Source organism: Paenibacillus glycanilyticus (genome assembly GCF_051200795.1).
GTDB lineage: Bacteria > Bacillota > Bacilli > Paenibacillales > Paenibacillaceae > Pristimantibacillus > Pristimantibacillus glycanilyticus.
On sequence record NZ_CP195155.1, the window covers coordinates 4,787,843 to 4,903,185 of the forward strand.

Sequence of the window (115,343 nt, forward strand, 5' to 3'; positions counted from 1 at the left end):
ATAAACCGGCAAGGAAAGGCCCAGGGATGCGACCAGTTCCTTCCGGCGCGGTGACGACGATGCCAGCACAAGCTGGCTGATCGGTTTAGTCGATTCATACTTGCTCAAAAGTCCCACTTGCTCCTTCATTTCCGGCCGTTTGGCCGGTTTACATTTTACGATATAACCAAATAGCGGCTAGAGCGCCAATAATACTGAACAAACTAATTTGAACATGTACATTCAGATCCAGGCTGAGCACATACAGATCAACGGCAGGAGACCAGGTTGTATCGATTGTTTTGGTCAAAAAAGAGATTCCGGATACCGGTTCAAGCCATCGCGCAACGAGTGCGCCGGCCACTAAGCCCAGCACGAGGAAAAGCAATAAAATCCAGCCGTTTTTCTTCATTATTCAACGCCTCTCGCCATTTATTGACACCTGCTCCCTATTATACTTAGGTTCGATTTCGTTTACAATGCGTTGATCGATTCATACCATTGTTTTTGCGTTGCGACCGCGTCCATCAGCGCGTCCTGGACAGCCCACAAATGCGATTGCGACGGCTTTTTATCGTATTCCTCTAGCGATTTGGCCGCTGTATTCATAGATTGAATTAATTTTATGAGAAATGCTTTTCCGGACTCATCCGTTACGCCTGCCTGCATCGCTTTTACGCTTCCCGTCCACTTCTGATACTCCGTTTTCCAGGATTCGGCAGCGGCGGAGCTAAGCGGCGACAAGCTTGGCTGCTCCAGCTGCGTTAAGGCCAGTTCATCTAGCATGCCGATCAGACCGATTGTATTGTTCATAAATGCCGCTGCCGATTTAGCGTCTCCCGCAAACGGGAACTGCTCGGGCACTTGAATGTCGATCTGCTTGATATAGACGGGAACATCTTCGCCAAGATCATTGCTGAGGGCAAGCGCCCGATCACGGTCTATCGCCATTCCGGCATATACCCGGTAGTCGTTAGCCGTTTGCAGACCGGCAGCAGCCAGCCCTTTATCCGACAGTTCCTTAATGGCAGCGTCTCTGCCTTCCGTGTTGCTGAATACCCCGTATTGAAGCAGCTGATACGACTGAAGCGGTATGTCCAGCTTCACCCGGCCCGCCGTCTGACCAGTCGAAGGACTGGACGTGCCGCCATTCGTATTCGTTTTACCCCCGCTTGGCGACGCGCTAGGATTCGTTACGGATCCGTTAACGGGATTGGCCAGCTTATTATTGGAATCGGATTGATCCGGCGTATTCGTAAACAGGGAGAGCAGCAAGTAGCCGAACAACGCACCCGTTGCCAGCGCTCCGGCTACCGATAGAAACACTTTGATCCAGGATGGAGGCGCGGAATAATTATGAACGGGACCGGACCAGCGATTTGCCTTCTGTCCATTGTTATTCAGGTTCAGGTCCACGTCCAGCTCCGGATAATGCTGAAGCTCGCCCCAAGGATCGGATTCCTGTTGCATAGGCACGGCATGCATCTCAGGCTGTACGGACTTTGGTGGTGCGGACTTTGAAGCGGACTGCAGGATTGACTCTGCCGCGGGTTGCGCCTTTTGACGGGGATGCCACTGCGCGGGGCGCTGCGGCTGCTTGGCTATCTGTCCAGGCTCTGGCTGAGAGTCAAGAACGGCCGAGTCTTGAACAAGCTTTGGCTTTGTTACCGGTAGAGCGGCGGGAGCTGCCTGCATCTTCTCCGCTGCTGGAGCCGGTTTTGGATCCGTCTCGCGAATCAGATCCTCAAGCGCGCTGACATCCTCTTGGAACGGACTCATCCAGGGACTAAACGGGCTTTCCGCAGTCTCATATTCGGTTTTGGCATAGAGAGGCACAATATTCGAAGGCTTGCCCTGCTCCCGTTCCGGGGCTTGCTGAGGCTTAGCGCTGATTTCATTGCGGCCTTTGTCTTCAACACTCTGGCCGGTACGGTCAAATCGGTAAGTGATCCGGTTATTCTTGTTCATGTCATTCTCTCCTTGTCCCGTTCTTCTACTGCTACTCTATGAGATTCGATAGAGAATTATGATAGATTTGCCTGACTCGCTCACTAAAAAAACGCCCTGAAAAACCTCGTTTGAGGCTTTCAGGGCGTTCTTCGCCATGCTTGATTTATGGTTTATGCTTTTGCTTTCAGCGTCTTCGCAAGCGCATCCGCCGTTTTCCAAATGTCGCCTGCACCCATCGTAATAACAAGATCGCCCGGAGCAACCTTGGCGGTCAAATGCTCCAGCACCTCTTCTTTCGTCGGGATATAAGACGTGTTCGCATTGCTGTTTGTCTTGATCATCTCAACCAGCTTCCGGGAATGAACCCCTTCAATCTGCTGCTCGCCAGCCGGCGAATAGATATCCGTAATGATTACCTCATCCGCCTCCGGGAATGCCCGGCTGAACTGCTCCAGCAGGAAGAAGGTGCGCGTGTAGCGCTGAGGCTGGAATACCGCAATAATACGCTTACCCGTTGCTTTTGCTGCGCTTATCGTTGCCTGAATCTCCGTCGGATGATGCGCGTAATCGTCAATGACCAGAATGTCATTCACTTCGCCAAGCACCTGGAACCGGCGTTTCGCTCCGATAAATTCGTGAATGGCTTCCGCAATCTTATCAAATGACAGCCCTGCTTCCAGGCAGGTAATGACCGTTGCCATCGCGTTGTACACATTGTGGCGGCCCGGAACGGACAATTCGAGGGTGCCAAGCGTCGAACCGCGATGCGTCATTTCAAACGATACCTTGCGGTCGCCAAGGCTGATATTTTCCGCTTTATACTCGGCATCGCCGTCGATGCCGTAAGTAATCAGCTTCGAGGCTGTGTCCGCATCAAGCTTCGGAAGCAGCTCGGTGATCGTCTCGTCGTCCGCGCATACAATCGCCTTGCCGTCTGCCTTCACCTGGGACAGGAATTTGACGTACGCCGCTTTCAGCTTGCCGAAATCACCGTCGTAGTTCTCCAGATGGTCAGGCTCAATATTCGTTACAATAGCAATGCTTGGGTGATACTGCAAGAATGAACCGTCGCTTTCATCCGCTTCCGCAACGACGTATTCGCCTTTGCCGGCTTTTGCGTTCGTTCCCACATTGACGATCTCGCCGCCGATAATATAAGTTGGATCCGCATCGCATTTTTCCATAACAAGCGCAATCATGGAGGAAGTAGTCGTCTTCCCATGCGCTCCGGCTACGGCTACGCCTTTGCCGGCATTCATGAGCCGCGCAAGCATTTGCGCACGGTGCAGCACCGGAATATTCAGCTCTTCCGCTGCCACCCGCTCGACATTGTCTTTCGAGAGCGCCGTCGAATAAACGACAAGATCGGCGCCTTTGACATGCTCCGCCTCATGGCCGATATAGATTTGCGCGCCTTTCGCCGCAAGCTTCTCCGTCAATTCCTGACGGGCTACATCGGAACCGGTAATTTTATATCCCATTTCTAGCATAACGCGGGCGATTGCGCTCATGCCGTAACCGCCGATTCCGATGAAATGAACATGTTCTGCCGTATTCAAAGACGGTTCACCAACCTTTTTCAGAATCCGAGTTGTACAATATGCGGGAGCGAACGTCACCTATCAAATAAAGCGTACCAGTCACAACCCCAAGGTCTGTTTCCCCGGTCAATTGTTGCAATTTGCGGAGGCCTTCGCGCCAATCCTTCTCCACGATAAGCTCAAAGGAAGACTCCGCGGGCTTCACATCGCGGACAAGATCGGCTAGAAGCTCCGCATCAAACTTGCTGCGGAAATCAGGCTCGGTCACGATAAGCGTATCCACTATTGGTAGTATATGCTTTAGAACATCCCGATGATTCTTATTCTCTACCATCGCCATCATGACGTGAAGACGGTCATACCGGTAAGTCGAGCGAAGCGCCTGCACAAGCGATTCAGCGCCTTCCGGATTATGCGCTCCGTCAATCAGAATGCGGGGCGAACGGGATACCATCTCGAGACGTCCCGGCCATTTCGCCTCGCGCAGCCCGTCTGCGAGAGCGTCGTCTTCTACGATCAATGCGTAATATTGACGAAGCACTTCAAGCGTCATGACCGCAACGGCAGCATTCGTCCGCTGATGCGCGCCATTAAGCGTAATCGTGAGCGGTTCAATCGAACGGAACATGCCTTCGAAACGGAAGGTTTGCTCATCCTCTTCGCTGGACAGCTCCTTGATGTTGAACTGTTCGCCTAACAGATACAGCGTACTCTTCTTCTCCGCTGCCGTCCGCTTCACAACCTCAACAACTTCAGGCTGATCCACTGCGCTAACTACCGGAACTCCGGCTTTAATAATGCCGGCCTTCTCGGAGGCTACGGCCTCAAGCGTGTTGCCAAGCCGGTCCATATGGTCATGGCCGACATTCGTAATGACGGAGATGATAGGCGTAACGATATTCGTCACGTCCATTCTTCCGCCGAGCCCTGTTTCCCAAACGACGTAATCCGGATAAGTAACGGTCGCATAGAACAGAATGGCAAGAGCAGTAGATACTTCGAACATCGTAGGCGAGCCGAACTCCGTCTCCGCTAATTCCTCTACATGCGGCTTAAGCACATTGGCTAGACGAAGGAGAGTCTCTTCTTCAATGTCCTGGCCGTTATATTGGAACCGGTTTGTGAATTTCGTAATGTAAGGCGAAGTAAACGTCCCTACGTCATATCCGCATTTCATCAATACGCTTGTTAAGTACGCGCAGGTTGAACCTTTGCCGTTCGTACCGGCAATATGAATGAATTTGAGCCTGCGGTGAGGGTTATTCAGTCTCTCCAGCAGCTGCTCGATACGGTCAAGACCCGGGCGGATTCCGAACGGAATAAGCCCGTTGATCCAATCGACCGCTTCCTTATAGGAACGAAGCATGCCGCTTCGTTCCGTTTCTGTTCCGTTTTCGATCATGTAAACGTCCTTCTTCCATCAGATCATTAGCTGCGCAGCTCTTCGATGCGCGCAAGAACCTTATCGCGTTTGCTTGCGTAGTCTGCCATTTTGGCGCGTTCTTCTTCAATGACTTTAGCCGGTGCCTTCGCAACGAAACCTTCGTTACTAAGCTTTTTCTCCACGCGCTCTACTTCGGAGCTCAGCGTTGCCAGCTCTTTCTCGAGACGGGCGATCTCCTGCGAGATATCAATCAAGCCCGCAAGTGGCAGGTAAAGCTCCGCGCCGGTTACGATTGCTGTCATTGCTTTATCCGGAGCGGCCAGACCAAGACCGGTCTCAAACGACGAAGTGCCGCAGAAACGTCTGATAAATTCCTCGTTGCGGCTGACAATCGCAGCCTCGGCTTCACCGGAAGGCTTGATCATCAGTTCAACCTTCTTGCTCATCGGTACATTCACTTCCGCGCGAACGTTACGAACCGCGCGGATGATATCCATGAGAAGCTCCATCTCTTTTACCGCTTCAGGCGCTTCAAGAGCCTCGTCGTATACCGGCCAAGCGGCAACGGTAATCGATTCGCCTTCATGCGGCAGATGCTGCCAGATTTCTTCGCTGATATAAGGCATAAACGGATGAATCAGACGCTGCGTACGGTCAAGCACATAAGCCAGAACCGACTGCGTCGCGCGTTTTGCCTGCTCATCCGTGCCGTACAGGTTAAGCTTGGCGAATTCGATGTACCAGTCGCACAGATCATCCCAGATGAAGTTGTACAAAATGCGGCCGGTTTCGCCGAACTCGTAGCTGTCGATCAAACGGGTCGCTTCGCGCACCGTTTCGTTCAGGCGATGCAGAATCCAGCGCTCAGCCGTACCGAGATTGCTCTTGATATCGATGTCGGAAGCCGTAAAGCCTTCAAGGTTCATCAGAGCGAAACGGGAGGCGTTCCAAATCTTATTCGCAAAGTTGCGGGCCTGCTCGACCTTCTCGATCCGGAAGCGCAGATCCTGACCCGGCGTGCTGCCCGTCGAGATCATGTAACGCATCGCATCGGCACCGTAGTTCTCGATGACGTCAAGCGGGTCAACGCCGTTGCCAAGCGATTTGGACATTTTGCGTCCTTCCGCGTCGCGAACGAGACCATGCATCAGTACGTCCTTGAACGGGATTTGATCCGTGAACTCAAGCGCCGTAAAGATCATGCGCGCAACCCAGAAATAAACGATGTCGTAGCCCGTTACAAGAACATCCGTCGGGTAGTAACGTTTGAAGTCTTCCGTTTCTTCCGGCCAGCCGAGCGTGGAGAACGGCCAGAGCCCGGAGCTGAACCAGGTATCCAGAACGTCTTCGTCCTGACGAAGCGATGTGCTGCCGCAAGCCGCGCAGGCCGTTACGTCCTCGCGGGCAACATGCATCTCGCCGCAGGATTCGCAGTACCATGCCGGAATACGGTGGCCCCACCACAGTTGGCGGGAAATACACCAGTCGCGGACATTTTCAATCCAGTTCAAATAAATTTTCTCGAAGCGATCCGGTACAAAGTTAACGCCATTGCCGGATTTTTGCGCTTCGATCGCGCGTTCAGCCAGCGGCTTCATCGCAACGAACCATTGCGTCGACAAATACGGCTCAACAACCGCGCCGCTGCGCTCGCTGTGGCCAACCTGATGCACATGGTCCTCGATGCGGATGCAAACGCCTTGCTCCTGCAGATCCTTCACCAGCTTCTTGCGGCATTCCGCACGGTCGAGACCTTGATAAGGACCCGCATGCTCGTTCATCGTGCCTGTCTCATCCATGACGATGATTTGCGGCAGGTCATGGCGCAGGCCAACCTCGAAGTCGTTCGGGTCATGCGCAGGCGTAATTTTTACAGCGCCGGATCCAAAATCCTTCTCCACGTAATCATCGGCAATAATCGGAATCTCGCGGCCAACTACCGGCAGTACGAGCATCTGGCCAATCAGATGCTTGTAACGCTCGTCTTCCGGATGGACCGCTACGGCCGTATCGCCAAGCATCGTCTCCGGACGCGTTGTTGCAACGGTAATATAACCGCTGCCGTTCTTGAGCGGATATTGGAGATGGTACAGATGGCCGTTCAGCTCTTTGTACTCTACTTCAATATCGGACAAAGCCGTACGCGCTGCCGGGTCCCAGTTAATAATCTTTTTGCCGCGGTAGATAAGGCCCTTCTCATGCAAACGGACGAATACTTCGCGTACCGCTTTGGACAAACCCTCGTCCAATGTAAAACGTTCGCGGGAATAATCCAGAGACAGTCCCATTTTGCCCCATTGCTCGCGAATGGTGTTCGCGTATAGCTCTTTCCAGTCCCACACCTGCTCCAGGAACTTCTCGCGGCCAAGGTCGTAACGGCTCAGCCCCTGTTCGCGCAGCTTCTGTTCTACCTTGGTTTGGGTAGCAATGCCCGCATGGTCGGTGCCAGGCAGCCACAGCGTGTCAAAGCCCTGCATCCGTTTGGTGCGGATAATGATATCTTGAAGGGTGAAATCGAGCGCATGCCCGATATGAAGCATCCCCGTAACGTTTGGCGGCGGGATTACGATCGTAAAAGGCTTTGCTTCCGGGCGCTGGCCCGCCTTGAAAAATTGACCCTGCTGCCAGAAGTCGTACCACTTCTGCTCGGCTGCCTTCGGATCGTAAGTCGTCGGCATTGTTGTCTTGTCTGACATCTTTACATCCTCCTAAAATGAATTGCCAAACTAGGTTGTTTATCAACCGTTTGTGGTGATTCATGCTTCGAAAGCATAAACCAAATGAATTGCCAATCTAGGTTGTTTATCAACCGTGGTGATTCATGCTTCGCAAGCATAAACCAAAATTTTACTTCGCAAGCATTGCCATTCCTGTCATTGCATGGATAGAAATACAAAAAAACCTTCCGCCCTTATAGCAAAGGACGAAAGGTTATCTTCCGTGGTACCACCTTTGTTCCGCACCTCAGACAAAGCAAGCGCGGCACTCAAACAGATAACGGCTGCGGCCGGCTTGAAATAACGGATGAACCCGCTTCATTCAAGCAACTCCGGGGCGACAAGCGAAGCAGTAAATTCCTACGGTACCTTTCAGCGTTACAGTCCCGCTCTCTGAAGGCTTGGCTGCTTACTCTTCCCCTTCAACGTCAATATATGTTGAAAAAAATCAGATATAGCATATTTTATCCAAGATGCCCCCGAAAGTCAACTTGCGTCTACGCCTAATTAGTGGCCCATCATCATTGGCATTTCTGCTTTTTCCGTGCTTGCGCCTTCCGCGCGCTTCGGCTTCGAGAGCAGGAACCCGATCAGCGTGCCAACGACGCCGATAATCGTCAGAATTAGGAACGTATCCCCGTAAGAGGAAGCCGCCACATGGGAAGCAATCACTGGCGTGATATCGGCAGGATTCGTAATTCCCCCAGCCGCCATTTCGGAAGCCATGTAATGCTCGGTGCGTCTTGCCAGAATCGTTGCAAGTCCAGCTACCGCAAAGGATGTCATAACCTGCTGGGCTGCGTTCGTAAGGGAAGTTACGCGGCTGACCAGCTCGGGAGGAGCCGATTGGATAATATGCGTATTCAGCGGCATCATCGAAAGACCCATACCCGCTCCAAGCAGAATAAGCGGCAAGATATACGAGCCTACCGTTGCGTCGGACGAGATGTTCGACAAGAGGAACGCGCCAATCGTTACGATTGCCAGACCGCTCATGACTAGCGGACGGGCGCCGATCTTGTCAAACAGCTTGCCGCCAATCGGCATAAAGACCGCTGCGGCCAAAGCCTGCGGAAGCAGGATCAAGCCGGTATCGAGCGCAGAGTAGCCTTTGGCCGTCTGCAGGAACAGCGGGAACAGGAACAAGGTGCCAAAGAGGGCGATCTGGGATACCCATTGAACGACAATCCCTTTGGAGAAATCCGCCGATTTGAACACGCGAAGCTCAAGAAGCGGCTGTTTGCGGTTCAATTCCACGATAATAAAGATGATAAGCGAGACACCGCCTACGATAAGACCGGTCAACGTTTTCGCGGAGCCCCAGTCCGTACCGCCCTCGCTCACGCCGTAAGCAAGACCGGCGAAAGCCAGCGGAGCAAAAATCATGCCAAGCACGTCAAGCTGAGGTACCGTTTGGCGGGCCAAAGCCGGCAAGGTGCGAAGACCAAGGAAAACCGCCACAACGCCTACGGGGATATTAATAATAAAGATCCAGTGCCAGGTTACGTAGTCGACCAGCCAGCCCGCAAGCACAGGTCCAAGAGCAGGCGCGAGAAGCATCGGAATACCGATCATGCCCATCACGGCGCCTTGTTTGCCCGGAGGGCTTAAACGGTAAGTAAAGGCCATCGCAATCGGGGCAACCATGCCGCCGCCTAGACCTTGAATAATACGGAAAATAATCAATTGTTCAGCCGTTGTCGCAAATGCGCAAAGCGCGGAGCCAATCGTAAACAGAACGATCGAAGTCAAATAGATTTGCTTCGCGCCGAAACGGTCGGATAACCATCCGGCAAGCGGAATAACGGCAGCCTGCGCCAGCGCATACCCCGTAACCGTCCATTGAATAAGCGACAGGCTTGCTCCCCCGAAATCTTCGCGAAGCTTAGGGATCGCTACGTTCATCGCCGTGCCGTCGAGAATGACCATGAACATCCCCACAATGATCGCAAGTAGCGGTACCATTATGGATTTGATAGACATGGAGCTGTTGTTTGTTGCTTCAGTCATAAATTCCTCTCTCCTCCTAAAACATATTGAAGTAATTCTTGCTCGGCGGCAAGTTACTTTCTCTCTATTGCAAATCCGCTGACGCCTTGACCTCTTTACTATCCAGCAGTAAAATGAGTTAGGCGCAAGACGACTTCGGACAATTGTCCGCTAACGTATGATAACGGACAATTGTCCGCTTTGTCAATACAATCATGCTTTATTTATTTTTCATGAAATGGAGGGTGCGCGCATGACCGATAAAAAGAAGGACTCGCAAGAGGTTAGCAAGATGATTCTGCAAGCCGCAAGGTCCCTTTTTGCCGAACACGGCGTTGAAGCCGTCAGCATGCACCAGATTGCTAAATCCATTCAAATTGGACAAGGCACGCTGTACAGGCGTTATGCGAATAAATCCGACTTATGCATGGACCTGATGAATGACACCTTCGAGGATCTGATGGAGGAATTCCGCCGGCTGCTCGAGCCATTGGCGGATAAGCCTGTACTGGACAGATTGACAGTCGTTCTCCGGCGTCTAATCGTATTCTCGAACGACCAGCTGGAATGGCTGAATGTCATTAAGGTGAGTAAAACCTGCAAGCCGGATGACCTGGACTTCTATGAAAGTCCAAACTACCGGAAGCTAAATAATCTGTTTCTATCTCTCCTTCAAGAAGCGCAGCGCAAAGACGAAATTATAGCACTTGTTCCCGAATTTACGGCCCATATGCTGATCAGTGCCATGGCTCCCGAATCTCTTATCTATTATTCGAAGGTACTGGGTTATTCGATCGAACAGATTGCGGACAACTTCTGCATGACCATGTTGAACCCGCTGTTCAAGACGATGTAATAAAAGCTCCTCCGTCAGCCCAGAGAAAGGCTGACGGAGGAGCTTTTTTAGTTAGGGAATATAGAGAAGCTGGCCTTCCGCGACGGAAGATTCGTTCAAGCCGTTATACAGCAAAATCTCGCGAGGATTGAGGCTGTATCTGACCGCAATCGACTCCAGCGTCTCGTCTCTTTGGACGATGCAGACACGGATTTTGCGGAATTCGTTCTCCTCCGACTGTTTGCCGAGGAATAAGGTCTTCCACTCGATATCGTCGCCGGATGAGCGGGTTTTAGCCTGCTCGGCTTGCTTGGCTGCAACCTCTTCCGCCGCCTGTCGCGCAGCCTGCTCGCGCTTGCTCGTTTGAAGCAGCGTCATCAGACCAACATTGGGCGCTTGCTCCGGATTGTTTTCCGGCTGCTTGCTGCCGACCCCTATCCGAATCTCCTGCTTCTCGTTGTCCGGCATGCGGGGAGCCTCCGGCTGCGCCTGCCATTCCGCTTCGCCTGCCGAGTCTCCGCCGAAGGAAGCAAATGCCTCCTCGTTAGGCTCATCCGCTTGTTCGGCAAAGGACTCCTCCTGCCATTCCTCTTCGCTTTCCTGCTCGAACTCGTAAGTATTCTCCCTCTGCGAAGGCGGAGGCGCCTGAGGAGGAACGGTTGGCTGATAGAACGAAGCAGCATTTTGTTGATTTGGAGGTTGATAGGACTGCGCCTCAGGCTGGGTTCCAGGCTGATTGGCCGGCTGGCTCGATTGGAACCACTGCGAAGCAGACCAGCCGCTGTCCCTCGGCGAAGCCGAAATCGTGACGGTAGCATCCGCTTCTTCGGCTTCGTCTATCCCTTCTTCCTGCTCCTCTTCCTCGAATGCCTCGAAGCTTTCTTCTTCCTCTTCTTCCTCGAACTCTTCTTCCTGAGCTCTTTGCGTTCCAGGAAGCTGGCCTGCATAGCCCGTAAAATAAGGCTGCTGCGTCACGGACTGCCACGTTTCCTGAGGCTGGGCCTCAATGTCCAATTGCGCCTCTGCCTCGAAATCGGATTCCTCATTCGAAGCCTCGCGCTCATGAACGACCGTTATCGGCTCCTCCCGCCATGCCTCTTCCGCATCGGGAAGCGGTTCAACGAGTATACCTCTAAGCGATAACACGCCGGTCACGTTAAGCGTCCGCGCGGACAATAAATCTACGTCAAAATTATCGATTTCTACCGAAATGTCGTCAAGCCGAGATACCCGGTTGAGCGGCAGCGTAATTTCGACCGGAATCCAGTGCTCCAGCGTCTGCAGGCTTCCTCCGTCCGATTGGCCGCGATACACGCCGTTTAAGAGCAGCTGCCCTTTCAGCACCGCATGATCACCCTGCTCAATCACCTGAATACGCGGGGTTAGCTCAATTTCCTCCAGTTCGTCAATCGCCGCTACCTCATCCGGCAAATGAATACGCTCATACAAATCAAATCGCAAGCCTTTGGATTGATCTGTCACGCGATATCCTCCCTCCCAATACCATAAATGAAAAGCAAATGCCTAAAGCTTGGGCTAAAGTTACATTCACTACTATCTATATGGCGCGGAAATAAGGCGCATGACTATCAATTTGTCCGTCTGCCCAGCTTGTCAAGAAGATTCGCAAGCCATTCGGGCTCCGCTGCGGCCGCTTCTACGAAATCACCCGTCCATGGATGAGGAAAAAGCAGCCGTTCGCCATGGAGCGCCTGATGCTGCAGCAGTCTCGTATCCCCGCCGTACAGCTTGTCGCCAAGCAAGGGATGGCCAAGATGGCTCATATGCACGCGAATTTGATGGGTTCTGCCGGTTTCCAGACGCAAACGGACAAGAGTAGCATCCGAAAAAGCGCGAATGGTTTCATAGTGGGTAATAGCCGGATCGCCGCCGGGCGTTACGCGTCGCCTTGAAGAATGATGACGGTCTTTGCCGATCGGAGCGTTAATCGTGCCGGACGGCTTTTTCACCTTTCCTTGGACGACGGCAAGATAACGCCGGTCAATCCGTTTCTCGCGCATGGCTTCATCCAGCACCCATTGGGCTAGATCATTCTTCGAATACAGCACCGGACCGGATGTATCGTCATCCAGACGATGAATATGCCGGACGGGAAGCGGATCCCCTTGCTCCAGCAGCCATCTCGCCGCCGCTTCATCCAGTGTACCGGTCTGACCGGCATGAGATTCGTGAACCGGCATACCCGCTGGCTTGTTAAGGACAAGGCAGAAGTCATCCTCGTAGAGGACCTCCGCTGCCTGTGCTAGAGAGGAATAGCCGCTGCTCTTTGCTTTGCGGTATAACGGATCCGAGACGGGGTCTACCGGCGGGAAAGCTAGGAGGCGAATCTTCTCTCCCTCCCAACCGATACCGCCAACCGAGAACAGACGGTTAATCCATTTTGCCGGAAATAAAGAACAGGCCAGCAGCCATTGCCGCACAAGATGCGGATGACTGCCGGCCTCCGGAATGGAAAGCTGCTCCGTTAGCTGCCCGGAAGCCGAATCCTTGCCTGTCGTCTGCCCGGTCAAATCCGCCGGCAGAAGCGACAGCCATTGCCCCTCGCGTCGATAAGGACGTTTATGCATGGATATCGAACCTTCCTGTTCTACATTTTATAAGCTTGCAAGCGCCTGGTCATGGACGGCAATCGTTGCATCGATATCCTCGTCCGAATGGACGGCGGATACAAACATGCCTTCAAACTGCGAAGGAGCAATACTTACGCCCAGATCAAGCATCGCAGAGAAGTAAGCTTTGAATTGTTCAAGATTAGACGTCTTGGCGGTCTCGAAGTTAATGACATGCGTCTCGGTGAAGAACGGACATACCATCGAACCAACCCGGTTAATCGTTGTTGCAATGCCATGCTTGGCGGCATTTTTCTCAAAGCCGAGCTGCAGACGGACGGCTTGACGCTCGAGCAGCTCGTAAGTTTCTTTCGTTAACAGCTTCAACGTTGTATAGCCGGCTGCCATTGCAAGCGGGTTGCCGGACAAGGTGCCGGCTTGATAGATCGGACCGCTTGGCGCGATCATTTCCATGATCTCGCGTTTGCCGCCGTAAGCGCCGACTGGCAGACCGCCGCCGATCACTTTGCCGAAGCAGGTCAAGTCCGGCGTAACGCCGTACAGACCTTGCGCGCAGCTGTAATTGACGCGGAAGCCGGTCATAACTTCGTCAAAGATGAGCAGGCTGCCGTATTGCTCAGTCAACTCGCGGAGCCCCTGCAGGAAGCCCGGCAGCGGCGGGACAACTCCCATATTGCCCGCTACGGGCTCGACGATAATGCAGGCGATCTCTTCGCCGAATTTTTCGAAGGCCAGCTTAGCCGATTCCAGATCGTTATATGGAACGGTTATCGTTTGGGAGGCCACGCCTTCGGGAACGCCGGGGCTGTCCGGAAGGCCAAGCGTGGCTACGCCTGAGCCGGCTTTGATAAGCAGGCTGTCGGCATGCCCGTGATAGGAGCCTTCAAATTTCAAAATTTTGCTGCGCTTCGTATAACCGCGCGCAAGACGCAGCGCACTCATCGTCGCTTCCGTACCGGAGTTAACCATACGGACGATATCTACGGACGGAACGCGTTCAACGACCAGCTCGGCCATCAGAGTTTCCAGCTCGGTTGGCGCGCCAAAGCTTGTTCCTTTTTCCGCGGTTTTCTTAATCGCTTCGATCACTTCGGGATGGGCATGCCCCATGATGAGCGGTCCCCAGGATCCCACATAATCAATGTAGCTGTTGCCATCGATATCATATACGCGGCTGCCTTTTCCGTGATCCATATAAACCGGGTTAAGACCTACGGATTTGAATGCACGCACCGGGCTGTTCACGCCTCCGGGAAGCACTTGCTTCGCACGGGCAAAAGCCTCTCTCGAACGGTCATCGCGTCTGTTGCCAATCGATCTGCTCATCCTTCGTTATTCTCCTCTCAGCCAGCGCGAAGCATCCTTCGCATGGTAAGTAATGATCAAATCCGCGCCGGCGCGCTTCATGCTGATCAGCTTCTCAAGCACAATCGCCTTTTCGTCAATCCAGCCGTTGGCCGCAGCGGCTTTCACCATGGCATACTCACCGCTTACGTTGTAAGCAACGATCGGCAGATCAAAGCTGTCGCGAAGCTGGCGAACGATATCAAGGTAAGAAAGGGCAGGCTTGACCATGAGCATATCCGCGCCTTCGAATACGTCGGAATCCGCTTCGCGCAAAGCTTCGCGGGCATTAGCCGGGTCCATCTGATACGTCTTGCGGTCGCCGAACTGCGGCGCGGACTTCGCTGCATCCCGGAAAGGACCGTAGAAGGCGGAAGCATATTTAACCGAATACGACAAAATCGGAACATGGCTGAAGCCCGCTTCATCCAGTCCTTCGCGGATAGCCGATACAAAACCGTCCATCATGTTCGATGGAGCAATCACGTCCGCACCCGCTTCCGCCTGGGAAACGGCCGTGCGAACCAGCAGCGACAATGAAGGATCGTTATCCACAACCGCCGTTCCCGTAGCTTCATCCAAATGCACCATGCCGCAATGTCCGTGATCGGTAAACTGGCAGAGACAAGTATCCGCCATAACGATCAGCTCAGGCGCCCATTTCTTGATCAGGCGCGTAGCTTCCTGAACGATTCCATTAGGATCATAGGCCGAAGTACCTTCAGCATCCTTATGGTCAGGCAGACCAAAGAGCATAATCGCTTGAATGCCAAGGGAAGTAATCTCGCGGATCTCCGCTTCCAGAAGATCAAGGGAGAAGCGGTATACGCCGGGCATCGAGCTAATCTCTTCTTTTATGTTCGTCCCGTATTTCACATAGATCGGATATATAAAATCATTTGCCGTCAGTACGGTTTCGCGTACGATATTGCGCATAGCGGCCGATTGACGCAATCTGCGGTGTCTCACAATGGGAAATGCCATTTCAAATTCCTCCTCTAATCCTGCTAGCGATGGGTATGCGATAATTGCCGGTAATTAAGACGGATCAGCCTTCAAACGTTTGGTGATTTGATGCTGAACCAATGCTTCAACCAGTGCTTCGATTGTAGCATCTTCCGGTTCAATGGTAACGGAAAGTCCGGCTTCGGAGGCCGTCTTCGAAGTCACGGGGCCAATGCTGGCCACATCGATGCCGGTCAGCCGCGCGACCGGATCTTCGAATCCGTTCCTGCGAAGCACCTCAAGCAGATTCGTTACCGTCGAGGAGCTGGTGAACGTAATCGCGTGAATTTCCCGGTTGCGGATCCATTCAAACGCCTGCTCATCCTGCGAATCCGCAATCACCGTCTCGTAAACATCCAACTCAATTGGGACAAGACCCTTAGCCTTCAACTCAAGCGGCAAAATCTCGCGCGCGAGATCGCCACGCGGGAGAAGAACCTTCTCTCCCGGCTTCAGCTGGCCTTCCAGCTGTTCGAGCAATCCTTCCGCCTGAAACTTGGCCGGCAGCTGATCCGCAATCAAGCCACGCTTGCGCAGAGCTTCCGCGGTCCGTGGACCAACCGCCGCAATACGGGCGGCATGGAAGCGCCGGATATCCACGTTAAAGCGATCCAGCCAGTTGAAGAAGTACTCTACCCCGTTCACGCTCGTAAACATGATCCAATTATACGACTCCGCATCCGCAAGAGCGGTACGGATCGCTTCGGCAGCAGCCTCCTCCCGGGGCTCGCGCGTCTCAATCACCGGTAGTTCGCAAGGCTCGCCGCCAAGCTCTTCAATCCGGTCAGCCAAGTCGCTGGCCTGTGCCCTGGCCCGCGTGACAAGCACACGCACCCCAAAGAGCGGCTTTTGCTCGTACCATTTCAGCTTGTCCCGCTGGAGAACCACATCGCCGACAACAATAACCGCCGGCGGCTGGAAGTTCGCCTCTTTCACGATCCGTTCAATCGACTCCAGCGTGCCGACAATCGTCTGCTGCTCCACGCGGGTCCCCCAGCGTATAAGGGCAACCGGCGTTGTTCCCGGCTTGCCGTGGCGGATAAGCTGCTCGGCGATATAACCGATCTTGGCTACACCCATCAAGAAAATAAGGGTACCCGTTGCATTGGTCACCTTGTCCCAATGGATGGAGCGGTCGAGTTTCTCCGGACTCTCATGCCCCGTAACAATGGACAAGGAAGAAGCCAGGTCCCGGTGAGTCACCGGAATACCGGCATAAGCGGGTACCGCGATTGCCGACGTAATGCCCGGAACAATCTCGAACGATACGCCATTCTCCTGCAGCAATTCCGCTTCCTCGCCTACACGGCCGAAGATCGTGGGATCCCCGCCTTTCAGCCTTGTGACCGTATGCCCTTCCAAAGCCAGATCGACAAGCAGCTGGTTAATCTCTTCCTGCTTCATCGTATGGCGGTCAGGAAGTTTGCCGACGTAAATTTTACGGGCACCTTCCTTCATATATCTAAGCAGCCTTGGGCTCGCCAGGCGGTCATAAACAACAACGTCGCTTCGTTTCAGACATTCCAGTCCGCGGACCGTAATAAGCTTTGGATCTCCCGGTCCGGCGCCAACGAGATAGACAACTCCTTTATTCATCGCGTTATCCCCCGAATTCCGCCAAAATGCGATCCGCGCCTCTTGCCTTCAATGCCGCCGCAACATCGCGGCCCAGCTGCTCCGGATCGGTTCCCTTCCGGATTTCCTTCAGCATCACTTCTCCGTCAGGAGAGCCAACCATGCCGGTCAGCTCAAGCTCGGCGTTGTCGAAGCTCTCTTCCCCGGACTTCTTGTGCACCACGGCAAAAGCGCCGATCGGAACCTGGCAGCCGCCGTTTAGCGCGCCCAGGAAGCTTCTCTCCGCGCGGACGGACAGCGAGGTTTCGGTATCATTCAGCAAATCGAGCAGCTCGCGCACCCCGGCATCCGCCGTACGGCACTCGATGCCAAGCGCTCCTTGTCCAACCGCCGGGATCGACAGATCAACGGGGATAAACGCCGAGATCCGGTCCTCCCAGCCCATGCGGGTAAGACCGGCCGCGGCCAGTACAACCGCGTCAAAGCCTTCCGTCTCCAGCTTCCGGATCCTCGAATCGATATTGCCGCGGATGGAATCAAGCTCAAGATCCGGGCGTATATTTTTAAGCTGGCTGGAGCGGCGCAGACTGCTTGTTCCGACTCGCGCGCCGGCCGGCAGATCATCAAGCGAGCTCCCCTGCTTCATAATCAGGCAATCGCGGGGATCAACCCGTCTCGGAGTTGCGCCGTTCATCAGTCCTTCCGGCAGCTCATAAGGCATATCCTTCATGCTGTGGACAGCCATGTCGATCTCGCCGTCAAGAAGGGCCTGCTCGATTTCTTTTACAAACAAGCCTTTTCCGCCAACCTTGGACAACGTGACATCCAGAATGCGGTCACCCTTCGTCACAATTTTCCGAATTTCAAAATGGTAATCAAATCCGTGTTTCTCGCTGATTCGCTTCAACTCGTCAATGACTTGACCCGTCTGCGTCAACGCAAGCGCGCTCTGGCGTGTCCCTACCACGATTGTACGCGGTCCATTCTCATGAGCTCCCATTATTGTCTTCCTCCCGTCGTCAATCCAAGGGCCTCTTCGCCCGAAGTCGTTCTACCCAAGCTTTCGGCTCCATGTCCGCATGATCCCCGAGCGGCACCTCTTCGGCGGCAAGCCTTAGAAGCGTTTCCCTCTCGCCAGGCTCAGAGACATCAGCCTTCACGTAATCGCGCAGCCGCCTGAGCTGCTCCACGCTATATCCGTATTCTTCGCCGTATTGCCGTTCCAGCTCCCGCTTAATCCTTGAAGAGAGAGCCGGGCTTGCGCCAGTTGCAGAGACGGCAATCAGCAGATCCCCGCGGCGTATGACCGAAGGATTCAGAAACCCTCTTCCTTCGTCCCCATCAACCGTGTTAACCAAAGCTCCGGCCCGCCTGCCGTCGTCCGCGATCCGTCGGTTAAGTCCGGAATCATCCGTAGCGGCAAACAGCAGGCGGGCATCAGTCGCATCTTCCGGCTCATAGGTCCGGCAATTCCACTGAAGAGATCCGCAAGCGACAAGCTCCTGCAGCCGGGCGGTAATCCGCGGACTGACAAGAATGACGGTATCCGCTCCCGCCTCCATGAGGCCTATCGCCTTGCGCTCGGCAATCCGTCCGCCGCCTATGATGACGCAGCGTTCGCCGCGAAGCTGAAGCATTACCGGGTAATAGCCGTTCATGCGCATCCCCTCTTCTAGTGAAACGTCGACAAATAACTGGATAACAAATTAATAATCAACATAACGAATGCAATCAGATGAAGTCTTGCAAGCTGCGTCCCTGGACGTCTCAGCATTGCCCTTTGAATAATATAATTGACGTAAAAGATCAATGTCGCAAACGAGGTTAGAACCTTCCAGTCAAGCAGCAGCTGCGGGCGTCCTTCCGCAAGCAGCACGGTAACGGCAACCGATAAGGACATTGCAAGCAGCGGTACCCCGATTATAATTGCCCTGTCCGAGAAACGTTCAATCCTATCGAGACTTGGCAGCCTCCGCGTGAACGGAGTCCATCGTTTCCCTTTCAGCTGCTTGTGCAGGAACAGATACATCCCCGCGAAGATGGATCCTATCGTCAGCGATGCGTATGCGCATAGCACCAAACTAATATGTACAAGGAGCAAGTCGCGCATCGCCTGCGAAACTCCAAACTGTTCATCCATTCCAGGCCGGCTGTACAAGTTAAGCGCCAGCACGGAGAAGCTGATGATGTTAACCAGAAAAACGAGAAACTCGATTTTGAAAAACTTGCTGATGACCAGGGATATCGTAACTAGCAGCCACGAAAAGCCTAGCCAATATTCAAAGGACGAAATTGCCGTTATCTCGAAATGGGTCACGAGCCGGCTTACCAGAATGACGGTTTGCAATATCCATACAAAAATAAGGAGCCCTGTTCCAATCCGCTTCGCTCTCCGGTTCGCATCCATGAAATCGGAGAAGTAAAACAGAAGGCTCAGGGCGTAAATATAAAGTATCGCGTCGTAAAGCCACTTTTGCGTAAAAAACATAAGCTTCCACCTTGCCGCCCTTCGCGATTATTCGGGTAGCGCGCTGTTATCGAAGGATAGACGCCAGTGCCGAAGCTGCCGGACGTGCAGGCATCGTTTTCTTTTTCGCCGCAGACGCCGTGTCTGCTTCAGCTTGTTTCGACTGGGCCAGCTCATCTTCAAGCGCAAACAACTTAACGAACATATCCATTGCTTCCTCGGAATGTTTCTCTCCGGCCATTTCTTTAATCCGCAGGATCGGATCTTGCATCATCTGGTTCACAATGCTCTTCGTCAGTTTGCGGATTACCTTCAGTTCATGCTCGTCCAGATCCGGCAGCTTGTTCGTCAGGCTGTTAAGCGTCTCTTCATGAATGTGGGCAGCCTTTGTCTGGAGCGCACGGATTAAAGGAACAACGCCAAGCGTCTTGTACCATTGCTCGAACTGCTCCGATTCTTGTTCAATCATCGTTTCGATCTTCTCCGCTTCCTTCCGGCGTTGCTCGATATTGCTTGCTACAATACCTTCCAAATCGTCAATGTCGTACAGGAACACGTTCTCGACCGCGGCAATCGCCGGATCAAGATCGCGCGGAACGGCGATATCAATCATGAACAAAGGCTTCGACTTTCGGCGCTTCATCGCTTCGGCTACCGCTTGGCGTTCCAGCACATATCCATCCGCTCCCGTGGAGCTGATCACAATGTCCGCTTCATGAAGCTTGCTTGCCGCGTCTTCCATCGAGCAGGCAACCCCGTTAAACTTCTCCGCCAGTTGAGCCGCTCTTTCATACGTACGGTTCACCACAATAACGCGGTCAGCGCCGTTCGCATACAAATGCTTCGCCGTAAGCTCGCCAGTCTCGCCCGCGCCGATGACCATAACCGTCTTCTTGCTGAACTGGCCAAAAATCCGCTTGCCAAGCTCTACGGCCGCATAGCTGACCGATACCGCTGATTCTCCAATCGTTGTCTCCGAATGAGCACGCTTGGCCATCGTAACCGCTTGTTTAAACAGCATGTTGAACAGGGTTCCTGTCATCTTCTGCTGCTGCGCAAGCGCAAAAGCATCTTTTACTTGTCCCAGAATTTGCGTCTCGCCGATCACCATCGAATCAAGCCCGCTTGTTACCCGGAATAGATGCTCGATAGCCTTGTCATCCTCATGCATATATAAATGGTTAGTGAACTGCTCTCTAGGCAGCTTGAACCACTGCTCCATAAAGCTGCGGATATAATGCCCGCACAAATGGTGCCTGTCCACTACCGCATACAGCTCGGTACGATTGCAGGTCGCAACAATGACACATTCCATAATGCTGCTTGTGTTCATCAGCTGTTTCAATGCTTCCGGCAATTCTTTCTCGGCAATCGCAAACCGTTCTCTTACTTCAACGGGAGCGGTCCGGTAGTTCAAGCCGACTACGATAATGTGCATGCGCGTTCACCTGCCTTTCTTCAAAATTAACTTTAGAATGATTATAACATAGTTCGACAAGCCGTACGGCTTCATATTGGCTTCATTTATGAATAATGTTTGAAAACCCTCATTGCCATTATTCCCTGTTTATACAAAGAAAATAACCATGGACCGAGGTCTATGGTTATCTCTATATCTTTTCAATTTAAAAGCTTAAACAAGCTCAACTTGTTGCATTTTTGGTTCTTCTACTTTCAACTCGCCCATGCCGCGAACAAGCTTCTTAGCATGAGTAGTCGTTGGCTTCAGTACAGCGATCATGTAGTCAATCGCAAGCTGTGGATCCACAGTTTCACCGCATGTGTAGCAGTCGAGAGCGGCGAATCCTTTCTCAGGATACGTATGAATCGAGAGATGACTCTCCGACAGCAATACAAGTACTGTTGCTCCTTGAGGCTCAAATTGTTTCGATTGCACCGATAATACGGTAGCGCCGCATGCTTCAGCAGCCTCCACCATTTGGGCTTGCAAAAATTCAGCGTTGTTCAGCAGATCAAAGTCTACTCCCCAAGTATCAACAGCAACGTGTCTTCCGAAAGTTGAATATTCCATCTTCCGGTTCCCCCTTCCTAGGAATAAAATGTTTAAAAAAATTTCATCCGCTAGGACCTACGTCATTCACTTCCCGAGGGAATAATCTCTCGCAACATAACCATGTCCTGAGTGAATCCTGGTTCCTATTTTGTTTAGACCAATGTTTTCAACGAGATTAAAAATAACATCTATTGGGCAGAATTGCAACCCTTTTTTTCGGGAAGAAACGAAAACTTTTTTCCGCTTTAATCCCGTATACACAGTATGTAGGTGAGGCGGTTTCCGTACCTTGCGATGCGTCCATTCCGATATCATTTTTTTGTGAACAAAAGCAAAAAAAGAAGCCGCATTCGGCGGCTCCCAGGTTCAAGGCTTATCGGTTAAGCTTCAAATACAAACAACTTCTTGGTCAGCATCGCTAGTCTTTCGTCGATGCCGGCAATCTGCAGGCGGTCCTTCGTTTGATTGCGCAGGTCTAGCAACTCGTTAATCGCGTTGTTGACCAGCTCGATTTCACGTTCGATCAAGCGGCTACGGAACACACGCTCCAACTGGCCGACCGTATCCTTGTATTCGAATACGACCCGTGTGCCCGACGATGTGCTTTCAACGATTTTGCGGACGCTGCCATTTGTATAATGGTAGATCATCGTATAATGGCTGTAGATACGATTAACAACTGCGTCTCCACGGAAAGCCGTTACGGCTTTGCGCATGGCGTTGGTCAGCTTGGGTTGAATCAGGCGGCAAGAGAGTTCACATACATAGTGGTCTTGCTGACGTTCGAACGTCAGTGTGACTTCTTCCTTCCCTGCTACGTCTTCGAGAACCAGCTCCTGGTTTCCGTTATCGAGGACCTTCACGTTCATGCATACCTGCTGGTCATCGAAAAACCGAATAAATTGCTTCATCTCATCGCTCGTCAATTGCAGTTTGGCACTTACATACTCTGTGGCTAGCCGCTGAGCCATAAAAATCTCCTCAATTCTTTAAACTTGCGCTTTTGTTCTTAATGCCTAAGTATATTATACGTGATCAGAGCTTTTTATTCCTGCCGTTCAGCCTCGATATTCTCGCATATTTCTGAAAAATCCCGTAGATTTCACGAGGAAAGCTGTATTTCTTGCTGTATCCTCTGCATTATAGACGAAGTTATTGATCTATCTCCGTTATATGCCCAATCGCTCCGTTAATGACCTCCCACAGCTTCTCGCGGCCAAGCCCCGTCTCCGAAGAAAACATGACCAGGGAGTCGCGCGGATCCGCCTCAAGCGTCTCTTTGATAACCTTTACATGCTTGTCCCATTTGCCTTTCGGGATTTTGTCCGCTTTCGTGCAGACGATGCAGGTTGGCACGTTGTAATGCTTAAGCCAATGATACATGAGCACATCGTCCTTTGACGGAGCATGGCGCATATCGATAACGAGAAGCTGCAGCTTCAGTTCCTTTCGGTCGCGAATATAAGTCTCGATCATTTGCCCGAACAGCTCTCGCTGCGTTTTTGATACCTTCGCATAACCATAGCCGGGAAAATCGACGAAATAGACCATATCATTCACGCGATAATAGTTAAGCTGTTGCGTCTTGCCGGGCTGCGAGCTTGTTCTGGCCAGGTTTTTACGCAGGATCAATTTGTTAATGAGCGACGATTTGCCGACATTGGAACGCCCTGCCAGAGCAATCTCTGGCAAGGCGTCAACTGGATATTGCGAAGGTCTTACTGCACTTATGATAAATTCTGATTGAGTAATTTTCATCCGATTACTGTTCCTGCTTTCTCTTCGGTGTTAGCCGGCAGCAGCGCATGCTGCAGAACTTCGTCCATATGGCTGACAGGAACAAAAGTCATTTCACTGCGTACGCTGTCCGGAATATCGCTTAAGTCGCGTTCATTATCCTTCGGCAGAAGCACCTTTCGGATGCCTGCCCGGTGAGCGGCGAGCGATTTCTCCTTCAAGCCGCCAATCGGAAGCACGCGGCCGCGCAGCGTAATCTCGCCGGTCATTGCCACTTCCTTCGATACATACCGGTTCGTCAGGGCGGAGATCAAAGCGGTTGCCATCGTTATGCCGGCAGATGGTCCGTCTTTGGGAATCGCGCCTTCCGGAATATGAATATGGATATCCTTGTTCACATGGAATTCGGGATCGATACCAAGCTCAATGGCCTTGGACCGCGTATAACTGAATGCGGCCTGCGCCGATTCTTTCATCACGTCGCCAAGCTTGCCGGTCAAGGTAAGCTTGCCGCTGCCCGGCATAACCGTTACCTCGATCACCAGCGTATCTCCGCCAACCTCGGTCCAAGCGAGGCCTGTTACGGCACCAATCTGGTTCTCGACCTCGGCCGTGCCATGGCGGAACTTCGCAGGTCCAAGCCATTCCTTCAGCAGCTCCGGCGTTACCGTCAATGTCACTGCCGACACCTCCGCTTGGTCTTGCTTAGCCTCGGCTTCTTCCGCAGCATCGTCTGCGCCGAAAGCCGCCTCCAGCGTATTCAGCTCGGGAGCTTCATAAGGCTGACCGGCCAAATCGCCTTCGCCCCGTTCCTTGCTGCCTGCCTGTGACTTGGAGCCCTCCGATACAATATGCTTCGCGGCCTTCCGGCTCAAAGCGGCGATCTGCTGCTCCAAATTCCGTACGCCGGATTCGCGCGTATATTCGCGGATCAGCTGCAGGACAACTTCATCCTCGACGACCAGCTGATCTTCCGACAGTCCATGCTCCCTGCGCTGCTTCGGCAGCAGATAGCGTTCCGCAATCTGCTGCTTCTCCAGCTCCGTATAGCCCGGAATGTAGAGCACCTCCATCCGGTCGAGCAGCGGACGCGGAATGTTGTGGAGCGAATTGGCCGTCGTGACAAACATCACGTTAGACAAATCAAACGGCACTTCGATGAAGTGGTCGCTGAACGTATTGTTCTGCTCCGGATCAAGCACCTCAAGCAGCGCGGATGAAGGATCTCCGCGGAAATCGCTTGCCATCTTGTCGATCTCGTCAAGCAGAAAGACCGGATTATAGGATCCCGCCGTCTTCATTCCTTGAATGATCCGTCCAGGCATAGCGCCTACATACGTACGGCGGTGACCGCGGATCTCAGCTTCGTCGCGAACGCCGCCCAGCGAGATTCGAACGAATTTGCGGTCAAGCGATTTGGCGATCGAACGGGCAAGAGAGGTTTTGCCGACACCCGGAGGCCCTACGAGGCAAAGGATCGGCCCTTTCATCTTCTTCACCAGCTGCTGGACCGCCAAATATTCAAGCACGCGCTCCTTCGGCTTCTCCAGGCCGTAGTGATCGTTGTTCAGGATCTCTTCGGCCTTGCTTAGGGATAAGTCGTCTTCCGTATGCTTGCTCCAAGGCAATGCTAATAACCAATCGATATAATTGCGGATAACGCCGCCCTCGGCGGACGTTGCGGGCATTTTTTCCAGACGATCGATTTCCTTCTCGACTTTCTCCCGCACATTGCCCGGAACTCCCGCTTCATTCAGCTGATTGCGAAGCTCCTCGACCTCGCCGGCGCGCCCTTCCTTCTCGCCAAGCTCCTTCTGGATCGCTTTCATCTGCTCGCGCAAATAATATTCCTTCTGCGTCTTCTCCATCTGCTTTTTGACGCGCTGGTTGATTTTGCGTTCGAGCTCAAGCACCTCGCGCTCGTTATTCAGGATATCAAGCAGACGCTCAAGACGCTCCCGAACATCGATGGTCTCGAGAATATCCTGCTTATCCTTGATTTTCAGCGACAAATGGCTTGTAATGACATCGGCCAGCCTGCCAGGCTCATCGATATCCGATACCGCCGCAAGCGTCTCCGGCGTAACCTTCTTCGATAGCGAAATATAATGCTCGAACTGGCTGAGTACCGACCGCATAAGCGCATCCACTTCGGGATCGTCAGTCTCCGGCTCAGGAAGCTCGAGCACCGTTACTTCGTAAAACTGTTCATTTGGCACATAATCCACTACCTCGGCTCTTACAACGCCTTCAACAAGCACGCGGATTGTACCGTTGGGCAGCTTCAGCATCTGTCTGACCTTCGCAATGGTGCCGACGCGGTAAATATCGTCTTCTGTAGGCTCTTCGATATTGACTTCGGATTGCGAGCACAGAAGAATCATATGATCGTCGATCATGCATTTCTCCAGCGCCCGCACCGATTTGTCCCTTCCCACATCAAGGTGGAGCACCATGCTGGGATATACAAGCAGCCCCCTTAAAGGAAGCAGGGGAAGCCGACGGCCTTTTGTTTTTCCGGATCCCACACCAGCACCTCCAATTGTTTCGAATACCCTATTTTATCATTCCACGGAATCCGCCTGCAAATAGGGAACCCCCGAAGCGATAAAAAGATCGGAACCGACATGGTTTTCAACCTCTGCGACAACGGTTTCGCCAATTGGGAAGACATATCTGAACACCTCGTCAACCCGGTCTACCGGAATGACCTTCAGCCCTTCCAAACCTGCAAAAATCGCCTGCCAGTTCTCGCGCGGAATAATAACCGTCTCCGCCCCAGCCTGGAACGCCGCTTCTACCTTCGCCAGCACGCCGCCTACCGGCTTCACGTTGCCGTGTATGCCAACCTCGCCGGTCATCGCCAGCTTGTTGTCAATCGGCACCTCTTTGATCGCCGAGGCAATTGCCGTTGCCATGGCAACACCGGCGGATGGCCCGTCGATTGGCGTGCCGCCAGGGAAGTTGATATGCAGGTCAAAGTCCTGCGGGTTCAGTCCGTAACGGCGGAGCATCGTCAGCACGTTCTCAACCGAGCCCTTCGCCATGCTTTTCCGTCTAAGCGTCCGGGAACCGCCTCCCAATTCTTCCTCGTCGACAACGCCGGTAATCGTATATTGACCTTTGCCGGCAGCCGCAGGAATAGCGCTGACTTCGATTTCAAGCAATGTTCCCATATTAGGACCATACACCGCTAAGCCGTTAACGAAACCGATCTGAGGCGCTTCCGGCACTTTCCGGTCCGGACGAGGCGGAATTTGGCTGCTGTTCACAACCCATTCCACATCCGCTGCCGTGATGGCATCCCGTTTCTCGGATAAGGCAATACCGGCTGCAAGCTGAATGACGTTAACCGCTTCGCGTCCGTTCGTCGCATATTTCTTCACGACGTCCACGGCATCCGGGCATGGACCAAAGCCGATTTTTTTAACGGCATTTTCGGCAATCGATGCAATCTCGCTTGCGAGCAGCGGACGGAAATAAATCTCCATGCAGCGCGAGCGGATAGCCGGAGGCAGATCCTGCGGCGAACGCGTTGTCGCGCCTACAAGACGGAAGTCGGCCGGCAGACCGTTCTGGAAAATATCGTGGATATAAACCGGAATATTCGCATCCTCCGAATTGTAATAAGCACTCTCCAGGAACACCTTGCGGTCTTCCAGTACTTTTAACAGCTTATTCATTTGAATGGGATGCAATTCACCGATTTCGTCGATAAACAGGATGCCGCCATGCGCCTTCGTCACCGCACCCGGCTTCGGCTGCGGAATGCCGGCCACGCCCATCGCCCCGGCTCCTTGATAAATCGGGTCATGAACGGAGCCGATCAGCGGATCGGCAATACCGCGCTCATCGAACCGGGCCGTTGTGGCGTCAATCTCGGTAAACTTCGCTTCATTCAGAAACGGCGAGGAAGGATTCTTTTTCGCTTCCTCCAGTACAACGCGGGCAGCCGCCGTCTTTCCGACTCCCGGCGGTCCGTAAATAATGACATGCTGCGGATTGGCGCTGCAAAGCGCCGCCTTAAGCGCGCGCAGACCGTCTGTCTGCCCGACGATATCCTGCATCGCCTGCGGACGTGTTTTCTCCGCAAGCGGCTTGGTCAGCGAGATGGAGCGCAGCTTGCGCAGCTTATCCATCTCCTTGCGCGACTCCCGATCGACCGCGGAGCGGTTCGTCTTCTGATTGCGCAGCAAATTCCAGAAATATAAACCAATAACCACAGCAAAAAAAACTTGGATCAGCATCAAAACCATACTTAAACTCATTAACATCTTCTCCTCTCAAAGCGAACTATTCCGGCAAAAGAGTACGTAATTGGTAGTATTGCCCCTTGCTGCAGGGAATAATCGCTTCCGGAAGAAAAAAGAGGCATTCCTCCGCAACCACCGATTGGGGTTGCTTCCGAATGCCTCTTTTATCAGATGGCAGAGAGTTCGTTATGCATGCGCATGATTTTTGCGTCCCGGAATTTCGCCAGTCGCTTCGAATACGCGTACGATCTCGTCGATTTCTTTCTTAAGCTCGTTAAGAAGCTCTGCTTCCGGCACTTTGCGAATCATCTCTCCGTAACGGAACAACATGCCTTCGCCTCGTGCACCGGCAATGCCGATATCCGCCTCGCGAGCTTCGCCCGGGCCGTTAACCGCGCAACCAAGAACGGATACCTTGATTGGCACCTTCACCTTGGAGATATACTCTTCCACTTCGTTGGCGATCGAGAAGAGATCGATATCCAGGCGTCCGCAAGTCGGACAGGAAATAAGGGTTGCCGCGTTCGTAATCAGACCGAAGGTCTTGAGCAGCTCGCGGGCAACTTTCACCTCTTCCACCGGATCCGCGCTCAAGCTGATGCGAACCGTATTGCCGATCCCCATCGCGAGCAATGCGCCGATGCCAGCGGAGCTCTTGATGGTACCGGAATGAAGCGTACCGGCTTCGGTAATGCCAAGATGCAGCGGATACTTGATTTTCTCCGCAGCCATGCTGTAAGCCGCAATCGCCATCGGTACGTCGGACGCCTTCAGCGATACGATGATATCATGGAAATCCAGCTCCTCCAGAATGCCGATATGGAAGAGCGCGCTCTCCACCATCGCTTCCGGCGTAGGGTAGCCGTATTTCTCCAACAGATGGTTCTCAAGCGAGCCGGCATTAACGCCGATCCGGATTGGAATACCCCGTTCCTTGCAGGCCTTCACAACAGCTTCAATCTTCTCGCGACGGCCGATGTTACCGGGGTTGATCCGGACCTTATCAATGCCGTTCTCGATCGCCTGAAGGGCAAGACGGTAGTCGAAATGAATATCGGCAACAAGAGGAATATGAATCCGTTTTTTAATTTCCTTAATCGCATCGGCTGCTTCCTTATTGTTGACGGTAACCCGCACAATCTGGCAGCCCGCTTCTTCCAGACGCAAAATCTCGGCTACTGTAGCCTCTACATCAGCCGTTTTTGTTGTACACATACTCTGAATGATGACTTCATTGCTGCCGCCAATCGTCAGGTTGCCGACTTTGACCGGCACAGTATCCTTGCGCAAATACATAAAATGATCTCTCCCATGAACGTCAAAAGTCCACCCTTTGACGAGCGAAAAAATCCGCAGCCAAAGGGTGGAGGCAATGACGGTAATGAACTTAGGCGCTTTCTTCCTTCTTCTTGCCCTTTTTAGCAGTCAGCTCCGGCATGATTTTGTCTTTTACGTTTTTCTCCGTAATGAGACAAGTGCTCACGTCGTCGCGCGAAGGGACTTCGTACATCACTTCAAGCATAATGCCTTCGATAATGGCACGCAAGCCGCGGGCACCTGTGTTCCGTTTGATCGCTTCTTTAGCGATTGCTTCCAGAGCGGCAGGTTCAAAGTCCAGCTTCACGTTATCCATCTCGAGCAGCTTCTGGTATTGCTTCACCAAAGCATTCTTCGGCTCGGACAAAATACGCATCAGGGCTGCTTCATCAAGCGGCTCCAAAGTCGAAATAACCGGCAGACGGCCTACGAACTCTGGGATCAAGCCAAATTTAAGCAAGTCTTCCGGCAGAACCATGGACAGGTATTCGCCCGGCTTCAGGTCCTTTTGAACCTCGCCGGTCGAGCTGAAACCGATCACTTTTTTGCCGATCCGGCGTTTGATCAACGATTCCAGACCGTCAAATGCGCCGCCGCAAATAAACAGGATGTTCGTTGTATCGATTTGAATAAACTCTTGGTGCGGGTGCTTGCGTCCGCCTTGCGGTGGAACGGATGCAACCGTGCCTTCGAGGATTTTGAGCAATGCTTGCTGCACGCCTTCACCGGAAACGTCGCGAGTAATCGACGGATTCTCGGATTTGCGCGCTACTTTATCAATCTCATCGATATAGATAATGCCGCGTTCGGCCTTCTCTACATCGTAATCCGCAGCTTGAATGAGCTTCAGCAAAATGTTCTCAACGTCTTCGCCGACATAGCCGGCTTCCGTGAGCGAAGTTGCATCCGCAATCGCGAACGGTACGTTCAGAATTTTCGCCATCGTTTGGGCAAGCAGCGTTTTACCCGAACCTGTAGGACCTACAAGCAGGATGTTGGATTTTTGAAGCTCAACGTCTTCAATCTTGCTTTGCGAGTTGATCCGTTTGTAGTGGTTGTAAACCGCAACGGAAAGGGATTTCTTCGCAAATTCCTGACCGATTACGTACGAATCAAGAATAGCGCGGATATCCTTTGGTTTCGGAATGTCCTTCAGATCAAGCTCTTCCTCATGCCCAAGCTCCTCTTCCACGATTTCCGTGCAGAGCTCGATGCATTCGTCGCATATATAAACGCCGGGACCGGCAACCAGTTTACGTACTTGCTCCTGGGATTTTCCGCAGAACGAGCATTTCAGCTGGCCCTTCTCATCATTGAATTTAAACATGCCATATTCACCCCTTCGATTAAATCCTTAGGATACCGGAGTCGTTATTACTTTGTCAATCAAACCGTAATTCAGAGCGTCTTCCGCGCTCATGAAATTATCGCGGTCCGTATCGCGGTCGATCTTCTCGTAAGGCTGACCGGTACGCTCCACATAGATTTGATTCAGCTTTTGCTTCGTCTTCAGGATCCAGTCCGCATGGATTTTAATATCCGATGCCTGGCCGCGTACGCCGCCAAGCGGCTGATGAATCATAACTTCCGCATTCGGAAGGGCGAAACGTTTGCCTTTCGCGCCGGCAGTAAGGAGGAGCGAGCCCATGCTTGCCGCCATGCCCATGCAAATCGTGGATACGTCAGGCTTAATATATTGCATTGTATCATAGATCGCCATACCGGCCGTTACCGAGCCGCCAGGCGAATTAATGTACAAGTGGATGTCTTTCTCCGGGTCGTCGGCCGCCAGAAAAAGCAGCTGTGCGATAACAGAGTTTGCTACATCATCATCGATAGCGCTCCCGAGAAAAATGATTCTGTCCTTGAGCAAGCGCGAGTAAATATCGTAAGACCGTTCTCCGCGATTCGTTTGTTCTACTACGATAGGTACCAGATTCATGCGACCAACCTCTTTTCTATTATGGCTTTTTGGTTCATGTTTTCTATTGTATCACGTCAAATGATCAATGTCATTTTTCCATAATACAGTATACGGTGAGCATCGCTCGATATGTACTGAAGATCATTCTTCAGGTAAGGCTCTTGCATTATGTAGGGTGAAAAGAAGGCACGTATCTGACGATGACGTGCCTTTTTTCCTATTTATTCAATTGATCTATTACGCTCCAGCAACTTCGGCTGTTTTGCTGTTTTCAACGAGGAATTCAATCGTTTTGCGAAGCTCGATGTCTTCTTTCAAGCTGTCGATTTGACCGTTTTTCTCGAAGATGTCGCGAAGCTCAGCCGCAGGACGGTTGTAAGCTTTCGACAGGGATTCGAGCTCTTCGTTTACGTCTTCTTCCGAAACCTGAATGTTTTCCGCTTTAGCGATTGCATTCAGAACCAGGTTGTTGCGAACGCGTTTTTCTGCGTCTTCTTTCATTTGGTCGCGCAGAACTTGCTCGCTTTGGCCGGAGAACTGGTAGTACAGGTCGATATTCATGCCTTGCATGCGAAGACGATTCTCGAAATCGCGGAGCATAAAGTCAACTTCCGTGTTGATCATTGGTTGCGGTACTTCTACTTCGGCAGCTTCAGCCGCTTTTTCGATTACAGCGTTTTGAAGGTTGCGTTCCGCTTCGCCTTCTTTGTTTTCTTTCAGCTTGGAGACAAGATCCTGCTTGTACTCTTCAAGAGTGTCGAATTCGCTGATGTCTTTTGCGAACTCATCGTCGAGAGCTGGCAGGTTTTTGCGTTTGATTTCATGCAGTTTTACTTTGAACACAGCTGGTTTGCCAGCCAGGTTCTCAGCATGGTAGCTTTCAGGGAATGTTACTTCAACATCCTTGAAGTCGCCTGTTTGCATGCCAACAACTTGATCTTCGAAGCCTGGGATGAACGAGTTGGAACCCAGTTCAAGGGAGTAGTTTTCCGCTTTGCCGCCGTCGAATGCTTCGCCGTCTACATAACCGTCGAAGTCGATTACAGCGATGTCGCCGTTTTGAGCAGCACCTTCTTCAACAACAGTCAGCTCAGCGTGGCGTTGTTGCAGGCGCTCCAGTTCAGCGTTAACTTCTTCGTCGCTAACCGTCGCTTCAAAGGATGGAACTTCCAGACCTTTGTACTCGCCGAGAGTAACTTCAGGGCGAACGATAACTTTAGCTTTGAATTTGAACGATTGGCCTTTGGCGAATTGTTCAACGTCGATTTCCGGACGGTCAACAGGACGTTGTTCCGTCACTTTAACTGCTTCTTCGTAAGCTTGCGGCAGCAGGATGTCGATTGCATCCTGGTACAGGCTTTCCACGCCGAAACGGGATTCGAACATTCCACGAGGCACTTTACCTTTGCGGAAGCCAGGTACGTTTACCTTTTGAACGACTTTCTTAAATGCTTGATCAAGTGCTGCAGCGACTTTCTCAGCATCAACCTCAACGTCGATCGACACGAGGTTCTTGTCTATTTTTTCCCAAGTTGCTTTCATTTTATGCTTTCCCCTCCAAAATTACGCATCACGCCAATTAGTATTCGCTTCATAAACCACTCTATTATAATCAACCTTGGCCATCATTTCAAGGCTGATGATCATCTTCGGTAGATTGCTGCATGGCAGCTACCTGCCGAAGAGTCCTGCATGCCTGCTCGTAACGGAACCTTAATGGTTCGGTTATGCCGTACGCCTCGCGGATATCGTCATCGTTCGCGGAGCCGTAAACCGTGAGCAGCAAGGTTAAATGGAGCGCGGCCGCATAGCTGTCGACCGTCTCGTCGTCCTCTCTCTGCATCCACTGGTAGGCCGAAGTTCCATACAGAAATTGGAGACTTTCCTTCCACAGTTCCCTGGCAAAATGAGGAAGAGTCGGATCGTCCGCTTCCGTCACGGCTTCCACCCGCTCCAGAATCCGGATGACGGGCTGCGGAAAATCATCCAGCGCCAGCGGCGTCGCCTCTATATCAAGCTCCACCTTCTCGCCCATCCGGTCAAGCATGACAATTCCCGATATATCCCGCTTCTTCAGGCATTGCAATGCCTTGAATTGCACAACCGGGTGAATGGTATTGCCGCCCGAGCCCGTAAGCCAGTCCAGCATAACCTGGTCCACTTCTGGCGAGTGTATGTATGCCGCGCGTTCCAGCGCCAGGATCTGCTGATCGATCATCGGATGATGCTCCATAATATAGAGCACTTGCTTAATATAAGCCTCATCCTGCTCCGGCGGGTTTAGGAGCTGCTCCCGGAAGCTCTCTTCGCTCTCTCCCACCTCCTCGTCCGCGCCGCTTGGCGTGCCGGCGCCTTCGGAGCCCGGAAAGGCCATTTCCAGCCAGGTAAGGAGGCTGCCCCATTCCTCGTAATGCCGTTCATCCTCACCGCGGCACTGCAGCAGGAAGCGGAGCAGGTTTTTGGCTTCGCCGTATTGCTCGGATTCCAGCATGCGGGTGAGCTGAATTTGATAATGATCCAGCATCTTCGGAAATAAATATACGTTATCTGGTGTAGTTATGGTATCACCGCCTTATCGGTCAAACCGCATCATTCGTCTGCCTATTGCTTGCGTTCGATTATATCACGGAACCTATAAATATAAAAACTTACTTCCCTTTAGTCTTGATTTTCTATTCGCGCCTATGCTATATTTACCAAGCGAATTTGATTCACGGGTACGGTTCAAGACTTTTAAAAAAATACCGCTTGCCAAGTTTATCAATTACATGCTATACTCATTCTTACGTGTCCCAGTAGCTCAGCCGGATAGAGCACACGCCTTCTAAGCGTGCGGTCGGGGGTTCGAATCCCTCCTGGGACGCCATTTTTATGCCTGTTAATAACCCGCAATTCCTTGTTCATCAAGGGATTGCGGGTTTTTTGCGTTGTTTTCGGACACATCCCAAGGAATTCCCCGCAAGCCGTACTTCCGTTACGCTTCAACCCCGCAGCTGCTAATGGACTCGCTATTCCTGGTCATTACGTTGTTGGTTTCACGATTGGTCAGAACGGTTTTCTCATGGGTCACGCCCCAGTCCCTCATCAGTATGATAAGCGGCCTTAACGATTCGCCAAACTCGGTTAGCGAGTATTCCACCCTTGGCGGGATTTCCTTGTAAATTTCCCTGTGGATGACGCCGTCGCTTTCCAATTCCCTCAATTGCAGCGTAAGCATGCGCTGCGTGATCCGTGGAAACAGTCTGCGCAGCTCGTTAAAGCGTTTAGGCCCTTCCGTCAAATGGTACAGAATAACGCCTTTCCACTTGCCGCCGATGACGTCTACCGTGACGGTAACCGGGCAACCGAAATTAATGATATCCGTTTTATTGTCCATGATTAAACTCCTTCGCTTTGAAACTATAAGCTGTTTTTTCCTTGCCAATCCTTTAGTATCTTTTTTAATACTATCACACAATATTGATATTATCCTACAAAAATGTGCGTACTTGTTGCCATGCATACGGGAATGTAAGATCTAATTTATCAACGCGTTGATCAATAACCGGATACATGGAAGGAAGGCACTAATAATGAATAACGTACAAATCGTGAATACCGCGCAAAAAAGAAAGAAATTTTGGATGCATACGCATTCCGGCATGCCACCAAGCAATTTGATCCCGACCGGAAAATCTCCGACGAGGATTTTCGGTTTATATTGGAAACGGGAAGACTATCTCCGAGTTCCGTCGGGTTTGAGGGATGGAAATTCCTCGTCGTTCAGAACGAAGAGCTCCGGATGAAGATCCGCGAAGTTTCTTTCGGCGGACAAGGACAGCTCCCTACCGCAAGCCACTTTGTCATTCTTCTTGCCCGCAAGGATGTAAGATACGATTCCAAATACGTCGAGTACATTTACAGGAATATCAAGGGCTTGTCGGATGAGGCATTCAAGCAGATTCCATCGGTGTACAAGAACTTCCAAGAGAATGATATTCGCATCCTTGATAACGAAAGAACGCTGATTGACTGGGCATCCAAGCAAACGTATATTCCACTTGCCAACATGATGACGGCCGCTGCGCAAATCGGCATCGATTCATGCCCGATGGAAGGGTATAACAAAGAAAAGGTTACGGCTATTTTGAAGGATGCGGGCATCCTGGACGAGGAAGTTTACGACCTGTCGGTCATGGTAACTTTCGGGTACCGCGCTGCTGAGCCGAAACATCCGCAAACCCGGCGTCCTTTAGATGAAGTTGTCGAGTGGGTGCATTGAGAAAGAGACCCGCAGCGCCTTATTCTGCAAGGCGCCTGCGGGTCTCTGGTTGATTTATACGGTAGCTGCGGATTTGCTCGCAACAAATTGATAAAGCGTCTCTACATGCTCGTCCGTCATTTCGCAGCTGTTGTCGTAAACAAGAATGGAAGATTGCGGGATATCCCAATGAATATCCGGCACAAAGGCTACGCGTTTCTCGAAATGCGACCAGTTGTCCAGCTTCCATTGGTCGCGTTCGGTCTGGCGCCCGATAATGCGGTTCTTCTGAAGCTCAATGTTCTCGAGCGTAACCACGATTACTTTTACGTCCACTTGCTCTCTCGTAAGACCCGCACCCGAGATGACTTCCTCGATCCAAGCATTATTTTTAAGCTCTGCCGTAAAGGGAGAGATCATAAACACGTTTTGTCCGGCAGCCAAATTCTCGATGCAAATATCTTTGGTTGTGTCGTATTCCAAATCGCGAAGGTTTTGTTTGTAGAAATCCGAATCCCGGTCGTTCTTGTCGAGCCCGTTGCGTTCCAGCATCGCCTCAACGAAACGTCCCCCTACCGTATCGCGGTCCAGAAAAGCAGCCGGAATGCGTTCCGAAATTTTTCTGGCTACGGTTGTCTTGCCTGTGCCTGCCACACCTACGAAAAACACTAACTTTTGCAATGCTTGATGCCTCCACCTTAATACTAGTTTTATCCTTCCATTGTACCACTCCTTGCCCAATAAAGGTATCACAAAGGTAACAAAATCCGTCAGTTTCGGACATTCCCCTTACAAAAAAAGGATAATGTTCTCCTGAGAGCGTCATTATCCCTTGTTGGTCTATTTTATAGACGGCCCGGATCCAAAATTCCCATCGCCTCTACGTGCTTCCTGGTCGTCTCGGTTCCATGCTCGTGTATAAACAGATAAATATCGCGGAGAATGGCGTCGTACCCCGCATTCATCCTCTTGTCGGAAGGCTCGTCCTGCAAAGTTCCCACCGAATAATTGTAATGTCCCGTTATCGCCTCATCCATGCTGGATAAATCCTCGAACATCACCTGCAGCTGATTAAATTCCTCATCGTTTGCCAAAACCTCCAGCTCGTAGGAGGCCGCTCCCTGATCCCGCAAAATTTGCCCGGCCTGGACCGAGACATAATATTTTTTACGCTCATCGCCTGACATAGGTGAATACTCAGCTCCTTTTCACAAACATGCTCTTTTAGCATCCCCCGGCGGACAGACATTTTATCCCTTTTTTCCGCATATAACGGATATTATCGCTACAGGAGTCCAGCAGAAGAGAGGAATGAGATTATGTGTGGAATAACCGGCTGGATCGATTGGACCCGGGATTTAACCCAGGACAGCAGCAGCCTGATCAAGATGACCGAGACATTAGCGCTGCGCGGACCTGATGCGTCGGGTACATGGATTTCATCCCACTGCGCGCTTGGCCACCGAAGGCTTAGCGTTATTGATCCCGAGAATGGCGCTCAGCCGATGATTCGGCGCTCGGGCGATGACACATATGTCGTTGTCTATAACGGCGAGCTTTACAACGCGCTTGAGCTGAGGAAAGAGCTGGAGGACCGCGGCAGAACCTTTACGACCCACTGCGATACGGAAGTTCTTCTGGTGTCTTACATGGAATGGGGCAAGGCTTGCGTCGAACGGTTCAACGGCATTTTTGCCTTTGCAATTTGGGATGTTACCGAACAGGAGATGTTCCTGGCCCGCGACAGACTAGGCGTCAAACCGTTGTTCATCAGCTTTGCGGATGGACTTTTTATTTTTGGTTCCGAGCCAAAAGCCATTCTGGCCCATCCGGCTGTCAAAGCCGAAGTAGGGGCCGAAGGGTTGGCGGAAATCTTTATCATCGGTCCTGCCCGCACGCCGGGCCAAGGGATTTACAAAGACATTACGGAGCTGCTGCCCGGGCAATGCATGACGGTTACCCGCTCCGGCGTCCGCAAGACGAAATATTGGAGTCTTGAGACTATCCCACACGAAGAAGATGTGGAAGCGACCGCCGAGCATGTAGGCGAGCTCTTGAAGGATACTACCGAACGCCAGCTGGTATCGGACGTGCCGGTTGGGACGCTGCTCTCCGGAGGTCTCGACTCCAGCGCCTTAACCGCGTTAGCCGTGCGTTATTACGAGCAGACCGGCCAAGGCAATGTAAACACGTATTCCGTAGATTACCGGGATAACGACAAGCATTTCAAGGCGCATGCCTTCCAGCCGAACAGCGACGCTCCTTGGATTGAGCGCATGGTTTCCCATCTGGATACGATCCATCATCCGATCCAGTTCGATACGCCGGAGCTGGTTGGCGCGCTGCGCGATGCAACGCTGGCTCGCGATTTGCCGGGCATGGCAGACGTCGACGCCTCCCTCCTGCTGTTCTGCCGCGAGATTAAAAAGGGTGCCACCGTTGCGATTTCCGGTGAAGCGGCGGACGAAATCTTTGGCGGTTATCCATGGTTCCACCGCGAAGAAGCGCTAAGCGCCAATACGTTCCCTTGGTCCCTTGCTTCTTCGATGCGGGCCGATCTTCTTGCGCCGGACGTTGCGGCATGGATCAAGCCGATTGATTATATCAACGACCGTTATGCGCAGGCGATTGCCGAGGTGCCTCATCTGGACGGAGAGTCCGAGACGGTACGAAAAATGCGCAAAATGTCGTACCTGAACATTACCCGCTTCATGCCTACTCTTCTCGATCGTAAGGACCGGATGAGCATGGCCGCCGGGCTGGAGGTGCGGGTGCCGTTTTGCGATCACCGGCTCGTGCAGTATGTCTGGAATATCCCTTGGGAAATCAAGACGGCCGGCGACCGCGAGAAGGGTATCCTTCGTCGGGCGTTACGCGGCGTGCTGCCCGAAGACGTGCTGACACGCAAGAAAAGCCCGTATCCGAAAACGCATAATCCGAATTATCTCGCGGCCGTTAAAGGCCTTGTATTGGATATATTAAACGATCCTTCATCTCCGCTGCTTCCGCTCATTAATGCAAGCAAGATCAGAGAGCTCGCTGAGTCGGATTCGGCAAAATCGAATATACCGTGGTTTGGTCAGCTGATGTCCGGACCGCAGCTTTTTGCTTATTTGTATCAGGTGAATACTTGGCTGAAGGAGTATGGGGTGAGCGTGAAGTAAGTGTGGAGTGATAATCGCTGCGCATTCGAATGTTCTTCCGGTCGCTGTTGTTTCCCGATTCCTTGAACGTATAGGAGAAGGTTGGAATCGGGAGAACAAAGGCGAACGTTACACTCCTCCAGAATCATTCGATCGCTCCGCTCACCAAACCTTAAAAAAGAGAAAAAAACGTCACCGGCGGAATCCGGTGACGTTTTTTTGCGTTAGTTAGCTTTCAGTTTCTCGATCAGCTTAGCAAGAGCATTGCCGCGATGGCTGATCCCCTGCTTCTCTTCCTTGGACAGCTCCGCCATCGAGCGGTTAAGCTGAGGAAGCCAGAATAACGGATCGTATCCGAATCCGCCTTCGCCGCGAGGCCGTTCGGCAATATAGCCGTCAACCGTGCCTTCCGTCTCGACAAACTCGCCGGTTACCGGATCGTATAAGGCAAGCACGCAGACGAATTGCGCGGAGCTTAACAGCCGCGTGCCGTCCGCAAGAGGTTCTGCCGCATCCGGCGCATTCAGGCGCTTCAGCTCTTCCAGCAGCTTGGCGTTATTCGAAGCATCCGTAGCGCCTTCTCCTGAGTACCGAGCCGAATAAACTCCCGGTGCTCCGTCAAGCGCCTTTACCCGTAAGCCGGAATCATCGGCGAGCACGGGGACGTGAAACGCGTCTCCTGCCGCTTTCGCTTTAATCCGGGCATTGGCGGAGAACGTATCGCCATCTTCCACGATATCCGGGAAATCGGGATATTCGTTCAGGCTGACAACCGTCCGGCCAAGCTTCGCGAAAGCATGGGCGAATTCCCTAACCTTGCCTTCGTTTTTCGTTGCGATCAATATAGGCTGTGCCATTTCATTACCCTCCGATCCGGTCCGCGATCTCTCCCAATACCGAACGCTGCTTCTCGATCAATTCCTCGATCCCGCCTTCCGCCAGCTCGAGCAGCTTGTTCAGCTCTTCTCGCGAGAACGGAGAGTCTTCGCCCGTGCCCTGCAGCTCGACGAATTTGCCTTCTCCGGTCATGACCACATTCATGTCGACCTTCGCTTTGGAATCCTCGTCGTAGTTCAGATCCAGCAGCTCGCGCTCCTGTATAACGCCAACGCTAACCGAGGCGAGGAAAGCCGTAATCGGATATTTGGCAAACTGCGTTGTTTTCGAAAGCTTGTTAACGGCGAGACATAGCGCTACGAAAGCGCCCGTAATCGACGTTGTGCGCGTACCGCCATCCGCCTGGATAACATCGCAGTCCAGGGTAATCGTCCGTTCGCCCAGCGCCTGCAAATCCACGACAGAGCGCAGCGCTCGTCCGATCAGACGCTGAATTTCCATCGTACGGCCCGACAGCTTCCCTTTTGCCGACTCCCGATGGTTACGGGTATGGGTAGCTCGCGGCAGCATCGAATATTCGGCCGTAATCCAGCCCTTGCCTTGTCCCTTCATGAAAGGCGGAACCCGCTCTTCAACGCTGGCGGTACAAATGACCTTTGTCTCGCCTACCTCAATCAGAACGGAGCCTTCCGCATATTTGTTAACTCCTGTCGTTATCGTAACGGGCCGAAGCTGGTTCGGTTGCCGACCGTCTGTCCGCATTCTTATGTTCCTCCTGAATCATTCGCTTTTGCTTATGTACTGACTATGCAATCTTTCCTATTTTACCAAAGCAGCCTGCGAAAAGCATCTTTTCCGACAAAAAACAGTCCCGACCGGTCTGAGCGACCAGTACGGGACTGCTTTTAAAGTAGATGGTTTCTTAGCTTTTTATCGCATTGACATGATGAGGACGGGATACCGGCTTGCTGTAATCCACGTTATTCTCGTCGGTTACCGTCTGGCCGTTCAGCGTAATTTGAACTTGCGCGGCACCGGTGTTCTCCGTAATCGACAGGACGATCGCTTCGAGCATCTCGGCCGGAGCAGGGAGACCCGTCTCAAAAGCCTGATCCTTCAGATCTACCGTCACCGTATCATCCTTCTGTTTGATGCTGTTCACTTCAACATCGTTAGTAAGAACCGCCGTCAGATTCTTGGCGTTCAGCGGGCCGGTAATAAGCTGCTCCATAGCCGCTTGCGCGGAGGACTCGTCGGTACGGTTAATCAAACGCGTAACTGGGACATAATACTGTTCGTCATTGGCGGTTTGCGACGAGAAGTAGAGAGTTACCGGCGTGGAGTTCAAATAGTTGACTCCGTCAGCAGCCTCAAGGTTGATCCCTACGGAACGAGTAAGCGGCTCGTCAAGCGGGAAGCCGCCCTGCGGCATTTCCGGCAGCTTCGCGCCGTCATACCACACTTCAACGCCTTTTGCTCCCATTGCCGTCAGTGTCCAAGTAATGGCTTCAACGATTGTACGCTCGTCCGTTGCAGGGTAATCCGTAAACGTTCCGCCGAATTCAACCGTAGCAATTTGCGTTTTTTGATCGATGTGAAGCGACTTCACTTCCGTGCCTTTTGGCAGTACCGCACGGAAATCTTCCGGCAGCTGGCTTGCGAAGCTTCCGCCGTCCACCATAATTTCGAGAGCTTTCTTGCCGGCTTCCTCTACCGCATTCTGCGTAAGCGGAGCTTTCAGCGACACCGGAGCGAGGTAACCGTTGCGATCTTCCAGATACACGGTCAGGTTGGAGTCTTCATCTTGTCCAGGCATAACAGCCTGTCCCGTATTTGTACCATCTACGTTACCTGTTGATGCGGTTTGCTGCGGCGGGTCGATTTCCCCTTTCGTATCCTGCGAAATCAAGCCGCATCCTGTTGCAAGAATGGGAAAAACCAGCACACCGCAAATTGCTGCACGGCGAATCCATCTTGTTTGAGTCATTGAAATTTCCTCCCAAATAGTGTATTGCCTGTTCGGCGACTTTGTACATTTGTTGATTTGTAGTACTATGTATACGAGCCCTTCCCTTTTTTAGACCAGTTTTGTCCACAAAATCTGAGGGGGTTAACGAAATTGTTCAAACAAGTCACTTACAGCTTAAACAGCCGCGAAGTCGCGGAAGCCACCAATGAATGGCTCGACAAACGCGGGGTATCCAAAACATCTATTGCACAGCTCGTGCATTTTCTTCAGAAGGATTATTATCCCGAACTGACGCTGGACGAGTGCATCGCTAACGTGGAAGCCGTTCTGTCCAAAAGAGAAGTGCAGAATGCCGTATTAACCGGCATCCAGCTCGATCTTCTGGCGGAAGAAGGCAAGCTGATGGCTCCGCTGCAAGAGATGGTCCGGAATGACGAAGGCCTGTACGGATGCGATGAAATATTGGCTCTTTCCATCGTTAACGTATACGGCAGCATCGGGTTTACTAACTTTGGCTATATCGACAAGCTGAAGCCGGGTATTCTGAAAAAGCTGAATGACAAGAACGACGGTCAAATCCATACTTTCCTGGATGATATCGTTGGAGCAATTGCCGCTGCAGCCGCAAGCCGTCTGGCTCACCGCAAGCAAGCCGGGCGCGAAGAAGAAGCGGAAAGATTAAAGGAATAGAAACTGGCGAAAAAAGCTGTCCTGCATTGCAGGACAGCTTTTTCTATGACGCGGCTCCTCTCCGAACCTTTTCTATAATCTGGAATAGTTTAGTAGTAAAAGCAAAATGCGAGAGGAGTGGCCAGCAAGAATGAAAGAGAGGAATGAGAGACATATCAAATGGCATACCTCCGGTATAACCCGAGAAGACAGAGAGCGAATGAATGGTCACCGTAGTTGTATCCTTTGGCTGACCGGCCTGTCCGGTTCCGGCAAATCCACTTTAGCTGCGGCTATAGAGTATGAACTGCATAAACAGCACTGCCGCACCTACATTTTGGACGGCGACAATCTCCGGCACGGAATAAACCGGGATCTAGGCTTTGGTCCGGAGGATCGGTCGGAGAATATCCGCAGGATTGGCGAAATAGCGAAGCTGCTTGCCGATGCCGGCATGATAACGATTGTGGCCGCGATCTCCCCCTACAGACAAGACCGGGACAAAGTGAGGGCACTGTGTAAAGCGGGCGATTTTATCGAGGTATACGTGCAATGCACGGTTGAGGAATGCGAGCGCAGAGATCCAAAAGGATTGTACAAAAAAGCAAGATCCGGGGAAATCATGCATTTTACCGGCCTTTCTGCCCCCTATGAACCGCCCCTTCGGGCAGAGCTTATACTTAAGACGGATGAACGCTCCGTAGCCGATTCGGTTATCGAAGCGATGGCCTACATTCGGAGTCGGCTGCTTGCCCCCTCAAGCCTCGAAACAGAGATGGAACCATGACGAACAAGCTGCTATTTTATTTGCATATTCCAAAAACGGCTGGCTCCTCGTTTACCCAGACGATCACCGATAATTGTCCGAACACCGTTCATTTCCATACGCTGACGGACGGCATTCAATTAAGCGAGCAGCTTATCGACGCGGATGCCTTATGCGGACATTTCATTTACGGCATTCATCATTTTACAAAGCGGCCTTACCGGTATATTACGATGCTTCGCCATCCTCTCGAACGGACCCTCTCCCATTTTTACTTCAAGTATAAAAATCCTGCATACGAAGTCTCTTACGATAAAGAGCTTACCTTCGAGGAGTATGTTCTTAACCCTTACTACGATGCCGAGTACTGCAATCTTCAAGCCAGGATGATAACGGGCGAAATCAATAACCCGTATCCGAGTTTCAAAAAAGCCCGCTCTCATCTAGACAAACATTTCGCTTTTGTCGGCCTTGCGGAGCAATATGACATTTCGTTATTTCTGCTTGCGCAAATCATGAACTGGAAACCGCAGTATTACCCTAAAGTCAATGTCACGCCTAACCGCCCGGCATACAGCACGTTATCCGGCGATGCCATCAAAAACGTCATTCTAAAAAACGAGATTGACCGGAAGCTGTATGAGCATGCCTGCAACCGATTTAACGAAAGCGTATTGGACTTGTCATCCGAACAAACGAATCAGCTCAAAGCCTATTTAAGAGCGGCCAGAAGTTAAAATAAAAAAGGCCTCACAACTGTGAAGCCTTCTTCCTATTCCTTTATTCGGCAGTCCGGAACATGACCGTATCCGGCGTACCTGTCCGAATCACTTTCCCCCGCTTCTCCAAATAATGGAGATGGGCAATCGTCTCCGACATGGCAAAGCGCAAATTATGGGGATTCGTCCTCAGATGACCGCCAAATTGATGCTCGCATACTTCAAAAGCACTGCTTGGCTCCCGAAGCATATCCCACATTTTACTCAGCCGACGTTTATGATGCTCTTTTATTTCAAAGATCCGGTTTATAAAATCGTCAAACGGCTCCCGATGGCCGGGGAAAGCCAGCTTCACCTTGTAGCCTAACAACTCGTCCAGGCTGTTTAGGAAACAGCCAAGCGGATCTTCTTCCTCACCCGGGTTAAAAGCAATATTCGGCGTGATATGGGGCAATACCTGATCTCCGCATATCATGATTTCCTTATTGGGCTCGTAGAAGCACAGCTGCCCGAAAGCATGTCCCGGGGCATCGATCATTTGCCATTCCGTTCCGCCAAGCCAAATCGTTCCGCCAGCTTTCAGGTAGGTCACTTCAGGCTGCGGCGATACTTGGCGGACAAATCCGTCCAGGTTGTTCTTAATGTCGAGCGTCAGCTCATCCGGCATCCCGTGGATGGCGAAATGCGCGCGGAGCTCCTCCGAGTACGTGCTGCTCTCTCCCCACAAACGACGCGTATAACCGTGGGAACGTGCCGATATATACACGGGCGCGCCCGTCCGCTCTTGGAAATACCCGGCAAGACCGTAATGGTCCGGATGCTGGTGCGTAAGCACAATGCGTTTGATTTGCTCCATGCTTAAACCATGGTTAAGGAATACCTCCTCCCAAGCCGCAAGCGCGTCATCCGTATGCAGACCGGGATCAATAACGGTATATGCCCCGCCGTCCTCTGGAATCAAATAGCTGTTAACCCATTTTAATGAAAAAGGAAGCGGAATTTTCGCTTGTATCCATCCGCCGTCCCACACCTTTGTCTCCACCGTCATGGATGCTGTGCCCTCCCTATACGCCATTCAACCATCGTATACCCAACCGACAGTCTAGTATTCGCCTAACTTCTCGTACTTAATTGCTTACCGCGCTGGAATAAGCCGGGTTGTATGCTGAAGATCGGTAATCGACGCGGCGCCGATTCCGAACATAGCCGCTCGCAGTTCAAATTCAATACGCTCGAACTGCTCAATGAGCTGCTCGACCGATACCCTTGTCTCTCCGTTTGCCGCTCGCGGAAGAAGAGCCCGTCCAAAGCCTGCAATATCGGCGCCAAGCGCAATCGACTTCGCCGCATCAACGCCATGCTGAAGACCGCCGCTCGCAATGACGGTCGTATTCGGAAGGCGGCTTTTCACTTCCTTTATGCTCTCGGCGGTCGGAATCCCCCAGCCGGCGAAAGCTTCGGCCGCGAGCCTTCGCATCGGATCATTCTGGCGGTATTTTTCCACCTGGCTCCAGGATGTTCCGCCCGCTCCCGCTACATCTATAAAGGCTGCGCCTGCCGAAGCAAGAGCCGCAGCCGTACCGGCGTCAATTCCCCAGCCTACTTCCTTAACTCCCACAGGCACGGACAAAGCGCGGCATACCTCCTCAATCCGGGGCAGCAACGAGCGGAAGTTCGTATCCCCCTCAGGCTGAAACACTTCCTGCATGCTGTTCAGATGAAGAACAAGCGCATCGGCCTCCGCGATTTCCACCGCCCTGCGGCAGGCATCGACCCCATAACCGTAATTGAGCTGAACGGCGCCCAGATTTGCGATCACGGGTACGGATGGCGCGATATCTCTTATATAAAAGGAAGCCGCCAACTCCTCTTGTTCGATTGCGGCCCTCATTGATCCCAGGCCAATCGCCCAGCCTCTTGTTTCCGCCGCTTCGGCCAGGCGCCGGTTAATCGCTCCTGCTTCGTTTGTGCCTCCAGTCATCGAACTGACCAGCAAGGGCGTTCGCATGCGGCGCCCCAGCCATTCCGTATCCAGCCTGATATCGTCAAACGCGATTTCGGGAAGGGCATTATGACGGAAACGAAATTGGTCAAATCCCGTCTCAATTCCTTCCCCCGTTACGTTCTCCTGCAGGCAAATGCGGATATGCTCGCTTTTGCGTTTCGATGTGGAAGCGCTTGCCCCCGATATTTGCTCTACTGTCATATAGGGCAATCCTCCTATTTGTATAGCCAACCTCCGCCGTATGCTAAATGGCCACAGGCATTTAAGCATAAGCTTTAAGCTTTGCGAGAATACTTTTGTTCATCATAACCCAGCGATCGGGAGCGGAGCAAGGATAGGACAAGACCCGACTGTATTTTTGACGTTTACAATCATTAAAATGAAATTTACAATCAATTTTGTTGTTAAAATGAATAATATAATTTAGAATAGAGTCAAATGAGATTGAGGGGGCATCTTCCATGGACGTACGGATTTTTGACACGCAATTAGAGCTGGACGCCTTTGCGGCCGAGCTATTCACCGATATCGTTAAATCGAAGCCAAACGCGGTACTAGGACTTGCAACAGGATCGACACCCGTAGGCATTTATGCCAAAATGGTAGAGAAATACCGCAAAGGCGATGTATCCTTTGCCGATGTTACGACGTTTAACCTTGACGAATATGTCGGGCTGAAGCCTTATAATGATCAAAGCTACGCTTATTATATGAACAAGCATTTATTCGCTCATATCGATATTCCGGATACGCAGACTTTTCTTCCAAACGGCATGGCGGAGGATCTTGAAGCGGAATGCGCGCAGTATGACCGCATGCTGCTGGAACGGCAGATTGATGTCCAGCTTCTCGGAATCGGCCATAACGGCCATATCGGCTTTAACGAGCCGGATCATGCTTTATCGGGCGAAACTCACGTCGTGAAGCTGAAGGATGAGACCCGGGAAGCGAATGCGAGATTTTTCGCCAGCATGGACGAAGTGCCGGAATACGCGATTACGATGGGCGTTGGCTCCATTCTGAAAGCAAATTCGATTGTTCTCGTGGTACGCGGCGCGGATAAAGCGGATATCGTCAAACAAGCGTTGACCGGCCCCATTACGACGGAGGTACCGGCATCCTTGCTCCAGACGCATCCGCGCGTAACCGTGCTTCTTGACCGCGAGGCGGGAAGGATGTTGGGATAATGACACAACCAGGCGGCAATTCGCTGCTCATTCATAACGTAAAGATCGTTCTGGAAGACCGCGTGACGGAAGGCAGCGTAAGCATCAAGGACGGTATTATTGCTAGCGTTAATGAAAGCAAGCTAGAGACAACGGGCTATGATCAAGTTCTGGACGGACAAGGCGCTTGGCTGCTTCCGGGCTTTATCGATGTCCACGTGCACGGCGGATTCGGCGGAGATTTCATGGATGCCAATGAAGAAAGCTACGACACGATTACGAAGTTCCATGCTTCCCAAGGCACGACCGGGATGCTGGCTACAACCGTAACGGCCTCACAAGAAGCGATTGAAGCGGTATTCCAAGCAACCAGCACTTATATGAAAAAAGATATGCCGTTCGCTCCGCTGCTTGGCGTCCACCTGGAGGGACCTTTTATCAGCCTCAAGTGGATTGGAGCCCAAAATCCGGCCTTCCTGTCGCCGCCGCGTATCGACTGGCTGGAGGATTGGACGGCGCGTTATCCGGGCATTCTCAAGCTGCTGACGCTCGCTCCCGAGAATGAAGGCGCCATCGACGCAATCAAATGGCTGTCCGACCATAACGTCGTTGTCGCATGCGGCCATACCGACGCAACCTTTGAAGTGATGACGCAAGCGGCGGAAGCCGGACTTACGCATGCCGTTCATACTTATAACGCCATGCGCCCGCTTCATCACCGCGAGCCGGGTACCGTAGGCGCCGTGCTGACCGATGACCGGATTTACGCGGAGCTTATCGCGGACGGCCATCACGTGCATCCTGGAGCGATCAAGCTGCTCGCTTCCTCCAAGCCGGAGGATAAGCTTATTCTTATTACCGATGCGATCTCCGCGGCCGGAAGACCGGATGGCTTGTATGACCTTGGCGGACTTCCCGTTATCGTGAAGGATGGCGTAGCAAGGCTGCAGGAAGGCAATCTGGCCGGCAGCAGCTTGACGATGATTAACGCTTTCCGTTACATGCTGGAGAATTCCGGGTTATCCGTCCATGAGATCAGCCGTTATGCCAGCGCCAACCCTGCAAGACAGCTCGGCTTGTTCAAGCTGACCGGCTCCATCGCGGTTGGCAAACAAGCGGACCTGGTGCTTGCCGAACCCGATTTCGGCAAAGTACGGTCGACTTGGGTAAACGGCAGACAAGTCTACTCGGTCGAGTAAAACAAAGAGCGGTTGAAGGGGATGATCTCCCTTTCAACCGCTCTTTCTATTTTTCGGCTAGGCCGCGCGAAAGTCATCTTACGACTTTCACGCGGCCCTTATTCTATTGGGCAAGCTATTCCTGCTCCGCTGCCACATGGACAACGATCCGATGCTGTCCGGCTTTGTCCGCCAGATCTCCCGTTAACGGCACATCGGTAATAAAAGCCTGCAGCTCGGGCAGCGCAGCGATCGAGAATAACGAGGTCTTGCCTACCTTTGTCTGGTCAAACACCGCATACGTGGTATGCGATCGTTTGATAAGCGCCTTGGCAATCTGGGCTTCCTGTTCAGAGTAGGTCGTAATGCCGCCGGCAGCGGATATACCGTCCACTCCGATGAACATTTTGCCGATATTCAGATGCGCGACCATTCCTTCGCCAAGCGGCCCGCATAGCTCAAAGCTGTTATGCCGCATAATGCCGCCGGTTACGACAACCTGGACGCTGCTGCCCGCAAGCTCCATCGCGATATTGACGGCGTTGGTAACAACGGTAATCCCGCTTCTCAGCTTAAGCAGCTTGGCAATCAGATAGTTCGTTGTTCCGCCCGACAAGCCAATCACATCGCCTTCTTCAATAAGCGATGCCGCTTTGGCGGCGATACGCTCCTTCTCCAGATACGACAGCCCTTCCCGTTCCGCAAACGCCGTGTCGCGGACCGTATTCATGCCGTCATACATCGCACCGCCGATGGTTCGAATGATCGGATAAGTCGCTTCCATTTGCTCCAGATCGCGTCTAGCCGTCGCCTCCGAGCAATCAAAGCGTTCCACCAGCTCTTGAATCGTAATGCGTCCTTGCTGCTTGAGCAGCTGCAAAATCGCTTCGCGGCGGCGCTGCCCCTTGGATCCAGAAACGTTCGAATCAGCCATTGTTATCGCTCCACCCACGCTTTAGAGGACATGCGCTGTTCAACGGCGCTCCACTCCGGAAGAGCCTCCCAGTCGCCGCGCATTTGCACGACAAGCGAGCCGTTGATGCTGGCCAGGCCAACCGCTTCCACCGGCGTCATGCCTTTCATCACGCCAGCGAGGAAGCCCGCGCAGAAGCCGTCACCCGCTCCAACCGTATCGACTACCTTCTCGGCCGGATAGAAAGGTACGCTTACTTCTTCGCCGTTATCAAGCACAACCGTCGTGTCGCCAAGTCCTTTAATAACCGTAACCGCTTTGAGCTGCTTCAGCTTTGCCTTCACTTCCTCGAAATCATCCGTCTGGTACAAAAGCTTCAGCTCGTCCCAACCCGGCAGGAAGTAATCCGCTTCTTCGGCAAGAGGGAGCAGCACTTCTCGCGCTTCTTCAATCGACCATAGCTTAAGGCGCAGATTCGGGTCAAAACAAATCTTTATGCCAGCCTCTTTTGCAATCTGCACGGCCCGAAGCACCGTTTGCTTCGCGCTTTCGCTAAGAGCCGTCGTAATGCCCGTAATATGGAGCAGCTTGGCTCCGCGGATATAATCCGCATCCAGCTCTTCCGGTGTCATCCGGCTTGCCGCGGAATGCTTGCGGTAGTAATGAACGGCAAGGCGGCCCGCTACCTGTTCGCGGAACATCATGCCTGTCGGGGCTTCGTCGCTGAATTTCACGCGCGATACGTCAACGCCTTCCCCTCGAAGCGTTTTCACAATCATGCGGGCGAATGGATCGTTGCCAAGCGCGCCGAACCACCCAACGGAGCATCCGAGTCTTGCAAGTCCGATTGCCACGTTGCTTTCTGCGCCGCCAAAGCCTTGCTCCAGCGTTGCTGCCCGTTCCAAAGCCTTATGCTCCTGCGGCATAAACAATGCCATCGATTCCCCAAAGGTTACTACGTCTGGTGATGACTGATGCACGATTTCCCCTCCTAAAAAGAATTACTACACAAATAGTCATAACAGTGACTATTGTAGTAATTCTTACTTCGTAAGCATTAACTTAAAGAATTACTACACAAATAGTCGTTCAATGACTACTGTAGTAATTCTTACTTCGTAAGCATTAACCTAAAGAATTACTACACAAATAGTCATAACAGTGACTATTGTAGTAATTCTTACTTCGTAAGCATTGACCTAAAGAATTACTACACAAATAGTCATAATAGTGACTAATGTAGTAATTCTTACTTCGTAAGCGTGGATTGTTACTTGTACATAGGGAAAGCCATGAAATAAATAACAACCACGTAAAGAACCAATACGATCAAGCTGAACGTACGTGCTTTCGCGATATGACCCGTCGCGCTTTGTCCGTCCTGAATGGAGGATACGATACGCTTAAGCGGCTTCGACATAATGCCGGAGATCGCAGCGATCGCGAGGAACAGGACTGTTACGATAATCATCCAGGCAACGGAATAATCCGCCTGCGACATCAGGTAACCGCCCGTCAGCAGCTGAATAATAAGCGCATATTGCACAATCCGGTTTGCCGATACGAGACCGTCAGCCAGTCCGCCTTGTCCGAGGCCGGCAAGCTTAGTCGCTTTGCCAATCATGATCGGAAGGACGATATAAAAGCCCATCCCGACTGCCCCTAGCAAGTGTAAAAAGAAAAACACATCATTCATGAAATACCCTCCTGCATATGCGTAATCTACCAATAAGTATACTAAATGCCTGTCCGAAACACAAAGCCGAGCCTTAAGGAATACGGCATTTCAAGGGCATTTTCGGCAATGTTCAAGATTTCGTCTTAAAGCCGTGTTTGGCGATTACTCCATGGATGGCGAAATAGTCGACTTCCTCCGGAAGAGCATCTTTAAGAGGCCTCAGCTTGTCCCAGCCCAGCTCCCCGATGACCTGTACAATCCGGTCCTCGTACTGCTCCGGAATGATCCGGCTCCAATCGAGCTCATGCCCCTCTTCCGCGCAGCGGATCAAATGGCCCTCTATCGTTACCCGGCTGAGTCCACGCTCTTCCGCGATAGCCGCAGTCTCCAGACCGGCATTAAACCGCTCCAGCGTCTGAACATGGCTTGGCGTTTCCTCCGAGGATGCCGGAGGACGCACTGCCGGCTGCCGTCTTGGCGCTGCGCTGATGCTAGCCGTAGCGGTACCGCCCTCGCTTCCGGCATGAGCCTGGATAATCGCGAGCACTTCATCGCCGTATTTGCTTGCCTTGGCTGCGCCAATCCCTTTCGTCTGCATCAGCTGCTCCTCCGTAACGGGCCGGATATCGGCCAGCTCCTTCAGCGTCGCATCGAAGAACAGCATAAACGGAGGCACGTTCTCTCTTGCCGCTGCTTCCTTGCGCCATTGCTTGAGGGCGTCAAACAACGGAGAAGAAGCTGCTCCGCCGTCTCCCGAGGCGCTTCGGCGAACGCTGGTCCGCAGGCGCTGCATCACGGTCTCCTTGCCCTCGAGGATCGGCAGGGCGCTTGCCGTAAGCGATACGGTCGGATACTGCCCTTCGCTCATCCGGAGATACCCTTCCGCTACCAGCCAATACAGCCAATCGGCAATCTCCTTCTCCGGCCAATTGCTGAAGAGCCCGTAAGTGGTCAGTCGGTCTAGACCGAACTCGAGCAGACGTTTGTCCCTCGAGCCTTTGAGCACCTTGGCCGCCATCGTAACGCCAAACCGCCCTTTCATCCGGCCTACGCAGGATAAGGCTTTCTGGGCCTCGGCCGTCCGGTCAACCAGCTCGCTTTTATCCAGGCAGTTGCTGCATTTTCCGCAAGGCTCAACGCCCTTCTCACCGAAATAATCAACGATGTATTGCTGAAGGCAGCGCTGCGTGCGGCTGTAGTTCATCATGTTATGAAGCTTGGACAGCTGGACCGATTTCCGGTATTCATCGCCCATGCCTTGTTCAATCAGGAAACGCTGTACCTGGACATCCTGCGGTTCGAACAGCAGCACGCATTCGCTCTCCTCGCCGTCCCGGCCGGCACGTCCCGCTTCCTGATAGTAGGACTCGATATCGCCCGGCATCTGCCAGTGAATCACGTAACGGACGTTGGGCTTGTCGATCCCCATGCCGAAAGCGTTGGTTGCTACCATAATGCGGAGCTCGTCAAACCGGAAGCGCTCCTGCGTCTCCGCCCGCTCCGTATCGGACAGCCCGCCATGATATTTACCCGCTGCAATCCCTTTTCGAACCAACAGCTCCTGCACCTGCTCCGCTTCTTTCCTCGTAGCCGTATAGATAATGCCGGATTGATCCTCGCGCTCGCGCAAAAACTGCTGCAGAAAGTTTTTCTTGTCCCCTCCGCTTACAACCGAGAGAGACAGGTTAGGCCTTGCAAAGCCGGTCACGAAAACATTCGGTTCCCGCAAACCAAGCATCGCCGTAATGTCTGCGGCTACCTCCTGCGTTGCTGTTGCCGTAAATGCCGACACTAGCGGACGGTTAGGCATTTTGCCGATCCAGCCGGCCAGCTGCCTGTAGCTTGGACGGAAATCATGCCCCCACTGCGACACGCAGTGGGCTTCGTCGATCGCAATCATCGGGATGTGGAGCTGCTCGGACAAGGTCGTAAACATAGGAGCATCCAGCCGCTCCGGCGCCACGTACAGCATCTTGTACTCGCCTCGAAGCGCATTGCGCAGGATGGTCCGGTACTCCTCCGCTCCAAGAGAGCTGTTCAGAAACGCCGCCGGCACGCCAAGCCGGTTTAAAGCATCCACCTGATCCTTCATTAACGAGATGAGCGGCGAAATAACGATAGAGGTCCCGGGCATAAGCAATGACGGAATCTGATAACAGATCGACTTCCCTCCGCCTGTTGGCAGAATGGCAAGCGTATCGCGCCCCTCCAATATTCCTTCGATAATATCCTCTTGGCCTGGACGAAACGTATCGTATCCGTAGACCTTTTTCAGCTCGCTCCGTGCCTGCTGAAGCACGTCGATTCCCCCTTCCGTAATCACAATAAGGACCCTGGCAGCTAAGTGTCAGGGTCCTCCCAAACGAAACTTTATGAGTGTATGGCCTATCGGTTAGCCCGTCACTACTTTAATTACATTTTGAACGGATTCGGCCGATTTGTCCAGAGCCGCTTTTTCTTCCGCGGTCAGTTCAAGCTCGATAACCTTCTCGATCCCGTCTCCGCCGATAATCGTAGGCACGCCCATAAACAGATTGTTATAGCCGTACTCGCCTTCAAGCAGGGCAATGACCGGCAGAATGCGTTTCTTGTCTTTCAGGATCGCTTCCGTCATTTGTACAAGCGATGCCGCAGGCGCATAGTAGGCCGAACCGTTGCCAAGCAGGTTAACAATCTCGCCGCCGCCAACGCGGGAACGCTGCACGATCGCTTCAATGCGGTCAGCCGGGATCAGCTTCTCGATCGGGATACCGCCGACATTGGAGTAACGAACGAGCGGCACCATATCGTCGCCATGTCCGCCAAGCACAAAGCCGCGCACATCCTCTACCGAGACGTTCAGCTCCTGCGCGATAAAGGTGCAATAACGCGCGGTATCCAGAACGCCGGATTGGCCGATCACGCGATTTTTAGGAAAACCAAGCGTCTGGTAAGCCACGTAAGTCATGGCATCCACCGGGTTAGAGAGAATAATGACATAAGCATTTGGACTTGTCGCCTTTACGCTTTCGCATACCGAGCGGACGATTCCGGCATTGGTGTTAACCAGGTCATCGCGGCTCATGCCGGGCTTGCGGGCAACGCCGGCCGTGATAATAACAACGTCGGAGTCCTTCGTGTCGTCGTAATTGGATGTACCCGTAATGTTGGCATCCAGGCCTTGAACTGGCGTGGATTCCAGCATATCAAGCGCTTTGCCTTTTGTCGGATTCTCCAGTTGCGGAATATCGACCAGCACAATATCGCCAAGTTCCTTCTGAGCGGCCATCAGAGCCGTGGTTGCGCCTGTAAAGCCTGCGCCTACAACTGTAATTTTTCTGCGTTTAATAGCCATTAATGTAACCCTCCTATACTTGTATTAACATCTGCATTATTGCCAAAAGTCATCCAAATAAGATAGAAGATAAGCGTAAAAGGCTGGTTTTATGGAAAAAAAAGAGGGGGCAAAAATGCCCCCGCTTTGTGTAAACTACATGTTTTTAATTACTTCGTCAGCAAATGCCGAGCACTTCACTTCAGTAGCGCCTTCCATCAGGCGTGCGAAGTCATAAGTAACGGTTTTGTTGTTGATCGAAGTTTCCATACCTTTGTAGATAAGGTCAGCCGCTTCTTGCCAGCCCAGATGCTCAAGCATCATAACGCCGGACAGAATAACGGAACCTGGGTTAACTACGTCTTTGTCTGCGTATTTAGGAGCTGTACCATGAGTTGCTTCGAAGATCGCATGGCCAGTCAGGTAGTTGATGTTAGCGCCTGGAGCGATACCGATACCGCCAACTTGAGCAGCCAGAGCGTCGGACAGGTAGTCGCCGTTCAGGTTCAAAGTAGCGATTACGTCGAAGTCAGTAGGACGAGTCAGAACTTGTTGCAGAGCGATGTCGGCAATCGCGTCTTTTACGACGATTTTGCCAGCAGCTTCCGCTTCCGCTTGTGCTTTGTTAGCAGCGTCTGTGCCTTCTGCTTCTTTGATGCGGTCGTATTGACCCCAAGTGAAAGTTTTGTCCGCGAACTCTTGCTCAGCCACTTCGTAGCCCCAGTTCTTGAACGCGCCTTCTGTATATTTCATGATGTTGCCTTTGTGAACCAGAGTAACGGATTTCTTGCCATGCTTGATCGCGTATTCGATCGCAGCGCGGGCAAGACGTTGGGAGCCCTCTTTGGATACTGGCTTAATGCCGATACCGGAAGTTTCAGGGAAACGGATTTTGTTAACGCCCATTTCGTTTTGCAGGAACGCGATTACTTTCTTCACTTGCTCGGAGCCTTCTTGGTACTCGATACCAGCATAGATGTCTTCGGTGTTCTCGCGGAAGATAACCATGTCAACCAGCTCAGGACGTTTAACCGGGGATGGTACGCCAGCGAAGTAACGAACAGGACGAAGGCAAGTGTACAGGTCAAGCTCTTGGCGAAGCGCTACGTTCAGGGAACGGATACCGCCGCCGATTGGAGTTGTCAAAGGACCTTTGATTGCAACGATGTATTCGCGGATTGCAGTCAGCGTGTCAGCTGGCAGCCATTCGCCGAATTCGTTGAATGCTTTTTCGCCTGCGAATACTTCGTACCAAGCGATTTTTTTGCTGCCGCCGTATGCTTTCTCTACAGCTGCGTCAAGAACGCGTTTCGATGCGCGCCAGATGTCGCGGCCCGTGCCGTCGCCTTCGATGAAAGGAATGATTGGGTTGTTAGGTACTTGGAGAGTACCGTTATCAATTGTAATTTGCTCGCCTTCTGTTGGAAGGGCGTATTTCTCGAATTGTGCCATTAGAATAAATCCTCCTTAAGGTATGTAAGCTGCGCCTTGTAATTAGCGCTGCTCGATTGGAATATATTTCGCGTTAACCGGGCCGACATAATCAGCGCGAGGGCGAATCAGACGGTTGTTTTCGTACTGCTCAAGGATATGCGCGCTCCATCCCGAAACGCGGCTGATTGCAAAGATCGGCGTGAACAGGTCGCGAGGAATACCCAATGTAGTGTAAACCGATGCCGAGTAGAAATCAACATTTGGTTTCAGACCCTTTTGGCCGGTAACCATGTCTTCGATCTTAATGGACATCTCGTACAGCTCCATGTTGCCTGTCAGTTTGCCCAGTTCGCGGGACATTTTTTGCAGGTGCTTCGCGCGCGGGTCGCCGTCTTTGTAGACGCGGTGGCCAAAGCCCATGATTTTTTGTTTGTTCGCAAGCGCGTTGTTGATGTAGCCTTCAACGTTCGCCATCGAACCGATTTCTTCTAGCATGACCATTACCGCTTCGTTAGCGCCGCCATGCAGAGGGCCTTTCAGCGCGCCGATTGCGGAAGTTACGCCGGAGTAGATATCGGACAATGTCGCAACGGTTACGCGGGCTGCGAATGTCGAAGCGTTAAGCTCGTGGTCGGCATGCAGAACCAATGCTTGATCCAATGCTTTGATCGCTACTTCAGCCGGCTCTTCGCCAGTCAGCATGTACAGGAAGTTATAAGCGATCGATACGCCTTTTTTAGGAGCAATAGGCTCTTTGCCTTCGCGGATGCGGGCGAAAGCGGCAACAACTGTCGGAAGCTGAGCTTGCAGCTTGATTGCTTTCAGCTGATTTGCCTCCGGAGACATGTCGTTTGCGGATTCGTCGTACAGAGCAAGGCTCGATACCGCTGTGCGAAGCGCTGCCATCGAGTTAGTGCCTTGCGGATACAATTTTATTTGTTCGATCACTTGAGCAGGGATAGCCGCGTGTTGATCCAGCTTTTGCTGCAAGCCTTCGAGCTCGGAACGATTAGGAAGCTTGCCGTACCACAGCAGGTAGGCAACCTCTTCAAATGTCGCATTTTCTGCAAGATCATCAATATTAATACCGCGATATGTCAAGACTCCATCGATAATGGAGCTGATCGACGAAGAAGCGGCCACAATTCCTTCAAGACCTTTAGTTGCTTTCATTCGTTCTCTCTCCTCTAACTTGAAAAGTTATTCGCCAAAAATAGTAAACCTCTCGTCGCTATTAATCATAAATGATTTTATCAGCGAAGTGAACAAAACCGGACATAGAAATGCTTTATCAGCGCTATAAAGTTTTTTTTCATTCCCTTTCTTCCACAAATTTCGCACGAATTGCTCCAGACGCATTTTTCCCTATTCCGCGCAAAAATACTCGCTTAACGTAATCATATTTCAATGTGATAGAATAGAAGAAATAACTAGCACGGAGGACCACGATGACAGAACAACGAATTGGCATCATTGATATCGGCTCGAACTCAGTCCGCCTTGTCGTCTATGAGCGGACCGCTAACGGCGCGCATCGCGTCATTGACGGAGGCAAGCGTCCTGCCCGTCTCGCGGAGCGGGTTGATGACAACGGCATTCTGGCAACGGATGCGATTACCGAGCTGCTCGGCACGCTAAACCATTTTACGATGATCTGCGCTCATAACCGGACCGGACATATCCGCGCGGTGGCCACGGCCGCTATCCGCAATGCGGCAAATCAGGCAGAAATATTGGGAACGATTAAATCCGAAACCGGCCTTACGATAGAATTGCTAAGCGGCGAAGAAGAAGCCTCCTACGGCTTTCTTGGCATGATTAATGCCATGGATGTGCAGGACGGCTTTCTTGTTGATATCGGCGGAGGAAGCACGGAGGTATCCCTATTCCGCGGCCGTCAGCTTGTCCAATCGGTATCTTTCCCGTTTGGCTGCGTCAGCCTCAACCGGAAGTACGCGGTAAAAGGAACGCTGAACGAAGAGGGACTTAAAAGCATTGAAGCGCTGGTCGCCGAAGCCGTCAAAAACGAGCCTTGGCTGACGAAATCCCCCTCCCTGCCGCTGATCGGCGTTGGCGGAACCGCACGCGCTATGGGTAAAACTCATCAAGCCGCGACGAAGTATCCTTTTACCCAAACACACAACTATCCGATGACGGGGCCCGATGCGGATGCCCTGTTCCAGGAGCTGTACCTAACGCCGCTCGACAGACGCAAGAAATTCCCGGGTCTGTCCAAGGACCGCGCAGACGTCATCGTGCCCGGCATTGCGGTGCTCCGCACCTTGTTCCGCCTGCTGAAGACCAGCCATTACCGCATCTGCGGCTCCGGCCTTCGCGACGGTCTGTTCTATGCGACCCGTTTTCCCGGGCGTTCCCTTCATCAGGATGTGCTCGCATTCAGCCTTCAGAACGTAAGCGCTTTGCATCCGGCTGCGCCGAAACAGCATGTGATGCAGGTAAACCGTCTGGCCCTGCAGCTCTACGATGAGCTTAGACCCGTGCATCTGCTTCCGAACCGGGCCAAAGTGCTGCTTGATGCCGCCTCCACCTTGTTCCGGATCGGCGCCTCCATTGATTATTATGAATACGCGAAGCATACGTTTTATCTCATCGTGAATTCCCATTTGAACGGGCTTGCCCATCGGGAAATTCTTATGATTGCGGCTATTGCCTCTTATAAAAGTAAAAACCGGACCCGCCAGCAGCTTTTTGAGTACAAGGAACTGCTGGGCGAATCCGATTATGATAGCATCCATAAGCTTGGTATTCTGCTTCAGCTCGCGGCAGCGCTTGACCGCAGCGAGACGCAAGCCATCGGCCGGCTGGAAGCGGTCCAGTCCGGCAGCCAGCTTTTGCTTAATCCTGTGCGTTCCGAAGGAACATTGGCGGTTGAAGCCCGGGAAGTCGAGGAGCTGTCCTCCGATTTCAAAAAGCTCTGGGGACTAACTCCCGTCCTGGCCCTTCCCGACTATACGTAATTTTTCCACTGCGGAATCGATCTGGCTTCGAATTGACTGCGGAACGGCATCATTTCGTTCTTCACATGAACGTAGGTGCCGTTTGCCTGCAGCTCGCGGGCTTTCACGTTATCGTCCAAATTAAGCTGCAGCATATTGATCAAGGTTTTGCGAAGGTTCTCGTCAAATACCGGACTCATCAGCTCGATCCGGCGCGTCAAGTTCCTCGTCATCCAGTCCGCACTCGACAAGTAGACTTCTTCATCTCCGCCGTTATGGAAGTACATCACCCTCGCATGCTCCAAGAACCGGTCCACGATGCTGATTACGCGAATATTCTCGCTGCGTCCGGCCACGCCCGGTCTCAGGCAGCATACTCCACGGACAATCAGGTCGATCTTGACCCCGGCCTGCGAAGCTTCGTACAGCTTATCGATCATTTCCTGGTTGGAAAGGGAATTCATCTTCGCAATAATATGAGCCCCTTTGCCTTGCTTGGCGTTAGCTATCTCGCGTTCGATCAATCGGAACAGCTTCTCCTTCAAGTCTGTCGGAGCAACGCCGAACGCCTTCCATTCATATGGCGAAGAATAGCCGGTCACTTCATTAAATAAGGCCGAGGCATCGCTGCCGATAATCGGATGGGAAGTAAATAGACCGATATCCGTATACAAAGTGGCCGTGCTGTCGTTATAGTTGCCCGTTCCGACATGGACGTAACGGCGCAGCGTACCCATCTCCCTGCGGACAACGAGACATATCTTGGCATGCGTCTTGAGGCCGACAAGGCCATAAACGACATGGCAGCCCGATTTCTCCAGCTGGCGTGCCCACGCGATATTCCTTTCCTCGTCGAACCTTGCCTTAAGCTCCACAACGACGGTGACCTGCTTGCCGGCTTCCGCCGCCTTGGACAAAGCCTGTACAAGCGCGGATTGGCCGCTGACGCGGTATAAGGTCATTTTGATAGCCAGTACGTTAGGGTCTTCCGCTGCCAGATCGATAAAATCATTAACCGCTTCAAACGATTCGTAAGGGTGATACATCAGCACGTCGCGCTGGCGGATCACTTCGAACATATCGTCCGTCTCGTCGAATTCATGCGGGTACACTGGCTCAAGACGGCTGTAGCGAAGGTTGTCGTAGCCCGGCAGCGAGTTCGCGAATTTCATCAGGAAGCTGAGATCCAGTGGCCCGTCAATCTCAATCAGATTATCTTCAATCTCCAGCTCTTCCTTCAAAATCTCAAGCGCCATCGGATGCATGCCTCTTGCGACTTCCAGCCGTACCGGAATGCCCCAGCGTCTTCTGCGCAGCTCCTTCTCGATCTCCTCCAGAAGGTCTTCCGCCCCGTCTTCATTCAGCGTAAGATCGGCATTGCGCGTAATGCGGAACGCATGAACGGCGAACGGAACGTAACCGTTAAACAAGGTCGTAATATGATTTTCGATAAGATCCTCGAGCAGCACAAACTCCATCTTCTTGCTGTTTGTCCGGCCTGGCACAGGCACGAAACGCTGCAGAATCGAAGGAACCTGTACGATGGCGAACAGCGGCTCATCATCCTTGTCCGAATCCTCCCGCTGCAAAAGCACCGCCAGATACAGCTCCTTCGTATGTACGAGGGGGAACGGGCGGCTCTGGTCAACGGCCATCGGGGTTAACACGGGGAAAACAATTTCCTGAAAATATTCCGACACCGCCTTGGATTGGCTGACGTTCAGTTCCTTGACGGATGAAATAATAATGCCTTCCCGACCCAGAGAGCGGAACACTTCCCGGTACGTTTTGTATTGATCATAGACCATCTGGGTCGTCCGTTTGATCAGCCTTTTCCAGAGTCCCGCTGGCGTATAGCCCGTGAAATCCATCTTCGTATAGCCCGCGCGGATCTGGTCCTGGATGCCGGCTACCCTTACACTCATGAATTCATCCAGATTGCTGGATACAATGGATAAAAATTTGGCGCGTTCAAGCAGTGGATTATTCGACTCCTGTGCTTCCTGGAGCACTCTGCGGTTAAACTCAATCCAGCTCAAATCCCGGTTCACATAGTGGGACAATTGTCTTGTCATTCCTCACGCCTCCCCAATTATGCCCCTATTATGACTGATGACTATTATAGGAATATTAACGATTTGTAAAGATCAGGTTAACACTCCGGTTGTTTCGGTCGATTGCTCGCAATAGTTGCACTAGGGCTCGAAACAACCTCCGCTTACAGCGTAAAGATCAAACCATAAAGAAAGGAAAAGCAATTACGCCATGGACTGGAGCAAGGCATATAATTCAGGCAGGCTCTTATCTAGTCTTGCAGGCCGCCATTTCTCGTTTACCCAGACATGCTTCGTTCCGCCGGCTACCAGCCGCTCCCCCGGAAGATCCTCGTATTGATTGACAATAGCGGGATGGAATTGCTCCAGGCTTACCTTGCGGATTTCCGATTCAAAGGAAAGACGCACGGGCGAAAAATCCGAAATACGCGTGCAAATCAGCACCGTATCGTCATAACGGGCGGGCAGCACGTATCGGCACTCAAGATCCACCACCGGAAGCAGCAGGCCTTGCTGCTCGATAGTTTTGTAATCATACCCCGCTGAACGGATCAGCTCGGTACGGCCGATTTCAAACCAGGTTATGTAATTGCCATGAAAAACAACCCCCATTTGATCCGTTTCCTGATAACGAACGCGCAGAGGATGAAGGAACCATTGCTGTGACGGCATGATGAAGCTACCCCCTATATTATTACGAACTTGAGGCGAAAAAAATTAGCTTTCTTTACAAAACACAAACATAAATCGTGCAATAAACCGTGCATATGTATATGTATTTCCCTATACGTGAAACAAAAGCGACGGTGAATGCTCACCCTCGCTTCTGTTCTTCTCTACTTCTTAAGAGAAATATGAAATTCGTTCTTACAGGACTTTAGCTTGTCCGGAGTAAACAACGCCAGTCTCGCCGTAGACCGTTACTTCCGTACCGTCCATCAGCAATTCCGTTGCATTCGAGATGCCCAGAATAACCGGAATACCCAGGTTAATGCCGCATACAGCCGCATGGCTTGTAATGCCGCCTTGCTCTGTAATAACGGCAGCCGCTTTTTCGAAAGCAGGCATATATTCTTTATCCGTCGATACCGTAACCAGGATCGAACCGGAAGTTACGCGTGCATTTGCTTCTTCAGGCGTGCGGGCAACAACGATGCGGCCTGTAGCCGTTTGGCTGCCGATGCCTTGTCCTTGAGCCAGAAGCTCGCCAACATGGTGGATCTTGATCAGGTTCGTTGTGCCTGCGCGGCCAACCGGAACACCTGCCGTAATAACGATTGTGTCGCCAAGGCTGATCAAGCCCGTGCTTCTTGCGCCATCAACCGCGTTCTCGAACATGGCGTCCGTTGTCTCAGCGATTTCGCCAAGAACCGGTTTAACGCCCCAGATCAGAGCCAGACGGCGCATAACCTTTTCATCGTTTGTTACCGCGATGATTGGCGCTTTCGGACGGTATTTGGATACCATGCGAGCCGTGAAGCCGCTTTGCGTCGAAGTCACGATAGCCGCAGCGTTCAGGTCCAGAGCGGATACCGCAACCGCTTGGCTGATTGCTTCCGTTACGGAAGTTTGTTGAGCGTTAGCTTGTTTCGTGAAGATTTCACGGTATTCCAGAGCCGCTTCCGCACGCTCGGCAATACGGGACATTGTTGTTACCGCTTCAACCGGGTATTTACCGGCAGCTGTTTCGCCGGAGAGCATGATTGCATCCGTGCCGTCGAAGATCGCGTTCGCTACGTCGCTTGCTTCAGCGCGTGTAGGACGCGGGTTGCGCTGCATCGAATCCAGCATTTGAGTAGCCGTGATAACAGGTTTACCGGCACGGTTACATTTTTCGATCATTGTTTTTTGTACCAGCGGTACTTCTTCAGCCGGGATCTCAACGCCAAGGTCGCCGCGGGCAACCATCAGGCCGTCGGAAACTTCCAGGATCTCATCGAGATTGTCAACGCCTTGTTGGTTCTCGATTTTGGAGATGATTTGGATGTGGCTTGCATTGTGGCGCTCAAGCAGCTCGCGAATTTCAAGCACGTCGCTTGCTTTGCGAACGAACGATGCCGCTACGAAGTCGATGCCCATTTCGATACCGAAGATGATATCGTTAGCGTCTTTTTCCGTAATGCCCGGAAGGGAAATCGCAACGCCAGGAACGTTAACGCCTTTTTTGCTCTTGATTTGACCGCTGTTGTTAATGCGGCAAATAATTTCAGTGCCTTGAACTTCTTCAACCGTCAGGCCGATCAAGCCGTCATCGATCAGAATAGTCGAACCTACGGAAACATCGTTAGGAAGGTTGTCGTAAGTAATCGGCACACGGTTAATGTCGCCCAGAATCTCTTCCGTTGTCAGAGCAACGCGCTCGCCTGCTACCAGCTCGATCGGCTCTTCTTTCAGCTTGCCGAGACGAATTTCCGGACCTTTGGTGTCGAGCAGAATCGCTACGTTAGTTCCAAGCTCTTTGTTTGCGATACCGATGTTTTTAATCCGGTTGCCATGCTCTTCAAAGTCGCCGTGGGAGAAGTTCAGACGAGCAACGTTCATACCCGCTTTAATCAGTTTTTTCGTGTTTTCCAACGATTCGCTGGAAGGTCCAATCGTACATACAATCTTAGCTTTACGCATGTTTAAGTATCCTCCGTTTAGTGCCTGCTATAGTCATTATAGTCAATAATCAAGATCTTGAGCCGCAGCTTGTACGACAGTGTAAAAATTTTATACCTTTGCCGATTCCGTCATTTCGGGAGCTTCAGCCTCTTGCGGGGCTTCTGCAGCTTCCTGCGCTGCGGCTTCCGCTACTTGGAATTCGCCAATCTTGCGGAATTTATGGTAACGGTCTTCAATGAGTTGCTCGGGTGTCATCGGCAGAAGTTCCGCCAAATGCTTCCACAATTTCTCCTTCATCCGTTCCGCCGTGAACGCTAGATCGCGATGCGCGCCGCCTTGCGGCTCTTCTATGATGTCCTCGATCACTTCGAACTCGAGCAAATCCTTCGCCGTAATTTTCATCGCTTCGGCCGCAATATCCGCTTTGGATGCGTCCTTCCACAGAATGGAAGCCGCGCCGTTAGGGGAAATTGCAGAGTAAATCGCATTCTCCAGCATCAATACCCGGTTGCCTACGCCAAGGGCTAGAGCCCCGCCGCTGCCGCCTTCACCGATAACGATGCAGACGATTGGCACGCCAAATCCGGCCATCTCTCTTAAGTTGCGGGCAATCGCTTCCGATTGGCCACGCTCCTCGGCCGTGTTGCCTGGATAAGCGCCCTTTGTATCGATTAAAGTAATGATCGGGCGTTTAAATTTGTTCGCTTGCTGCATAAGACGCAGCGCTTTCCGGAATCCTTCCGGATGGGGGCTGCCGAAGAAACGGGCAATATTATCCTTCGTATCCTTGCCGCGCTGATGGCCGATTACCGTTACCGGCAAGCCGTTCAGCTTCGCCAGGCCGCCGACAATCGCCAGATCGTCGGCAAACAAGCGGTCGCCATGCAGCTCGATAAAGTCCGTAAATACCGCCTGAATGAAATCAAGCGAAGTCGGACGCTGGTGAAGACGCGCAATGTGCATCTTCTGCGCCGGGGTCATTTCGTTGTACAACTCTTCTTCCATCTGCTTGCACTTTTCTTCAAGACGCGTTATCTCTTCGGAAAAGTCCATGCCGTTGCTCTCAGCCAGCGTCTTCAGCGTTGCGATCTTCTCGCGCAAATCGCTGATCGGCTTCTCGAACGGAAGCATCTGTTCAGCCGCCATGGGATAATCCCTCCCTTACGGTATGCATATCCAGCAGCTTGCCAAGCGTTGTCTTCATATCCTTGCGGTGAACAACCAGGTCAAGCTGTCCATGCTGCATGTTGAACTCCGCCGTCTGGAAGTTGTCCGGCAGCTTCTGGCGAATCGTCTGCTCGATTACGATACGGCCGGCAAAACCGACAAGTGCGCCGGGCTCGGCCAAATTGTAGTCGCCAAGACTCGCAAAGCTCGCGGAAACCCCACCCATCGTAGGATCCGTAAACACCGAAATGAACAAGCCTCCAGCCCCTTGAAACATGGAAAGAGCGGCGCTTGTCTTCGCCATTTGCATTAAGCTAAGTATACTTTCCTGCATGCGGGCGCCGCCCGATGTCGAGAAAATAAGAAGGGGCAGCTTTTTCTTATGCGCCGCTTCAATTGCTCTTGTTATTTTCTCGCCAACGACAGATCCCATGCTTCCGCTGAAGAAGTCAAAGCTCATGACCGCAACAACAACCGGATGGCCGTTAATGGTGCCCTCGCCCGTTACAACGGCTTCGCGCAGATTCGGATTTTTCTGCCGCTGCTGCTCGAGCTTCCCTTTATACCCGGGGAATTCGAGCGGGTCGACGGATTCCATATCCGCATCGTATTCAAACAAACGCCCGTCATCAAGCGTCATTCCAATCCGTTCCCAAGCACTCAGACGGTAATGATGCCCGCAAGACGAGCATACCTTCAAGTTCTTATCCAATTCTTTGCTGTACTGAATGGTGCCGCATTTGGAGCACTTATTCATTAGACCTTCCGGTATGTCGCGTTTAGGCCGCTCAGAAGGGATGGTCGCATACTTCTTCTTTGAAAATAAGTCCTTAATTTGCAATGTGTGACACCTCTCAAGGCGCAATAGTATAAGGTATTACGGCTGCATAATGGAGTTGAATACTTCCTGTACTTCCTCCAATTCACCCGAAGGAACCAAAATCTCATATTGCTGTTTAGACAGATTAACTGGACGGACTTTTACGAGAAAGCCTTCTTCCGTAAGCCGCTTCTTGATGTTGTCCGCGATTCTAGCGGTTGGAGCGATGTAAATGACCGTCCACATTATGGTACCTCCTGAAAACTTTGCCCATAGCAAAGTTCGCATCTTCTAACAAGTCAATCCCGTTAAAGGCCATATGATGTCATAATGATACCACAGTCATGGCGAATCGGGCAAATGGTATCGGATGGCTTTTGGGTCCTGATGCGCGATCCTTGCTGATGCCGCCGCCGCCAGTCCTGCGACAAGATCGTCGAGAAACACGTGAATTTTCTCGCCTTTCAGATTCAGCTGACGAATAATGCCGGGCTTTACTTTATCCAAATATCCGAAGCTCGTCAAGCCAATCATCCCATAAACATTCGTTATTCCTAGTGCCAAAGTCTCATCTACGCCATACAGGGACTCGTCGGTTTCCATGATAGCCTGAAGAGGCTCCGGCAGCAAACGGCGTTCGGCCAGCTCGTCGAGAGCGATTCCGGTATACAGGACATACTGCACTTCGCGCTTTTCCAAAACGGCTCTTACGCTCTCTTCGCATTCGGCCACGGTCAAATCCGCATTGTAAGGACGCTGCAGCGTATATACAATTTCCGCAATATCATCCACGCTTACTCCACGCTTTTGCAACCACTTTTCGATTCCGGACGTCATGTCCATCCCTCCCGCATATGCTTGTACGTTTTCATGCAACGTAAGCCGGGAAAAAGCAGCGGCAGCAGCCGCTTAATCCCACTTGTAACATTAAATGTATGCGGGATGCGATAGAGTTGTGCATAAATTATCTGACAATTACGGCTCCTTGCCCAAGAAGCTGCTCAATGGCGCTGAATAATTGCGGAGAAGGCTTGGTGCGGTACGTTTCGCTCAGAGCAAGCGAACGCTGCTCCCGTTCATAGAACAGCACCGTATCCAGCTGGCCGTGATGGTCGGCGAGCAGCTTCTTCAGCTGTTCCAGCACGTCGGGATGCTCGCGCGAAGCGATGATCTTGATATAGACGCGCTGGCGCTTCTTCTCGGCAGGCGGGTTCGGGCGCTCGGTCGGCACCGATGGCCTTGCAGGCTGCGGCTTCCGGGCTGCGGGTGCCGCCGTTGCAGCCTGAGCCGTGCCGGCTCCTGCCGCTTTGCCTTGCGATGAAGTCTGTGCGGGCGGCTGATTGGCGCCTCCTGCCGGTCTCGAAGCACGGGAGCTCGCATGCTTCCGCATCCGCCTGACATGCTCGGCCAGCTGCTCCGCCGTTGCCGTTCCTTCCTGAATGGGCACAACATCCTCGATGATCAGCTTAAAGTCCTCGTCCTGATGCTGGACGGTAGCGTGAATAATCGCGAGCCCGCCTTTCGCAAGACGATCCCCGCAGCGCTTCCATACAGCCGGGAATACAACTCCCTCAGCACGCATAACCCTGTCCTCTACTTCAATAAAGCCCATCGCATTTCCTTTTTTATTGGTAAACGGTTTAAGGGAAACCACTCTCGCTCCGATAACGGCAGCAGCTCCTTCAGCTGCCTCCCCAAGCTCTACGAACCGGTCAAGGCCAAGCGGCTCCAGCTGTTCCTCTACCGCATCCAGCGGATGGCCGGACAAATAGAGGCCAAGCAGCTCCCGTTCCAGCTCCAGCTGTTCGCCCGTCGAATACGGCCTGATATCCGGAAGCTCGACATCCCAGTTCTGCACTTCGTCAAAACCGAACAGCTCGATCTGCAGCTCCTCGCGTTCCTTGCGCCACTTCAAAGCGGCATCAACGGTTTCTTCGAGAGCGGCAAGCTGCTGCGCCCGGTGACCGGGCAGCGATTCCATCGCTCCGGCTTGAATAAGCGATTCCAGCACCCGCTTGTTGACGACGCGCAGATCCACGCGCCGGCATAGGTCAAGCAGGCTGTCGAAAGGCCGTTCCCGGCGCTCTTTCTCGATAGCCTCGATAGCTTGAGTACCGACGTTTTTGATAGCCGCAAGGCCAAAACGGACGGCTCCCTCCACCGGCGTAAACGTAACGCCGCTTTCATTCACGTCGGGAGGCAGCACCTCAATGCCCATCCGTCTGCATTCGTCCACGTATTCGGCGGTTTTCCGCTGATTGCCGGTAACGGAAGCAAGCATCGACGCCATAAACGGAATCGGATAATGCGCCTTCAGCCATGCCGTCTGAAAAGCGAGCACGCCGTAGGCCGCGGCATGGGCACGCGGGAAGCCGTAGTCCGCAAACCGGACGATCATATCGTAAACCAGATTGGCATCCTCGCTGCTATACCCTTCGCTTACGCTGCCCTTCACGAAATGCGCGCGCTGCTCGTCGAGCACCTCCCGCTTCTTCTTCGATACGGCGCGGCGCAGCAAATCCGCTTCGCCAAGCGAGAAGCCGGCCATGGCCGACGCAATCTGCATGATCTGCTCCTGGTACACAATAATCCCGTACGTATCCGACAAAATCGGCTCGAGAGAGGGATGCGGGTATTTGACGGGCGCAAGCCCATGCTTGCCCTGAATGTAATTCGGAATAAACTCCATCGGACCCGGACGGTACAAAGCGAGCACCGATACGATGTCTTCGAATTCGCTTGGCTTCATCTCCTTCAGTACACGCCTGACGCCGGACGACTCCAGCTGAAAAATCCCCATCGTCTCACCGCGCCCGAGCATCGCGTAGGTGTCTGGGTCATTATCCGGCACTTTGCGGAAATCAATCTCCTTGCCGTATAAGCCTTTCACCCAGGCAAGCGAACGCTCCACGATGGATAACGTTCTCAGGCCGAGGAAGTCCATTTTCAAAAGGCCGACCGCTTCCAGATGCTCCATCGAATATTGGGTCAGCGCCGTCCGCTCGCTTCCCGCCTGCAGCGGGACGTAATCGGTTAACGGACCGCCGGAGATGACAACGCCGGCCGCATGGGTAGAAGCGTGGCGCGGCATGCCCTCCACCTTCAGCGCCATCTTGATCATGGCGTCGGTTCTCGGCTGCCGCTGACAGGCTTCGCGCAGGCCTTCGCTGATCCGAAGAGCTTCCTCGAGCGTAATGTGGAGCTGATTCGGAATCATTTTCGCCGCCCGGTCCACCTCCGCGAACGGCACATTCATCGCGCGCCCGACGTCCCGGACCGCGGCTTTGGCGGCCATTGTGCCAAAGGTAATGATCTGCGCCACATGCTCATCGCCGTATTTGGCCGAGACATAAGCGATTACCTCGTCCCGGCGCTCGTCGTTGAAGTCGATATCGATATCGGGCATCGTAATCCGCTCCGGATTCAGGAACCGCTCGAAGAGGAGCTTGTACTTCAGCGGATCCACGTCGGTAATCCGAAGCACGTAAGCAACCAGGCTTCCCGCCGACGAGCCCCGTCCCGGGCCGGTCCGGATGCCTTGCTCATGTGCAAAGCGGACGAAATCCCATACGATCAGGAAATAATCGCTGAAGCCCATATTTTCAATAACGGAAAGCTCGTAAGCAAGCCTTCCCTCCGCCCGCTCCCGGAAAGCCGGATCCTCCGACCATTGCGGCAGACCGGCGTAACGGGAAGCAAGACCGGTTCTGCAAAGCTCCGCCAAATACGCCGACGAGCTCATGCCGCTTGGCACCGGACGGAAGACCGGCAGCGCTGCCCGCCCAAACGTCAGCTCCAGCGAGCATTTGTCCGCAATCTCGGCAGTATGACGAATCGCTTCAGGCGCATGGCGGAATAAGAGCTCCATCTCCTCGCCGCTTTTCATATACAGCTGATCCGTCCCTATCTTCATCCGGTCCGTATCGTCTACCGACTTGCCCGTTCCGATGCAAATCAGAACATCCTGCACGGCGGCATCCTCCGGCGTCAAATAATGCACGTCGTTCGTTGCCGTAAGCTTAATGCCTGTTTCCCGAGCCAATTCGATCATGGCTGCCGCTACTTTTTTCTGATCCAGCATGCCGTGATCCTGCAGCTCCAGATAGAAGTCGTTCCCGAAGATCCGCTTGTAGCGCAAAGCTGCCGCCAGCGCTTCCTCCCGGCGGTCGTGAAGCAGATGCTGCGAGATCTCCCCATGCAGACAAGAGCTCAAGCAGACCAGTCCTTCGGAATGTGCCTCCAGCACTTCCGGGTCGATCCGCGGCTTATAGTGAAAGCCTTCCAGATGGCCAATCGAGACCAGCTTCATCAGATTGCGGTAACCGGTCTCGTTTTTCGCTAGAAGAATTAAATGATAGATCGGATTGTCCTTGCGCGACCCCTTCTCGAAACGGGAACCCGCCGTAAAATACATCTCGCAGCCAATAATCGGCTTGATGCCCTGTGCCAGGCATGCTCTATAAAAAGGAATAGCTCCGTACATGACTCCGTGATCGGTAAGGGCAAGCGACTTCATCCCTAGCTCGGCAGCCCTTGCCACCAAATCGCGGATCCGGGCTGCGCCGTCAAGCAAGCTGTATTCGCTATGCACGTGCAAATGCACAAACGAGGAATCTATGTTGTTCATCCGCTGGCACCCACTTTCGGTTCTTATTCCTTCTATTTTATCATAATAGACCGCACAGCGCCCATAGAATGGTAGTGAGGCAGCCGGACAGGCTGGACTATGCGCTAAAAGGCAGGTGTACGTTGTGAACGTCATTTTATCCAAGGCCGGGCTTGATTTTTTTATCGCCTTTGGCGTTGTTGTCGGAGGATCCATGCTGGCTGGAATCGGCTCGGTTTTTCTGCTGCTGCCCCCTACTTCCATGATGCTGAGCACGGCCGGCAATCTCAAAATATGGGCGATTGTCGCAGCCGTCGGAGGCTCTATCGATCCGATGCGCGTTATCGAAAGTAATATCGTAGAAGGGCATTTGTCGCCGGCCGTCCTTCAGATTGCTTATATTGCCATCGCTTTTCTAGGCGCCCATATGGGAACGGAATTGGTCAAGCTCATTTGCAAGGGGGCGGCTTGATGCATGCGCGTACCTCAGTTTGAGCGGTATGTCAAAGGGGTGCAGATGCTTGGCGTATTGCTGCTTGGCATGCTGCTTGGCGCAATCATCTACAATTCCATGTACCACGCCCAATTCGAGGCATTAGTGAATCTGAAGAGCGATCTGGAGGTTAAGCTGGAGCAATCTGAAACGGAAATAAAAGGCTTAACGCAATTCAAAAATCAACATACCGTCATTAAGAGCGTCCTGCCTCGAATCGAAGAGGAAGCCGGACAAAATACCGACCGCCCCAAGCTTGATAAAGTAACGGAAGCGGAATTAATCAAGCGGATTAAAGCCGATCTTTCCGTTTTCCTCGGGCAAAGCATTTATGAGATCGACACGGACGCCCAGCTTGCGCGCAGACTATTAAGCAACAAGATTTATACCAACGTCCTTGAAAAAGACTATTCGATCGACATCACGACCATTCTGGTCGTGGAAAACAGGCTGCAAGTATGGGTGAAGGTCCGGCTCTACTCGAGACCTCCTTCTTAATCGCATTTATTTCCGGTTTTGGGTGAATTCATGCTACAATAACGCCATTGAGACTACAAAAGGAGCTGTAGCAAACATGGATTCACTCCTGCAATGGGTGTTTGCGCCGGGCATCATGATCACGCTCGCGCTTACCGTCTTTTTCAGCTTTAGATCCCGACGCTCGACGGACACGCGAGCGCGCGGCCTTCATGCTTCCCGGATGAACATCAGCATGGGCTTTATGCTTATGTTTATCGCCGGCGTTCAGCTGTTCCTCTCCGGCACTTCGACGGCCCGTATCGTGATTGGGGCGATTTTCCTCGTGATCGGATTTTTCAATTTGTTTGCGGGGCTGCGTAACCATAGTATTTTTCGGACGATGCAGCAGTAGAGCGGGGTTTTGCTAAAAAGAATGACACTGCGTGAACAAATATCTCTTCCGATCGCTGTTGGTTCCGGATTCCTTTCATTAGATGTTTGACAAGGTAGGAATCCGGGAACCAAAGGCGAACATTTCATTTCTCCAGAGACATTTGTTCACTCCGTTCACCTTTTTCGCAAAAAAAGTCTACGGCTGCCCGTCCTTTGGGGCAGAAGATTGAGCCGACCTGGCATTTCGCGGGTCGGCTTTTTTGTTTGGGTAACGGAAAGTTTTCTTTTACTCAAAGTTGGCCTAGAGAATACGGTCTTCTTTTGCATATACTAAGCACATCTTACTACAGGAGGCTGATGTTAAATGATGAACCTATCGATTGTTTGCGCTGTTCATGTATCTCGGCCTATTCGGAACGCCTTCTAACCAATTAGAGACGCGCCGCGGGACCGAGAGGTCCTTGCGGTTTTTTTGTGCCTTCCGCAGGGGAATCCCTGCGGTTTTTTTGTTTTACACCATCCAATAAAACGATTAAAGAGGAGCATCCGATTTGAACAATACCGATACCTTGCACCAACATCAACAACATCTGGCCTACGGCTGGAATACCGATTGGAACCATAAAATGGAGCAAATGCCGGAAAGCACGCGAGAGCTCGTGCCCGCGCGGGTGATCGCCCAGCATTCCCATTCTTATCAGATCATGACGCCCGACGGCGAGCACACGGCAACCGTTACCGGCAAATACGAATTTAATGCGGCGCTCAAAAGCGATTTTCCCGCCGTGGGCGACTGGGTTATGGCCGAGAAACTGCCCGGCGAGACACGTTCGGTTATTCATCGCCTACTGCCGCGTCAAAGCGCAATGATCCGCAAAGCAGCCGGAAGCACCGTGGATGATCAGGTCGTAGGCGCCAACATGGATTATTTGTTTATTACAAACGCACTGAACCAGGATTTTAACGTCCGCAAAATGGAACGTTACCTGATTGCCGCATGGGAAAGCGGCGCTTCACCGGTTATTCTGCTGACCAAAGCCGATCTTTGCGGTGATCCTGAGGCTTTCGCCGCACAAATGGAGAGCGCGGCCCCCGGCGTACCGGTGCACCTCATCAGCGCCTTGCAAAACCAGGGCAAAGAGCAGCTTCTTCCTTATTTGCAGCCGGGCAAAACCATTGCCGTCACAGGCTCGTCCGGTGTCGGCAAGTCTACTCTGCTGAACTGGCTAGCGGATGACAACATGATGGAGACTCAGGGCATCCGAGAAAACGATGCCCGCGGCCGCCATACGACAACGCACCGGGAGCTGTTCCTTCTGCCGAACGGAACGCTTGTCATGGATACGCCGGGCATGCGCGAGCTTCAGCTGTGGGATGCGCAGGACGGATTGGAACAGGCTTTCTCCGATATCGAAGCTCTGGCTGCCGGCTGCCGTTACCGGGATTGCCGTCATGAATCCGACCCCGGCTGCGCGGTCCTTCAAGCGATTCAAGACGGAACGCTTGAAGCGAAACGGCTTCATAACTACAGAAAGACGGCTAAAGAGCTTTCCCATCTTGCGCGCAAAGAAAACAGCCTTGCGAAAAAAGCAAAAAAAGCAGCCGGCTCCTCCTCCCGCAGGAGCGAGCGCAGAAAAGCCGGCGATTGGGACTATGATTAACTTGCTTCTTTCCTTTAGCTATATCAGCTCAAAATAAATTGCATGAAATGCAGTTTATTAGCCATTTTGGAAGGCTGCCGGAGAGGTATAATGCACAAAATGCAGGATATTGTGTCCGACTGAGCAAATGACGGCTACTTCTCTCGAATATGCTGCATTCCGTGCAGGATATTTCGGATTACAGAGCAGATTCGCGCCATTATCGTGCATTTCGTGCAACGTATTTGAACATGAACGAAAAGTCCAGATAAGTGACTAAAAACATTAAAAGGGCTGCCAAACGAATGGCAGCCCTTTAACCTGTCTCCCCTAAAGTATTAGGGAGTTTGAAAGTGGGGATGGAGGGAATGTGTCACCTGAAGAGCGTAGCGCCTGCCTTTGTGAATCGTGAATTCTCGCATAAGCGAGTTGATTCAAAATTCACGATCACAACAGCAGCGGAAGGAGATACATTCCTGTAATCCCCATGCCCTCCCTAATACGAATCAATCATCTGCGCCGTCATCATAGCCTTCGCCGCCAACCCCGTCTGATCAATCAGCTCGATCTCGAGCTTGGTCGCTTTACGGCTCATTTCGAGCGCGCGGGGGACGATCGTAATCTGGCTGTCGATCTGCACCGGCTTTACAAAGAACGCGGTCATGCCGTCAATGAGATAGTCCCGCTTGCCTGCGTCCCGGATCATCTGGCGTCCGGCCAAGGTCATCAGGGTAACCAATATCCCTTCGGACACCATGCCAAGAGATCCGGACATCTGAGGCGTAATAGCTCCTTTGTAGAGCGGAACGCCATCCGCTTCATCCGCTTCAAAGCCGGACCAGATGAGATCGTCGAAGGTCTCTCCGATCTCCTGCTGCTTGCCGGCAAAACGGAGAGCGTCCAGCAGCTGCTGGCGGGTGACGACCCCAAGCAGCTTCCGGTGGCGGTCAACGATCGGCAGCAGGTCAATTCCTTCGGCAGCCATCGTATGCGCGGCCGAAGTCACCGCAATGTTAGGCGCGGCCGTGATCGGATGACGGGTCATCAGCTTGTCGATTGAACTTTCATCCGATGAACCGGCTGCATCCTTCGAGGTCATCATCCCGACAACCCTGCCTCTGTCATCAATAACGGGGAATCGGTAATTGCCGGTCTCCCGGCTTAATTTGTGAAAGTCGAGTAGCGTATTGCCGGAACGCAGCACGTCTGCCGGCTTGCTGAACGTCATCAGATCCTCAATAAGCATAATTTTGCGTTTGATAAGCCGGTCGTACATCGCCCGATTAATCATCGAAGCTACGGTAAACGTATCATGCCGGGATGAAATAATCGGCAGTCCGTTCTCGTCGGCCAGCGCCTTCACTTCCTCGCTTGGCTCGAATCCGCCCGTAATCAGAACGCCGGCTCCCTGCTCCAGGGCACAGCGGTGCGCGCCGCTCCGATTGCCTACAATAAGCAGGCTTCCTTCATCGATGTAGCGGAGCATCGCGTCCAGCTCCATTGCGCCGATTACAAATTTGTGGAGCGACTTGTCCAGCCCCGAAGTGCCTCCGAATATATGCCCTTCGACAATCTCCGCCACTTCGCCGAAGGTGAGCTGATCCAGCGCCTCGCGCCTTCTCCGGTCAATGCGGACCGTCCCGATTCTTTCCTTCGTGCTTACAAGTCCGGAAGCTTCCGCTTCCTTAATCGCTTTATAAGCGGTTCCTTCGCTTACGCCAAGCGCCTTGGCGATTGCCCTTACCGAGATTTTCTCGCCTATATCGAGCGTCTCTATGTATTGCAGAATTTGTTCGCGCTTCGTGCTTGTATCCATTCCGGAAACGGATGCCACCGGCACCGCCCTCCCCCAATTAAACCTTCGTTCGTTTCATTCCATTATACCAGTCGATAGAGACGGCTGCGACCTTTAGTCCTGCATCCACATCTTCCCCGTCTGCCCCGGTACAACGATATTTGTCGAACACCTGCTGGAGGGACTGCACCGTAAATGCTTCTTGCGTTCCTTTAAATATAAAGGAGTACCAATCATAATTGATAGGTACGGGATACTTGAGCTTCAGAATCGGATAATTCTCAAGGACGACCGATTGAGGCGGGATCTCGGGATATTGGCTGGAAAATAAAAAGGAACCCTTCTCGCTAAAAGGCCTTGCGATCGTCTCCGACCGCAGGCTCATCTGATATTCCACATGCTGCGTGCGGGGATTCACCCTGCAATTAAAGCTGCCGTGCGCCTTCGCCGGTTTATTGGTCTTATGTAAAATGCGGTACGTGAACTGCACCTGAAACCGCATATGCTGATAGTAAGTCTGTACGTTTCGAAAAAACTCAAACTCATCAACCATAAGCGTTGCTCCTTGTTAAAAAGTTCCTGTTTAGGAAATGATGTTAATAGGTAGAACCTTTTTACACAATTATAATAAAAAGCATAACCTTTGGTCAATGACTATAGGCACTATTTTTAATAAGGACTATAAGACGTTGTTGCCGGGATAGGAAAGCTCTATCTTAAGGCTGAGGTGACGAATGTGAACGAAATCAGCCGAAATATCGGTGAGAATATACGGGCAATACGCAAACAAAAGGGCTTCAGCCAAGAGCAGCTTGCTCTGCGGGCCGAAATCAACGGCTCTTATATGGGTCAGGTGGAACGAGGCGAGAAAAGTCCTACGGTCGATGTCTTGAGCAAAATTGCCCACGCCCTCCAATGTCCGCTTGAGCAGCTGGTCCATATGCCCGGGACACCTCACGAAGAAAGCACCTATGCGGAGAAAATCGCATCTCAGCTTCAAGGTTTATCCGTCAAGGAACAAGAAGCGGTATATAAATTTGTCAAGCAGCTTGTTCAGTTCAAAGAAATCGATTAACAGGCATGCGCGACTCCCCCATCCTCAAAAAGCTTAGCAAATGAAAAAGCCCCCTTGCGGGGGCCCAGCGCTTTTCGTCTATGCCTCAACCTCTTGCACTTCGGTTCGAACCCCTGTCCACCGCCTGCTGCAGCCTGCGCTCCCAGGTATTTCTCTTCATCCGCTTGATGCGGTCCAGTTCTTTCTTCCTCTGCTCGTTCATCCAGAGCAGCGCATTTAAATGAGCGGCAATAACGAGCAGCGCAAACAACGTCCACACTACGCCGAATATCGTCACAGCATTCCATGGACCCGTAAGATCCAGTTTCGTTACCCCGTAGAACAGCATCGCCAAAGCAACTGCCAGATACATAATATGCCGGGCTTTTCCCCTCATTCGAATCAACTCCCGCTTCAATAGCTTTTGCTTGTCCGCACCACTATCCTATGAAGACAAACCGCCGGATATGACCGCTCCACTAATTTCTTTGGCCAATCACCAAGGGATAGATGTCCTCATATGATGAAGTAATTCGTGTAAAACACCTATGGGCCTTTATCCGCTTTTCGTCATCCTCCTGCTTGGAAGGAGATTTACACAATGCAAAAATCGAAAGTAGCCGTTCAGCTTATCAGCTCCGGCATGCTTCCGGAAGATACGATTATGCTCGGTGAAGCCTACCTGAAGCAATGGCATATTTCTCACAGCGTGTCGATCGTATTACGGTTCGGAACATTCAAGAAGACGGTGAAGGTCATTCCGGTACCGAAGTACGACGGAATGCGCATCAACCAATCGCTTGCCAGACAGATGGGCATTCTTAGCAGCACCTCCCTTCGCCTGAGCTACGATTCCTCGTCTTCCACGCTTAGACTTGGGCCTCTGATCGGCGTTCTGATCAGCCGGGATTATCCGAGTACGCCCGACAAACCGTTTGGCACGATTACGATGTTCTGCAAGGAATTGGTCGACGGCTGCGCGAATCAGGGGGCGCATGTATACTTTTTCACTCCGAACCATGTCTCGGGAAGCAGCGACAAGCAAATCGAGGGTTGGACCTTTGCGAACGGATGGAAGCGGGCAAAGCTTCCGCTGCCGGATGTCGTGAACAACCGCCTGACGTCTCGCAAGCTGGAAAGCCGCGCTCTTGTGCAGCAGTTTTTCAAGGAAATAAAGAGTACTCATCATGCCAGCGTCTTTAACGAAAAGTTCCTGGACAAAATGGAAGTCTTCGATGCGCTGAAAAAAGACGAAAGCGTCCGTCGCTATCTGCCGGAATCCCACTTCCTCCGCAACTATACCACGCTGAAATCAATGTGCTCCCGTTACGGCAACGTATTCCTCAAGCCTTCCAAAGGCAGTCTCGGCAAAGGCATTATCCGCGTGACAAAGCTCGAGGGAGACATCTATCAGGCGCATTTTACAACCGGCACCGGAACAAGGCGGCAGGTATACCCGAACCTTGTGAAGCTGTTCTCGAGCATTTCGACCAAGATGAAAACCATTAAATATCAAGCCCAGCAAGGACTCAATCTGATTGAGATCCAGAAGCGGCCGGTCGACTTCCGCGCAGTGGTGCAGAAGAACGCAACAGGCAAATGGACGTTGACTTCCGTAGTGGCGCGTACCGCGAGCAGCCAGCATTTCGTCTCCAATCTCGCACGCGGGGGAACGCTCAGCACCGTTAACGAGGCTGTCGCGCGCTCCAATATTTTTGCCGGCAAGGAAGGGGCCTCCAAACGTCTTCGAACGGCCGCCCTGACGATTGCCGAAGGAATCGATAAGCATATCCCGGCGCATTTCGGCGAGCTTGGAATCGATTTGGCGCTGGATACCAATGGCCGCGTATGGCTGCTGGAGGTTAACTCCAAGCCTTCGAAAAGCGATAACACGCCTCTCAACCAGGAAAATGACAACAAGATCCGTCCATCGGTCCGAAATGTCATTCAATACTCCCGCTTCCTGTCGGGATTCTAACCGGAGGCCCTTATGAAGGCTGAGCTTGTGAGAGTAGGACTGTATGTCGCTTCCATAGAAGCCGGCGCAGGGCAGGAGAACAGCATAAAGCTGCCGGAGCCGGCATTTGCGCAAATGCTCAGCGAAACGGCCGGCACTCTGGCCATTGACCTGTATGTCTTCTCCCCAGCCGAATACGAGGAAAAAACCGGACAGCTGAATGCCTTCCGGCTTCGCCATGGCAGCTGGTTAAAGGAACCCTGCCCGCTCCCGGATATCCTCTACGACCGCTGCTTCTATCGAACGGCGGAAGAACGCATGCTCTGCAAAGCGGTACTTGCGGCCATCCGGGAACAAAAGCCCGTGACGATGTTAAACGGAAGTCTTCCAGGCAAATGGGAGGTATACGGTACGCTTCGCCAGGACGCTCTTCTTGCGCCGCTTCTTCCTTCCACAACCAGGCTGGACCGCCCGGACACCCTATTGCGCCTTCTAAAGGGTAATAACGGGGAATTATTCTTAAAGCCCTCGGCGGGCATGCAAGGCAAAGGGGCTATTCATCTGAAGCAGTCCCCTTTAACCCGCGAATGGGTTGCTGCCGGGCGAACCGGAAGCAATCTCCCGTTCCGGCATCGCTTCAATGACTATTCTTCGTTGTCGCAATGGATCATTCGATTTATGGGCAATGCGTCTTATATCGCCCAGCCTTATCTGCAGCTGACAGACCCGGATGGCAATCCGTTTGATCTTCGCGTGCTTGCGCAGAAAAACGGGAAGGGACGCTGGGGCATCACCGGCGCCGCCGTCCGTGCCGGAAGCTCCGGAACCGTCACATCCAATCTTCATGGCGGCGGCAAGGCAAGCCGGCCCTCCGATTACTTGTCCCGTCTGTTTGGCGAAGCAAAAGCCAAGCGGATGATGAATAAAATAATAGATGCCAGCCTGCGGGCAGCAGAGAAGCTGGAAAACAACTACGGACGATTAGCCGAGCTGGGCATTGATTTCGGAATCGAACCGGACGGACGGATATGGCTGCTGGAAGTAAACTCCAGGCCGGGACGTTCCTCCTTCCGGCAGTCCGGCGACAACCAGGCAGAGCGTCTGTCCGTCGAGCTGCCGCTCCGATATGCCCGCCTGCTTACGCAGCGGCTTAACAAACCTTTGATCATAAACGACTCCGCAACAGGTCGGATTCAGGACTGTCAGGTAGACAAGAGGATCCGGTCTGATAACGTTCAGGAGGTTCACCCATGAGCTTGACAACTTGTAACGTCCATTTCTCGCAACAATCGGATAAAGTCATTTATTTATCCAACACGCTTCTCAAGGAGCTGAAGCTGTCCGGCAAAAAAACCGTTCACCTGAAGCTTGGCAAAGAAGTGATAACAACAGCCGTCCGGCCTGTCAGGCGCCAAGGCAATCATCTTTATTTGTCCGCCGGGGTCAGGCAATACATCCGAGTACCCAAAACCGGCAGCATCTTCGTCCATAAAAACGGCGAAAACGAAGTGCAGATCGGACCGCTTATCGGCATATTGAGCGATGCGGGCTATAGCCAGTCGGATAGCCAGCCCTTTGGCATGAGAACAAACTTTATCAAGCAGATCATCCGGTCGGGGGATCGGAAAGCTTTCCTGTTCGGTTTTACCCCCCAGGATATCAACTGGCAGCAGGAGACGGTGCTCGGCTACTTCCTTAACTCGCAAGGCGGCTGGTACCGCAAGACCGTTCCGCTCCCCGATGTCATCTATAACCGGCTCCGGAGCCGCAAAGCGGAAACGTCCAATTATATCGGTTCGCTCCGCGAAAGGCTGCTTCGCAAAAAAATTCCTTTCTTCAACTGGGGCTTCTTTAATAAATCGGATGTGTATAAGCTGCTGGATAACGATCCGGAGGCTCTGCAGCATTTGCCGGAATCCGTAGCCGCGCCAACAAGCGAGAAGCTGAAACAGCTTTTGGAGAAGCATCATTTCGTCTATTTCAAACCAACGGCAGGCAGCCTTGGCGTCGGCATCTACCGGCTCACCTACCATCCGAAGCGCGGTTATTTCGCCCGATACCGGAAGAGCGGAAAAAACGTCCTGCTGCGCTTCTCTTCCTTCAACAGCCTGTATAAGATGCTTCAGGCGCGTCATGGCGCAACTCTGAGCAGCTATGTCGCGCAGCAGGGCATCAGGCTGGTGGAGATTGACGGCTGCCCTCTCGACTTTCGCTTTCATATGCATAAGAACGGCAAGAACGAATGGGTACCGGCAGGCATCGGCGCGAAAAAAGCCGGCAAAGGCAGCGTAACGACCCATGTGAAAAACGGCGGTTCGCTTATGACGCCTGAGCAGGCGTTGAGCCGCGCATTTGGCGCAAAGGGCAAAGAAATCTTGGAGAATGCGAAGAAGGTCTCCATCAAAATGGCTGAGGCGATTGAGCGTAACTATCCGCACCGGCTTGGCGAGCTGGGCCTCGATATCGGCATCGACAAAGATAACGACATCTGGATGTTTGAAGCCAACGCAAAGCCGGGACGCTCTATCTTCAAGCACCCTTCCCTTGAAGCGGAAGGCCGTGCATCCGTAGAATGCATCGTTGATCATTGCTTGTACCTCAGCAAGTTTCAAGGAGGGAACAGCTAATGGAGCTAAGAGCATCGAAGAAAGAAGAGGTGTATGATCGGCCGGCTGGACGCCTGGTACTCGCCATACTGACGATTGAGAACGACGAACAGTTTTTCCGGGGCAACCGGAATAACTTCGCGGACATTATAAAAACGGGTCAAGAAAAGGGATTTCTTGTTTATGTGCTCACCGTAAAAAATCTGGTCTTGAACCGTTCCACCTTGCGGGGATTTGTCTATATTGAACAGAAGGATACATGGCAGCAGCGCTTGCTGCCTTTCCCGGATATTATCTACAACCGGATTCCGCAGCGCGAAGACGAGATGCTTCCTGCCGTGCGGAACAAAATTGCCGCATGCATGCGGGATCCGCGGATCAAACTGTTCAACCCTTCCTTCTTCAACAAATGGTATTTGTTCGAATGGCTGCGCGGCAGCAAGTCGACCAAACCTTTTATCCCGGCAACCCGCAAGCTGCTAACGGCGGCAAGGCTGGAGAGAATGCTGCAAAAGCATCCCTTTCTCTACCTGAAGCCGGAAAGCGGCAAAGCCGGCAAAGGCATCATGACCGTCATGGTGCAGCCCGACAAGCCGCTCCCGTATCTGCTTAAGGTGCAGGAGAACAAAAAAAGCTCTACCTTTAGCTGCGCGGATTTTCAAAAGCTGTGGAACCGCATCAAGAAGGAATGCGGCAGCGAGCCTTATATCGCCCAGCAAGGCATTCAGCTTGCTTCCTTTAACGACCGCCGGTTCGATCTCAGGGCTCTCGTGCAAAAAAACGATCGCGGCAAATGGGATTTGACCGGCATTGGCGCAAGGGTAGCGGGCTCCTCCAGCATTACGACCCATGTCCCGAGGGGCGGTTCCATCGAGGATCCTGAGAAGCTGCTGAAAAGCTCCTTCAACGCCGATCAGGCAAGAAGAATTCTGATTAAAGCGAAGCAAACCTCGATTATGATCGCCAGACAGATCGAGAAGGGCTCCGGCTTTATGCTCGGCGAGATGTCCATGGACCTAGGCATCGATAGCCAGGGACATATCTGGTTTTTCGAAGCCAACTCGAAGCCGATGAAGTTCGACGAGCCGCATATCCGGCAAAAGTCGCTTGAGCGGATATTCCAATACAGCACCTATCTGGCCAGAATGAGAAACGAACGAATAAGGCAGGAGGCGACGAGATAATGGAACTGCAGCTGCTTACCCCGGAACAGTGGGCGAAAGAACGGAAGAGACTGATTGATTTTGCCGTCCGCTTCGGGGAGAAGCGGCTGACGGTTGCAGCCATCCACTCCCTTCGTCGCCTGCCACCCGAGCTGCTCTCGCAAAAGGACAGCGGGACCGTTATGGCGGTCGCGCGGCTTGGCAGCCGAATAGTAGGACTTGGTTATGCCGAGGAAGCAGGCGAAAAATGCTGCGTCATCGTAACCCATCCCGAGGCTCGCGGCCTTGGGATCGGGTACGCGGTGATGGACGCCATTATGAAGAAGCTGGGGAAATTGACCTGTCAGGTTGCGCTCGACAACGTGCCAAGCCTAACTCTCTTCTTCCGCCTTGGCATGAAGGCGGTATCCATGTCGACCGGACCAACCGGCAAGCCAACGCTGCGTTTCGAGTGGTCGCAAGAAGAGAAAAAAGGGGCTATCCCGCCGTCATTAATATGACGTAGGATAGCCCCTTTTGTTATTCGGACTTCACCGTCCAATTAATTCGAGCTTAGCTTTACGTTGTTTGCCGTTGCCCAGCTGCCGACAGGAGCAACCTCATACTGAACGCCAGCCCCAAGCTTGCCGTTATTCTGAAGCTCAAACACGCCAACGGCGCCTTTACGGGTCTGCACTTTGTATTGCGCCGTCAAGGTTGTCCCGTCAGAGCCTTTAAGGGCAATGGAACGGTAAGCAAACAACTCGTCGCCCGGATCCGCCGTCAGCGTAATGTTCAAGGTTGTATCGTTCACCTTGTCGACGGCTCCAATCTCAAGAGGCGCAATGCTCTGCGCGGTAAACGTGCTGTTCTTCACGTCGAACCAGTCCGAAGTGACCGTATATTTCACGCCCGGCTGCAAAGTCTTGCCCGCCGGCAGACGGAATTTAGGCTCTTGCTTGCCGTCGGTCGATTGCGTAAAGCCAACGTAATTAACCGTCATCTGCTCTCCGGTCTCGGATGTGAGGACAGCTTGTCTTGTCGCAAGCGACGAAATAATTTGCATCTGCTGGCCGTTAAGCTTATTGTTGTCATCCAATACAACGGCATCGGCACCGCGGCCGCCGGCATAAGCCGAAATCAGATAGCCGTAATCAATAACGCCATCGGTACGGAACGACTCGATTTCAAACGTATCGGAAGTAACCTGGCGTGCATTTTGAAGCTGAATCCTCTCATCGCTTGCCGCGACCGTAAAGTCCTGCTTGCCTTTATAGTTCAAGGAATACGTTGTCCCCGGCTTCATCGTCTGAACGGGAATAATATAAGTCGCGATAGCTCCAGTCTTCAGGCGAGGCTGGTTAACCAGCTTAATGCCGTCGCTAAAGGCGAAATTGGCATTGGCTTGGTCCGTTGTTTCGTCCGCGATGGTAAGAGGGGCCGTGAAGGTGACCTCGAATGTGATTTTATTAAGAGCCTTGATGGATACAATCTCCGCGTTAGAGGAACGGATCGCTTGCTCCGACAGGACGAGAAGCTTGGCCGCATCGCCCCGGTTCAATTGCTTGCCGTCAATCTTCATGCCCGACATCCAGTATTGAACCGATTTCGCATCCCGCTGCAGCGCTTTGGCAATATACTGGGCAGCATCCGCGCTGGATGCCGGCTGATTAGGCTGGAAGCGCTGCGCGCTTTCGAGCAGTCCGGCAGCTACGGCCGCGTCGACATAAGGGGTATACCATTTATGATTAGCGGGCTTGGAATCCGAAGTCGTCTCCAGATTAAGCGCAAGCACAATCATCTTGATAAGCTCGGCATTCGTTATCTTTTTTTCCGCGCGCATCGTTCCGTCTTCATAGCCTTGCAGCACCTTTTGGCTGACGAGCTGCTGGATGGCTTGCTCCAAAGGCTGATCGAAGGAAGCTGCTTTCGCGGATTGAACCGGAAGCAAAGCTCCTCCTCCGATTAAAACCGTTAAAGCCGCAATAGCCGCCTTTTGCTGGATCTTCTTCATAACTCATCTTTCCTTTCCCGTTTAAAGTGATTGCCTGTTCCTGAATCTATCTTAGGCCGCCGCTCTAAATTCGCTGAAAAGAAAGTATAAACAAACTATAAATTGTTCGATAACTTTTTACAAAATGACGTTAGACCGTAAAGCGGTACCCCGCTCCCCACACGGTCTCGATAAACTGGGGATTGGACGGATCGGCCTCAAGCTTCTCCCGAATCCTTGATATATGAACGGTCACCGTCGCAATATCGCCATTCGAATCCAGCCCCCAAATTTTCTCGAACAGCTGATCCTTGCTGAATACCCGGTTCGGATTCGTTGCCATAAAGACGAGAACTTCAAATTCCTTCGCCGTAAGAAATACCTCCTGCTCGTGCACAAATACGCGATGAGAGGAGGGATTAATCGTCAGCTCGCGAATGCGCAGGCTATCGTCAGGATTCATTTTCTGCCCGCTCTTGAACCGTTCATACCGTGCCAGATGGGCCTTGGCCCTTGCCACCAGCTCGTTGGGACTAAAGGGCTTGGTCACGAAATCGTCCGCGCCAAAGCCAAAGCCGCGGATCTTATCCAGCTCTTCGTTTTTGGCGGACACAATAAGAATCGGCACATCCAGCCGCTCCCGGATCGTCTTGCAAATCTCGAACCCGCTCATGCCCGGAAGCTGAATATCCAGTATGATCAAATCGTAATCCCCGCTTAAAGCCTGATTGAGTCCGTCCTGCCCGTCATGGCAAATCTCCGCCTCATACCCGTGCAGCGCAAAATAGTCCTTCTGCAGCTCCGCGATATAAGGATCGTCTTCCACAATTAAAATGCGCGTCATGCCGTCACCGCCTGTTATCGTTATCGCACTCGTTTGAGCGTAAAGGAAATGCTTGTCCCCCCGCCAAGCTCGCTGTTCGCCCGGATCTTGCCGCCATGTCCTTCTATAATCTGCTGGGCAATGGCAAGGCCAAGCCCGCTCCCTCCGGCGACCGCCTGATTCCGCGAAGGCTCCACTCTGTAGAAGCGTTCGAAAATATGAGGAATGGCTTCCTCGGGAATGCCGGGTCCGTTATCGGTTATCGCAATAACCACATCGTCCTCATCGTAATTAACTGCAATCGTTATGCGCTTCGGCGGCTGATTCATATACTTGAGGCAATTATCAAACAGATTGATCAGAACCCGCTTCAGCTTCTCGCGGTCCGCAAGCACGAACAGGGGCTGCTCCGGCATGTTCTCCCAGGTTACATCCACATGCTGATTATGGAATTCAATCGACATGTCATCCGCCGTATTATAGAGGAAGGCGCTTAGTTCCAGCTTCTGGAACGAAAAAGGCTCCTTCTTCAAATCCAGCTTGGAGAAGTACAGAAGCTCGTTTACAAGCCGCTCCATATCCGAAGCGCGGGTATGAATCGCCGACACGTATTTGTTCAGCTTCTCTTCCGTGTTGGTGACGCCGTCCCGGATCCCTTCGGCATAACCTTTAATAGTTGTAATCGGCGTTCTCAAATCATGAGAGATGTTCGAGATCAGCTGCTTGCGGTTCTCCTCGTAATGAAGCTGCAGCTGAATCGATTCGTACAGCCTTTGGCGCATCTGGTCAAAGGTTTGAACCAATTGGCCCACTTCATCCTTCGATGCCGCTTTAAGCTCAAACGTCAAATCCCCGTCCTTGATATGCTCGGCGGAACGTCTAAGCTGGTCCAACGGCTTAATGATTTTCCGGGTAACGTAACGGTACAGGAGAAAGCCGGTCAGCAATAAGATGACCGCAAACAAACCGATCAGAATCGGAAGCATTCTGCGGATAACCTGGGCGAACGGGCTTCTCTCGTGGATGACAAAGATACTGCCTTTCTCCTTCGTTTCGGACGAAAAATAAAAATCAAACTTGGAATAAGAGAAAAACCGGCTTCCGGCGTTAAGCGTATTGCGGATCACGTTGTTTCCCATATCGTATTCCGGCAGGATAGACGGAAAATCAACGCTGCTAAGCGAAGGCGCCGCATACAGAATCGAATCGTTTACGCGGACAACAAGCGCCGCCTTTTCCATCTTCAGATCGGTATTGTACTTCTCCAGCAGCTGCATGTTTTTTAGCTGCTCCGGATCGTTTTTCGCCAAATACTTCAGATCAAGGAAGAGGCTCTCCTCTTCTTCGGATAGCGGATGGAGCGAATAATGAATTTTGTAGAAGTTATTGAAGCTGCGCACATCTCCCGTTACGGCAACGGACAGCAAATAGGAAGACAAGACAAACAGAATAACCGATACAATGACGACCGAGGTAAACGATAGCAGCAGTCTGAATCGCAAGGACAATGCACATCACCGCACTCTGTATTATTTTTGCTAAGTGTAAGCTATTTCGGCATAACCTAAACGCGATTTTAGGAATGGTGCCCATTAAAGCATAACAGAAAGGTGTAACAAGACCGCAAACAACATATAAACAATTTATAAACGGATATAATCAGAAAAATGGCGTCACAGTATGTATTCCCTGTGACGCCATCTTATTCGTTATTTAAATAAGGCTAAAAGTTCCGGCATAGCCTGAATGCACGCGTCCGCGTCTGCCAGCTCGGAGTCTCGTCCGTAGCCTGCATACGCGCAGCCGATTGCGACAAGTCCGTTGCCTTTGGCCGCTTCCACGTCCGAGGAACGGTCGCCGACCATCCACGCCGTCTTGACCTGATGGTCGCTTAGAAGCTTGGCAACAAGGTCAACCTTGCTCGCCGTCTGGAATTCGCCTGCGCTGTACAAGCCGTCGAACAGCTCCGCAATGCCTTGGAAACGCGCTACTTCTTTCACGTAAGCCTCCAGCCCGTTGCTTGCCACAAACAGCTTAATGCCCTGCTCCTTCAGGCTCTTCAGCGTTTCGGCGGTTTGAGGGTACAATCTGCCTCTTCCCGCTTCCAGCTCCTCCAGCTCATATTGCACCATCAGCTCATCGGCGCGAAGACGCGCGGCTTCCGAGCTGCCCGGCATCAGCTTCCGCCAAATATCGTCGAGCAGCATGCCGAGACAGCCAAGCAAATCATCGAGCGGAGGCGTTCGGTCGTAAAGCCCTTCCTCGCGCAAGGTGCGGAACAACCGCTCATGCACCGTTTCCAGCAGGGTAGCTGTTTCAAACAAGGTACCGTCCATATCGAAGATTACCGCTTCCGGCCGGTCAAATTGAATCGCCATGACATTTTCCCCCTTTGAAGTCTGCCATTATCATAATGGATAGGGGGGCATGCCGCAACCTTGCCGCCAAGATTACTTAATGCCTTCCAGCCACTTGTCGACCTGTTCCGTATGGCTGTCGGCCCAGGCTTTCGCCGCTTCTTCCGGCGACTGCCCTTCCTGAATGGCAACCATAACCTCCGCCATATCGTCCGCCGTCCATGTGAACTGGTCCAGCAGCGTATAAGCATCGGACTTATCCGATTTCAGGTCTTTACGGGCAACGGTATGAATGCTTTCTTCACCGCCGTACACGCCTTTTGGATCCTCCAAATATTTCAGATCCATATTGGCGAACATCCAATGCGGCGTCCAACCGGTAACGATAATCGGCTTCTTCGCTTCATAGGCCTTCTGCAGCTCCGTTGCCATTGCGGCCGAGGAGCTTTCGATCAGCTTCCATTTGCCATCCAGGCCATAGTCCTTCAGCGCTTGATCGGTTGATTGCATAATGCCGGCCCCAGGCTCGATTCCGATGATCTGATAATCAACCGATTTGCCGGTGGCGTCGTTGTTCAGATCTTCTATCGAGTTTTCCTTCATATAAGAAGGAATAACAAGCCCTGTTTTTGTTCCTTCCAGGTTAGGACCAAGATCCTCTACGCTGCTGCCGTACTTCTCCAAATAAGACGCATGCGTTGTCGGAAGCCATGCCGCTACCATCGCATCGGCGCTGCCATCCGAAACGCCCGCCCACATGGGGCCTGCATCTACCTGAAGGAGCTCAACGGAATAATCCAATTTCGATTCCAGAACGTATTTGACGACATTCGTGCTTGCAATCTCCGAATCCCAAGCCACGTAAGCCAGTTTAATCTTTTTCGAGTCCGTTTTCTGTGAGCAGCCTGCCAGCGCAGCCGCCAACACGATTACAGCAGTTAATGCCAATCCCCATTTTTTCTTCAACGTGCTTCACCTCTAGCGTTTATTTTTTTTCACGATATGGTTAGACATCCGGTCAAGTAAAATGGCCAATACGACTATGGAAATGCCCGCTTCAAAGCCGATACCGGTTTTGGTCTGGGTAACCGCGCGGTATACGTCGGCCCCTAGTCCCTGCGCCCCGATCATGGAAGAAATAACGACCATGGACAGCGACAGCATAATCGTCTGATTGATTCCCGCCATCATGGTAGGAAGCGCCATAGGCAGCTGCAGCTTGAACAGCTTCTGGTTAGGCGTGGAGCCGAACGCGTCGGCTGCTTCCACCAGCTCCGAGGGTACCTGGCGGATACCGAGATTCGTCAAGCGAATCGTTGGCGGTACCGCAAAAATAATCGATGCGATGACGCCGGGCACAACTCCAAGCGAAAAGAACGATACGGCCGGCAGCAAATACACGAATGCGGGCATCGTCTGCATTAAATCAAGCAAAGGAGTTATAATACCTTGCAAGAATGAACTTCTCGCGCACAAAATACCGGTTGGCACGCCAATGATAATGGAGAGCAAAGATGCCGTAAGCACGATGGCTAACGTCTCCATGGCATGCTCCCAATAGCCTAGATTATCAATCAGCAGCAGTCCGATAAGCGCAAATGCGGCAACCTTCCATTTTCCGAGGAACCAGGCTAATGCCGTAATAATCAGAATCATAAGGATTGAAGGACTGAAGAGAAGAACATGATGCAGAAAATCAACGATGGAGCCTATGATCAGGCGGATGAAGTCAAACAAAGGGGTAAAATGATTTTCTAACCAGCTTTCCAACGATTCAATCCAATTGCCTAACGGAAGCTTAGGAATGTTATTCATCTTGCACCACCTGCCTCTGGTATAGCGTTTCCGGCAAGTGCGGCAAACACGGCTCCGCGAATGACGATGCCAAGCAGCCGGTTCGTGTCATCCGTTACCGCGAGCGGAATGCTCGAGGCCGCCATAGGTTCAAATAATTCATTAATCGGTGTTGCCGAGTCTATAGTCGGTACTTCCTTAATCAGAATATCTCCTATCGACAAATTCTCTTTCAGTGCCGCGGAAGCAAGCTCTGCCGTAATGACGCCAAGCAGCTTCTTTCCTTTATCGGTCACATACAAGCTCGATACCCCTTGCTCCTTCATAAGCTGAAGCGCAACACGCGGACCGCGTTCTAAAGTAATCGTTGCAGGCTTCCTCATGACATGAGCAGCGGTCAACACTTTGGAGAGATCTACATCCTCTATAAATTTTTCAACGTACGGGGTAGCCGGCTTGATCAAAATCTCGTCAGGCGTACCAATCTGAACGATAACGCCGTCCTTCATTAACGCAATCTTGTCCCCGATGCGCAGCGCTTCGTCAAGATCGTGGGTAATGAAAATAATCGTCTTTTTCATGGTGGATTGCAGCTGCAATAATTCATCCTGCATGTCTTTGCGGATTAGCGGATCAAGCGCGCTAAACGCTTCATCCATTAGCAGAATGTCCGGATCGTTAGCCAGCCCTCTGGCCAAGCCGACACGCTGCTGCATGCCTCCGCTTAATTGATCCGGATAGCTGTTCTCCCATCCGCCCAGGCCTACAAGCTGCAAAGCTTGCTCAGCCATTTCCTTGCGCGCCTGCTTCTCGATTCCTTGAATCTCAAGGCCGTATTCTACGTTTTGCAGAACAGTCCGGTGAGGAAACAGAGCAAACTTCTGAAAGACCATTCCCATTTTTTTGCGGCGGAATTGCCTGAGCTCTTTGGCGCTCATCTGAACGATATCCCGCCCTTCAAACAAGAGTTGACCGGATGTAGGCTCAATCAATCGATTCAACAAGCGGATTAAGGTGGACTTGCCGCTTCCGGATAAACCCATGATGACAAAGATTTGGCCTGCTTCAATCGAGAAGCTAGCCTGGTTTACCCCTACTGTCATTCTTGTTTCTTTTAGAATTCGTTCTTTCGTCCATCCCTGCTTGAGGAACTGCATCGCTTGCTCCGGATGACTCCCGAATATTTTAGTCAGTTGTTTGGCTTCGATGATGGACATACTTTCCCTCCCTATTGCTTCGTAAGCATGCGCTCACTTTTTTTGGTCTGACGCCAGTTTAGGCCTTGTGACCTCGATTAGTCAACGTTAATATCCGTACGTAATTTACGTACAGTTTAAACTGTACGATGCGAATACTCCTGATCCCTTCCATTTCCTCCATAATGCTTATGGAAATGAATGCTTTACTTTTAATTTCAGATCGGCTTACAATAACAAATGAAGTGTGACAAGGTGACCCAGGAGGCAATTATGGACGAAAATATAGGCGGTCTAACGCCTGAGCAATCACGGTCGCTGCACGTATCCCGCCAGCGTGTGATTGACTCAATCGGTAAAAATATGGATCTTTACGGCATAACATTATCAATCGGTCATCTTTATGGTTATATGTATTTTCAGAACGATCCCATTACCCTGGATCAAATGAGCCAGCAGATGGGAATGAGCAAAACATCCATGAGCACCGGCATGCGCACGTTAATGGATTTAAAGATGATCGATAAGGTATGGGGCAAAGGCTCGAGGAAAGACTTTTACGAGGTGGTTCCCGACTGGTACCAGAACTTTACGGACTTCTTCTCGATTAAGTGGCGGAAAGCCGTGGAAAGCAACATGGCCTCTCTGCAAAAGTCATTAAAAGAGATTCACGCGCTTCAAGCATCAGATCCCGATAACAACACCTTGCAGGAAATCACTTCAGTGGACGAGCAGAAAATTAACGAGGCTCTCAAATACTACCGCTGGCTGCACCGTTTAATCAATTCTTTCGAATCCGGTGAAATATTCGATTTTATACCTAAGGAAGACTAAATAGCAGAACCCTTTAGCGATGGGCTAAAGGGTTCTTTCATTTTCGATAAACCTTACATCTGCTTTCTTCTCCATGGAATAAAGGGCAGGTACATCAAGGAGAATAGAACAAGAGCAATCCCCTCTTCCGCTACTATATAATACGGATAGGGCCCCAATACATCCAATAGGGACGCGCCTTCCGGCTTTTCCCTCAGGAACATGTAGTTGGCATCCAGCCAATAATCCGTTCCTCCCACCGCAACGAGAAGAATGTTCAGAAAAATCATCGTAATCCAAACGGATTTCCAAGTCGGCCGGAAGCTCTCGATCCAAGTCATATAAAGAGGAGCAAGGATAATGGCAATATGAACAATGAAGAAGTGGAAAAACCGGAAATGCGGATACGGATAATCCAAATCCGGCGTCAGCATTGCTTGCATCGCACCGCCGATACCGGCGAAAAATACAATCTGATACAACAGTTTGCTTCGCGTAAACAACATGATAATCGCAAGCATTTGCGATATGCTGCAAAGCTCGAGCGGAAGCGTATATTTAACGCTCCAGAGGCCCACGCTGGCGTACCAATAATAAAGAATGATTTGAGGTACGAGGAGACCCGCAAGGATGCCGTACCGGATCATGGTTTTAACTAGAGTATTACTCCGGATTCCCGCCCGAAAGCCATATAGAAGAAGCCCCAGCACAACCAATGAGGCAAGCACAACGGTATGTGAAGTGGAGTAGGGAATAAATTCTTCTTCCACGTACCGGGCAAAAAACGAAGTCAAATCCTCCCTCTCCCTTCTCGAATACGGCCTTACTTATGAACAATTGGAATAGATATCCTTGTATTATACTCCTTCATGTAATGGAATCCTTCTCTGCTCTCTTAGCTATAACGTTATAATCCGGCTTTTTCCTTAATAAAAGCGACAAACCGCGCAGTCGCGGGAGACAAGAATCGTTCCTTTTTGAGGTGCAATCCAACCTCCCAGCGCCATCCCTCTTCAGCAATCGGAATCCACTTTATCCCTTCGAGATTTAAACCGGCCGTTCTCGGCAGCACGGATACACCAAGTCCAGCCGCCACAAAACCAGCCACCGTCTGAAGATCCTCCGCGTCATAGGTGGCGGCAAGAGTAAAATTCTGATGATGAACCCGAGCCAGCAGCGAGTTTTTCAAGCTGCAGTTATGCTTCAGGCCGACAAACGGCTCCCCTGTAATCTCTCCTAAATGAACGGATGCCTGATCCGCTAACCGATGCTCGTTCGAGACGACAAGGTATAGCGGAAGGGATAACATTGGTACCCACTCATAGGTTTCGTTTACCGGTTGTTCGGAAGTAATCATAAGATCCGAATAGCCTTCCTCCACCTGGTTCAGAATAGCGCCTTTATCGCCTTGCGATAATTCAAAGGTGATTGCCGGGTTTATAAGCTGATACTCCCGGATGAGCTTAGGAATCAGATCAACCCCGAGTATATTCAAATAAGCGAGATGAATCACGCCGGATTCCGGATTGGAATGCTCCTCGATCTCTTTTTTCCCGCGCTCTACTTCCTGCAGAATCATCTCCACATGCTTCGAGAACATCATGCCGTACCGGTTGATCTTTAGATTTCTACCTTTTCTCTCGAATAAAGGAACTCCAAGCTCCGCTTCCAGCTTCAAGATCGAATGGCTGAGAGCAGGCTGAGTTATGGATAAGGATTCAGCGGCCCTTGTTAAATGCTCCATTCTTGCCACTTTCAAGAAATATTCCAATTGGGTCAGTTCCATTTGTCTACGCTCCTATGGTCTAAACTCATTTATTCTAGTAATGAAAATAATTATAAATATAGATTATATTTATTATTTAACCAATAGTAAACTTATACCCGTGAAAATGAACCGGCCGACTATTTAACTTTTTGCTGCCATTGCGATTCCGGATGCATATGCCCTCACGTGACGGAAACAATAAGGAAAATTACGGAAGAGATGGTGGCATTATGTACGGGAAATCTCTAACGAGAGGATTTCGGAAGTATCGCGGACCGAAAGCTCGCATCCAACCTGCGGATTCCGATTCGCTGGAGGCCAATCTAAGACTTAATCAGGAAAGGCTTAAGCAAATATTCTCGAATACCCCGGATCTGATCCACAGGCATTTTATTCTAAAGGCTAACCAACGTCAGGCACTTCTCGTTTACCTTGAAGGATTGTCGGATAAAAACGCCATAAATCGCGATATCCTTCATCCGCTTAAGCAAAGCGCTGCGGAAATAAATGAAGAGAATGATTTCCCCGCAACCATTGGAGAGATCCATCGGGTAAGCGGCTGGCAGCAGATCGAACGCCTGTTATTCGCCGGATACAGCATTCTGTTTGTCGATGGGCAAAGCCTTGCATACGGCTGCGGGACGCAGGGCTGGCCGCAGCGAGCGATTGAGGATCCGCAGCTGGAAACGTCGCTGAAGGGCGCCCATCAAGGCTTCGTAGAGACTGGAAGCGCCAATATCGCTTTAATCCGACGGTATATCCAGAATAGAGAGCTTAAGATTAAAGAATTCACCGTTGGGGCCAGAAGCCAGACCCGGCTGTCTATCCTGTACCTGTCCGATGTTGCTAATGCCCACACGCTTGGCGTGTTGGAAGACCGAATTCGCAAGCTGGACGTAGATGCCGTTATTAATACGGGGGAATTAGCGGAGCTCATCGAGGATTCTCCCTTCTCGCCTTTTCCCCAACTCATCCTGACGGAGCGCCCCGATGCCGCATCGTCTCAGATTCTCCAAGGCAAATTCGTCATTGTCGTGGATCGTTCGCCAAGCGTGCTGGTTGGGCCGGCGAATTTTATTTCCTTCTTTCAGAGTGTGGACGACTACAGTACGCGCTGGACGATCGCTACGTTTATTCGATTTTTGCGGCTTCTCGCCTTCTTTGCAGCCATTCTGCTGCCCGCAATCTACATCGCGGTCGTATCGTTTCACTTCGAGGTTATTCCAATGAAGCTGTTGTCGACGATTGGCCAGTCAAGAGCGAAGGTTCCCTTCCCTCCTTACATGGAAGCCGTCTTCATGGAACTGACTCTGGAAATGCTGCGAGAAGCTGGGGTCCGTCTGCCCGCGCCCGTTGGTCAAACGGTCGGAATCGTGGGCGGTATCGTCATCGGCCAGGCTATCGTACAGGCTGGCTTAATCAGTAATATTATGGTCGTTGTTGTCGCTTTTACCGCCATTTCTTCCTTTATCCTGCCCAATTATGATATGGGTGCTGCGGTTCGGCTTGTCCGATTCGCGATGATGCTGTTTGCTTCCCTGTTCGGCTTCGTTGGGATCGTTATCGGACTATTGACCTTGATTGCCCATCTTCTTTCCCTTCAATCGCTAGGCGTTCCTTACAGCACGCCGTTTGGTCCCGTACGATTCAGCGATTGGAAGGATACGATGGTGAGACTGCCTCTGTGGCTAATGAAGAATCGTCCAACCAGTTCTAACGCGCAGCAGGACAAAAGGCAAGGCGACACCGGCCATCAGGAGGGAGACAAGAGCAAATGAACCAATTAGAAAAACACTCTTTGTCGTTCCTGCAATTCGTATTCATCATCGCGGGTATTCAAATCAGCATCGCCGTACTATCGACGCCGAGGGAAGTATCCCGTTCCGCGGGAACGGACGGCTGGATCACGATAATAATCGGTTGGCTGATTACAATCATTCCAAGCCTGCTCGTCTTTAAGACTATGCAGCGCAGTTCCGAGGGCACCATTCTGGATTTGCTTCGGCGGAGGCTCGGCCGGTGGATAGCCGTTCTCTTTGCGCTAATTATGGCGGTATATCTCGGGTCGTTGGCTTATATCGGACTACTCCGAACTCTGCTGATCATCCGCGTATGGTTATTGCAGAATACGTCTCCCTTCGTCGTTCTGCTGCTGCTGTTTATTCCGACTTACATCGTCGCGAGAGAAGGACCTAAGCTGCTCGGACGATTTGCCGAGGTGATTTTTTATTTTTTATTCTGGCTTCCTTTGATTTATTTACTGCCAATGAAGCAAGGGCGATGGTTAAATCTTATTCCTATAGTAAAGGAAGGATGGGGGCCGATCCTGTCAGCTGTTCCGGGCGTTCTTTTTGCCTATTTGGGCTTTATCGTCGCTTACTTCCTGTATCCCCACTTGACGAACAAGAAGTATGCCGGGGCTGGGATCCTTCTTGCCAATACGATTACGATGGCTACCAATTTGCTTATTACGCTCGTCTGCTTCATCTACTTCAGCCCGAACGAGATGGTGGAAATTAATCAACCCGTCATTACCGTGCTAAAAACGATTCAATTCAAGTTTGTGGAAAGGATCGAGGTCATTTTTATTTCCCTCTACATCGGGATCTACTCCCTGATTTGGATACCCTGCCTTTACTTTACGGCCTATTGCCTGAAATGGGCGAGAAACGGAGCTGGAGAGAGAAGCTACCTGATTGGTCTGCTGTTCCTTATCGGGATCGGAACCTACTTCTTCATACCGACATTTAACCAAAGCGATTGGCTGGAGCATCAATTGACCAAATTCGGAATCGTTATCGAATATATACTTCCGATAACGATTTGGATTTACCTCGTAATCCAGGAACGTCTGCGACAAGAGGGGCAGCCAGGATGAGAAAAACAATGAGGATAACGATGATTCTTCTTATGTTTCTTTTGTTTCTTTCCGGGTGCGGGGATAAGATTGATCTCGAAGAAGCGGCTGTACCGCTAGCAGCGGGCATTGATCTCGATGAGAACAATAAGCTGCGGTTTTACGTCTCCAACCCGGTATTCGGGGAAAAGAGCAATGACGTTCAGCAATATAACATTCCGGTAACCAGCCTCCGCGAATCAAGAAGCTTGCAGGATGCATACACCTCGGGTGCCCTGGAGGGGAGGAATTATCAGGTTTATGTCGTAGGGCGAAAGCTGCTGCAGCACGAGGACTGGTTTAAAATTTTGGATGTTATTTTCCGGGATGCTCGGAATACCGTTCTCGACCGGATGGTCGCGTTCGACGGCCCCGTGGAAGAAATGTTTGCCGTAAAACCGAAAGAGCAGCCTCCTTTGCCCGTTCTATTGCGGGGAATGGTTGATTCCAAAAGCAAACGGGGAACAACGTTCCTTACCACCGTTCAGGACATGCACCGGCAAATTTACGAAGAAGGACTTACGCCCGTTTTGAGCGAGGTCGATTATGACTCCAAGCAGAAAAGCTTTCGTTTATTAGGAACCGCCTTATTAACCCATAAGGGGAAATATGCGGCCTCGCTCGGCTATCAAGAGAGCGTGCTGCTGAACCTATTGAAGAAAAAGGCAACCAAAGGGGTTACTCTCTCCTTCGCCATTCCCGGGGAGCCTGATGCAGACGTCTTTGAATTGGACAGGGCCAGCTTTGGAATTCGAAAGATTAAGACAAAGATCGAATCTTCCTATTCGGATAATCGGTTTCGCTTCCGGGTTCAAATGAAGGTGTCAGCGGCTTTGACGGAACAGCTGTTCAAGTACGATATCCAAAAACACGCAGATATGCTTGAGGCGCAGCTCACGCAGCAAATGCAGGATCAATTGGAGAAATTAATTCGCAAATTTCAGCGTAATCGAATCGATCCGGTGGGGTTCGGTATTTATGCGCGCGCATACCAATACCAGCATTTCAAACCGCTTGAGGATGAATGGGGCGAGGCCTTCTCGCATGCGGAGGTTGAATTCGACGTTCACGTTAAGATCATTTCGATGGGCACAATCAGGTGAGTACAGCTTATTCATGAACTGCTCTCTAATGACTATACGGTATATTAGTTAGAGTGCAGTTCATCTCTTTCAGCCGTGGATTCATCCCTTATTTCGCCGGCTCGTAATGCACGTGCACTTCAAGTACTTCCGACGTTTTTTTCAATTCATTCTCTACTTCTGTCGCTACATCATGCGCTTTATGGAAATCGAGGTTCTTATCAATCGACAGAACCACGTCAATTACTGCATTGCTGCCATAGTTCCTCGCCTTCAGATCCTTAACATCCTCAACGCCCTCAACTTGCTTTGCCTTTTCTCTAAAGTCCCGTAGAGCCGCCTCATCAAAACCGTCCGATAAGTGGTGGGAGGCTTCACGGAAAATATCCCATGCCGTTTTGCAAATGAGGAGACCAACCGCGACGGCTGTAACGGGATCAAGCCAAGGCAGTTTGAATTGAGAACCCACGATGCCAATTACTGCGCCTATACTCACCAAAGCATCCGAGATATTGTCCTTGGCGGCAGCCATAACGGCTTGGCTTTTAATTTTTCTAGCCAGATTGATATTGTAACGATAAACAACGTACATAACCGCTGAGCAAAATAATCCTGTCCATACCGCAATGAAGTCCGGGGATTGCCCGCTGCCTCTAAATACGGATGAAACAGCATTTATTAACACCTCTATACCAACCGCCATCATAATAAAAGAAGCGATTAAGGAGGCGATCGTCTCCGATTTCCAGTGGCCGTACGGATGATCCTTATCGGCCGGCTTTTGAGCCAGCTTTAAACCGATAAGCACTGCTATAGATGCCGCGATATCCGTCGCATTGTTTAATCCGTCCGCTTTTAAGGCTTCCGATCCCGATATATTCCCTATAATCAGCTTGAGTGCGGATAAACAGATGTAGGCAATAATACTGACAACAGCTCCGCGTTCGCCTAGTTTAAGATTTTCATATCGTTGCTGCTGCTCCATGCTTCTCCAAAAACTCCCTTCGGCTCATCCATGACTTTTCAATCGTACCAGCCAAAGTTCAAGTGGGTCTAGAGAAACGTTTTTTCAATAAGCGAACATTGTAAACCCGGACAAACTATGTTTACTGAAGCAATTTTTATTGCGGTAAGGCAACTTGCATATAAAATAAAAAAGGCAACGGATAGGAGTCCCGCTGCCATTCTCGTATTTCAACCATCAATTCGGAAGCTCGGAAGGCACGACAAGTCCTCGTATTCGAAGCCCCTGTTCATACCGCAGCTTTAGATCCCGCAGGAAATCGATAAATCCAACCCGGGGCTGCCACCCCATAACTCTTTTGGCTTCGGATAGATCATGCTGCTCAACTTCCTGCGGCAATTCGATGCCATAGCTGTCCAGCAATATGGCGCTGCCCGGAACCTGCTGTTCGCACCATTCCGCCCCTAATCGCGCAAAATCAGCCCGGATAGGCTCGGGCATGCCATGGCTCGTATGGATAATCGTCTGGAACAGCCCGAATTTCTCCGCAGCCGCGGCTTCCAGCGCTTTAACCGTCGCCGAAGCAATATCCCTGCGGTCCACGCCGTTGCGGAGCAGTCTCGCTCCGAATTCCAGATACGGCCGAGGAATAAATTCATGGTATCTGAGCATCGCGATGGAAGCACCCGTCATTTCATGATAAGCGCGGCACAGATCTTCGCCTATTACTTTGCTGACGCCATAGACAGACCCCCAGCCAAAAGCCATCGACGACGCGTAAACAATGGAACGAATGCCTTCTTTTCTGCATGCCTCCAATACATTGTAGGTACCGTCCACGTTAACCGCAAAAATCGTATCGTCGCTGACAGGCGGTTGATGGGCGCAATGCCAAGCCGCTAGATGAATAACTCCGTCCATCCCCCGCACGGCCTGCTGAACATCCGAGACCGTCCGCGTATCGCAGCGGACAAATTCGGCAGCTCCCTCATTTATTACCCCGGAAGGCATAACATCCGCCATTCTCACTTGATGGCCCGCTTGCAGCAGTTCCCGGCATACCGCTTGTCCCGCATTGCCGGATGCGCCAGTTACCAGTACTTTCATCGTGTGACGCTCCTCCCTATGAAGTAGCTAAATTTATTTGTTCGATGATCTTCAAATCATCCCCGGATAATAGCGGACGAACAGAGGCGGATACATATGCTCCAAAACCGATCTCGGATACTTCAATTCCCGTTTTGCCCAGCTTTCTCGTATACATGACAAACCTCCTTAAGATAGCGTTCTGCCCTATCTTAATCGAACTTCAACGTTTCCGTAAGTACGCACTTTAACCATAGTTTGTTACCTTGCGGTGACTATTGGAAGGAAATCCGGCCCGCATCTTCGAATACTATCAAGGAAATGTTCACCTAAACGTAGGAGGCAATCAGCAATGGGAAACCCTGAAATCTATGAATGCGAGATTGAGAAGTCATTGCGTATCATTGGCGGCAAATGGTCGTTTCTTGTCATTCGCGAGCTATTCTTTCATGGAACAAAAAGATTCACCGAGCTTAAGAGCGCTATTCATGGGATCAGCTCCAAATCCCTTACGGAGACGCTTCGCCACCTGGAGGAAAATCAGGTCGTCATTCGCTCGATCCATGCCACCGTCCCGCCAACCGTTGAATACCGGCTGACAGCCAAAGGAGAAGCATTCAGCGGCATTTTGCTCGAGATGAAAAAGTGGGTCCGCGACTGGGCTTAATCAACCTGCCATGCTGCAGCGAGGAATACAAAGACAGCAGCCGGAAATTCCCGGCTGCTGTCGTGTCCAAACCTTATTTACCCATGCGAATATTTTTGACCGTTTTTCTTTCAATGGTCAGATTCTCGTAAATTCTTTTGCCGCCGTTTCCTAACGGTGCTTGTGCCAATAAACCGACTTTGACGGTCTCATCCGCAGGCAAGGCGAAAAACCTCATCATATAAAAATTCTCGCCATCCGTGGAATAATGGAAGGCAAAGGAATTCCCGCTTCTGCACGCTTGGAGCCATACCGTGTTATCCTCGATATTGCAGCCGTTCGCATCATCGGATTCTTCCTTCGTAACAACGCTAACAACCGCGTGAGTATCAAAATCCGTTAATTCAAAGCAAGCCTTTGCCCAATGCGTGAGATCCTTCATGACCATAATGGAAGAAGAATCGTATGTATCTTTGAAATCATGCGATACCTTCACCCGCATAACAAAATCCCCGGATATATGCGTATAGTAAAACGGTGCATTGCATAGTGATTCCGGCGTGATCCCTTCATCGGCTACTGCCCCGTGGTTAATGAAAAAGTCGCTCTTCTCTGTCGCCAGTATCTCAATTCTTCCATCCGTTTCAATGATTTCGCTCTCATTCATCCATTCAAAATTCATCGTTCTGCCTCCAATTCATTAATGGAAATTACTTATAAAAGTAACACATTTAGTAATTAAGAGCACTACAAAAAATGCGCCTTCGACAGGAATTCGCCAGGCAGTGATGCGATCGATAAACCGGGAATGCGGGGCGAAGTCCAGGGAAGCCTTTCCTGCAAATCGTTTGAGTATAGTGAAAAAGCGGGTAAGTATAATCATAAACGATGTGAGGTGATTGCGATGAATCCATTCGAGCGCAGCGCCGACCGCCGGCGCAAACAGCAGGGCAAGCGTGACAATCCGGAGGGCGTTCCAACGGAGAAAGAGAGTCTGTTCGACAAGTTTGCCAGCGAACGCACCGTTGATCCCATTCCGGTCGAGGACCAGACGATTAGCAGCAGGACGAGAAGGAGAAAGACCGCACGAAACGGGATTCCTCCAGCGAACGCAAGTATCGTACAGGAATTTGACCGAACCCGTTATCCTGAGCAGTTCAGCTATTGCGGGGACAAATCGGGCTTGTCTCCATAACGGGGACATCGAACGTGACAGGCTGCGTAAACCCGATTTACGAGGCAGCCGAACTGACACACCGATACGGAGTAAAACTACACGTCGATGCTGCCCAGCTCATTCCCCATGAATCCTTCGAAATGATGCGTCGGAACGGCTGTGCTGATTGGAGGAAAAGATGAATTTCAAGATGCGGAGCCGTTGCTTAAAGGAGGAGGAACCGCTCAAATCGCTTTGAAATCTTTTGTTCAGTGGAATGAAGCCCGTGCTTCGAACCACAATCTGCCGCAAGTGAGCGTTCTTTCGTTTACCATTGAGGGGCTGCATCATCAGGACATTGCGCAATTCTTAGCGAAAGAAGCGGGCATTTCCGTCCGGAGCGGCTTTTTCTGTACGTATCCCTATGTGCAGAAGCTCCTTCGGCTAAGCGATGAGAGGCTGGATGAAATACGGAAAGATCCCGGCATTCCCTCTCCAGGCTTAGTCCGAATTAGTTTAAGCTTTTACAATACATCTGATGAAGTCGATCGACTAATAATGGCGTTGCAACAAATCACTTCTAACAAGGAATTTTATACGAATAAGTATGCGGAGGTGCCAAAAGGAATTTGCGGCGGATGCTAATCGCTCGGAAAATTGATCATTTTTGCTTCAAAAAAGAGCCGGACATCGTTATTCCGGCTCTTTTTTGAGTTTCGTATTAATCCTCGTGGTCATGCTCTTCATGTTCTTGGTGTTTACCATGATTGCCGTCATGGCCGTGGTCCTCGCCTTGATCATTATCGTCTTCGTCATCTTTTTGACCTTTATTCTGGTCGTGGTCCCGGTCGCTGCGATTCAATTGCTTTTGCTGTTTCTTCTTTTCTTGCTGCTCTTTATGAGCCTTCTGCCAAGCTTGCTGCAGCGCTTTTTTCTGTGCAATCAAAGCCTTTTTCTGCTCTTGCTTCGCGGATTGCTCCTTAGCTGCAAGCTGTGCCTTCTGATTATGTTGCACCGTTGATTTTACCGTTTGAGCTTCAGTCTCGTCCTTGTCAGCTTCATCGTCAGCGTCAACGTCAGCGTCGTCTTTCTCGTCCTTGAATTTAAGTTCTTCCGAACGATCCTTCCATTTCATATCGATGTTCATGTCGACTTTAGCAGGCTCGACGGCAAAATGAGTGAACAACGCATCCATTACTTGCTGCTTGTCCATGTTTGCTTGCAGCTTGAGTGCCGCAAGCAGCTGCTCGATGAATTGAGTCGCTTCATTTCCCGTCAAATATTTTTTCTGATCCTCGCCGATTTTAATTTCTACCTTGGACTCGGTCTTCGCTTCTTCCTTTTCAAGCTTGATCTTAACTTTCACGTTATTGCCTTCGATTTTTAACTCCAATGCTTTCAGCTGATCAAGCTGAATTGGAGCTTCGCTGGCGGTTGGTTGAGCTGATGCAAGCTTAACTTCAGCCGCAGCCGTCTTTGACGGCACAACGTATGAATCGCTTGCTGCCCGATTGTCCTCTTTTATTGCGGAAGAATCGTAGTCTGCGTAAGCAACAACGCCGTAAGAAAGCATAATTGTGCTTAAAGCACCGATTAATATATAGGAAATTTTCTTCTTCAAAATATACCTCCTCAGGTTGCAAACATGCATGTTTTGGTTCTTGGCAGCCAATATAGGGTTTCGTTGCGTAGGGATCTTTTTAAGTCCGTATTTTGGAAAAGTCCAATAAACCGAATATCAGCAACACAAAAAAGCCGCGATTTTCGCGGCTTTCATGAATTCATATGTTTCTCAGACATATAAGAAAATCGAAAAGAAATGGCAAATCGATCCGGCGATAACAAAGAGATGCCATACAGCATGATGGTAAAGGAATCCTCTCCATACGTAAAAGACGCTGCCTACCGTATAACACACGCCGCCGATGACCAGAAATACAAGACCGCCATAGGCTAAATGATCAACTAAAGCTCCCCATGCAAAGACGATCATCCATCCCATAATGACGTAACCAAGCGTAGATAGGAATAGAAATCGCTTTACAAAGAAGCATTTAAACACCACGCCGCCGATCGCAAGCCCCCAAACAACGCCAAATAAGCTCCAACCCAGCGGACTTCGTATCGTAACGAGCAAGTACGGTGTGTATGTGCCGGCAATAAACAAATAAATCGATCCATGATCGAAAATTTCAAACAAATCCTTTACTTTTCCTTCCGGAAAGCTATGCAAAAGGGTTGATGACATATATAAAATAAACATAAAAAATCCAAACAGGACAAACGATACGATATGCCATGCTTCACCAATGTAACTCGCCCTGACAATGAGCAGCACCAATGCGGCAATACTCAATCCGGCCCCAATGCCATGGGTGATTGCGTTAGCTGCTTCTTCTTTTTTCGAATAGACATGCGTATTTGCCATAAGTTCCTCCATTTGCTTCCGTTCCGAAAAAGGTTTTACTTCTATCTTAACATGAGCGCATACGCCGGTAACAGCGGACCGTTTAGTGCAGTTCTCATAGCATAATCATGCCTAATCTTATCATATTGCAGCGATCATCAAGAAAAAAGCCGGTACAGCGCATGCTGATCGGCTTCTTTTCATCTACTGAATGCTATCCGCTTAGGTTTTTAAATTTTTGATCAGATCGTCGCAGAAAGCGGCAACGTCGCTACCCGTCACTTCCAGCACGCCTTTCCCCAAGGCTGCCCCCTCTTCGAAAAGATCGATAATCCCCGACAGCCCCCCCATCCAGTCGGTGAGCTCGACAGGGCCGACCTTAAAGAGATACTTTTGGATCTCTTTATAAACGATCTGATAATCACGCGGGAGGGCTTTGATGCGCGCCACGTGCGCACGCCACTCTTTTTTGCCTTCGATAATATCCCGTATGCTCATTTTACCCTCCTATTTGCCTAGTTTTTTGGCGATGCTATTGTTCAGCTGCTCACGCCATTTGTCGCGGAAAGACTTTGCCCCTTCTTCGCCGGCCAGCGCCGCACAGAAGCCTTTGATATCGTCACCCAAAACCTCCCGAACACTCTGACCGTCCGCAGCCGTTTCTTCAAGCAGCCCCAGAACGCCATCAAGAATCGGCATGAGGTTACGACCGGTAAAATCGGAATACTGAAATAGATTGGATAAAATTTCTTTCCATGCCGCTTGATAATCAGCCGGCAGCTTTTTGGCGCGCGATTCAAAAGCTTTGAATTCTTTAGTCATGTCGCTGCCCGTGATTTTTTCCCAGAAATTCATCGTTTCTCCTCCTTTAACTCGTTCATTTTTAATGATATGAACTCCCACTTATCCCAGAACTTCCGCAATTCCTGGCGCCCCGCGTCATTGATCGCGAAAAATTTCCGAGGCGGTCCCATGTCGGAGGGTTTCTTCGTAATCTCCACCAGCTTGTTTTTTTCAAGCCGAATCAGGATGGTGTACACCGTCCCCTCCACAACATCCGTAAAGCCAAGTGCGTTCAGCCGCCGCGTGATTTCATAGCCGTAAGTTTCTTTGCGGCTTATAATTTCAAGGACTGACCCCTCAAGCACGCCTTTAAGCATTTCCGTTAGATTTTCCAGCACAATCACTCCTTGCTATTCTGCACCGCCAGTATTCAGCAATACTCACTACCACTATAAAGTAACACGCAGTAGTGAAGATGTCAATATCGCCAACTTCTTCAAAAAACGTCGATAAAACTACCTAATATGCGACAACGGGAAGTGACATTATTTATCCGCCACCTTCTATATAATCGAGTAGCGGCAAAAACTATGAATACCGAAATGATAGTCAAGGTAGCGTGTATTTGAAAGTTGCCGCCACTAATAAGAGACACAGGGAAGGTGGAACTGCATGTACGTAAGTCAAACGATGCAACAGGTGAAAGAAGAAATGTTAAATGGAGAATGGGTGGGTAAGCTCATTCATTTGCGTGACACCACTAAAACGATTAAGGTAATACTTGAACCTATACAAGCGGGAAATGGTTTTTTAGAGTTCTATGAGGGGCTGGGATATGGCTTCTTCAAATGGAGTCAAGGGGTAAGTGCATAGCAAATCTAGTTATCAATTAAAATAGGATGACCCGAACAGGCAAGCGATCCTCACGATCGCTTGCCTTTAATGGCTTCAAGGATGCGGCGAGCACGCTGGTTTAAGATTGGCAATGGGTCTGAAAACTCGCTTTACCCTCCAACACGTCCATTAAAAATATTTTTGATGATTCCAACTTTGCTTTTTGCTCCTGAATATGTTGAATTTTCTCCTGTACTAACGCTTTCTTCTCCGTATACGAATTATCGCTTTCATTGATGAGCAGGATTAATTCCTGAATCGTAAAACCTACGGAGAGCAGCGTTCTTACATCTTCGAGAAAGCCCACCACTTCTTTAGCGTAGACGCGATAATTATTTTCATCCCTCGATACAAATTGCACCGGAATCACCTGCTTGCGTTCATAGAAGCGCAAGGTGGATATCGGCAGCCCCGTCAGCTTGGATACTTCATTCGCTTTCATTACCTATTCCCCTCTGAACCCTAAAATAAATTCATACTTGCTATGAACCAAGGTTCATAGTTCACAATAAGCACATGTTAACCAGTGACATAACGAAAGTCAATTTTACTAGTCTATCAAAAGGAGAGATCTCATGCCGAAACCAATACCGAACAACGATTTTAACAACATCATCACTGGCCGGCGGTCAGTACGCCATTATGATGAGAACATTAAGATTTCAAAGGAAGAAATGTTGGATATCATCAAGGAAGCGAGCCTGGCGCCTTCTTCCGCGAATATGCAGCCATGGCGCGTTATCATCGTTCATACCCCTGAAGGTAAAAACAAGCTTCGGCCACTCGTGCAATTCAATACGGGGCAAAATGATACATCAGCCGCTATGCTTATTATTTTGGGCGACACTCAAAGCGAACTTTACGTAGAGGAAATTTATGATTCAGCTGTAGAACAAGGGAAAATGCCGAAGGATTTGCGCGATAAGCAAGTCACGCAAATTATGGACATGTTCCCCCTGCTCCCTAGAGAAATTAAAATCGAGGTCGCCAAAATCGATGCAAGTCTATTTGCCATGCAACTGATGCTGGTTGCCCGCGCGCATGGTTATGATACTAATCCTATGGCGGGCTTTGAACGCGATACGATTGTCCGCGCATTCGATCTGGACGATGAACGTTATGTACCGGTTATGATCCTCTCAATCGGCAAAGCCTCGCAAGAGGGACATGAATCTGTACGTTTGGGCAGCGAGCAAATTACTTTTTGGCGCTGATTATAACTCGCAAATGAACAACAGCCGATTTCATATAATCGGCTGTTCTATTTGTCATCCCTAGGCAAGGGGGAGTTCCAATGTGAACGCATATTGACCATTCTCATACTCGAGTGTAAGGCAACCACCCTGATGCTCTGCTAGTTGCCTCGCAATGGCAAGACCTAGACCAGCACCTACTTGGATATGAGTATTGGGATCCATATTCTCCGGCTTATAAAAACGATCAAAGAGTTTAATTTCTTGCTCTTTCGTGATTGGTTCTCCCTCGTTCGCTACGGTTAAATATACGGATGCTTCGTTAGACGTTAGCCGTACATCAATAACTTTTGGTGGCTTTGAATATTTCTGAGCATTCATCAGCAAATTATCCAAGATTCTTGCGACCTGTTCAGGGTCAATATGGACGGCTGCCTCCTGTATGCTTATATGTTGCCTTACGACCACATAATTTTCTTCGGCAATGGGGATAAACTCAAACAACACCTGCTCCACCAGCTCCCGCATATCTGCTTGTTGCTTGGTCAAAATCATGTCTCCAGAAGTTAGACGGGTATAGATAAATAAATCGTCAATCAGCTTTTTTAGTTGTTGGGCTTTGCTAAAAGCATTGTTTATAAAACGGTTGTATTCATTCTCGTCTATATAGGATCTTTTGCGAAGCAGATCTAAATAGCCAATCATACTCGTAAGCGGAGTGCGAAGATCATGAGACACACCCGTGATAAGATTCATTTTAGATTCCTCGGCCTCTTTTTCCTTCCTTTTTTGCGAGGAAAGTTGTTCCGCCATCTTGTTCATATTTCTGGCCAGCATGCCTAACTCGTCTTCCCGTCGAACAGGAACCCTATATTCAAAATTACCTCGAGAAATAAATCCGAGTCCCTCCGAAAGCACGGAAAAATAATTAATCATACGCTTCGTTAACAGATAAAAAGTTAAAAGAAAAATGACGATGAAAACAGCCAGCGATGCGAAGATTAATATCGGAATATACTCAAGCTTTCCTTTGGACGTAATCGAATCGAGCAGTTGTCCGATAAGGCCAATAATATACAGACTAAGAAGGTAGGACAATAGAAGGGTAAAAACCGTGGCCCCCAGAAAAGAATATCTTACGCTGCGTTTTATTTTGAATCGCTTATTTATCCATTTTATAGCCAACACCCCATACCGTTTTGATATACTCTGGCTTTCTTGGATTAATTTCGAGCTTCTCCCGCAGATTTCGAATGTGTACCATAACCGTATTATCCGAGAATCCGATCCGCTCTTTCCACACCGATTCATAGATGGTATCCGCACTAAAGACTTGTCCCGGGTTAGACGCGAGCAGGCTTACAATCGCGAATTCAAGCGGTGTCAGCATGACTACTTGCCCCCGAATCGATACAAAGTGCTTGGCAATGTCGATCACAAGTTCATCAATGGTTATCTGGTCCTGCGTTGCTTCTTTCGATGCAAGCATGTTCTGTCGCCTTAACTGTGCTTTCACGCGGGCAATCAGCTCCATCGGATTAAACGGTTTTGTTACGTAATCGTCGGCGCCTGTCGATAGTCCCATGATCTTATCCATATCTCCTTCCTTCGCGGAGAGCATGATGATGGGGACGGAATATTGTTCCCGAATATGCATGCATGCTTTTATACCGTCCATTCTTGGCATCATGACATCCAAAATAACAAGATCCACCTTCTGCCGAGAAAGCCTTTCGATTGCTTCTAATCCGTCGCCGGCTTCGAGAACCGAGTGTCCTTCATTTCGCAAGTAAACGTGAATAACGTCTCTGATTTCGGTATCATCATCTACGACTAATATGACGCCCATATGACTTCTCCCCTTCGAACTTCACTGGTTTCCTACAAACATAAACAAAAGCTGGCGGAATATTAAAAGGAACCAAAGAAATGGTTTCAATCTCAAAATGCTCCGAAAGCAGGTTTTTCATTTGCAAGGAATACTGAAAAGCAATTAGTTTACCACCCGGTTTTAGCGCTTCTTTGCATTGCAAAATCAATTGGAGACGCATGGCGGGGGAAAAATTATAAAATGGCAATCCGCTAAAAATGTAATCCACTTCATGGATATTATGCTTTTTGAGCTGGTCAACTAATCTTAAAGCGTTACCTTCCCTCGTAAACTGCGGAAAATCCTGTTGAAGCCTTTGGGCCATTTCTTCATCTTTTTCAAATAAAATCACCTTGCTTTTAGGCATGACGCGTTTTGCAATCGCTCGCGTAATTGCGCCAGTGCCAGACCCAACTTCCACAATATTCTCTGCTTCCTCCCATTTGGCTGCTGCAACCATACGATTCGCCAAATAACGCGAGCTTGGAGTAATACTCCCCACATATTTAGGATTATGAATGAATTTTTTGAAAAAAAGTAGTGAATTATTCCTTAACATGCAATCACCTCATTGGAATATTTAGATGCCAAAATCAGTCTAGAGAAAAAAACTTAGTTCCTGCGTAGGTTCTTTCTGAAGAAATCCTGAAGATTTTTTGGTCCACAAAAAAAAGCAGCCACATTTGTGGCTGCTGCTCGCAGTGATACCTCTAATGCCATACGTATTCTAATGATCTTTTCTCCCTAGGTTCTCGCTGCTCATGCCTAGTCGGAATAAGTTCGCTTCCGCCGCTACTTCAAATTTTATTTTTGGAAATATTTCGTCCCAATCTTTTCGATATGTTTTGGTCCATATTTGCGGGTAAGCAAGATACGCTTTTAATCCAAAGCCGATGGCATCACTATTATTTTGCTGCATCTCTTTTAGAGCAAGATTAATATTATGGACAATATTTTGTGCGATGCTTTGCTCTATTCGTTTTCGTTGCTCCGAATAATCATAATTTCTTTCCTGATTTTTATCTTCGCTAATACTCGCCTTCACCTTGGAGTGAATGCGATAGGACAATTCGCCATTCTTCACAATGGGCTTAATGCTTATAATCGCATGATTAATCGTTACTGTTAAATAATTCCCGTCTAAATGAAGGGTCTCATCATAATCACGAACCGACTGATTTAGAAGCCGGAAACCTATAGCCGATGCCCCTTCTAATTTCCCAGTCATTTTCCCATCATGGAAAAGGACAAAACCTTCGCTTCGAATATCTTCAGATCCCTGGCCCTTTATGTTTGTTTTTACCTTCTGTACATACGGGAGAAAGACATCTTCGCCTACGGTAATTAATTTACAGACCGCTTCCTTTAAATTGATGCGAGCAGTCGTTTCTGATTGTAATTGCTCTCTGATCGATTCTGCAGAGAAACGCTCAATACGGGTATTCGCGTTAAGCAAATCAATCGCTTTCCCTTCAGAAACGGCTATAAAAGTGGACAATCTCTTTTCTGGGGTACGAGTTATAGCATCGATAACGGTTTCGATTCCTTCCGTTCTTGCCAGTTCTTCTCCAATAATGATTACACGTCGATGACCGAAGAACAGATGCCGCGGGAGACGATATTGAAGCTTCGAAACGGCCTCGCTAACGGTCTTGCCTGTCTCTGTCTTAATGGTGAACGATTTCTGTCCACCTGATCCCCCCCCGCCGCCCGTGTTACCCATATTCCCCGTAAGCGGAATAAGGACGCTGATTCGAATAAGATCTCCTTCTTTATCAGCTCCACCTGCTAAGACAAACGCAACGTCGTTTATCTCGCGGCGATCCCAGCAGCCGGTCAGCAAAAGTAGTACTGCCAAACATATAACAGACAACACACGGTTTAAAGTGTTTATCTTCATAACTGTATTGGTCAATCCTCCTTGCTAGCATCCGGTCATACCGTGAATTGGGAACGACATGGATATAATCCCCTAAACACGCTAAATTATAACTTTCCATTTCGCTCTGCGATTCCCGTTGAAGCATGAGTTGCTTCTCCAACAATTAAAAGCCGCGAATTTTCGCGGCTTTATCTTCCTAATACATCAGCAATCGACACAACCGGAAACATTGGTTCCCGCTAGCGACAATCTGCCATCTTCCATCCGATACACTTTATCGCAATATTCAAGCATGCGTTCATCATGCGTAACCATAATTGCTGCTTTACGACGCGACTTTACCTCATTTGCAATCAGACTGACCACCTCATGGGCACGCTTGGTGTCCAGACTGGCCGTAGGCTCATCCGCCAAAATAACGTTGGGATTGTTTATTAAAGCACGCGCGATGGCCGTACGCTGCTTTTCACCGCCTGAAAGTTCCTCTGGGTAGCTCTTCAATTTGGATCCGAGCCCTATCTCCTCGAGCAACTTAACGGCAAACATCCGATCCTCGGATCTCACCTTTCCCGACATTTTCTTCACTAAAAGCAACTGGTCAAGGACGTTCAAATAGGGGACCAGATTGGATGATTGCATAATAAAGCCGATTTCTTTCAATCGTACATTCGAAAGTTCTTTCTCGGAAAGTTTAGAGAGAAGATACCCATTCAAGTTGACTTCTCCTTCTGAAGCTTTAAGCAATGCACCCGCAATGGAAAGAAACGTACTCTTGCCTGACCCGGAAGGCCCGACGACAGCAACAAGCTCCCCAGGCTCCACCGAAATAGAGACCTTTTCAAGCGCGGATATCCGATTCCTTCCCTCGGCATAATACTTCGTAACATTGCTGATATGGAGTCCTGTTGTCATTATTCTGCCCTCCCAAGCGCCTTCAGTGGATCAATCTTCATTATTTTACGAACCGAGACCAGTGAACTAAGAACAGCTATGACAAGAAGAATGACAGAGTACTCGATAACGAGGTTCGTCTCCAACTTGAACGGCATTCCTTTCGGCATGATTGCCGCAGTCCCGTAAGTAAGCAGAACACCAATAATGGTACTCGTCAATGATAATACAACGACCTGTGAGACAATGGCAGTGCTTAGAAAACCGTTTCTTGCGCCGATGGCTTTCATTACACCGAATTGATTGGTCTTCTGCATCGTAATGACATAGAAGAATACTCCGAGCACGAATGCCGATATCGCAAGCAAAAAGCCCAGCATCATCATAATCGAGCCGTTTTCCTCCTTATACCCCGGCATGCCGTGAATAGCCGCTCCGCGCGTGACGATATCGGTATTGGAGAGCTTGCTGCTAATATAAGTAGGATCGATATGCTTGCCCTGCAACATGATTGCATTAATCGGGCCCGCAATTCCCTTATCCGAGCCCGGCGCAGCGAACGCAATCTTCCGCCATTCGGACATCGGAACAAATACGGCTGAGAGGTGGTTATACGTCTGATTATTAACGAATCCGATAATCGTCAAAGCTTGTGTCGAGCCGTCAAGTTGAAAAGTATCCCCAAGCTTAAAGCCTTCATCCTTCATCGTCTTGTTCACAATGACGCCTGTTGGATTGGCTTTAGATAATCCTTTACCCTCAATTACAGTCGGCTCCAGGAAGCTGCCGGGAAGTATCCCTAACATTGCAAAATCGACTTTATCCTCGTTCTTTGTGCTATTTCCTTTCAAAGCGGTGGCCATCGTACTTCCCATTGGGGATGCGGCTGTTACATTAGACAATTTCTCCGCTTGCGCCACCAATTCATCGGATATCAAGGACTTGCCCATGGTCGACTGCGCCCCTTGTTCAAAGACGACATAATCGGCCTTCATGTTTTGGAAAGTGGACGCTGCAAGCGTCGATAATCCATTACCAAGTCCCGATAGGATGAATACTAACCAAGCAACTAAGACAAAAATAATGACAATCATCAAAAATTTCATCTTGCTGTGCATGAGTTCCTTTAAAGCTAAAAACATGCTCTGTCACTCCTCGCTCTTCATTTTTTGACACTTGTGTCATTTTTGTTATAGATCAAGCACTTTCACCGATTCCGTCCCCCCTATTAAACAACATATCTGACACTTGTGTCAAATTAAAAAGAGAGCCACCTACCTTTGTGCTCCTCCTATCCACATTTGAAACAAAAGCTTGCTCCACTCAGGATTAGGGAGGTTTATCATATTAGGGGTGTTAATGAGGTTGAAAAAGCCACCGATCAGTACCGGGAGCGGAATATCTTCTCTGAGATTTTTCTCTTGTTGCGCTCTTTGAAAGAGACGAGTAAGTTGAATTTTTAGCGTAGTATGGCCTTGCTCAACAACATCTAGATCCCGACTAGCCGCAGCCGAATTTGTTGTATTAATTTTATGAGCATCGCCTAAAAGTTGATGAAGCTTGGATTCGTCAACATAAATGCCAAGCAGTTCCTGAAGGGCTTGCATCGTATCGGTCTCATCGATTGCTGAAGCCTTCTCGATGACGCTCGAGATCACACGCTTCATGCAGGCAGCCACAATTTCTTCTTTATTGGCATAATACTGATAAATCGTACTTCTGGCACCGGGTAAATGCTGCGAAAGCAACTTGAGATGAAACCCGTCATATCCATGCTCCAGCACTAACTTTTTTGTTATGTCCAGTAGTTCTGACTCCGTATATGATGGTTTTCTTCCCATAATTACTTCTCCCTTCAGCATTTCAAAATACATTATTCTCCATATTCCTTTTCTGAGAATGAAAGAAAACTTCTAGTTTGAAATATCAGTCTAACATAACTGCAAGTGAAATGGTAATCTTACAAATCAATATGGTTAGTTCAATTTCCCAATCCGAAAAATTCAGCTTGATTCATAAAATACTCATCAATTTTTTCGACTATGAGCCCTCCGTTTTCTTCCGAGTTGCGTTTTACTTGAATCCATTCAATGTCTTTCTTAAACTGCTCCCATAGCCTTTGACGCTGCGCCATATCCTTAAATTCCATCACATAATAAAGTTTATTTTGGCCTGTTGCATCTATCCAGAAATTCACGACCTTCATTCCCAGTCTTGTAAAAATTCTAAACGTATGCTCCTTAAATCTGTCTTGAATGGCATCCATTCGACCTTCGTAAATCGTATAGATTCGCAACTCGTATAGCATGTTATTTCCTCCCTGAATGAATCGGATTGGTAATCCAGCACACATCTATTTCGACTTTTTCAGTGATTCCTATAGAATTATTTTAAACCTCGCGCCATCATCTTACTTCAATCCCAAGTTTTCTAGCCATCCAAGCTGTTGTGCTCGCCTGTACTAATATAGTTAGAATAATCGCCATAAACGTAACAGCTGCAATGACGTCTGCATGAGCAACACCTATGCCTGCAAGCATTCCAGATAACGCAGCCGGTATTACGCCAGTTTCACGAACCCAAACCATAAACAACATTTCACGAAATGACCACCGCGATTTGCGATCAGGCAAGGCAGAAAGAAATACGGTTGCAGGGCGTGCGATAAACATTAGTATAATAACTGTCAGCAAGCTTTGCCACCAATAATTGGACAAAAGTTTGAAGTCGAACTGACTCCCTAGAAGGACGAAAATCAACATTCGCATGATTACCGTAATGTTGTCTGAGAAATGTGTTATTTCTTCCTTCTTATCGTTCATATGCAGACCAAATTCCGAGGTGTTCCCCCAGATCAAACCTGCAATAAAAGTCGCCATAAAGCCACTTACATGGAGCAAGTCACCAACGAGATAGGCACCTAACGCTGCTAATAGCATCGTAATCGTTGCATATTGACGCAACACACCTATGCGCGAATGCGCAACCAAATAGGTAAGGATAAAACCTATGACAATTCCTACAAGAATGCCTCCTACCGCAGTTCTGACAAAATCCCAGGCTATTACTCCAACATGAAGTGATTCGCCCGTCGCCGCTGCTAGAAGTGCGAATGTTATAATCGAGCCGGTCGCATCATTGAATGCCGATTCACTCTCCACTGTCTCCCGGACCCTTTCACGGATTTTCACCTGACGGAATACAGGAATTATGGAAGCCGGATCGGTCGATGCTATAACCGCTGCAGCGAGTAAGGCATAAAGCCAGTCGATGGCAAATAGAAGGTGAATCGCTGCACCAACAATTGCTACGGTAATGAGAACTCCAGGTACACTTAACATAGCAACAGTCCAGCCAACCTTCTTTAGTCCCTTGAGTCTTATATTCCTTCCACCATCAAACAAAATTAAAGATGATCCAGTAATTAGAATCAATTGATTGAATAACGAACTACTTTGTTCGTTGATCCATTGTAGCCCTTGTCCAAGCAGCATTCCTGCACCAATAAACAAAACCACATCCGGCAATTTAACACGGGAAGCAATTACACCAACAATCACTCCAGTAGTCAAAACTAGGAGCATCAGAAGGATAAGATGATGCATGATCTCTGTTGTATTGGTTTCTATTGCCTCCACCTCCTTACTATAGATAGTATCGTGTTCAACGCATTATTACCTCTTGGAATTTTTCGATATGCTCATTGGTTCCAATGACAACCATAACATCCTTTTCAGCTAGTATATCTTTAGCGGACGGAGCCACAATTACACCAGCAGGCTTGTTTATCGCCAAAATACTGCAGCCGAATTTTGCCCTCGGTTTTAGCTCCTGCAGCGATTCTCCATGTAAGTTTTTTGGTACAGCTATTTCGGCGATTGTATACTCTTTGGAAAGCTCGATGTAATCGAGCAGGTTTGGAGAAACTAGTTGATTCGCTACCCGTTTGCCCATATCTCGCTCCGGATAAACGACCTTATCAACTCCTATTTTTTCAAGTACCCTGCCATGTAATTCAGAAAGCGCCTTAGCAACGACTTTTTTGATGCCTAGATCCTTTAACAATATAGCAGTCATTATGCTGGACTGAATATCATCGCCAATTGCAACAACGCCACAATCAAAATTACGGACACCTAGTACTCGTAAGGCTTCTTCATCCGTGCTGTCAGCAACTGCTACATGAGTTAGAATATTGCTCATGTCCTGCACAGTTTCTTGATTCTTGTCGATACCAAATACTTCATGACCAATCTCGACCAGCTCTTTAGCCAGGCTAGAACCGAAACGCCCCAGCCCAACGACGACAAACTGAGTTTTTTCCATACGATTACTCCTTAACCAATCGTTATTTTTCCTTCCGGATAGCGATACAACTCTTTCTCGGCTCGAGGACCAAGCGCATAGGCTAAAGTCAATGGACCAAGTCGACCGACGAACATCGTCAAACTGATTAATACTTTTCCTATTACAGTTAATTCGGGTGTAAGGCCAAGAGATAAACCGACCGTTCCAAAGGCGGATGTCGTCTCAAAAAGTATTAAAATAAATGAATGAGATTCCGTTGTGGACAGTATCATCGTAACCATTATGACCAGAGCAAGGGACAGCATTGTTATCGTCAAGGCTTTAAAAATCCTTTCACGATGGAGTCGCATTTTGAACATAACAATATCTTCTTTCCCCCGTATCATTGCGATTACCGCATAAATCAGTGCTGCGAATGTCGTTGTTTTGATACCGCCGCCTGTTGATCCGGGAGAAGCCCCAATAAACATGAGAATAATGATGAAGAACTGAGTTGCCTGCCTAAGTGCAGTCAAATCAATGGTATTGGGGCCAGCAGTTCGAGGTGCTACAGACTGGAACATGGAAGCCAGAACTTTTCCATCCCAATCAAGTCCTCCAAGAGTTCTTGAATTTGAAAACTCGAATATAAAAATAACGATTGTTCCAACTAGGAGAAGCACTCCCGTCATGGTAAGTACAACCTTAGAGTGCAGCGAAAGCTTGCGATTCTTCTTGTGTTCAATCACATCGGACATAACGATAAACCCGATACCTCCGAGTATGATTAATGCCATGACTACGAAATTTACAATTGGATCATCAACGTACCCGGTAAAGCTTACAAATGGTGTTTCATATTGACCGAAAAGGTCAAATCCCGCATTGTTAAACATCGATACAGCATGCCATGCACCAAAATAAACCGCCTTTCCAATTGGCATATCAAACGACCACCGAATAGCCAATAGGATAGCTCCAGTCAGCTCAATCAATAAGGAATAGATAAGCACCCTTTTTATCAGCCGTACTATTCCTTCAATACTGCCTTGATTCATTGCCTCCTGCAGGATGAGTCGCTCTTTAAGACTAATTCGCTTGCGAAGTACAATTGCAAATAAGGTCGACATCGTCATAAAACCGAGACCACCTACTTGAATAAGACAGATAATGATGATCTGTCCAGCAATTGACCAATAACTTCCGGTATCAAGTGTAACAAGACCAGTAACGCAGGTTGCTGACGTGGCTGTGAATACAGCATCGACAAACGGCGTTGCAAGGCCTTCACGCGAGGAAAATGGTAACGTTAGTAAAAAACCTCCGAACAGGATGATCAACGCAAATCCAGTGACCAGGACACGAGGAGGTGACCAATAGGAAATTCGGAACAAGGATAACATTTCGTTTTAGGACTCCTTTTCTTACTGCAATTTGACCGATACCCAACGGGTATGCATGACCACACAAGTTGAAATCCAATCCTTGTTTTGGTTGTTATGTGATTAAATCCAAAAATTTATTACAAAAAAACATGAACAAAACTCTTCTCTTCTAAGTAAGAATTCAATGGAATGAAGTGTACACGAGGGGATTTTTGGAGGTCATCTCCCCACAACAATAAAACCGCCTTTCGGCGGTTAATTGTTTTTATCCTCTCTTTTTATACGCGTTCATTGCAAATCTTTCTTTATTTCAGTTCCGTTTTCCTCCGTTATTAATGGCCTGCGACTACTTTCCTATCCTCGGTTGAAGTTTTGTTAGCTCTTTTTAAAGCGACGAACGCCACGAGTATACCGACCAGCGTAACCACTGCTGCAACCATAAACGCTGTATGAATGGACGAATTAAGAGCAGCTGGACTCATCGATTCCATTGCAGTATCGGAGCCGAGGGCAGCCGAGATTATGGCCATGATTACCGCAAGCCCAATCGCTCCGCCGATTTGCTGACCCGTATTGATGACAGCGGAAGATACTCCTTGTTCACTTGAATCGACTCCGGTGCTACCGGCGATAAACATCGTCGTGAAAACAAGCGCTTGCCCAAGCCCAATGATGATTGTTCCGGGAATAACCCCCCAGGCATTGCCTGAAACCGATAATTGGGTCAGCAACAGGAAGCCGATGCCTCCAAGCGCCCTGATCTTCAATAAAAACCGGC

Annotated in this window: 112 protein-coding genes, 1 tRNA gene and 1 other annotated feature (1 of these 114 cut by a window edge); of the genes, 30 read left to right on the top strand and 83 right to left on the bottom strand. The window is 50.6% G+C overall.

Features of this window, described 5'->3' with window-relative positions; genetic code table 11:
* The 7 genes from ACR9FF_RS21640 to ACR9FF_RS21670 all read right to left on the bottom strand — a co-directional run.
* Positions 1-108, bottom strand: the start of a protein-coding gene (locus ACR9FF_RS21640; RefSeq protein ID WP_435164632.1) for a Maf family protein. Its footprint begins 519 nt before the window's first position; 108 of the gene's 627 nt are visible here — the first part of the coding sequence; the start codon lies at positions 106-108; the stop codon falls past the left edge of the window.
* A gap of 40 nt (positions 109-148) precedes the next feature.
* Positions 149-391 (bottom strand): DUF4321 domain-containing protein, encoded by a 243-nt coding sequence (locus tag ACR9FF_RS21645; protein ID WP_015845986.1) that lies wholly within the window; start codon positions 389-391, stop codon positions 149-151.
* 62 nt (positions 392-453) lie between these two features.
* Entirely contained in the window at positions 454-1,947 is a 1,494-nt protein-coding gene (locus tag ACR9FF_RS21650) for a hypothetical protein (RefSeq protein WP_435164635.1), read from the bottom strand.
* A 152-nt stretch (positions 1,948-2,099) separates the two neighbouring features.
* Positions 2,100-3,488: a UDP-N-acetylmuramate--L-alanine ligase gene (gene murC / locus ACR9FF_RS21655; protein ID WP_435164638.1), complete on the bottom strand. Its 1,389-nt coding sequence runs from the start codon at positions 3,486-3,488 to the stop codon at positions 2,100-2,102.
* 7 nt (positions 3,489-3,495) lie between these two features.
* Complete coding sequence (locus ACR9FF_RS21660) at positions 3,496-4,872, bottom strand: bifunctional folylpolyglutamate synthase/dihydrofolate synthase (RefSeq protein WP_317981259.1); 1,377 nt, start codon at positions 4,870-4,872, stop codon at positions 3,496-3,498.
* Between the two features lie 26 nt (positions 4,873-4,898).
* Positions 4,899-7,550, bottom strand: a complete 2,652-nt coding sequence (locus tag ACR9FF_RS21665) for a valine--tRNA ligase (RefSeq protein WP_435164641.1) — start codon at positions 7,548-7,550, stop codon at positions 4,899-4,901.
* Positions 7,551-7,770: 220 nt separating this feature from the next.
* Positions 7,771-8,006 (bottom strand) — a binding site (T-box leader).
* Between the two features lie 72 nt (positions 8,007-8,078).
* Positions 8,079-9,581 (bottom strand): MDR family MFS transporter, encoded by a 1,503-nt coding sequence (locus ACR9FF_RS21670; protein WP_317981257.1) that lies wholly within the window; start codon positions 9,579-9,581, stop codon positions 8,079-8,081.
* Positions 9,582-9,813: 232 nt separating this feature from the next.
* Between ACR9FF_RS21670 and ACR9FF_RS21675 the strand changes: the two genes are divergently transcribed.
* A complete protein-coding gene (locus tag ACR9FF_RS21675; protein ID WP_164775443.1) occupies positions 9,814-10,416 on the top strand; it encodes a TetR/AcrR family transcriptional regulator in 603 nt (200 codons plus the stop codon).
* Between the two features lie 51 nt (positions 10,417-10,467).
* Here the strand turns inward: ACR9FF_RS21675 and ACR9FF_RS21680 are convergent, their stop codons facing one another.
* From ACR9FF_RS21680 to ACR9FF_RS21770, 19 genes are all read right to left on the bottom strand, one after another.
* Entirely contained in the window at positions 10,468-11,877 is a 1,410-nt protein-coding gene (locus ACR9FF_RS21680; RefSeq protein ID WP_435164646.1) for a LysM peptidoglycan-binding domain-containing protein, read from the bottom strand.
* A 107-nt stretch (positions 11,878-11,984) separates the two neighbouring features.
* The gene (locus tag ACR9FF_RS21685; protein ID WP_435164649.1) at positions 11,985-12,983 is read right to left on the bottom strand and encodes an RluA family pseudouridine synthase; all 999 of its coding nucleotides are present in this window, start codon (positions 12,981-12,983) and stop codon (positions 11,985-11,987) included.
* Positions 12,984-13,010: 27 nt separating this feature from the next.
* The gene (hemL, locus tag ACR9FF_RS21690; RefSeq protein WP_435164652.1) at positions 13,011-14,312 is read right to left on the bottom strand and encodes a glutamate-1-semialdehyde 2,1-aminomutase; all 1,302 of its coding nucleotides are present in this window, start codon (positions 14,310-14,312) and stop codon (positions 13,011-13,013) included.
* 6 nt (positions 14,313-14,318) lie between these two features.
* Positions 14,319-15,314, bottom strand: coding sequence for a porphobilinogen synthase (gene hemB / locus ACR9FF_RS21695; RefSeq protein WP_435164655.1), 996 nt, complete (start codon positions 15,312-15,314; stop codon positions 14,319-14,321).
* Between the two features lie 54 nt (positions 15,315-15,368).
* Positions 15,369-16,931 (bottom strand): uroporphyrinogen-III C-methyltransferase, encoded by a 1,563-nt coding sequence (gene cobA, locus ACR9FF_RS21700; RefSeq protein ID WP_435164658.1) that lies wholly within the window; start codon positions 16,929-16,931, stop codon positions 15,369-15,371.
* Positions 16,932-16,935: 4 nt separating this feature from the next.
* Positions 16,936-17,910 (bottom strand): hydroxymethylbilane synthase, encoded by a 975-nt coding sequence (gene hemC, locus ACR9FF_RS21705; protein WP_435164661.1) that lies wholly within the window; start codon positions 17,908-17,910, stop codon positions 16,936-16,938.
* 19 nt (positions 17,911-17,929) lie between these two features.
* Positions 17,930-18,568 carry a precorrin-2 dehydrogenase/sirohydrochlorin ferrochelatase family protein gene (locus ACR9FF_RS21710; RefSeq protein WP_435164664.1) on the bottom strand — a complete coding sequence of 213 codons (639 nt, stop codon included), beginning with the start codon at positions 18,566-18,568 and terminating at the stop codon, positions 17,930-17,932.
* A 14-nt stretch (positions 18,569-18,582) separates the two neighbouring features.
* Complete coding sequence (gene ccsA / locus ACR9FF_RS21715) at positions 18,583-19,398, bottom strand: cytochrome c biogenesis protein CcsA (RefSeq protein WP_435164667.1); 816 nt, start codon at positions 19,396-19,398, stop codon at positions 18,583-18,585.
* A 46-nt stretch (positions 19,399-19,444) separates the two neighbouring features.
* Entirely contained in the window at positions 19,445-20,815 is a 1,371-nt protein-coding gene (hemA, locus tag ACR9FF_RS21720; RefSeq protein WP_127494633.1) for a glutamyl-tRNA reductase, read from the bottom strand.
* Between the two features lie 195 nt (positions 20,816-21,010).
* On the bottom strand, positions 21,011-21,409 hold the full coding sequence (speD, locus tag ACR9FF_RS21725) for an adenosylmethionine decarboxylase (protein ID WP_015846002.1): 399 nt from the start codon (positions 21,407-21,409) through the stop codon (positions 21,011-21,013).
* Positions 21,410-21,771: 362 nt separating this feature from the next.
* Positions 21,772-22,362, bottom strand: coding sequence for a non-ribosomal peptide synthetase module (locus tag ACR9FF_RS21730; RefSeq protein ID WP_127494635.1), 591 nt, complete (start codon positions 22,360-22,362; stop codon positions 21,772-21,774).
* A gap of 181 nt (positions 22,363-22,543) precedes the next feature.
* A complete protein-coding gene (gene yihA / locus ACR9FF_RS21735; RefSeq protein ID WP_015846005.1) occupies positions 22,544-23,149 on the bottom strand; it encodes a ribosome biogenesis GTP-binding protein YihA/YsxC in 606 nt (201 codons plus the stop codon).
* Positions 23,146-25,656, bottom strand: a complete 2,511-nt coding sequence (gene lon / locus ACR9FF_RS21740) for an endopeptidase La (RefSeq protein WP_435164673.1) — start codon at positions 25,654-25,656, stop codon at positions 23,146-23,148. Before lon ends, yihA begins: the two co-directional genes overlap by 4 nt.
* A gap of 36 nt (positions 25,657-25,692) precedes the next feature.
* Positions 25,693-27,396: an ATP-dependent protease LonB gene (gene lonB / locus ACR9FF_RS21745; RefSeq protein WP_127494639.1), complete on the bottom strand. Its 1,704-nt coding sequence runs from the start codon at positions 27,394-27,396 to the stop codon at positions 25,693-25,695.
* A gap of 171 nt (positions 27,397-27,567) precedes the next feature.
* Entirely contained in the window at positions 27,568-28,677 is a 1,110-nt protein-coding gene (gene ispG / locus ACR9FF_RS21750) for a flavodoxin-dependent (E)-4-hydroxy-3-methylbut-2-enyl-diphosphate synthase (protein ID WP_127494641.1), read from the bottom strand.
* 91 nt (positions 28,678-28,768) lie between these two features.
* Positions 28,769-30,025, bottom strand: coding sequence for an ATP-dependent protease ATP-binding subunit ClpX (gene clpX / locus ACR9FF_RS21755; RefSeq protein WP_015846009.1), 1,257 nt, complete (start codon positions 30,023-30,025; stop codon positions 28,769-28,771).
* A 27-nt stretch (positions 30,026-30,052) separates the two neighbouring features.
* A complete protein-coding gene (gene clpP / locus ACR9FF_RS21760) occupies positions 30,053-30,640 on the bottom strand; it encodes an ATP-dependent Clp endopeptidase proteolytic subunit ClpP (protein WP_127494642.1) in 588 nt (195 codons plus the stop codon).
* 219 nt (positions 30,641-30,859) lie between these two features.
* Positions 30,860-32,164: a trigger factor gene (gene tig, locus ACR9FF_RS21765; protein WP_127494644.1), complete on the bottom strand. Its 1,305-nt coding sequence runs from the start codon at positions 32,162-32,164 to the stop codon at positions 30,860-30,862.
* 88 nt (positions 32,165-32,252) lie between these two features.
* Complete coding sequence (locus tag ACR9FF_RS21770; protein WP_435164679.1) at positions 32,253-33,146, bottom strand: hypothetical protein; 894 nt, start codon at positions 33,144-33,146, stop codon at positions 32,253-32,255.
* A gap of 265 nt (positions 33,147-33,411) precedes the next feature.
* Here ACR9FF_RS21770 and ACR9FF_RS21775 point away from each other — a divergent pair.
* A tRNA-Arg gene (locus tag ACR9FF_RS21775) sits at positions 33,412-33,488 on the top strand.
* A gap of 108 nt (positions 33,489-33,596) precedes the next feature.
* Here ACR9FF_RS21775 and ACR9FF_RS21780 read toward each other — a convergent pair.
* Positions 33,597-33,998, bottom strand: a complete 402-nt coding sequence (locus tag ACR9FF_RS21780; protein WP_127494648.1) for a winged helix-turn-helix transcriptional regulator — start codon at positions 33,996-33,998, stop codon at positions 33,597-33,599.
* A 243-nt stretch (positions 33,999-34,241) separates the two neighbouring features.
* On the opposite strand from ACR9FF_RS21780, the gene ACR9FF_RS21785 reads away from it, so the two are divergent.
* Complete coding sequence (locus tag ACR9FF_RS21785) at positions 34,242-34,883, top strand: NAD(P)H-dependent oxidoreductase (RefSeq protein WP_435164682.1); 642 nt, start codon at positions 34,242-34,244, stop codon at positions 34,881-34,883.
* Between the two features lie 54 nt (positions 34,884-34,937).
* Here the strand turns inward: ACR9FF_RS21785 and ACR9FF_RS21790 are convergent, their stop codons facing one another.
* Together ACR9FF_RS21790 and ACR9FF_RS21795 are read right to left on the bottom strand one after the other, a co-directional pair.
* Positions 34,938-35,543 (bottom strand): AAA family ATPase, encoded by a 606-nt coding sequence (locus ACR9FF_RS21790; protein WP_127494653.1) that lies wholly within the window; start codon positions 35,541-35,543, stop codon positions 34,938-34,940.
* Between the two features lie 164 nt (positions 35,544-35,707).
* Positions 35,708-36,049, bottom strand: a complete 342-nt coding sequence (locus ACR9FF_RS21795) for a hypothetical protein (RefSeq protein WP_435164686.1) — start codon at positions 36,047-36,049, stop codon at positions 35,708-35,710.
* Positions 36,050-36,181: 132 nt separating this feature from the next.
* Here ACR9FF_RS21795 and asnB point away from each other — a divergent pair, with 132 nt between their 5' ends.
* The gene (gene asnB / locus ACR9FF_RS21800) at positions 36,182-38,026 is read left to right on the top strand and encodes an asparagine synthase (glutamine-hydrolyzing) (RefSeq protein ID WP_127494657.1); all 1,845 of its coding nucleotides are present in this window, start codon (positions 36,182-36,184) and stop codon (positions 38,024-38,026) included.
* 203 nt (positions 38,027-38,229) lie between these two features.
* Here asnB and ACR9FF_RS21805 read toward each other — a convergent pair whose 3' ends face one another.
* The 3 genes from ACR9FF_RS21805 to ACR9FF_RS21815 form a co-directional block, all read right to left on the bottom strand.
* On the bottom strand, positions 38,230-38,862 hold the full coding sequence (locus ACR9FF_RS21805) for an XTP/dITP diphosphatase (RefSeq protein ID WP_435164689.1): 633 nt from the start codon (positions 38,860-38,862) through the stop codon (positions 38,230-38,232).
* A 4-nt stretch (positions 38,863-38,866) separates the two neighbouring features.
* Positions 38,867-39,604: a ribonuclease PH gene (gene rph, locus ACR9FF_RS21810; protein ID WP_248760277.1), complete on the bottom strand. Its 738-nt coding sequence runs from the start codon at positions 39,602-39,604 to the stop codon at positions 38,867-38,869.
* A 160-nt stretch (positions 39,605-39,764) separates the two neighbouring features.
* Positions 39,765-40,829 carry a GerMN domain-containing protein gene (locus ACR9FF_RS21815; RefSeq protein ID WP_201007601.1) on the bottom strand — a complete coding sequence of 355 codons (1,065 nt, stop codon included), beginning with the start codon at positions 40,827-40,829 and terminating at the stop codon, positions 39,765-39,767.
* Positions 40,830-40,961: 132 nt separating this feature from the next.
* Here ACR9FF_RS21815 and ACR9FF_RS21820 point away from each other — a divergent pair, with 132 nt between their 5' ends.
* The 3 genes from ACR9FF_RS21820 (at position 40,962) to ACR9FF_RS21830 (ending at position 42,983) form a co-directional block, all read left to right on the top strand.
* Positions 40,962-41,501 carry a phosphatidylglycerophosphatase A family protein gene (locus ACR9FF_RS21820; protein ID WP_127494665.1) on the top strand — a complete coding sequence of 180 codons (540 nt, stop codon included), beginning with the start codon at positions 40,962-40,964 and terminating at the stop codon, positions 41,499-41,501.
* Positions 41,502-41,631: 130 nt separating this feature from the next.
* Complete coding sequence (gene cysC, locus ACR9FF_RS21825; protein WP_435164694.1) at positions 41,632-42,267, top strand: adenylyl-sulfate kinase; 636 nt, start codon at positions 41,632-41,634, stop codon at positions 42,265-42,267.
* Entirely contained in the window at positions 42,264-42,983 is a 720-nt protein-coding gene (locus tag ACR9FF_RS21830) for a sulfotransferase family 2 domain-containing protein (protein ID WP_317981054.1), read from the top strand. The genes cysC and ACR9FF_RS21830 overlap by 4 nt, the downstream gene beginning before the upstream one ends.
* A 43-nt stretch (positions 42,984-43,026) precedes the next feature.
* Here ACR9FF_RS21830 and ACR9FF_RS21835 read toward each other — a convergent pair whose 3' ends face one another.
* Together ACR9FF_RS21835 and fni are read right to left on the bottom strand one after the other, a co-directional pair.
* Positions 43,027-44,013 carry an MBL fold metallo-hydrolase gene (locus tag ACR9FF_RS21835; protein ID WP_435164698.1) on the bottom strand — a complete coding sequence of 329 codons (987 nt, stop codon included), beginning with the start codon at positions 44,011-44,013 and terminating at the stop codon, positions 43,027-43,029.
* An 87-nt stretch (positions 44,014-44,100) separates the two neighbouring features.
* Positions 44,101-45,171, bottom strand: a complete 1,071-nt coding sequence (fni, locus tag ACR9FF_RS21840; protein ID WP_435164701.1) for a type 2 isopentenyl-diphosphate Delta-isomerase — start codon at positions 45,169-45,171, stop codon at positions 44,101-44,103.
* Between the two features lie 260 nt (positions 45,172-45,431).
* Here fni and nagB point away from each other — a divergent pair, with 260 nt between their 5' ends.
* Together nagB and nagA are read left to right on the top strand one after the other, a co-directional pair.
* Entirely contained in the window at positions 45,432-46,157 is a 726-nt protein-coding gene (gene nagB / locus ACR9FF_RS21845; RefSeq protein ID WP_201007595.1) for a glucosamine-6-phosphate deaminase, read from the top strand.
* Positions 46,157-47,335, top strand: coding sequence for an N-acetylglucosamine-6-phosphate deacetylase (nagA, locus tag ACR9FF_RS21850; protein ID WP_435164705.1), 1,179 nt, complete (start codon positions 46,157-46,159; stop codon positions 47,333-47,335). The genes nagB and nagA overlap by 1 nt, the downstream gene beginning before the upstream one ends.
* Positions 47,336-47,450: 115 nt before the next feature.
* On the opposite strand, the gene ACR9FF_RS21855 is transcribed toward nagA, so the two are convergent.
* The 7 genes from ACR9FF_RS21855 to citZ form a co-directional block, all read right to left on the bottom strand.
* Positions 47,451-48,248 (bottom strand): DeoR/GlpR family DNA-binding transcription regulator, encoded by a 798-nt coding sequence (locus ACR9FF_RS21855; RefSeq protein ID WP_435164708.1) that lies wholly within the window; start codon positions 48,246-48,248, stop codon positions 47,451-47,453.
* Positions 48,249-48,250: 2 nt separating this feature from the next.
* Entirely contained in the window at positions 48,251-49,207 is a 957-nt protein-coding gene (locus ACR9FF_RS21860) for a sugar kinase (protein ID WP_127494681.1), read from the bottom strand.
* Positions 49,208-49,497: 290 nt separating this feature from the next.
* On the bottom strand, positions 49,498-49,923 hold the full coding sequence (locus ACR9FF_RS21865) for a hypothetical protein (RefSeq protein ID WP_201007592.1): 426 nt from the start codon (positions 49,921-49,923) through the stop codon (positions 49,498-49,500).
* 112 nt (positions 49,924-50,035) lie between these two features.
* A complete protein-coding gene (gene recQ, locus ACR9FF_RS21870) occupies positions 50,036-52,204 on the bottom strand; it encodes a DNA helicase RecQ (RefSeq protein WP_435164713.1) in 2,169 nt (722 codons plus the stop codon).
* Between the two features lie 93 nt (positions 52,205-52,297).
* Positions 52,298-53,239 carry a malate dehydrogenase gene (mdh, locus tag ACR9FF_RS21875; protein ID WP_201007590.1) on the bottom strand — a complete coding sequence of 314 codons (942 nt, stop codon included), beginning with the start codon at positions 53,237-53,239 and terminating at the stop codon, positions 52,298-52,300.
* A gap of 135 nt (positions 53,240-53,374) precedes the next feature.
* Positions 53,375-54,670 (bottom strand): NADP-dependent isocitrate dehydrogenase, encoded by a 1,296-nt coding sequence (gene icd / locus ACR9FF_RS21880; RefSeq protein WP_127495444.1) that lies wholly within the window; start codon positions 54,668-54,670, stop codon positions 53,375-53,377.
* Between the two features lie 42 nt (positions 54,671-54,712).
* Positions 54,713-55,825: a citrate synthase gene (citZ, locus tag ACR9FF_RS21885; protein ID WP_435164718.1), complete on the bottom strand. Its 1,113-nt coding sequence runs from the start codon at positions 55,823-55,825 to the stop codon at positions 54,713-54,715.
* 275 nt (positions 55,826-56,100) lie between these two features.
* Between citZ and ACR9FF_RS21890 the strand changes: the two genes are divergently transcribed.
* Positions 56,101-57,630 carry a Ppx/GppA phosphatase family protein gene (locus ACR9FF_RS21890; RefSeq protein WP_435164721.1) on the top strand — a complete coding sequence of 510 codons (1,530 nt, stop codon included), beginning with the start codon at positions 56,101-56,103 and terminating at the stop codon, positions 57,628-57,630.
* On the opposite strand, the gene ACR9FF_RS21895 is transcribed toward ACR9FF_RS21890, so the two are convergent.
* From ACR9FF_RS21895 to ACR9FF_RS21930, 8 genes are all read right to left on the bottom strand, one after another.
* Positions 57,621-59,684 carry an RNA degradosome polyphosphate kinase gene (locus ACR9FF_RS21895; protein WP_435164724.1) on the bottom strand — a complete coding sequence of 688 codons (2,064 nt, stop codon included), beginning with the start codon at positions 59,682-59,684 and terminating at the stop codon, positions 57,621-57,623. The genes ACR9FF_RS21890 and ACR9FF_RS21895 overlap by 10 nt on opposite strands.
* A 183-nt stretch (positions 59,685-59,867) precedes the next feature.
* Positions 59,868-60,335: an acyl-CoA thioesterase gene (locus tag ACR9FF_RS21900; protein ID WP_435164727.1), complete on the bottom strand. Its 468-nt coding sequence runs from the start codon at positions 60,333-60,335 to the stop codon at positions 59,868-59,870.
* A 195-nt stretch (positions 60,336-60,530) separates the two neighbouring features.
* Complete coding sequence (gene pyk, locus ACR9FF_RS21905; protein ID WP_127495449.1) at positions 60,531-62,285, bottom strand: pyruvate kinase; 1,755 nt, start codon at positions 62,283-62,285, stop codon at positions 60,531-60,533.
* Positions 62,286-62,375: 90 nt separating this feature from the next.
* Positions 62,376-63,413: an acetyl-CoA carboxylase carboxyltransferase subunit alpha gene (locus tag ACR9FF_RS21910; RefSeq protein ID WP_127495450.1), complete on the bottom strand. Its 1,038-nt coding sequence runs from the start codon at positions 63,411-63,413 to the stop codon at positions 62,376-62,378.
* Positions 63,403-64,275 carry an acetyl-CoA carboxylase, carboxyltransferase subunit beta gene (gene accD / locus ACR9FF_RS21915; protein WP_435164731.1) on the bottom strand — a complete coding sequence of 291 codons (873 nt, stop codon included), beginning with the start codon at positions 64,273-64,275 and terminating at the stop codon, positions 63,403-63,405. Before accD ends, ACR9FF_RS21910 begins: the two co-directional genes overlap by 11 nt.
* 36 nt (positions 64,276-64,311) lie before the next feature.
* A complete protein-coding gene (locus ACR9FF_RS21920; protein WP_015846041.1) occupies positions 64,312-64,500 on the bottom strand; it encodes a hypothetical protein in 189 nt (62 codons plus the stop codon).
* 96 nt (positions 64,501-64,596) lie between these two features.
* Positions 64,597-65,091, bottom strand: coding sequence for a phosphatidylglycerophosphatase A family protein (locus tag ACR9FF_RS21925; protein WP_015846042.1), 495 nt, complete (start codon positions 65,089-65,091; stop codon positions 64,597-64,599).
* Between the two features lie 127 nt (positions 65,092-65,218).
* Positions 65,219-68,881 (bottom strand): DNA polymerase III subunit alpha, encoded by a 3,663-nt coding sequence (locus ACR9FF_RS21930; protein ID WP_435164735.1) that lies wholly within the window; start codon positions 68,879-68,881, stop codon positions 65,219-65,221.
* A gap of 124 nt (positions 68,882-69,005) precedes the next feature.
* On the opposite strand from ACR9FF_RS21930, the gene ACR9FF_RS21935 reads away from it, so the two are divergent.
* The 4 genes from ACR9FF_RS21935 to rsgA all read left to right on the top strand — a co-directional run bounded on the left by ACR9FF_RS21935 (position 69,006) and on the right by rsgA (position 71,866).
* Positions 69,006-69,332 carry a YtrH family sporulation protein gene (locus ACR9FF_RS21935; protein ID WP_127495453.1) on the top strand — a complete coding sequence of 109 codons (327 nt, stop codon included), beginning with the start codon at positions 69,006-69,008 and terminating at the stop codon, positions 69,330-69,332.
* Positions 69,333-69,335: 3 nt separating this feature from the next.
* Positions 69,336-69,851, top strand: coding sequence for a hypothetical protein (locus tag ACR9FF_RS21940; protein ID WP_435164738.1), 516 nt, complete (start codon positions 69,336-69,338; stop codon positions 69,849-69,851).
* 76 nt (positions 69,852-69,927) lie between these two features.
* Positions 69,928-70,224: a YtpI family protein gene (locus tag ACR9FF_RS21945; protein WP_127495455.1), complete on the top strand. Its 297-nt coding sequence runs from the start codon at positions 69,928-69,930 to the stop codon at positions 70,222-70,224.
* Between the two features lie 532 nt (positions 70,225-70,756).
* Positions 70,757-71,866: a ribosome small subunit-dependent GTPase A gene (gene rsgA / locus ACR9FF_RS21950; protein ID WP_435164741.1), complete on the top strand. Its 1,110-nt coding sequence runs from the start codon at positions 70,757-70,759 to the stop codon at positions 71,864-71,866.
* 475 nt (positions 71,867-72,341) lie between these two features.
* Here the strand turns inward: rsgA and ACR9FF_RS21955 are convergent, their stop codons facing one another.
* Together ACR9FF_RS21955 and ACR9FF_RS21960 are read right to left on the bottom strand one after the other, a co-directional pair.
* Positions 72,342-73,679 carry a DRTGG domain-containing protein gene (locus tag ACR9FF_RS21955; protein ID WP_236013456.1) on the bottom strand — a complete coding sequence of 446 codons (1,338 nt, stop codon included), beginning with the start codon at positions 73,677-73,679 and terminating at the stop codon, positions 72,342-72,344.
* 19 nt (positions 73,680-73,698) lie between these two features.
* On the bottom strand, positions 73,699-74,193 hold the full coding sequence (locus ACR9FF_RS21960) for a hypothetical protein (RefSeq protein ID WP_127495457.1): 495 nt from the start codon (positions 74,191-74,193) through the stop codon (positions 73,699-73,701).
* A gap of 183 nt (positions 74,194-74,376) precedes the next feature.
* Here ACR9FF_RS21960 and ACR9FF_RS21965 point away from each other — a divergent pair, with 183 nt between their 5' ends.
* The gene (locus ACR9FF_RS21965; RefSeq protein ID WP_162862792.1) at positions 74,377-74,715 is read left to right on the top strand and encodes a helix-turn-helix domain-containing protein; all 339 of its coding nucleotides are present in this window, start codon (positions 74,377-74,379) and stop codon (positions 74,713-74,715) included.
* 85 nt (positions 74,716-74,800) lie between these two features.
* On the opposite strand, the gene ACR9FF_RS21970 is transcribed toward ACR9FF_RS21965, so the two are convergent.
* The gene (locus ACR9FF_RS21970) at positions 74,801-75,091 is read right to left on the bottom strand and encodes a hypothetical protein (protein WP_116394420.1); all 291 of its coding nucleotides are present in this window, start codon (positions 75,089-75,091) and stop codon (positions 74,801-74,803) included.
* A 204-nt stretch (positions 75,092-75,295) separates the two neighbouring features.
* Here ACR9FF_RS21970 and ACR9FF_RS21975 point away from each other — a divergent pair, with 204 nt between their 5' ends.
* The 5 genes from ACR9FF_RS21975 to ACR9FF_RS21995 are packed head-to-tail and all read left to right on the top strand — an operon-like array spanning position 75,296 to position 80,920.
* On the top strand, positions 75,296-76,672 hold the full coding sequence (locus ACR9FF_RS21975) for a YheC/YheD family protein (RefSeq protein ID WP_127495459.1): 1,377 nt from the start codon (positions 75,296-75,298) through the stop codon (positions 76,670-76,672).
* A gap of 12 nt (positions 76,673-76,684) precedes the next feature.
* Positions 76,685-77,905, top strand: coding sequence for a YheC/YheD family protein (locus ACR9FF_RS21980; RefSeq protein WP_435164747.1), 1,221 nt, complete (start codon positions 76,685-76,687; stop codon positions 77,903-77,905).
* The gene (locus ACR9FF_RS21985; protein ID WP_435164750.1) at positions 77,902-79,278 is read left to right on the top strand and encodes a YheC/YheD family protein; all 1,377 of its coding nucleotides are present in this window, start codon (positions 77,902-77,904) and stop codon (positions 79,276-79,278) included. The genes ACR9FF_RS21980 and ACR9FF_RS21985 overlap by 4 nt, the downstream gene beginning before the upstream one ends.
* On the top strand, positions 79,278-80,441 hold the full coding sequence (locus tag ACR9FF_RS21990; RefSeq protein ID WP_127495462.1) for a YheC/YheD family protein: 1,164 nt from the start codon (positions 79,278-79,280) through the stop codon (positions 80,439-80,441). The genes ACR9FF_RS21985 and ACR9FF_RS21990 overlap by 1 nt, the downstream gene beginning before the upstream one ends.
* A complete protein-coding gene (locus tag ACR9FF_RS21995) occupies positions 80,441-80,920 on the top strand; it encodes a GNAT family N-acetyltransferase (RefSeq protein ID WP_317981067.1) in 480 nt (159 codons plus the stop codon). Before ACR9FF_RS21990 ends, ACR9FF_RS21995 begins: the two co-directional genes overlap by 1 nt.
* A gap of 41 nt (positions 80,921-80,961) precedes the next feature.
* Here the strand turns inward: ACR9FF_RS21995 and ACR9FF_RS22000 are convergent, their stop codons facing one another.
* The 7 genes from ACR9FF_RS22000 to ACR9FF_RS22030 form a co-directional block, all read right to left on the bottom strand.
* Positions 80,962-82,413 carry an S-layer homology domain-containing protein gene (locus tag ACR9FF_RS22000; RefSeq protein ID WP_435164755.1) on the bottom strand — a complete coding sequence of 484 codons (1,452 nt, stop codon included), beginning with the start codon at positions 82,411-82,413 and terminating at the stop codon, positions 80,962-80,964.
* 130 nt (positions 82,414-82,543) lie between these two features.
* Entirely contained in the window at positions 82,544-83,236 is a 693-nt protein-coding gene (locus ACR9FF_RS22005; RefSeq protein ID WP_201007575.1) for a response regulator transcription factor, read from the bottom strand.
* A 20-nt stretch (positions 83,237-83,256) separates the two neighbouring features.
* The gene (locus ACR9FF_RS22010; protein ID WP_435164758.1) at positions 83,257-84,723 is read right to left on the bottom strand and encodes a sensor histidine kinase; all 1,467 of its coding nucleotides are present in this window, start codon (positions 84,721-84,723) and stop codon (positions 83,257-83,259) included.
* Positions 84,724-84,924: 201 nt separating this feature from the next.
* Positions 84,925-85,593 (bottom strand): HAD family hydrolase, encoded by a 669-nt coding sequence (locus ACR9FF_RS22015; RefSeq protein WP_435164761.1) that lies wholly within the window; start codon positions 85,591-85,593, stop codon positions 84,925-84,927.
* A gap of 72 nt (positions 85,594-85,665) precedes the next feature.
* A complete protein-coding gene (locus ACR9FF_RS22020) occupies positions 85,666-86,538 on the bottom strand; it encodes a glycine betaine ABC transporter substrate-binding protein (protein ID WP_435164764.1) in 873 nt (290 codons plus the stop codon).
* A gap of 12 nt (positions 86,539-86,550) precedes the next feature.
* Positions 86,551-87,387, bottom strand: a complete 837-nt coding sequence (locus ACR9FF_RS22025; RefSeq protein ID WP_127495469.1) for an ABC transporter permease — start codon at positions 87,385-87,387, stop codon at positions 86,551-86,553.
* Entirely contained in the window at positions 87,384-88,583 is a 1,200-nt protein-coding gene (locus ACR9FF_RS22030; protein WP_317981073.1) for a quaternary amine ABC transporter ATP-binding protein, read from the bottom strand. Before ACR9FF_RS22030 ends, ACR9FF_RS22025 begins: the two co-directional genes overlap by 4 nt.
* A gap of 252 nt (positions 88,584-88,835) precedes the next feature.
* Between ACR9FF_RS22030 and ACR9FF_RS22035 the strand changes: the two genes are divergently transcribed.
* Positions 88,836-89,396, top strand: coding sequence for a GbsR/MarR family transcriptional regulator (locus ACR9FF_RS22035; protein ID WP_435164769.1), 561 nt, complete (start codon positions 88,836-88,838; stop codon positions 89,394-89,396).
* A 53-nt stretch (positions 89,397-89,449) separates the two neighbouring features.
* Here ACR9FF_RS22035 and ACR9FF_RS22040 read toward each other — a convergent pair whose 3' ends face one another.
* Positions 89,450-90,169 (bottom strand): YwaF family protein, encoded by a 720-nt coding sequence (locus ACR9FF_RS22040; protein ID WP_435164772.1) that lies wholly within the window; start codon positions 90,167-90,169, stop codon positions 89,450-89,452.
* A 113-nt stretch (positions 90,170-90,282) separates the two neighbouring features.
* Complete coding sequence (locus ACR9FF_RS22045; RefSeq protein ID WP_435164775.1) at positions 90,283-91,161, bottom strand: LysR family transcriptional regulator; 879 nt, start codon at positions 91,159-91,161, stop codon at positions 90,283-90,285.
* Between the two features lie 212 nt (positions 91,162-91,373).
* Here ACR9FF_RS22045 and ACR9FF_RS22050 point away from each other — a divergent pair, with 212 nt between their 5' ends.
* Genes ACR9FF_RS22050 through ACR9FF_RS22060 form a run of 3 tightly spaced genes read left to right on the top strand, consistent with a single transcriptional unit; the run spans position 91,374 to position 95,142 of the window.
* Entirely contained in the window at positions 91,374-92,921 is a 1,548-nt protein-coding gene (locus ACR9FF_RS22050) for a spore germination protein (protein ID WP_435164778.1), read from the top strand.
* On the top strand, positions 92,918-94,021 hold the full coding sequence (locus ACR9FF_RS22055) for a GerAB/ArcD/ProY family transporter (RefSeq protein ID WP_435164780.1): 1,104 nt from the start codon (positions 92,918-92,920) through the stop codon (positions 94,019-94,021). Before ACR9FF_RS22050 ends, ACR9FF_RS22055 begins: the two co-directional genes overlap by 4 nt.
* Positions 94,018-95,142: a Ger(x)C family spore germination protein gene (locus ACR9FF_RS22060; protein ID WP_435164782.1), complete on the top strand. Its 1,125-nt coding sequence runs from the start codon at positions 94,018-94,020 to the stop codon at positions 95,140-95,142. The genes ACR9FF_RS22055 and ACR9FF_RS22060 overlap by 4 nt, the downstream gene beginning before the upstream one ends.
* Before the next feature lie 88 nt (positions 95,143-95,230).
* Here ACR9FF_RS22060 and ACR9FF_RS22065 read toward each other — a convergent pair whose 3' ends face one another.
* The 3 genes from ACR9FF_RS22065 to ACR9FF_RS22075 all read right to left on the bottom strand — a co-directional run bounded on the left by ACR9FF_RS22065 (position 95,231) and on the right by ACR9FF_RS22075 (position 97,349).
* A complete protein-coding gene (locus tag ACR9FF_RS22065; protein ID WP_435164784.1) occupies positions 95,231-96,106 on the bottom strand; it encodes a cation diffusion facilitator family transporter in 876 nt (291 codons plus the stop codon).
* Between the two features lie 216 nt (positions 96,107-96,322).
* On the bottom strand, positions 96,323-97,192 hold the full coding sequence (locus ACR9FF_RS22070; protein ID WP_435164786.1) for an NAD-dependent epimerase/dehydratase family protein: 870 nt from the start codon (positions 97,190-97,192) through the stop codon (positions 96,323-96,325).
* A 16-nt stretch (positions 97,193-97,208) separates the two neighbouring features.
* Positions 97,209-97,349: a hypothetical protein gene (locus tag ACR9FF_RS22075; protein WP_317981080.1), complete on the bottom strand. Its 141-nt coding sequence runs from the start codon at positions 97,347-97,349 to the stop codon at positions 97,209-97,211.
* 174 nt (positions 97,350-97,523) lie between these two features.
* Here ACR9FF_RS22075 and ACR9FF_RS22080 point away from each other — a divergent pair, with 174 nt between their 5' ends.
* On the top strand, positions 97,524-97,838 hold the full coding sequence (locus tag ACR9FF_RS22080) for a winged helix-turn-helix transcriptional regulator (RefSeq protein WP_127495480.1): 315 nt from the start codon (positions 97,524-97,526) through the stop codon (positions 97,836-97,838).
* 73 nt (positions 97,839-97,911) lie between these two features.
* Here ACR9FF_RS22080 and ACR9FF_RS22085 read toward each other — a convergent pair whose 3' ends face one another.
* A complete protein-coding gene (locus ACR9FF_RS22085; protein ID WP_201007564.1) occupies positions 97,912-98,499 on the bottom strand; it encodes a DUF1349 domain-containing protein in 588 nt (195 codons plus the stop codon).
* Between the two features lie 222 nt (positions 98,500-98,721).
* Here ACR9FF_RS22085 and ACR9FF_RS22090 point away from each other — a divergent pair, with 222 nt between their 5' ends.
* Genes ACR9FF_RS22090 through ACR9FF_RS22100 form a run of 3 tightly spaced genes read left to right on the top strand, consistent with a single transcriptional unit; the run spans position 98,722 to position 99,618 of the window.
* Positions 98,722-99,012, top strand: coding sequence for a hypothetical protein (locus ACR9FF_RS22090; RefSeq protein WP_435164789.1), 291 nt, complete (start codon positions 98,722-98,724; stop codon positions 99,010-99,012).
* Between the two features lie 14 nt (positions 99,013-99,026).
* Positions 99,027-99,176 (top strand): aminotransferase class V-fold PLP-dependent enzyme, encoded by a 150-nt coding sequence (locus tag ACR9FF_RS22095; protein WP_435164791.1) that lies wholly within the window; start codon positions 99,027-99,029, stop codon positions 99,174-99,176.
* Positions 99,154-99,618, top strand: coding sequence for an aminotransferase class V-fold PLP-dependent enzyme (locus tag ACR9FF_RS22100; RefSeq protein ID WP_435164794.1), 465 nt, complete (start codon positions 99,154-99,156; stop codon positions 99,616-99,618). Before ACR9FF_RS22095 ends, ACR9FF_RS22100 begins: the two co-directional genes overlap by 23 nt.
* A 76-nt stretch (positions 99,619-99,694) precedes the next feature.
* Here ACR9FF_RS22100 and ACR9FF_RS22105 read toward each other — a convergent pair whose 3' ends face one another.
* The 5 genes from ACR9FF_RS22105 to ACR9FF_RS22125 all read right to left on the bottom strand — a co-directional run bounded on the left by ACR9FF_RS22105 (position 99,695) and on the right by ACR9FF_RS22125 (position 102,540).
* Positions 99,695-100,594, bottom strand: coding sequence for a YusW family protein (locus tag ACR9FF_RS22105; RefSeq protein WP_435164797.1), 900 nt, complete (start codon positions 100,592-100,594; stop codon positions 99,695-99,697).
* A gap of 171 nt (positions 100,595-100,765) precedes the next feature.
* Positions 100,766-101,401 (bottom strand): PAQR family membrane homeostasis protein TrhA, encoded by a 636-nt coding sequence (gene trhA / locus ACR9FF_RS22110; protein WP_127495486.1) that lies wholly within the window; start codon positions 101,399-101,401, stop codon positions 100,766-100,768.
* Between the two features lie 201 nt (positions 101,402-101,602).
* Positions 101,603-101,878: a DUF1048 domain-containing protein gene (locus ACR9FF_RS22115; RefSeq protein WP_127495487.1), complete on the bottom strand. Its 276-nt coding sequence runs from the start codon at positions 101,876-101,878 to the stop codon at positions 101,603-101,605.
* Between the two features lie 9 nt (positions 101,879-101,887).
* Positions 101,888-102,235, bottom strand: a complete 348-nt coding sequence (locus ACR9FF_RS22120) for a DUF1048 domain-containing protein (protein ID WP_127495488.1) — start codon at positions 102,233-102,235, stop codon at positions 101,888-101,890.
* A complete protein-coding gene (locus ACR9FF_RS22125; protein WP_280525711.1) occupies positions 102,232-102,540 on the bottom strand; it encodes a PadR family transcriptional regulator in 309 nt (102 codons plus the stop codon). The genes ACR9FF_RS22120 and ACR9FF_RS22125 overlap by 4 nt, the downstream gene beginning before the upstream one ends.
* Before the next feature lie 295 nt (positions 102,541-102,835).
* Here ACR9FF_RS22125 and ACR9FF_RS22130 point away from each other — a divergent pair, with 295 nt between their 5' ends.
* Positions 102,836-103,036, top strand: a complete 201-nt coding sequence (locus tag ACR9FF_RS22130; protein ID WP_116394384.1) for a hypothetical protein — start codon at positions 102,836-102,838, stop codon at positions 103,034-103,036.
* 100 nt (positions 103,037-103,136) lie between these two features.
* Here ACR9FF_RS22130 and ACR9FF_RS22135 read toward each other — a convergent pair whose 3' ends face one another.
* A complete protein-coding gene (locus ACR9FF_RS22135) occupies positions 103,137-103,499 on the bottom strand; it encodes a MerR family transcriptional regulator (protein ID WP_435164802.1) in 363 nt (120 codons plus the stop codon).
* A gap of 133 nt (positions 103,500-103,632) precedes the next feature.
* Between ACR9FF_RS22135 and ACR9FF_RS22140 the strand changes: the two genes are divergently transcribed.
* A complete protein-coding gene (locus ACR9FF_RS22140) occupies positions 103,633-104,271 on the top strand; it encodes a nitroreductase family protein (RefSeq protein ID WP_435164805.1) in 639 nt (212 codons plus the stop codon).
* Between the two features lie 60 nt (positions 104,272-104,331).
* Here the strand turns inward: ACR9FF_RS22140 and ACR9FF_RS22145 are convergent, their stop codons facing one another.
* The 12 genes from ACR9FF_RS22145 to ACR9FF_RS22200 form a co-directional block, all read right to left on the bottom strand.
* Positions 104,332-105,435 (bottom strand): ATP-binding protein, encoded by a 1,104-nt coding sequence (locus ACR9FF_RS22145; protein ID WP_435164808.1) that lies wholly within the window; start codon positions 105,433-105,435, stop codon positions 104,332-104,334.
* On the bottom strand, positions 105,413-106,099 hold the full coding sequence (locus ACR9FF_RS22150) for a response regulator transcription factor (protein ID WP_435164811.1): 687 nt from the start codon (positions 106,097-106,099) through the stop codon (positions 105,413-105,415). Before ACR9FF_RS22150 ends, ACR9FF_RS22145 begins: the two co-directional genes overlap by 23 nt.
* Positions 106,074-106,679: a class I SAM-dependent methyltransferase gene (locus tag ACR9FF_RS22155; RefSeq protein ID WP_435164814.1), complete on the bottom strand. Its 606-nt coding sequence runs from the start codon at positions 106,677-106,679 to the stop codon at positions 106,074-106,076. Before ACR9FF_RS22155 ends, ACR9FF_RS22150 begins: the two co-directional genes overlap by 26 nt.
* Positions 106,680-106,847: 168 nt before the next feature.
* Positions 106,848-108,035 (bottom strand): Ger(x)C family spore germination protein, encoded by a 1,188-nt coding sequence (locus ACR9FF_RS22160; RefSeq protein WP_435164817.1) that lies wholly within the window; start codon positions 108,033-108,035, stop codon positions 106,848-106,850.
* 171 nt (positions 108,036-108,206) lie between these two features.
* A complete protein-coding gene (locus ACR9FF_RS22165; RefSeq protein ID WP_435164820.1) occupies positions 108,207-108,914 on the bottom strand; it encodes an ABC transporter ATP-binding protein in 708 nt (235 codons plus the stop codon).
* Positions 108,914-110,035 (bottom strand): ABC transporter permease, encoded by a 1,122-nt coding sequence (locus ACR9FF_RS22170; RefSeq protein ID WP_435164823.1) that lies wholly within the window; start codon positions 110,033-110,035, stop codon positions 108,914-108,916. The genes ACR9FF_RS22165 and ACR9FF_RS22170 overlap by 1 nt, the downstream gene beginning before the upstream one ends.
* Positions 110,036-110,167: 132 nt before the next feature.
* A complete protein-coding gene (locus ACR9FF_RS22175; RefSeq protein WP_127495497.1) occupies positions 110,168-110,734 on the bottom strand; it encodes a TetR/AcrR family transcriptional regulator in 567 nt (188 codons plus the stop codon).
* A gap of 140 nt (positions 110,735-110,874) precedes the next feature.
* Positions 110,875-111,201, bottom strand: coding sequence for an NIPSNAP family protein (locus tag ACR9FF_RS22180; protein WP_127495498.1), 327 nt, complete (start codon positions 111,199-111,201; stop codon positions 110,875-110,877).
* A gap of 97 nt (positions 111,202-111,298) precedes the next feature.
* Complete coding sequence (locus ACR9FF_RS22185; RefSeq protein WP_435164828.1) at positions 111,299-112,465, bottom strand: cation:proton antiporter; 1,167 nt, start codon at positions 112,463-112,465, stop codon at positions 111,299-111,301.
* 91 nt (positions 112,466-112,556) lie between these two features.
* A complete protein-coding gene (locus ACR9FF_RS22190; RefSeq protein ID WP_435164831.1) occupies positions 112,557-113,219 on the bottom strand; it encodes a potassium channel family protein in 663 nt (220 codons plus the stop codon).
* Positions 113,220-113,230: 11 nt separating this feature from the next.
* Positions 113,231-114,583, bottom strand: a complete 1,353-nt coding sequence (locus ACR9FF_RS22195; RefSeq protein WP_435164834.1) for a TrkH family potassium uptake protein — start codon at positions 114,581-114,583, stop codon at positions 113,231-113,233.
* A gap of 314 nt (positions 114,584-114,897) precedes the next feature.
* A complete protein-coding gene (locus ACR9FF_RS22200; protein WP_435164837.1) occupies positions 114,898-115,296 on the bottom strand; it encodes a hypothetical protein in 399 nt (132 codons plus the stop codon).
* Between the last annotated feature and the right edge of the window lie 47 nt (positions 115,297-115,343).

Bases quoted from the DNA above. Each gene is read 5' to 3' on its own strand.
- ACR9FF_RS21645 (WP_015845986.1), bottom strand. From the start codon at position 391: ATGAAGAAAAACGGCTGGATTTTATTGCTTTTCCTCGTGCTGGGCTTA.
- ACR9FF_RS21650 (WP_435164635.1), bottom strand. From the start codon at position 1,947: ATGAACAAGAATAACCGGATCACTTACCGATTTGACCGTACCGGCCAG.
- ACR9FF_RS21660 (WP_317981259.1), bottom strand. From the start codon at position 4,872: ATGATCGAAAACGGAACAGAAACGGAACGAAGCGGCATGCTTCGTTCC.
- ACR9FF_RS21665 (WP_435164641.1), bottom strand. From the start codon at position 7,550: ATGTCAGACAAGACAACAATGCCGACGACTTACGATCCGAAGGCAGCC.
- ACR9FF_RS21670 (WP_317981257.1), bottom strand. From the start codon at position 9,581: ATGACTGAAGCAACAAACAACAGCTCCATGTCTATCAAATCCATAATG.
- ACR9FF_RS21675 (WP_164775443.1), top strand. From the start codon at position 9,814: ATGACCGATAAAAAGAAGGACTCGCAAGAGGTTAGCAAGATGATTCTG.
- ACR9FF_RS21685 (WP_435164649.1), bottom strand. From the start codon at position 12,983: ATGCATAAACGTCCTTATCGACGCGAGGGGCAATGGCTGTCGCTTCTG.
- hemL (WP_435164652.1), bottom strand. From the start codon at position 14,312: ATGAGCAGATCGATTGGCAACAGACGCGATGACCGTTCGAGAGAGGCT.
- hemB (WP_435164655.1), bottom strand. From the start codon at position 15,314: ATGGCATTTCCCATTGTGAGACACCGCAGATTGCGTCAATCGGCCGCT.
- cobA (WP_435164658.1), bottom strand. From the start codon at position 16,931: ATGAATAAAGGAGTTGTCTATCTCGTTGGCGCCGGACCGGGAGATCCA.
- hemC (WP_435164661.1), bottom strand. From the start codon at position 17,910: ATGGGAGCTCATGAGAATGGACCGCGTACAATCGTGGTAGGGACACGC.
- ACR9FF_RS21710 (WP_435164664.1), bottom strand. From the start codon at position 18,568: ATGAACGGCTATTACCCGGTAATGCTTCAGCTTCGCGGCGAACGCTGC.
- ccsA (WP_435164667.1), bottom strand. From the start codon at position 19,398: ATGTTTTTTACGCAAAAGTGGCTTTACGACGCGATACTTTATATTTAC.
- hemA (WP_127494633.1), bottom strand. From the start codon at position 20,815: ATGCACATTATCGTAGTCGGCTTGAACTACCGGACCGCTCCCGTTGAA.
- speD (WP_015846002.1), bottom strand. From the start codon at position 21,409: ATGGAATATTCAACTTTCGGAAGACACGTTGCTGTTGATACTTGGGGA.
- ACR9FF_RS21730 (WP_127494635.1), bottom strand. From the start codon at position 22,362: ATGGCTCAGCGGCTAGCCACAGAGTATGTAAGTGCCAAACTGCAATTG.
- yihA (WP_015846005.1), bottom strand. From the start codon at position 23,149: ATGAAAATTACTCAATCAGAATTTATCATAAGTGCAGTAAGACCTTCG.
- lonB (WP_127494639.1), bottom strand. From the start codon at position 27,396: ATGAGTTTAAGTATGGTTTTGATGCTGATCCAAGTTTTTTTTGCTGTG.
- ispG (WP_127494641.1), bottom strand. From the start codon at position 28,677: ATGTATTTGCGCAAGGATACTGTGCCGGTCAAAGTCGGCAACCTGACG.
- clpX (WP_015846009.1), bottom strand. From the start codon at position 30,025: ATGTTTAAATTCAATGATGAGAAGGGCCAGCTGAAATGCTCGTTCTGC.
- clpP (WP_127494642.1), bottom strand. From the start codon at position 30,640: ATGAATCTGGTACCTATCGTAGTAGAACAAACGAATCGCGGAGAACGG.
- tig (WP_127494644.1), bottom strand. From the start codon at position 32,164: ATGAAAGCAACTTGGGAAAAAATAGACAAGAACCTCGTGTCGATCGAC.
- ACR9FF_RS21770 (WP_435164679.1), bottom strand. From the start codon at position 33,146: ATGCTGGATCATTATCAAATTCAGCTCACCCGCATGCTGGAATCCGAG.
- ACR9FF_RS21780 (WP_127494648.1), bottom strand. From the start codon at position 33,998: ATGGACAATAAAACGGATATCATTAATTTCGGTTGCCCGGTTACCGTC.
- ACR9FF_RS21795 (WP_435164686.1), bottom strand. From the start codon at position 36,049: ATGTCAGGCGATGAGCGTAAAAAATATTATGTCTCGGTCCAGGCCGGG.
- asnB (WP_127494657.1), top strand. From the start codon at position 36,182: ATGTGTGGAATAACCGGCTGGATCGATTGGACCCGGGATTTAACCCAG.
- ACR9FF_RS21805 (WP_435164689.1), bottom strand. From the start codon at position 38,862: ATGGCACAGCCTATATTGATCGCAACGAAAAACGAAGGCAAGGTTAGG.
- rph (WP_248760277.1), bottom strand. From the start codon at position 39,604: ATGCGGACAGACGGTCGGCAACCGAACCAGCTTCGGCCCGTTACGATA.
- ACR9FF_RS21815 (WP_201007601.1), bottom strand. From the start codon at position 40,829: ATGACTCAAACAAGATGGATTCGCCGTGCAGCAATTTGCGGTGTGCTG.
- cysC (WP_435164694.1), top strand. From the start codon at position 41,632: ATGAAAGAGAGGAATGAGAGACATATCAAATGGCATACCTCCGGTATA.
- ACR9FF_RS21830 (WP_317981054.1), top strand. From the start codon at position 42,264: ATGACGAACAAGCTGCTATTTTATTTGCATATTCCAAAAACGGCTGGC.
- ACR9FF_RS21835 (WP_435164698.1), bottom strand. From the start codon at position 44,013: ATGACGGTGGAGACAAAGGTGTGGGACGGCGGATGGATACAAGCGAAA.
- fni (WP_435164701.1), bottom strand. From the start codon at position 45,171: ATGACAGTAGAGCAAATATCGGGGGCAAGCGCTTCCACATCGAAACGC.
- nagB (WP_201007595.1), top strand. From the start codon at position 45,432: ATGGACGTACGGATTTTTGACACGCAATTAGAGCTGGACGCCTTTGCG.
- nagA (WP_435164705.1), top strand. From the start codon at position 46,157: ATGACACAACCAGGCGGCAATTCGCTGCTCATTCATAACGTAAAGATC.
- ACR9FF_RS21855 (WP_435164708.1), bottom strand. From the start codon at position 48,248: ATGGCTGATTCGAACGTTTCTGGATCCAAGGGGCAGCGCCGCCGCGAA.
- ACR9FF_RS21865 (WP_201007592.1), bottom strand. From the start codon at position 49,923: ATGAATGATGTGTTTTTCTTTTTACACTTGCTAGGGGCAGTCGGGATG.
- mdh (WP_201007590.1), bottom strand. From the start codon at position 53,239: ATGGCTATTAAACGCAGAAAAATTACAGTTGTAGGCGCAGGCTTTACA.
- icd (WP_127495444.1), bottom strand. From the start codon at position 54,670: ATGGCACAATTCGAGAAATACGCCCTTCCAACAGAAGGCGAGCAAATT.
- citZ (WP_435164718.1), bottom strand. From the start codon at position 55,825: ATGAAAGCAACTAAAGGTCTTGAAGGAATTGTGGCCGCTTCTTCGTCG.
- ACR9FF_RS21890 (WP_435164721.1), top strand. From the start codon at position 56,101: ATGACAGAACAACGAATTGGCATCATTGATATCGGCTCGAACTCAGTC.
- ACR9FF_RS21895 (WP_435164724.1), bottom strand. From the start codon at position 59,684: ATGACAAGACAATTGTCCCACTATGTGAACCGGGATTTGAGCTGGATT.
- ACR9FF_RS21900 (WP_435164727.1), bottom strand. From the start codon at position 60,335: ATGCCGTCACAGCAATGGTTCCTTCATCCTCTGCGCGTTCGTTATCAG.
- pyk (WP_127495449.1), bottom strand. From the start codon at position 62,285: ATGCGTAAAGCTAAGATTGTATGTACGATTGGACCTTCCAGCGAATCG.
- ACR9FF_RS21910 (WP_127495450.1), bottom strand. From the start codon at position 63,413: ATGGCGGCTGAACAGATGCTTCCGTTCGAGAAGCCGATCAGCGATTTG.
- ACR9FF_RS21920 (WP_015846041.1), bottom strand. From the start codon at position 64,500: ATGTGGACGGTCATTTACATCGCTCCAACCGCTAGAATCGCGGACAAC.
- ACR9FF_RS21925 (WP_015846042.1), bottom strand. From the start codon at position 65,091: ATGACGTCCGGAATCGAAAAGTGGTTGCAAAAGCGTGGAGTAAGCGTG.
- ACR9FF_RS21930 (WP_435164735.1), bottom strand. From the start codon at position 68,881: ATGAACAACATAGATTCCTCGTTTGTGCATTTGCACGTGCATAGCGAA.
- ACR9FF_RS21940 (WP_435164738.1), top strand. From the start codon at position 69,336: ATGCGCGTACCTCAGTTTGAGCGGTATGTCAAAGGGGTGCAGATGCTT.
- ACR9FF_RS21945 (WP_127495455.1), top strand. From the start codon at position 69,928: ATGGATTCACTCCTGCAATGGGTGTTTGCGCCGGGCATCATGATCACG.
- ACR9FF_RS21960 (WP_127495457.1), bottom strand. From the start codon at position 74,193: ATGGTTGATGAGTTTGAGTTTTTTCGAAACGTACAGACTTACTATCAG.
- ACR9FF_RS21970 (WP_116394420.1), bottom strand. From the start codon at position 75,091: ATGAGGGGAAAAGCCCGGCATATTATGTATCTGGCAGTTGCTTTGGCG.
- ACR9FF_RS21975 (WP_127495459.1), top strand. From the start codon at position 75,296: ATGCAAAAATCGAAAGTAGCCGTTCAGCTTATCAGCTCCGGCATGCTT.
- ACR9FF_RS21980 (WP_435164747.1), top strand. From the start codon at position 76,685: ATGAAGGCTGAGCTTGTGAGAGTAGGACTGTATGTCGCTTCCATAGAA.
- ACR9FF_RS21985 (WP_435164750.1), top strand. From the start codon at position 77,902: ATGAGCTTGACAACTTGTAACGTCCATTTCTCGCAACAATCGGATAAA.
- ACR9FF_RS21990 (WP_127495462.1), top strand. From the start codon at position 79,278: ATGGAGCTAAGAGCATCGAAGAAAGAAGAGGTGTATGATCGGCCGGCT.
- ACR9FF_RS21995 (WP_317981067.1), top strand. From the start codon at position 80,441: ATGGAACTGCAGCTGCTTACCCCGGAACAGTGGGCGAAAGAACGGAAG.
- ACR9FF_RS22000 (WP_435164755.1), bottom strand. From the start codon at position 82,413: ATGAAGAAGATCCAGCAAAAGGCGGCTATTGCGGCTTTAACGGTTTTA.
- ACR9FF_RS22005 (WP_201007575.1), bottom strand. From the start codon at position 83,236: ATGACGCGCATTTTAATTGTGGAAGACGATCCTTATATCGCGGAGCTG.
- ACR9FF_RS22015 (WP_435164761.1), bottom strand. From the start codon at position 85,593: ATGGCGATTCAATTTGACCGGCCGGAAGCGGTAATCTTCGATATGGAC.
- ACR9FF_RS22025 (WP_127495469.1), bottom strand. From the start codon at position 87,387: ATGAATAACATTCCTAAGCTTCCGTTAGGCAATTGGATTGAATCGTTG.
- ACR9FF_RS22030 (WP_317981073.1), bottom strand. From the start codon at position 88,583: ATGTCCATCATCGAAGCCAAACAACTGACTAAAATATTCGGGAGTCAT.
- ACR9FF_RS22035 (WP_435164769.1), top strand. From the start codon at position 88,836: ATGGACGAAAATATAGGCGGTCTAACGCCTGAGCAATCACGGTCGCTG.
- ACR9FF_RS22045 (WP_435164775.1), bottom strand. From the start codon at position 91,161: ATGGAACTGACCCAATTGGAATATTTCTTGAAAGTGGCAAGAATGGAG.
- ACR9FF_RS22050 (WP_435164778.1), top strand. From the start codon at position 91,374: ATGTACGGGAAATCTCTAACGAGAGGATTTCGGAAGTATCGCGGACCG.
- ACR9FF_RS22055 (WP_435164780.1), top strand. From the start codon at position 92,918: ATGAACCAATTAGAAAAACACTCTTTGTCGTTCCTGCAATTCGTATTC.
- ACR9FF_RS22060 (WP_435164782.1), top strand. From the start codon at position 94,018: ATGAGAAAAACAATGAGGATAACGATGATTCTTCTTATGTTTCTTTTG.
- ACR9FF_RS22065 (WP_435164784.1), bottom strand. From the start codon at position 96,106: ATGGAGCAGCAGCAACGATATGAAAATCTTAAACTAGGCGAACGCGGA.
- ACR9FF_RS22070 (WP_435164786.1), bottom strand. From the start codon at position 97,192: ATGAAAGTACTGGTAACTGGCGCATCCGGCAATGCGGGACAAGCGGTA.
- ACR9FF_RS22075 (WP_317981080.1), bottom strand. From the start codon at position 97,349: ATGTATACGAGAAAGCTGGGCAAAACGGGAATTGAAGTATCCGAGATC.
- ACR9FF_RS22080 (WP_127495480.1), top strand. From the start codon at position 97,524: ATGGGAAACCCTGAAATCTATGAATGCGAGATTGAGAAGTCATTGCGT.
- ACR9FF_RS22085 (WP_201007564.1), bottom strand. From the start codon at position 98,499: ATGAATTTTGAATGGATGAATGAGAGCGAAATCATTGAAACGGATGGA.
- ACR9FF_RS22090 (WP_435164789.1), top strand. From the start codon at position 98,722: ATGAATCCATTCGAGCGCAGCGCCGACCGCCGGCGCAAACAGCAGGGC.
- trhA (WP_127495486.1), bottom strand. From the start codon at position 101,401: ATGGCAAATACGCATGTCTATTCGAAAAAAGAAGAAGCAGCTAACGCA.
- ACR9FF_RS22115 (WP_127495487.1), bottom strand. From the start codon at position 101,878: ATGAGCATACGGGATATTATCGAAGGCAAAAAAGAGTGGCGTGCGCAC.
- ACR9FF_RS22120 (WP_127495488.1), bottom strand. From the start codon at position 102,235: ATGAATTTCTGGGAAAAAATCACGGGCAGCGACATGACTAAAGAATTC.
- ACR9FF_RS22125 (WP_280525711.1), bottom strand. From the start codon at position 102,540: ATGCTTAAAGGCGTGCTTGAGGGGTCAGTCCTTGAAATTATAAGCCGC.
- ACR9FF_RS22130 (WP_116394384.1), top strand. From the start codon at position 102,836: ATGTACGTAAGTCAAACGATGCAACAGGTGAAAGAAGAAATGTTAAAT.
- ACR9FF_RS22135 (WP_435164802.1), bottom strand. From the start codon at position 103,499: ATGAAAGCGAATGAAGTATCCAAGCTGACGGGGCTGCCGATATCCACC.
- ACR9FF_RS22140 (WP_435164805.1), top strand. From the start codon at position 103,633: ATGCCGAAACCAATACCGAACAACGATTTTAACAACATCATCACTGGC.
- ACR9FF_RS22150 (WP_435164811.1), bottom strand. From the start codon at position 106,099: ATGGGCGTCATATTAGTCGTAGATGATGATACCGAAATCAGAGACGTT.
- ACR9FF_RS22155 (WP_435164814.1), bottom strand. From the start codon at position 106,679: ATGTTAAGGAATAATTCACTACTTTTTTTCAAAAAATTCATTCATAAT.
- ACR9FF_RS22165 (WP_435164820.1), bottom strand. From the start codon at position 108,914: ATGACAACAGGACTCCATATCAGCAATGTTACGAAGTATTATGCCGAG.
- ACR9FF_RS22170 (WP_435164823.1), bottom strand. From the start codon at position 110,035: ATGTTTTTAGCTTTAAAGGAACTCATGCACAGCAAGATGAAATTTTTG.
- ACR9FF_RS22175 (WP_127495497.1), bottom strand. From the start codon at position 110,734: ATGGGAAGAAAACCATCATATACGGAGTCAGAACTACTGGACATAACA.
- ACR9FF_RS22180 (WP_127495498.1), bottom strand. From the start codon at position 111,201: ATGCTATACGAGTTGCGAATCTATACGATTTACGAAGGTCGAATGGAT.
- ACR9FF_RS22190 (WP_435164831.1), bottom strand. From the start codon at position 113,219: ATGGAAAAAACTCAGTTTGTCGTCGTTGGGCTGGGGCGTTTCGGTTCT.
- ACR9FF_RS22195 (WP_435164834.1), bottom strand. From the start codon at position 114,583: ATGTTATCCTTGTTCCGAATTTCCTATTGGTCACCTCCTCGTGTCCTG.